We start from the raw sequence: 112,063 nt of genomic DNA on the forward strand, positions 1-112,063 counted from the left end.
ACTTCCCCCTCACCAACCCCGCGCAAGCGCCGACAAACCGCTCCCCCAAACCGCCATATTGGAGCCCCATTGAAGTCCCAAGCCGGCTCAACATGAAACTGTCCGGCACCGCGTGCGCGCGCGTTCCATATATGGGGACAAATCCACCGACACGCAAACATCCACCGCGTTTCGTTGACTTCCGCCCTCACCACGGGCAATTGTCGCAGCAATCAACATAAGCAGGCCGGGTTTTAATCGGAACAGCACCGCCAATCCTGAATGCAAGATACCGACCAGACCATAGCCGAACTCGGCAACGAGCCGCCGCTGATTGCCGATGGGCGCAGCGGGCCGCCCGACCGACGCGAAGTTTCGGCGCGCTGGCTCTCCGGCACCTTTCTAACGGGAATCACGTCCAGCGTGCTGATGGGCGTGGCGCTGTTTGCAGCGCTGGACGGACGCGAGCAGCTGGCGACGCCGCCTGAGATCGCCGAACTCGCCATCATGCCGAAGGGCGGCGGCCAGAGCGCCAAGGCGGCCAAGCTGGTGCCTCAGACCCAGATTGCCAGAGCGCGCGACCGGCGACGCATGGACGTGTCCGTTGCCAGCAGGGTCGGCGATCGCGACGTCGTGCGTACAGTCCCCTTCGTCCAGGTGAAGATGGCACTTGCCGCCAGCTACAAGACCGCGCGCAGCTATCCGCCCTTCGATCCGCTCGAAGTGTTCGCCGAGGATGGCGCCGCGCAGACGGCGGCAGCCCCGGCCAGCCAGATTTATGGCGTCAAGGTCGAAAGCGAAATGAGCCTCAAGACCGTCGATTTTCCGCTCGAAGCGGCGGCCTTCGACGAAAAGAGCGACCTTTCCGCAGATGAGGTCGAGCAGGTGGTGCGCACCACCGGTGCGATCCTCACCGATGGCGACGTTCAGGTCGCCGCCCTGCACTATGTCGACCCGGAGCGCTTCGGAAATTCCTTCGCGACGCAATCCCTTGCCGGCTCCTACGGCGTGCGGATCGTGCCGGAAAATGTCTCGGTTTCGCCGCGCGAGATCGCGGACGATGACGCCCTCTCCTATGCCGAGGAAATCATTCCGTTCAAGGTTGAGCGCGATATCGCAGAGGCTCTGGCGGAGTCGGGCTATACCGGCGCCGACGCGACCGGCATGGCCGAGGCGATTGCCAAGATGCTGCATGCCTCCAAGCTCAAAGCGGGCACTGTGCTGCGCGTCGGGCTCGAAGTGCGCGGCGATGCGGCACGAATCGTGCGCACCAGCGTCTATGATCGCAAGCAGCATCTGCTGACGATCGCGCTCGATGACCGCAGTCAATATGTCGTCGCCAACGAGCCGGACACAACCCCGGAGCTTTTGACCGCTTTCGACGATTCGCAGCCAATCACCACGCGCAGCAATCTGCCGAGCGTTTATGACGGCATTTATCGAGCCGCCTACTCCTATGGCATGTCGCGCACCACCACGAAGCAACTTATCAGGCTGTTGGCTTCGGAAGTCGATTTCCAGTCGCGCCTCAATCCATCCGACCGCCTTGAAGTGTTCTTCTCGCAGCCCGACGGCGAAGACCAGATGTCGGAGGATTCGCAGATACTCTACGTTTCCGCGACCTTCGGCGGCACCACCCGCAATTTCTACCGCTTCCAGATGCGGGACGGCACCTTCGACTATTTCGACGGCGAAGGTCGAAGCGCCAGGCAGTTCCTTCTGCGCAAACCGCTGCCGAACGGCACTTTCCGCTCTGCCTTTGGCGGTCGCCGCCACCCCATCCTCGGCTATGTCCGGATGCATACCGGCGTGGATTGGTCTGCTCCGACGGGATCGCCGATCATCGCCGCCGGCAATGGCGTCGTCGAGAAGTCCGGTTGGGCCGGCGGATATGGCAAGCAAACGATTATCCGTCACGCCAATGGCTATGAGACTTCCTACAACCATCAGAGCGCATTCGCGCGCGGCATCTCCGTCGGCGCCAAAGTCAGGCAGGGCCAGGTCATCGGCTATGTCGGCACCACCGGCCTTTCGACCGGCTCACATCTGCACTACGAACTGATCGTCAACGGCACCAAGGTCGATCCGATGCGTGTGCGTCTGCCGGTCGGTCGCACGCTCGAGGGCGAGGATCTCGTCGCCTTCAAGCGCGAGCGCGAACGCATCGACGATCTGCTCGAGGACGATGCGGGCAGCCCGCTCAAAGTGGCGGCCGCCGGAGCGGAATGAAAAAGTAATTCAGGATTGCGAACTTCCGGCCTGCTTGGCCCGGATCCTGTCCAGTGATTCGCGCCCCGGAACAGTCAGCCATGCGGTGAGTGCGGATGCCACGCAAAGCGCGGCGGTCACCCAGGCGACGGCGGAAAATGCGGCGTCGCTGGCTGCGACGCGCAATGTCTCCAACCCGGCGGGAAGGTTCGCCGCCGGCTCGCCGAAATCCGGCACCTCGCCATTGCCGGCAAGCACCGAAGCGTAGCGGAACGCCGCAATTCCGCCCAGCATGGCGACGGCGATGAGCCCGGCGATTCGCGAAACGGCGTTGTTGATGCCCGAGGCCGCCCCGGTGTCCTTGTCTTCGACCGAGGTCATGATTGCGGTGGAGAGCGGCGACACGACAAGCGACATGCCGAGACCCATAAGCACCATGGCGGGGAATATCGCCGACCAGAAGCCATGGAAGCCCAGCCCTGTGGCGATGGCAAGCCCCGCGAAAGAAGCCGCAACGACCAAACTGCCCAAGGCAATCGGCAGGCGCGGACCGATTCGGTCTGACAACGCCCCAACCGGACCCGACAGTAACGCAATCGCACCCGACAGCGGCAGGAAGATCAGGCTCGTCTCGGCAGCACTCAAGCCCCAGCCGGCGATCAGCAGCATCGGCAGGTAGAAGAGAATTCCTGAAAGCGCAAAGTAAAGGAAGAATGTCGCTATATTCGCGCCTGAAAAGGCCCCTATTCTGAAAAGCGAAAGGTCGACCATCGGCTCGGTTTGACGGCGCTCCCACAAAAGGAAGTAACCGAAAAGCGCCAGGCCCACGGCCATGGACGCGAGCGGTACCATCTCGCTCGATTGTGCGTTTTCCGAAGAGAGCGCCGTCAACCCATAGGCGATCGCACCCAGTCCCGCCGTCGCGATCGCCGCCCCGCTGAGATCAAGTTGGCGTTTCTGCGTCGCCTCGTCGTTCGGCACCTTGGTCAGGAGAAGATAGAGCGCGATCCCGCCAAGCGGCAGGTTTATGGCGAATATCACCCGCCAGATGCTGTCACCGAAGGTGGAGAGTACGACGCCACCCACCACCGGGCCGAGCGCGGTGGTCAAGGCGGAAGACGCTGCCCAAATGCCGATCGCCCTGCCCCGCTCCGCCTTCGGATAGGCCTTGGCAATGATCGCCAGGCTGCCGGGCACCATGATCGCGGCGCCTATGCCCTGGATTGCCCGCGCTGCGATCAGCGATGTCGGGTCGGGCGCCAGCGCGCAAAACAGCGAGGCGGCGACAAAGAGCATGATACCGGTGATGAAGGTCCGCCGCAGGCCGTAATTGTCGCCGGCAGCGCCACCGGCGAGAATCAGCGCCGAAAGCGTCAGCGCATAGGCATTCGAAATCCATTGCGCCTCGACCAGCGTCGCGCCGAGATCGGTGCGAATTGCCGGTATGGCGATCGATACCACCGACCCGTCGATGAAACCCAGGGCGGACGCGAGGATCGCCGCAATCAGAACATAGCGGCGCTGAGATCGCGGGCAAAAAGCGCCATTCTCGACCGGAGCAGCTTGCGGCGCGGCATCGCGATTGGTTTCGCACGGAGACTGCATGTCGCACAAACTAGCGCGACATGGCGGCAGCGGCAATCAAGCCGCGATCGACAACCTCAAGCTTCTATTCCACGAACTCGACGGTCACGCCCGGGCTCACCAGCTTCGCCAGTTCCTGCGCGTCCCAATTGGTCAAGCGCACGCAGCCATGACTTTCGGTCTTGCCGATCTTTGAGGGATCGGGGGTGCCATGAACACCATAGGTCGGTTTGTCCAGCGCTATCCAGATCGATCCCACCGGCCCGTTCGGCCCAGGCGGAATGGTCAGTATCTTGTCGTTGTTGCCCTGCTTGAAGTTGAGTTTTGGATTGTAGGTATAGTTCGGGTCGAACGCCACACGCGACACGGCATGCGTGCCGGTCGGCGACGGCGTGGCAGCCGAGCCGATCGTCGCCGGATAGGCGGCAACGAGCTTGCCCGATTCGTCATAAGCGCGAACCTGCTTGCGCCCCTTGTCCGCGATGATGCGCTGCACTTTCGTGGCAACCGGACTGCCGACATTGGCGACCCGGATCTTGGTGCCCGGACGAGAGAAGTTAACGCCCGGGTTGAGTGCCTTGAGATAGGCTTCGTCCATGTGGAACCGCTCGGCGAGCATTTCGGCAACCGATGTGTAGCTTAGGTGTCCAAGTTGTGCCTTCTCGCCGTAGTCGGAAGGTATAGCGGCGACAAACGGTCCGGCGGCGTCCTCGGGGGTAATCGTATAGGTGGTGAACGGATCGCCGCCACTGGCCGCCAGTGCTTCCTTTATCTTTGCGGTGTCGGTGGATTTCAGGTTGGTACCGGTCAATTCGCGATAGGCAACCAGCGCCTTGTCGACATTGCTGCCGAACTTCCCGTCGATGACGCCGGGGGAAGCGCCTGCCCTGTCCATCAACACCTGGATCGCCGCGACGTCCTCGCGGGCTGTAAACGTGGTCGGTGGCTCGATCGTCGCGCCGGGCACGGTTATCCGGTCGGAAGGTTGCGGCTCAGCCGTTCGCGGCATGATCTCACCTTCGAGCGGCGCCCGCTCGACAGGTTCGCGCTTTACGATCTGCGGCTCTGACTCGAAACCTTGGTCGGGATAGAGTTCCTCATCGGGAAAGGCGCGTCCTGGCGCCGGCGGAAATTCCTCGTCCCGCCAGCCGCGCGAATAGTCGCCATAGTCTTCGACCGGACCTTCGGGATAAATCTCGTAGCCGCGCTCTCGGTCTCTGCGCAGCCGCTCCATGTCTTCCGGATCATCGAGATAGTAACGATCCTCGCGTCGCAATTCGCGCTGGCGCAACACACGCCGTGGCGGCTGCACCGCAATCACTTCGCCGGTATAGGAGTCGACCAGCACCCGATTGCCGTTGCCGTCGAAGTAGATTTCGACATCGCCGGATTGTGCGAGGATGATGCGCTCTTCCTCGTGGCCGCCAGCGATTCGCTCATGTTCTTCGGCCCGTTCGGCCGCTGCCTGTGCGCCCGAAATGCAAAATCCGGCCAAAAATGCCGAAAGAACGATGGTTTTCGTGACCATTCCTTCCAAAATCCCGTCAGTCGATACTTTCGGCCCATATTTGCGCATTCCGCGTGTAATGCCTCGAATACACTAGAAGTTCCAATATGAACCGGGCATGAAAATGGCCGCCAGGAGCGGCCATTTTCTGGGCGTCGATTGCGGCGTTCAAGCGGCCTTTTCCGTGGCGGCGGAAGGCGTTGGCATTGCGCGGAAGTTCAGCCGGTCGGAGCCGGCTGTAACCTTAACCGTCGATCCGTCCAGGATCTCGCCGAGAAGGATCTTTTCGGCGAGCGGATCCTGCAACTCCTTCTGCATCACCCGCTTCAACGGGCGCGCGCCGTAGGCGGGGTCGTAGCCCTTGCCGGCCAGCCACTCGACCGCATCCTCGTCGAGGTCGAGAGCGATCTTGCGGTCCGACAGCAGCGATTCGAGCCGCTTCAGCTGGATTTCTACGATCTGGCCCATATCCTGGCGGCGCAGGCGGTGGAACAGGATCACCTCGTCGACGCGGTTGAGAAACTCCGGCCGGAACGAGGCCTTGACCACCGCCATGACTTCATCGCGTACCTTGTCGACGTCCTCGCCTTCGCCAAGCCCGACCAGATATTCGGCGCCGAGATTGGAGGTCATGATGATCAACGTATTGCGAAAGTCTACCGTGCGGCCCTGACCGTCGGTCAGGCGGCCGTCGTCCAGAACCTGCAACAGCACGTTGAAGACGTCGGGATGCGCCTTTTCGATCTCGTCGAACAGAATGACCTGATAGGGCCGGCGCCGCACCGCCTCGGTTAGCGCGCCACCCTCCTCATAACCGATATAGCCGGGAGGCGCGCCGATCAGCCGCGCGACCGAGTGCTTTTCCATGAACTCCGACATGTCGATGCGCACCATGGCGCTCTCGTCGTCGAACAGGAAGCTGGCAAGCGCCTTGGTCAGCTCCGTCTTGCCGACGCCGGTGGGCCCAAGGAACATGAACGAGCCGATCGGCCTATTAGGATCCTGAAGGCCGGCACGCGCGCGCCGAACGGCTTTCGACACCGCCTGCACCGCCTCGCCCTGTCCGACGACTCGCTTGGCGATTTCGTCCTCCATACGCAGCAGCTTCTCGCGCTCGCCTTGCAGCATCTTGTCGACCGGAATTCCGGTCCAGCGCGAGACGATATGGGCAACGTGATCGGGCGTCACGGTCTCCTCGACCATCGAGCCTTTCCCGTCCTGCGCCTCGGCGTCCTTCAGCTTGCGCTCGAGTTCCGGGATTTGCCCATATGCCAGTTCGCCGGCACGCTGGAATTCGCCATTGCGCTGGGCGATGGCCAGTTCGTTGCGTGCGTCGTCGAGTTGCTTCTTCAGATCTGCCGCCAGACCAAGCTTGGCCTTTTCTGCCGCCCAGGTCGCGGTAATCGCCGCCGATTCCTCCTCGAGGTCGGTCAGTTCCTTTTCGAGCCGTCCAAGGCGATCCTTGGACGCCTCATCGGTTTCGACCTTCAACGCCTCGCGCTCGATCTTGAGCTGCATGATGCGCCGGTCGATCTCGTCGAGTGCCTCAGGCTTCGAATCGACCTGCATGCGCAGGCGAGACGCAGCCTCGTCCACCAGGTCGATCGCCTTGTCCGGCAGAAAACGGTCGGTGATGTAGCGATTGGACAGGGTTGCCGCCGAGACGAGTGCCGAATCGGAGATGCGCACCTTATGGTGCTGCTCATATTTCTCCTTCAGCCCGCGCAGGATCGAAACCGTATCCTCGACGGTCGGCTCATCGACGAAAACCGGCTGGAAGCGCCGCGCCAGCGCTGCATCCTTCTCGACATGCTTGCGGTACTCGTCGAGCGTGGTCGCACCGACGCAGTGCAATTCGCCGCGCGCCAGCGCCGGCTTCAGCAAGTTGGAGGCGTCCATTGCGCCGTCTGCCTTGCCCGCGCCGACCAGCGTGTGCATCTCGTCGATGAACAGGATGATGTTCCCGTCGGCCGCCGTAACTTCGGAAAGCACAGCCTTCAGCCGCTCCTCGAATTCGCCGCGGTATTTCGCGCCGGCAATGAGTGCGCCCATGTCGAGCGCCATCAACTGCTTGTCCTTGAGCGATTCGGGCACGTCGCCATTGACGATGCGAAGCGCCAGCCCTTCCGCAATGGCCGTCTTGCCGACGCCGGGCTCGCCGATCAGCACCGGATTGTTCTTGGTGCGGCGCGACAGAACCTGGATCGTGCGACGGATTTCGTCGTCACGGCCGATCACCGGATCGAGCTTTCCCGAACGCGCATCGGCGGTCAGGTCGCGTGCGTATTTCTTCAGCGCGTCATAGCCCTGCTCCGCACTTGCCGAATCGGCGGTGCGGCCCTTGCGGATTTCATTGATTGCCTGGTTCAAGCCTTGAGCGGTAACCCCGGCCTTGGAAAGGATATCCGACGTCTTGGCCGACTTTTCGACGGCCAGCGCGGTCAACAGGCGCTCCACGGTGACAAAACTGTCGCCGGCCTTCTTGGCGAGTTCCTCGGCAGTGGAAAACACCTTCGCCAGCGGCTGCGCGAGATAGAGCTGGCCATTGCCGCCTTCGACGCGTGGCATCGCCTCCAGTGCTGCCTCGACACCGAGTTTCACATCGCCGGGCCGACCTCCCGCCCGTTCGATCAGCGATGCGGCAAGCCCCTCGTCATCATCGACGAGGACTTTCAGGATATGTTCAGGGGTGAATTGCTGATGATTTTTTGAAAGCGCCAGCGTCTGCGCCGACTGAATGAAACCACGCACGCGCTCGGAATATTTCTCAAGATTCATGATTGTCTCCATTCCGTCACCGGCCCGCTCTGCGGCACCGGATCAGATTGCGGTGACGGACCCGCCCCAAGGAGCCGGATCCATTTCATTCGAGATATGGGGATGCACCGAAATTCCTCAAGACATTTCAAGCCGTGGAAAACAAAAACGGCGGGGCACAAGGGCCCCGCCGTTTGAACTTACGAATGGCTGGAAAATTCAGAGCCCACTTGCCGGCGCAAGGGTCGAACTTTCATCCGTTGCTTCGGCTCCCTTCGATGCCGTCGGCGCCTCGGATCGCTCGCCATCGGCTGCGGCTTCCTGCTCGGGCTGGCGCTCGCCCCGTCGGGGGCGACGACGCGGGCGCGGAGCGGCGGCCGGTGCCTCATTGTGCTCGGAAGCCTGCGATGTCTCGGCTGTTGCCGCCTCGGCAGGAGCCGCATCATTCGCCTCCGCGATCGAAGCAGATTCAGGAGCAGGCGCGGTCGTTTGCGCCTGAGTCCGTGCCGGACGCCTTCCGCGCCCGCGACCGCTCGGCCTTTCGGTGGCCGTCTGCGCGTTCAGCGCGACTTCGGCGGGTGTACCCTCGATCACCGGCTGCGGCCCGGAACCATCGCTTGCGGCGGGGGCAGCAGGCGGCGTCTCCGGCACCTGCTCGCCGTTCTGCCGATTGGCGTTGCCGTCCACGGTCTCGAATTCCTCGCGGTCCTGATCCAGATCGTCGTCGATGTCGTCGCGATTGGGCTGAACCTGCTGGATCGGCATCTGCGCCTGGGCGGCTGCGATGATGCGATTGTAGTGTTCGGCGTGTTGCAGATAGTTCTCGGCCATCACGCGATCGCCAGCGCTTTGGGCATCGCGGGCCAGAGCGGCATATTTCTCGGCAATCTGCTGGGCCGAACCGCGAATCTTGACGTCCGGACCGTTGCTTTCATAGTTGCGCGTGAGTGGATTCGGCCCGCGACGGTTGTTGTTATTGTTGTTGCCGCCGCCATTGTTGTTGCGGCCGCGCATGCGCCTGTTCTGCTGTTGTGGCCTCATCAGACTCTCTTCATGTCATTTTCAACTTGAAAAATAGGCAAGGTGCCTCGGCGGCCAGCCGTTCGTGCTACCCCGACGGTGTTCGCCCGCATCGATTGCGTCGGCGTCACGTACCATTCTGTTCCGGTCTCATGTCACTTGCCGGGTGATCCCCGCACGAAGCATAAAGCGTCGCTTTCGCAAGAAGGCAGTTTGTTTCTTAGGGAACCGAATCGGTAACAGCACTGCCTGCTTCGTTCTCATCCGGTGTTTTGACCCTAGCGGCATTCCGACACGTTGCCAAGTATTTTTTCGGCCGCCACCAAAGCTTTGATTCAGCGCCGAAAAAGCAGCGCGCGGTCGTTTCCCGCAAGGTCGCTGCGCGAATCGGCAAGGCTGTATCCGGCTTGGTCAAAAATACCGATCACGCTTGGTTTCTGATCGAATCCTATCTCGACCGCAACGTACCCATCTGCCTCAAGATGACACGCCGCACCTGCAGCGATCACGCGGTAGGGACCGAGACCATCCTCTCCCCCATCCAAGGCCAGCGGCGGATCGAAGTTACGAACTTCCGCCTGAAGCGCGGCGATATCTTTTCTTGCTATATAGGGAGGATTCGAGACGATTAAATGGAATTTCCCTGAAATTTTTGCAAACCAGTCCGATTCCAAGGCCGAAAAGCGCTCTGCCAGACCAAGACGCTCGGCATTGCGCCGCGCCGTCGCCACCGCCTCCCCGGAAAGATCGACGCCCACACCGAGTGCCTGTTCCACCTGGCTGAGCAAGGCGAGAATAATCGCGCCGGTGCCTGTGCCAAGGTCGAGAATCCGGCATGCGCCTTGCCGCTCAACCGTCGTACGAACCAGTGGCAGCACCATGTCGACCAGCGTTTCCGTGTCGGGCCGCGGCTCCAGCGTGGCTGGCGAAAGCGCGAGTTCCAGACCATAGAATTCCCTGAAACCCAGTATCCGGTGCACCGGTTCGCCGCCGGCCCTGCGCGCAATAGCCGCATCCACCGCGTCCAGGATAGAGGCGTCGAGAACCCTGCCGGGTGAGGTAACCGCCTCGGTCCGGCCCGTGCAGGAGAAATGTTCGACGATCAACCTGGCGTCCAGTGCCGCACTGTCGATCCCATGCGCGGCAAGTCTTGCTCTTGCCGCGCGCAGCACGCCGCCCAGCGTATTTTCCGCCTCAGCCATCCAGACCGATATCGGCGAGAAGCTTCGACTGATGGTCGGCGATCAGCGCCGAGATGATCTCGTCAAGCTCGCCCATCATTACCCGGTCGAGCTTGTAGAGCGTCAGGTTGATGCGATGGTCGGTCACCCGCCCCTGCGGGAAATTATAGGTGCGGATGCGCTCGGAACGATCACCCGATCCGACCTGAAGCTTGCGCGACTGCGAGCGCGCATCGTCGGCGCGCGACCGTTCCATATCGTAAAGTCGCGCCCGCAGGATCTGCAAGGCGCGCGCGCGGTTCTGATGCTGCGATTTTTCGGCCTGAACGACGACGATACCGCTCGGGATGTGCGTGATCCGCACAGCCGAATCAGTGGTGTTGACGTGCTGTCCGCCGGCGCCGGAGGCGCGCATCGTGTCGATGCGGATGTCTTCGGGCCGAACTTCGATGTCGACCTCCTCGGCTTCCGGCAAAACCGCAACGGTGGCTGCCGAAGTGTGGATGCGCCCGCCGGCTTCGGTCTCCGGCACCCGCTGCACGCGATGCGCGCCGGATTCAAATTTCAGCTTGGCAAAGACGCCCTTGCCCGACACGGTGGCGATGATTTCCTTGAAGCCGCCGACCTCGCCTTCGCTCGCCGAAACCGTTTCAAAGCGCCAGCCCTGCTCGGCAGCATAGCGCTCGTACATGCGATAAAGATCGCCAGCGAAGAGGGCCGCTTCATCTCCGCCGGTGCCGGCTCGGATTTCCAGGATGGCGCTGCGTGCATCGGCTGCATCCTTGGGCAGGAGCAGTATCTGGATATCCTTCTGCAGCGCCTCGATCCGCTCCCTGACTGCGTCGGCCTCGCCTTCGACCAGCCCGCGCATTTCCGCATCGGTGTCTTTGTCGGCAAGCATGACGTCGAGATCGGCAAGCTCCTGCTCGGCCGCGCGAAGCTCCCTGACCTTGAAGACCATGTCCTTCAGGTCGGCATATTCGGATGCCATCTTCACATAGGCATGGGGGTCGTGCCCGGCCGCCATCTGCGCTTCGAGCATATCGAATCGCTTGACAAGCTGGTCCATGCGGTCGCGCGGCAAACTGATCATGTCATTTCGTCAAAGTGGGATGGAGCGGTCGTCGGCAAAAGCCTGAAGCAGCGCCCGCATCGGCAGATCGACGCTTGGGCCTGACAGGTTTTCCTCAAGATAGGTAGCCAACTCGCCTGCGGGAAGTTCCGTAAGCATTGCCTTGACCGGACCGACCGACGCCGGGGACATCGAAATCGAGCGGTAGCCGAGGCCGATCAGCGCCATCGCCGAGATCGGCTTGCCGGCCATTTCGCCGCACAGCGTCACCGGCTTGCGGTTGCGATGTCCCGCATCGGCAATCTGCTTGAGGACCCGAAGGAAGGGCACCGAAAGCGGATCGAAACGGTCGGAAAGCTGTGTGTTGCCGCGATCGGCCGCCATCACGAACTGGAAGAGATCGTTCGATCCGACCGAGACGAAATCGACCGCCTGCATCAGTTCGTCGAGCTGCCACAAAAGCGACGGTACCTCGATCATCGCGCCCAGCTTGAAGCTGTTCGGCAAATGGTGTGCGAAACGCGAAAGATGCCGCACTTCGCGATCGATTATCTCGCGCGCCTGCGCGATTTCGCCGAGCTCCGTCACCATTGGCAGCATCAGCTTCAGCTCGCGCCCGCCGGCCGCCTTGAGCAGCGCTCTGATCTGCGAGCGCAGCAAGCCGGGCCGATCGAGCGTCAGGCGAATGGCGCGCCACCCGAGCGCCGGGTTTTCCTCATGCGCCGCCCCCTTGAAGTAAGGCAGCACCTTGTCACCACCGATATCTATGGTGCGGAAGGTCACCGGCTTGCCCTGCGCCGCGTCGAGAACGTCGCGGTAGAGCCGTTCCTGCGCCTCGGCACGCGGGAAGGTGGCGGCAACCATGAACTGCAATTCGGTGCGGAAAAGGCCGATGCCGCTCGCGCCTGCCTCGGCCAGTTGCGGCAGGTCGACGGAGAGGCCGGCATTCATCAAGAGATCGACATGCACGCCGTCCTTGGTCGTCGACGGCTTCTTGCGCAATTCACGGTAAAGTTCCTGCCGCCGCGCCCGGAATCGGACCTTTTCGGCATAGGCCGCCTCGACGTCGGACTGGGGCCGCAAGTGGATCATGCCCTCGTCGCCGTCGACGATCATCGCATCGCCGTTTTCCGACATGGACACGACGCCCTTCATCTGGCCGGCGACCGGAATGCCCATGGCGCGAGCGACTATGACGACGTGGCTTGTCGCAGTGCCGTCCTCCAGCACCAGGCCGCGCAGCTTTTCGCGCGGATAGTCGAGCAGTTCGGCCGCGCCCATGGAGCGGGCGACGATGATCGAATCCTTGGGCAGCGAGGCGGCAATATCGTCCGGCGAGCGGCCCATCAGCTGGCGCAGCAGCCTGTTGGCAAGATCGTCGAAATCGCTCATCCGCTCGCGCAGATAGGGATCGGTCATGTGCAGCATGCGCGCACGCATGTCGCTTTGCACCTTCTCAACGGCGGCTTCCGCCGTCAGGCCGTTGCGGATCGCCTCTTCCAGCCGCCTCACCCAGCCGCGGTCATTGGCGAACATCCGGTAAGCTTCGAGAACCTCGCGATGCTCTCCTTCGAACTCGACATCGCGCCGCGACAGCATGTCGTCGATCGACAGGCGCAGCGAACCCAAAGCCGATTCCAGGCGTCGCAGTTCCTGTTCGCTGTCCTCATTGAACAGATTGGTGACGACGATGCGTGGCTCGTGCAGCACGACATGTCCGAGACCGACGCCTTCGTTGAAGGCCAACCCCTTGAAGACGGCCGGGCGGCGCAGATCGAGTTCGAGGCCGTCGTGGCGCGTCAGCCGGGCGAGATCGCCCGTGGCGATCATCTCCGCGATTACCATCGCGGTCGTTTCCAGCGCCTCGACCTCGTCCTCGCGGTAGTGGCGGCTGGTCCGGTTCTGGACGACGAGGACGCCGAGCGTGCGCCCGGCGCGCAGCACCGGAACGCCGAGGAAGGAACTGTAGATTTCCTCGCCGGTTTCCGGGAGGTAGGCGAAAGCCGGGTGTTCCTGCGCGTTCGAAAGGTTCAGGGCGCGCGCGCTGGCCGCAATCGTGCCGACAAGGCCCTGCCCCAGGCGAAGCTGCGCCAGATGGACCGCGCCCGGGTTCAGACCTTCGGTGGCATAGAGTTCGAGCACCGAGTCGGCGCGCAGCACATAGAGCGAGCAGACTTCGGCCACCATGTTGGAGGCGATGTCGCGGACGATGCGGTCGAGCCTCTCCTGCGACTCCAGCGGCTCAGCCATGAGCTCGCGAAGCCTTTTCAAGAGAACGCGCGGGCCACCCGCCGTGTCACGCATCAGGCGTCGTCTCCAATTGTTATTGGCCGGTGCAGCTTACGCCGGGCACCGGATAAAGCGAGGCCGAAAAGATTCGTCGTTCTATTGCTTATCCAGACCGTACACGGAATGCAAAGTACGAACCGCAAGTTCTGTATAGGGCCCATCGATCAGAATGGAAATCTTGATCTCCGACGTCGTGATGGCGCGGATATTGATGCCCTTGTCCGCCAACGCCCTGAAGGCCGTTGCCGCCACGCCTGTGTGGCTGCGCATACCGATGCCGATCACCGAAATCTTCGACATGCCCTGGTCGTGCTGCACGGCGTCGAAACCAATTTCGGGGCGGATCTTTTCCAGGGCGCCCAGTGCCTTGTCGACATCGCCGGAAGGCACCGTAAAGGTCATGTCGGTGCGCGATCCGTCTTCCGACATGTTCTGGACGATCATATCGACATTGATGCCCGCTTCCGCGAGCGGGCCGAAAATGCCGGCGGCGACGCCCGGCCGGTCGGCGACGCGGCGCAGCGAAATCTGGGCCTCGTCCTTGGCGTAGGCAATTCCGGTGACGATCTGCTGTTCCACGATTTCATCCTCGTCGCAAATGAGCGTTCCGGGCGGGTTGTCGAAATCGCCCATGCCGGGCGCGTCCGGATCGTCGAAAGAAGAACGCACGAACGTGCGCACCTGATGCACCATCGCAAGCTCGACCGAGCGCACCTGCAAGACCTTGGCGCCCAAGGAAGCCATTTCAAGCATTTCCTCGAAGGAGATGCTGGCCAGCCGGCGCGCCTTCGGCTCGATGCGCGGGTCGGTAGTATAGACACCGTCGACATCGGTGTAGATATCGCAGCGGTCGGCCTTTACGGCAGCGGCGATGGCAACCGCGCTCGTATCCGATCCACCACGTCCGAGCGTCGCGATCCGGTTGTCCGGCCCGATGCCCTGGAATCCGGCGATGACGGCAACCTGGCCTTGTCCGAACCGCTCGACCAGGAATGACCCGTCTATATCCATGATGCGGGCCGCGCCATGGGTAGCATCGGTGCGGATCGGTATCTGCCATCCAAGCCAAGATCGGGCATTCACACCCATGTTCTGCAGGGTGATGGCCAGGAGACCGGCCGTCACCTGCTCGCCCGAGGCAACAACCGCATCATATTCGCGGGCATCGTGCATGGCCGAAGCCTCGCGGGTCCAGGCGACCAGTTCGTTGGTCTTGCCGGCCATCGCCGAAACGACCACGGCCACCTCGTGGCCATTGTCGACCTCGCGTTTGACGTGGCGCGCCACATTGCGAATGCGACTGATGTCGGCGACCGAAGTCCCGCCGAATTTCATCACGATGCGCGCCATGGAAGCCGTACGCCTTTTTACATGCCCGAAGCCCGTCAAACAGGCCGGAAGCCGAAACGAGCGCCGCAAAACCCGGCGCAAAGTTGCGGCCTCCATAGCCAAAACATGGCTGTTTCGCAAGGAGGCGTGTCCAGCGAATTCGGCTCCATTCGTTAGACTTTTAAAGAGGTGGCCGTGCCGACTCCCATGCCTTGCCCGCACGCCTTACGCGGTTTGGCCGCTTGCCGACCCCGTTAAAAGCCGTGCAAAAAAGTTGCCTTGACATTCTGCCTTCATCAACCGACTTCCTTGGGTCGAAGGGAGACATGCAATGCCCGAGCCTCGACGATCGACCATCGACGCGGGAGAAGTGGAACGTTTCTCCGCGCTGGCCGCCGAATGGTGGAATCCCAACGGAAAATTCCGGCCGCTGCACAAATTCAACCCGGTGCGCCTGGCCTATGTGCGCGATCACGTAGCGGCCCGGTTCGATCGTGATTCGCATGCGGCGCGACCCTTGGAAGGCCTTCGCATCCTCGACATTGGCTGCGGCGGAGGGCTGTTGTGCGAGCCGATGGCGCGCCTTGGCGCCGATGTCGTCGGGGCCGATGCCTCCGAAACCAACATCGAGGTGGCCAGGCTCCATGCCGCGGAAGCCGGCGTGGACATCGACTACCGCGCGACGACGGCCGAGGCGCTTGCTGACGCCGGTGAAAAATTCGACGTGATCCTGAACATGGAAGTCGTCGAGCATGTTTCCGATGTCGATCTGTTCATCGGCAAGTGCAGCGAGATGGTCAAGCCGGACGGCATCATGTTCGTGGCCACCATCAACCGCACGCTGAAGGCGCTGGGGCTGGCGATCGTTGGCGCCGAATATCTCCTGCGCTGGCTGCCGCGCGGCACCCATCAATATGGCAAGCTGGTCCGGCCCGAAGAGCTGGAGCAGGCGCTCTCCAAGGCCGGCATGACGATCACCGACCGCACGGGCGTGACCTACAATCCGCTGGCCGACCGCTGGCAGCGCTCGAAGGACATGGACGTCAACTACATGGTCCTGACGGAGAAGATCCGCCCCTGATACGGCTGCACGTTCAGTCAGAGCCGATCTGGGCACGGGTGGTCATGGCGAGCCCGATCGAAATGATTGCAGCACCCGCCCAGGTTGCCAGCCGGTAACTCTCACCGAGAAAAACAGTCCCGGAAATCAAGCCGATTGCCGCCGCGACATAACCGATCTGGCTAAGATAGATCGGGCCGCCGACCGCCTGAAGGCGGAAGAAGAACGCGAACATCGCCGAAGAGGCCGCGACCTGGACTGCGACCAGCACCGGCTCGGCCGCGAGCGGCGAAAGCGCGATGCCGCCGGGCAGCGAGGCAGCCACGACAAGGACCATCACCGCCGCGGCGAGATGGCTCCCCGCCGCCAACTCGATCGGTCCGCTGTTTTCCGGCCAGCGCAGCGTGCGATAGATGTTTCCCAAAGCCAGGCTGACGGGAACAAGCAGGCCGACACCGATCCAGAAGGGCTCTGCCGGCTGACTTGCCTCGCCACGGGTAAGCGTCACCATCACCGCGCCCACAAAGCCCACTGCTATCCCGGCGATACCGAGCGGATTGGGCTTGCGCAGTTTGAGCAGCAATGAGATCGCCAGCGTCATAAGCGGCGACAAGGTGAACATGATGCCGGTAAAGCCGGCGCCCAGATGCGGAATGGCTGCAAAGACCAGCAGGTTTGGAATGGCGTATGAGATCGCCGCGGTTATCACGAAATAACGCAGGGTCCCGCCATCAAGGCGCAGGTTTTTCCCGCGCGACCAGAGAAACGCCAAAAGCACCGCGCCAGCCCCGAAGGAGATGACGAAGGCCCAGAGGGCCGGAGAAATTCCAGCGCTCACCGCCATCTTGCCGAACGGCAGCGTAAGCCCGAGCAGCCCGCCGGTGATCAGAAGCAGGCTCAGCGCCGAGTTCCACAGTCGTGTCATGTAGCCTCGGCCGCCGCTATGTGGCCCATGGCGGGAGGCTCAATTCCGATCGTCGGGAAATACCGGGATCGGCATGAAATCTACGCCATCCTCGAGCAGGCTTTTGGCTTCGTCCTGCGTCGCTTCGCCGTAGATACCGCGCGCATCGGCCTCGCCGAAATGGATTTTCCGCGCTTCCTCGGCGAATTTGTCGCCGACATAGTCGGCATTCTCGCGAAGCTTTTCCGACAGCGCCTTGAGTTGCGCCATCGCGGCACGCTGCTGCTCGTTCATGGCAAGCGCGATCTTCTCCTTGCGCGCACCGGTGGAAACGGCGGGCGCCATCAGCGCCTTTTCGATCCGGTGGGAACCGCAGGCGGGGCAATCGACGAAACCGCGCTTGCGCTGGGTTTCGAAATCCTCATTGTTGCGAAACCAGCCCTCGAACTCGTGCGCCTGTTCGCAGGAAAGCGAAAACCTTATCAAGACGCAGCCCCCCGCAGTGACGCGTCCGGCCGCACCGCCGAAGGGGCCTCGAAGTCGCGTGCATTCTTCAGGTTTGGAATCTTCTTGCGCGCGGCGGCCGACAACGCCGTATCGATTTCTGCAACGATGACACCCGGCTCGTCATGCTCAGCCTCGGCGATGATGGTGCCCCATGGATCGATGATCAGCGAGTGACCGAAGGTCTCGCGGCCGTCTTCATGCAGCCCGCCCTGCCCGGCGGCAATGACGAAAGCGCCGTTTTCGATCGCACGGGCGCGCAGCAGGACGTGCCAATGCGCTTGACCGGTCTGGCGGGTGAAGGCCGCCGGCACCGTCAGCACATCGGCGCCGGCCAGCGCCTCGGCGCGGAACAGATGCGGAAAACGCAGATCATAGCAGATGGCGAGGCCCAGCCGCGCGAATGGAAGTTCGGCGACGACTGCTTCGGTGCCCGGCTCGTAGGCGGTCGATTCACGCCAGCTCTCGCCATTATCGAGGTCGACGTCGAACATGTGGATCTTGTCATAGACAGCGACCGCCGTCCCTTCAGGCGAGAACACCAGGGCGCGGTTGGCAAGCTTGCCGTCGGCGCGCAGGATCGCGGTTGAACCGACATGCAGGAATATGCCGAGCTCCCGCGCAAGCCTGCCGGCGGCAGCGGCGATGATGTCGCGATCCTGGGTCGTAAAGGCAGTGCGGCGCGCCTCCGCGTCACGCACCACGGCACCGGTCATCTCCGGCGACTGCACATAGATCGCGCCCTTGCCGGCCGCTTCGCGCACCAGTGCCTCGAAGGCTTTCGCGTTCTTCTCAGGGTCCATGCCCGAACGCATCTGGATTGCTGCGGCTGTGAAAACACTCATGATTTCATCCTCAACCAAGATGGCCGGTGGCGAGCAGCCCGTCCAGCCTGCCCTCGGCTTCAAGCGAGTGGAGCTCGTCACACCCGCCGACATGCACCTTGCCGACGAATATCTGCGGGAAGGTAAAGCGGCCGTTGGAACGAGCGATCATTTCCTGCCGAAGCTCCGGCGAGAAGGAGGCGTCATGTTCGGTATAGGAAACGCCCTTCCTGTCAAGCAAGCGCTTGGCGGCTGCGCAATAGCCGCACATAGCGCGGGTATAGATGGTCACATCAACCATGTCGCGGTCCTGATTTTTGATAGGACTCATATAGTCGCTGCCTCGTCGGGCTGAAAGTCCCCCGACAGCACACGCGCGAAGGTGAGGACATCGACAGCGCTGGCGCCGCCCTTCTTCAAGGCCCGCGCTACCGCCGTCACGGTGGCGCCGGTGGTGAAGACGTCATCGACGATCAGCACGCGGCGACCACGAACTTCCATGTCCCGCTCCGCAGGCACGCGAAAGGCGGCACGCACATTGTCCTCGCGTTCGCGCCTTGCAAGCCCCACCTGCCGGCGCGTCCGCTTCACGCGCTCGACCGCCGACGGCGCCAAGGGGAGCCCGGAGAGACTGCTGACGGCACGCGCCAGTTCCGCCGACTGGTTGAAACGGCGTTGAAGGAAGCGCAGCCAATGCAGCGGCACCGGCACGACCACGTCGGCATCCGCCACCAGCTCGGCGCCCGCCCGCAGCATCCAGCGCGCCATCCACGGCGCAAGATCGGTTCTGTCGCCATATTTCAGCCCCTGCACCATCGGGCGCGCCACACCCGTATAAGACACCGCCGCCCGGGCACGCTCGAAAGGCGGCGGATTTGCAATCGCTGCGGCAGAAAGAAACCCCTCGCCCATGTCCTGCGTGAAAGGAGTGCCCATGACCTCGCACCACGGCTTTTCCAGAAACCGCAATTTCGGCCAGCAGGCAGCACAGAGCACGCCCGGCTGCGAGACCTGACGCCGGCAGCCGGCGCACACCGGCGGAAACAAAAGTCGCGCCGGCCATTCCATCGCGTTCCGGGCAAAACTCTTGAACTGCGACATCGGATCGGTCACGACACTTTCAGCGAGATCAGGGTCAGGGTTTGAGGTCAGGACGAGCAGAGATAATGATTTTCGAGGCTCGGAGCGCAGTGTACTTGAGTATATGAGCAGCGGAAGCGCAGAAAAGCGTCATTTGCTGGTCGCCATGGCGTGAATATCAACCCCACCCTAGGCTGGAAACCGCAGCGACATCAAGGACATCGACATTGCAACCGCTCCTCGACACCGCCCTGCTGATTGCACGCAAGCGCCGCGCCTTGGCGCAGGCGGCGCCGGGAGCCGATTTCCTGCTTGCGCGTGTCACCGAGGAACTCAAGGACCGGCTCGGCACGGTCGAGCGGCGGTTTTCCGATGCGGTGACGGTGTTTTGCGTCACGCCGGCCGCCCGCGATGCGGTGCTGGCAAGCGGCAAGGCCGAGAGTGTCCGGCGGATAGAGGCGCACCAATCCTTTCTGGGCGATGATCCGGGGCTTGTCGCGGCGCCTGAAACTCTGCCGCTTGAAGCCGAGAGCATCGATCTTGCCGTATCTCTGCTTGCCCTGCACGAAACCAACGACATACCGGGCATGCTGATCCAGATCAGGCGCGCGCTGCGGCCGGACGGGCTGTTTTTGGGTGTCATGGCCGGCGCCGGCACCCTGGCCGAGTTGCGCGAAAGCCTGCTTGCGGCCGAAACCGAAATCCACGGCGGCGCGAGCCCCCGCGTTATTCCGTTTACCGATGTCCGCGATGCCGGCGGCCTGCTGCAGCGCTCAGGCTTCGCGCTGCCGGTCACGGATGTGGATACCGTCACAGTGCGCTATGACACGATGTTCGAGCTGATGGCGGATTTGCGCGCCATGGGCGCGGCCAACGCCTTGCTCGATCGCTCGCGCCGGCCCGGAACGCGTCTTCTGTTCCAGCGCGCGGCGGAGATTTATGCCGAGCGCTTTTCCGATGCCGATGGCCGCATCCGAGCGACCTTCTCATTCGTGTGGCTGTCGGGCTGGGCACCGGATGCCTCGCAGCAAAAGCCGCTGAAGCCCGGTTCGGCAAAGATGTCGCTGGCGAAAGCTCTCGAAGATCCCAAAAGCGATGACAAGGAGCAGGGCTAGTCGCTCGGCTCTCTTAAGGCTTGGACGAGCTGACTGCTGGTGTCACTGAACATGAATTCGAGCGAACCGGCGAACATGCCGAAACTCCCCACGATCGCCAGCGCAAGCAACGAGACGATCAGCCCGTATTCGATCGCCGTGGCGCCGCTGTCATCGTTCGCAAATTGCCGAATTCGCTTTTGCATCGTGGCTTGCCCTTTTGCAGCGATGCTAGGGCGAAGTCATTAAGAAAGGTTAAGGCGTCAGCCTTAACAGCCGATGAAGCTGGAGGGATGAATCAACAGGCGCCGCTGCGCGCGCCGTTCTCGCGGATGATGCATACCGCCTTCGGTGACGGCTGCAGCACGCTCCTGCGGATCGTATAGGTCTCGCCTCGGCCGATCGACCCGGTGCTCATCATGTCCAGACCTCTGGCGCTATTTCTGACGACCTTGTCCACCCGCGTGTTTAGCATGGGGGTGGCCAGCAACGCGAAGGCGATCACCGCCGTGCCGAACAGGAGGGTGAGGCGAAGCGCGCCCATGCCGGCACTGCCGATGCGCGAACCATGCTCGCTACGAACGAGATTCCATCGTTCATCGCTCTTCATGCGAACCCCTTTCCCGCCAAACGCCAATGCTGCCCCCGAGCCGAGGCAATCGGGACTAAATATTTCACGGTTGGTTAAAGGTTTGCTTAACCCTGCGGATTGCCGGCCGATCTCACAAAAGATCGATCAGGTACGGGATCAGCGGTTCGTCGGCCGGCGGCATCGGATAGTCCCGCATCTGGCGCGGACGCACCCATTTCAGCACCTGACCTTCCTGCGGCTGCGGCGTGCCCCAAAACCTGCGGCAGACGAACAGCGGCATCAGCAGATGGAAGTCGTCGTAGGAATGGCTGGCGAAGGTTAGCGGCGCCAGACAGGCGGCCTTGGTCTCGACGCCGATCTCCTCGCGCAGTTCGCGGATCAGCGTTTCCTCTGGCGTTTCGCCCGGCTCGACCTTGCCGCCGGGAAATTCCCATAGGCCAGCAAGCGTCTTGCCCGGTGGGCGCTGCGCCAGAAGCACGCGGCCGTCCGCGTCAACGAGCGCGCAGGCCGCAACCAGAAGAATGCGTTTGCCGCCGATCTCGTTTGCCGCCATCTCCATCATGCCTCCGGCGGGCGACGGTAGTGATAGCGATAGACCTCGGCAAAGCCGAGGGATTCATAAAGATGGCGCGCGGCCTCATTGCCCGCATCCACTTGAAGCCAACCCTCGCGCGCACCGCGCAATCGCGCCCATTTCAGGGCGGAGAGCACGAGGCGGCGGCCATGCCCCTTGCCGCGCTCGGCCGGGTCGGTGGCGATTTCGAAGAGCCCGGCGAGATCGCCTTCATGCACGCAGATCGCCGTCGATAGCGCCGTCTTGTCGTTCTCCAGTACAAAAAGTCCCGCTTGCGGCTGGATCGCGCCGATGATCTCGGAAAGGCCCGGCCGCAGCGAAGCGGAAACACCACGGACCTTGACCGCCGCGCCGACAAATCGGCCGATGTCCTTGAGCGGTATCTGGTCCATCGCGTCCTCGACCGCGATCCGGTCGAGCGCAACCCGCATCACCAGGGATTCAGCGAGCGTGCTCCAGCCCTGCTCATCGAGATGGCGCGACAATGCCGCCCCCGACAGCGGCGAGATGCGGAAGGTGAGCGGCCGTCCATAAGCATCGAAGCGGCGGGCCGCACGCGCGATCCGCTCGGGCAGGTTGGCGACATCGCTCGGATCGAGCGGATTGATCGAATTCAGCCGCTTGGCCGGATGACCGGCGGTAAGACGTACCACCCAGGTGCCGTCATAATGCACGGCCGCCGCCGGCCAGGCGCGAAAGCCAGCCGCTTCGTAGCGGCGCACCTTGGCGAGTTCCGGTTTCGGGCGCTTGTCTTGCGACACCGTGCGGTCAGCTCCGGTAGTCGCCGTTGATGGCGACATATTCCTTGGTCAGGTCGCAGGTCCAGACCGTCGCCTTGCCGCGCCCGATGCCGATGTCGGCGCGGATGACGATCTCGTCGCGCTTCATGTAGGCGGAAGTCTGTTCCTCGGAATAGGCCGGATCGCGCTCGCCATTATGCGCCAGGCGATTGTCGCCGAACCAGATCGACAACAGGTCGCGGTCGGCCGGCTCCCCGGACTTGCCGACCGCCATGACGACGCGGCCCCAATTTGCGTCCTCGCCGGCGACCGCCGTCTTGACCAGCGGCGAGTTGGCGATCGCCAGCGCGATGCGCTTGGCCGAGCGCGCCGATTTCGCCCCGGTGACGGTGACTTCCACCTGCTTGCGCGCGCCCTCGCCGTCACGCACGACCTGAAGCGCGAGGTTCTTGAGTATCTTGTTGAGCGCTCGCTTGAACTGCGCGAGACGGGCATCCTTGGCGTCGTCGATCTTCGGCGCGCCGCGCCCGGCGGCCGCCCCGGTGGCGAACAGCAGCAGCGTGTCGCTGGTCGAAGTGTCGCTGTCCACGGTCACCGCATTGAAGGTCGAGCCAACCCCCTTTGACAACAGATCCTGCAGCACGGGCGCGGAAATCGGCGCATCGGTTGCGATGAAGGAAAGCATCGTCGCCATGTCCGGCGCGATCATGCCGGCACCCTTGGCAATGCCGTTGATGGTGACCTCGGCGTCGCCCAGCCTGACCGTCGCCGTCGCCACCTTCGGGTAGGTGTCGGTGGTCATGATCGCTTTGGCGGCTTCTACCCACAGGTCCGGCTTCGCCTCCTTGACCATGCCGGCCAGCAGATGGCTGAAGCGGCCGGCGTCCAGCGGCTCGCCGATAACGCCGGTTGAAGCAAGGAATACATCACTCGGCGTGCAGCCGGCCGCCTGCGCTGCCGCCTTGCCGGTTGCCGTGGTCGATTCGCGGCCCTTGCTGCCAGTGAACGCGTTGGCATTGCCGGAATTGACCACCAGGATGCGCGCCTTGCCGGCGCCGAGATTCTCGCGGCAGAAATCGACCGGCGCCGAGGGACATTTCGAACGGGTGAACACGCCGGCGACCGTCGTGCCCGCGTCGAACACCATCGTCAAAAGATCGGTGCGGTTGCGGTACTTGATCCCCGCTTCGGCGGTGGCGATGGCGGTGCCCTCGACTGCGGGCATCTTCGGGTACTTCCTGGGCGCGAGCGGAGAAATCGTCTCGGACATGGCATCTCGATCTGTGGAATACGGAAACCCTGCCGGTTTGCCCGATACCGTAAAACCGCGCAAGGCGGTTTCACGGCTTGGAGTGGAGCGAAAGCAGGCCGTTTTTACTGCGCCATGGCGTCGACGGCCTTCTTCAGCTCCGGATCGGCAACATCGATCTTGGCGGAAGTGCGCAGCGACTTGACCAGTTCGAAATATTTGTCGCGCAGCAGCAACGAGCGGACCTGGTCCTTGACCTGATCGAAGGCCGGCGGCTGCTTGGCCCGCTTGTCCTCGACCTTGATGACATGGAAGCCGAACTGGCTCTGCACAGGCTCCTTGCTATAGGCGCCGACCTCGAGCGCGAATGCCGCCTTCTCGAACTCCGGCACCATCTGGCCGGGGCCGAAATAGCCGAGATCGCCGCCCTGCGCGGCCGAGCCGTCGGACGACTTTTCCTTGGCGACGTCTTCGAACTTGGCACCGCCGTCAAGTTCCTTGATGACAGCCTCGGCTTCTTCCTTGGTCTTCACCAATATGTGCCGCGCCTTGACTTCATTGACCGGCGGGGTGTCGGCCATTTCCTTGTCGTAACGGGCGCGAACGTCCTCGTCGGTGATCTTCTTGCTCACTTCCGCATCGACGACGGCGCTGTGCAGCGCGCGCTCCTGCAGGAACGTCATCCGGCGCTGGAAGTCGGGCGTCTTGTCGAGGCCCTTCGCCTGCGCCTCGGCTGCCATCAGGCGGATTTCGATCGTCGCCGAAAGGGCGGCCGCGCGGCGCTGTTCAGGCGGCAGGCGCGAAAACTGCTGGTCGAGATCATCCTCGGCGATTTTCAGATCTGCTTCGGTGATGGGCTGCCCGTTGATCGTCGCCACCACTGCTTCGGGATCGACCGGAGCGGGTGCGGGCGTTTCCGCAGGCGCGGTTTCCTGCGCGATTGCCAATGTAGCGGGCGCAACCGCGAGCGCCAGCAGGGCGCCAAGGCCGGCAAGGGACGCGCGTCGAATCGAAAAAGGCATCAAAAAACTCTCCGTGGGGATTGGCAGGGCCTTCAAGCCGGCACAAATATGGCCAAATTCGGCACGGCCGCCATCGACGCCGCCACGTTGACATCGCCTGTGCCCCCTCTTATCTGTCCATCGGCTTTGCGTCCAGAGCCGTTTTCCGGGCGCCTTGTTGTCTGAACCTGTTCTGACCCTATCATGGCGGCTTCGCCGGCGCCCCCGGTCGGAAATTCGAACTGAAAGGCCCTTTGATGGTCAGTTTTGGCGGCCTTGCCCGCAAAATCTTCGGCTCCTCCAACGATCGCCGTGTCAAATCGGCGCGACCCAGGGTCCAGGCGATCAACGCCATGGAAAACGAGATGCGCGCGCTGTCCGATGACGAGCTTCGCGCCCGCACCGAGCAATTCCGCCAGGACCTGGCCAACGGCGCCCATATCGACGACCTGCTGGTTCCTGCGTTCGCGGTGGTGCGCGAGGGCGCGCGCCGCGTGCTCGGCCTTCGGCCCTTCGACGTACAGCTCATCGGCGGCATGGTGCTGCATGAAGGCGGGATCGCCGAGATGCGCACCGGCGAAGGCAAGACGCTGGTCGCCACCCTTCCCGTCTATCTCAACGCGCTCGCCGGCAAGGGCGTCCACGTCGTCACCGTCAATGACTATCTGGCGACCCGCGACGCCGGCTGGATGGGCCGCATCTACAAATTCCTCGGCCTGTCGGTCGGCGTCATCGTCCATGGCCTGTCAGACGAGGAGCGGCGCGCCGCCTATGCCTGCGACGTCACCTACGCCACCAACAACGAGCTCGGCTTCGACTATCTGCGCGACAACATGAAGTACGAGCGCGCCCAGATGGTGCAGCGCGGTCACAATTACGCGATCGTCGACGAGGTCGATTCGATCCTGATCGACGAGGCGCGCACGCCGCTGATCATTTCCGGCCCTCTCGAGGACCGCTCGGAAATGTACAACACAATCGATGCCTTCATCCTCCAGCTCGGACCGGACGACTATGAGGTCGATGAGAAGCAGAAGACGGCGATCTTCACCGAGGACGGCACCGAGAAACTGGAAAACCTGCTGCGCGGCGCGGGCCATCTGAAGGGCGAGTCGCTCTACGACGTCGAGAACGTCGCCATCGTCCACCACGTCAACAACGCGCTGAAGGCGCATCGCCTGTTCCAGCGCGACAAGGACTACATCGTCAACAATGGCGAGATCGTCATCATCGACGAGTTCACCGGCCGCATGATGCCGGGCCGCCGCTTCTCCGAAGGCCTGCACCAGGCGCTCGAGGCCAAGGAGCATGTGACGATCCAGCCCGAGAACCAGACGCTGGCCTCGGTGACCTTCCAGAACTATTTCCGCATGTACAAGAAGCTGGCCGGCATGACCGGCACGGCGGCGACCGAAGCGGAAGAGTTCGGCAACATCTACGGTCTTGGCGTCACCGAAATTCCGACAAACGTTCCGGTCCAGCGCATTGATGAAGACGATGAGGTCTACCGGACGGTCGAGGAAAAATACAAGGCCATCGTACGCGAAATCCGCGAAGCCCACGCCAAGGGCCAGCCGACGCTGGTCGGAACGACCTCCATCGAAAAGTCGGAACTGCTCGCCGAGCGCCTGCGCAAGGATGGGTTCAAGAATTTCGAGGTGCTGAACGCGCGTCATCACGAGCGTGAGGCGGCGATCGTGGCGCAGGCCGGCAAGCCGGGCGCCATCACAATCGCCACCAACATGGCCGGTCGCGGCACCGACATTCAGCTAGGCGGCAACGCCGAGATGCGGATCGCCGAGGAACTTGGCGATATGCCGGCCGGACCCGAGCGCGAAGCTCGGGAGAAGGCGATCCATGACGACGTGGCGCGGCTCAAGGAAAAGGCGCTTGCCGCCGGCGGGCTTTTCGTGCTCGCCACCGAGCGGCATGAGAGCCGCCGCATCGACAACCAGTTGCGCGGCCGCTCCGGCCGCCAGGGCGATCCGGGCCGCTCGAAATTCTTCCTGTCGCTGCAGGACGATCTGATGCGCATCTTCGGGTCCGAGCGCATGGACGGCATGCTACAGAAGCTCGGCCTCAAGGAGGATGAGGCGATCATCCATCCCTGGATCAACAAGGCGCTGGAAAAGGCGCAAAAGAAGGTCGAGGCGCGCAACTTCGATATCCGCAAGAACCTGCTGAAATATGACGACGTCATGAACGACCAGCGCAAGGTCGTGTTCGCGCAGCGCCTCGAACTGATGGACGGCGAGAATCTCGGCGAAACGGTCGCCGAGATGCGCCAGGACGTCATTGACGACCTTGTCGCCAAGCATATTCCCGAGAACGCCTATTCCGAACAGTGGGACGCCGTGGGCCTCAAGGAAGGCGTCCTCCAGTATCTCAATCACGATCTGCCGATCGAGGATTGGGTGCAGGAGGAAGGCATCGCCGAAGACGATATCCGCGATCGCATCACCGAACAGGCCAACGCTGCCGCGGCCGACCGGGCTGAGCGGTTCGGGCCCGAGGTGATGACCTATGTCGAGCGCTCGATCGTGCTCCAGACGCTCGACCATCTGTGGCGCGAGCATCTGGTCAATCTCGATCACCTGCGTTCCGTTGTCGGCTTCCGCGGCTACGGCCAGCGCGATCCGCTGAACGAGTATAAGTCGGAGGGCTTCGAGCTGTTCCAGGCGATGCTCGGCAACCTTCGCCAGGCGGTCACCGCGCAGCTCATGCGCGTCGAACTGGTGCGCGAAGCTGCCGAAGCGCCACCCCCGCAGGCTCCGGCCACGCATGGGCATCATTTCGACGCCAATACCGGCGAGGATTCCTTCGGCGATGTCGCTACGGCGGTTCTGGAAGACCCGCGCGTCGTGCCGGCCGAAGAACGCGATCCGAGCAATCCGCAAAGTTGGGGCAAGGTGGGACGCAACGAGCCCTGCCCCTGCGGTTCGGGCAAGAAATACAAGCACTGCCACGGCGCATTCGCCTGAACCACTCGGGCATCAACCGGCATGAAACGGCCCGGCCTCGCGCCGGGCCGTTTCATGTTCGGCTCCTGTCCCCCGTCCCGAACCGTTTCTTAAACAGTCTTGCATAAGCCTCCCTGACGGAAATCGGAGTGTACGGGGTGCGGTTTTCCGCGGCATCGACGGCAGAAAGACTTTTGCCTGCGCGCCTTGCGCTGAGGGTCGCGCCGCTGCTCGGCCGCGTCGACGCGGCCCTTTTCGCCGCCGATGAACGCGGCGTGGCCGGGCGAATGTCGCTGATCGCCTTTGCCATCCGTATCGTCAGCGCTGTCATCGCTTTTGCCAGCCAGGTATTTCTGGCCCGCTGGATGGGCAGCTTCGAATTCGGCATCTTCGTGCTGGTCTGGCTGACCGTGGTCATTGTCGGCGATCTGTCCTGCTTCGGCTTCCAGACCTCCGTCATCCGCTTCATTCCCGAATTCCGAGAAAAGCACATGCTCGCCGAACTGCGCGGCGTGCTGGTCGCCAGCCGGATGTTCGCGCTGGTGGCCGCGACGGCGGTGGCAGGGTCCGGCGCGCTCGGCATCTGGCTATTCGCCGATTCCATCGACAGCTACTACGTCGTGCCGTTCCTGCTCGGCGTGCTCTGCCTGCCGATGATTGCCCTATCGGACGTGCTCCAGGGAATTGCTCGGGCGCATTCCTGGGCGATATCGGCGCTGTCGCCCACTTTCATAACTCGCCCGATCCTGATTCTGGCCTTCATGGCCGCCGCATTGCTGGCAGGCTTCGCGCCGACCGCGCAAACGGCGATGATCGCGGCGATCCTGGCGACCTACGTCACCACCGTCATTCAACTCGTGACGGTAACTGCTCGAGTAGGCCGTGGCGTGCCCGGTGGGCCGCGCAAGGTGCATCTGCGCGCCTGGCTGGTGGTTTCCCTGCCGATCTTCCTGGTCGAGGGATTCTATTTTCTGGTGACCAATGCCGATGTGCTGATGGTGGGCTTCTACATGAGCCCGGACGACGTCGCCGTGTACTTCGCCACCGTCAAGGTCTTGTCGCTGGTGCATTTCGTCTATTTCGCCGTCAGGGCCGGCGTGGCGCAACGCTATGCACAGTTTACGCATGGTGATCCCGGCCGGCTGGCCGCCTTTGCCCGCGAAACCGTTTCCTGGACCTTCTGGCCTTCCCTGCTGATGGCGCTTGGACTTCTGGCGCTCGGCAAGCCGATGCTGATGCTGTTCGGGCCGAGCTTCGTCGCCGGCTATCCGCTGCTGTTTCCGCTCGTCTTCGGCGTCCTTGCGCGCGCCGCCGTTGGCCCATGCGAGAGCCTGCTTACGATGAGCGGAAACCAGAATATCTGCGCTCTGGTCTTTGCCTTGACGCTTGCCATCAACATAGCGCTCAACATGCTTCTCATTCCGCAATTCGGTCTCTGGGGCACGGCGATCGCCACCTCCGCCGCAATGGTCTTCGAAGCGCTGGCACTGTCCTTCACGGTCTGGCGCAAGCTTGGCATCGTCATGGCGATCCTCGCGCCGCCGCAACTCACCAGGGAGAGGCCCTGATGGCTGCCATACCCCTTCTTGAGGAAACGAGCGGCGGTCCCTCCGGCGCGATGATTTCGGGCCTTGCCGACTACCGCCGCGACAAACTCGGCGAAGAACCGCGGACCGAGCTGCTCGAAAGCCGCCGGCCGCCGCGTCGTCTGTCCATCTATCCTGCTTCCGCCGGCTTCGACCTGATCGAAGAACTGGACCACCTCTGCGTCAGAACGGTTGAGCCGAACATATTCTTCAATCCGCGCTTTCTCGCCCCGGCAATGCCGCGCCTGGAAGACCGTGAGGTGCGGCTGGCGGTCATGCGCGACGGCGACGACGACCAGCGCAGCCGGCTGCGTCTGCTGGTGCCGTTTTCGGTGGAACGCCAAACCGGTCCGCTTGGCATTTCCATCATGCGCGCCTGGTCCAGCCCCTTTGGCCCGCTTGGCACTCCGCTGCTCGACCGCGACGACCCCGCAGGCGTCGTCGAGGATTTCTTCGCGATCCTGGCGCGCCCGCATCTGCGGCTGCCGAAGGTATTCGTGCTGCCCGACATGCGCCTTGACGGCACCGTGGCGGCAATTCTGCGCAATGTTGCCGAAACGCGTGGCCTGCCGCTGACGACGACAGGCGAGTTCGAGCGACCGGCCCTCGAAAGCGAACTGGAAGGCGACGACTATCTCAAGGCCTCGCTGCGGGCGCATCACTACCGCGAATTCCGCCGGCTGAAGCGGCGGCTGGCCGACACCGGCAAGCTGGAGCATGTCGTGGCACGCGGGCAGGACGAGATCCGCCATGGGATCGAAGCCTTCCTGACGCTCGAGGCTGCTGGCTGGAAAGGCCGGCGGCGCACCGCCATGGCGATCGACCGCTACCGGGCTGCATTCGCCCGCGAGGCGCTGCACCGCCTGGCCGAACAGGATTTATGCCGGGTGCATTCGCTGACACTCGACGGAGAAATGATCGCCAGCGTGATCGTGCTGGTCGAAGCGGGCCGTGCCTACACGTGGAAGACCACCTATGACGAAAAATATGCCGCCTATTCGCCTGGCGTGCTTTTGATGATCGAGGTTACAAAGCAGCATCTCGACGATCCGAATATCGACATGACCGATTCATGCGCAGTGCCCGACCATCCAGTCATGAGCAGGCTGTGGTCCGAACGCAAGCCGATGGGAACCATTCTTGTCGGCCTGACGCCCGGCGCAGACCGGGCCACGCGCCAGGCCGCAAGCCAGCTTCACCTCTACCGCGAATCCCGCAACATGGCGCGCATCCTGCGCAACCGGGTGAAAAGTCTTTTCAAGCGGCGCTGAAATCGTCTCTCAGCGCTCGCCTTCTCTCCTTGCCCGCTCACGCAACTGGCGGCGGATAACCTTGCCCGTCGTCGTCAGCGGCAGGTCTTCGACGAATTCGATCTCACGCGGATATTCATGCGCTGAAAGCCGCTCGCGAACCCAGGTCCTGATCTCGTCCGCAAGCCGCCTGTCGCCGACGGTACCCGGCTTCAGCACCACATAGGCCTTGACCAGTTCGGTGCGCAGCGGATCGGGCTTGCCGACCACCGCCGCCAGCGCCACCGATGGATGGCCGGTCAGGCAATCCTCCACCTCGCCCGGCCCGATGCGGAAACCCGCCGAGGTGATGACATCGTCGTCGCGGCCGAAGAAATGCACATAGCCGTCCTCATCCTCGGTCCCCTGATCGCCGGTGGTCATCCATTCACCGATGAATTTGGCGGCGGTCGCTTCAGGGTTTTGCCAATATTCCAGGAACATCACCGGATCAGGCCGCCGGATCGCGATCTGACCGGGCTCTCCCGCTTCGAGGCGACGCCCCTCGCCATCAATGACCGCGGCCGTGTGGCCCGGCACCGGCTTGCCGATCGCGCCCGGGCGGCTGACGCCGAGCACCGCCATCGAAGATAGCACGAGATTGCACTCGGTCTGGCCGTAGAATTCGTTGATCGCCAAGCCGAGTTCGGCCCGCGCCCATTCGAAGGTTTCGCGGCCGAGCGATTCGCCACCCGAACCGATGGTGCGCAGCGACAGCTTGAAGCGCCTGCCGATGTCAGGAACCGTTCTCAACATGCGCAGCGCCGTCGGTGGAATGAACGCGTTGCGCACCGCCATCTTTTCGGCAAGCAGGAGCGCAGACTCGGGGTGGAACTTCTCGGAGCGCCCCACCACCACCGGCACGCCGAAATAAAGCCCCGGCAACAGTACATTGAGCAGCCCGCCCGCCCACGCCCAGTCGGCAGGCGTCCACAGCCGGTCGCCCGGCTGCGGCAGGAACTCATGGTGCATCTGCACGCCCGGCAGATGGCCGAGCAAAACGCGATGCCCGTGCAGCGCTCCTTTCGGCTGGCCGGTGGTGCCGGAGGTGAAGATCATCATCGCCGGATCGTCAGGGCCGGTGTCTTCCGCAATGTGATCGGCCGGATTGTCGGCGATCATCCTGTGGAAGTCATCGGCCCCGGCTTCGGCACCGTTGATCGAAACGATCTGTTCGAGATCGCGCAGTTCGCCGACAATATTGCGAAGTTTCGCCACTCCTGCCGAAGTGGTGACCACCGCCTTTACGCCGGCGGCGCCGAGCCGATAGCGCAACGCCTCCGCCCCGAACAGCAGCGCCAGCGGCACGGCGATGGCGCCCAGCTTGTAAATCGCGACATGGGCGATGGCCGTCTCGAAACTTTGCGGCAAAAGTAGCGCCACGCGGTCGCCGCGCCGGACACCATGCCGCTTCAGCCCCCTGGCGAAGGCATTGGAGCGAGCGGCGAGTTCGCCAAAGGTCAACCGTTCAGGCTCGCCTTCCGCATGATAGTCGAGCAGCGCCGTACGGTCAGGCTCGATCGCTGCCCAGCGGTCGGATACGGCCGTGCCTATATTGAACCGACTGGGGATGACCCACCGAAAATCGTGGTAGAGAAGATCGTAGCTGTCGCGCCGCTCGAGCATGAATGTCATCCGCGGTCCCACACGAGGAAAACCCCTGTCCGGAATATCGCCGGGGATGTGATGGCGTCAATCGAAGCGCTATTCCGTGGCAGCCCTTTCGGCCCGCTTGGCGGCCCGCTCGCAACGTTTCCTGAATTCCTCGACCTCAGCTTCGGTCAGGTGCTCGATGCCGATGAACCGGTTCTGGCCCTTGCCGACCCGAATCAGTTCATCGAGCTTCGCCTGCATGGCTGCGCCGTCACGATTTTGCGTGTTCTGGATCAGGAACACCATCAGGAAGGTGATGATTGTCGTGCCGGTGTTGATGATCAGTTGCCAGGTGTCGGAAAAGCCGAGAAGCGGACCGGTCGCCGCCCAGACGACAATGATCGCGCAGCAGGCGATGAATGTCATCGGCATGCCCGCCGCATGCGCAACCCGGTTCGCAACGTGAGTGAACGTTTTGCTGAGAGACATTTAACAACCCGATCAGGCGTTTGGAGGCAAGATACCAGCAGCGCTGATCTGAACGGAAAAGATGATCATTAGTTCCGCCGAGCCGCATCCAGCGACCTCAGCAGCGCATGATCGTAAACCTCCAGCCAGGGCCGCAAGTCAAAACCCGGATCGGTCAGCAGCCTTTGGCGAAGTGTGACCCGGACGACGGAGAGCTCGTGCCGCGAGTTGATCGACGGCGGCTCGAACTGGCGACGGTCGAGCGCCGCCTCGACCTTGCGCTTGAAGCATACCAGTTCCGGCAAGCCGAACCGGTCCAGCATCGACTGGAAACGCGCATGTGCCTGCCGGTCGAATATCTTCCCCTGACATGGATGCGGCGGAAAGCCATATCCGCATGGCACGAATCCCGTCGGAATCGGCGTTGTGCGTGCGTGGGTGCGGCCGCTTCCAAGAAGGCCTGGGCTGAGAAATGCGGGATAGGATCCGGAAATCGTCTGCGCCGTCGTATGCATCACCTCCAGGCGGCCGACCGGCGTCTCGATGATCCAGTCGAGATCGCTTGCGGCGAGTTCGCCGAGGAGCGGACGTGGAAGTTCGGAGAAGGTTGCACCTTGCCATCCTGCCAGCAATTCATGCATGCCATCCATGCCGGAGCGCAGCTTGACGCGGGCCTGCCGGCTGGCGATGCCGATGTCGAAGCACCGCTTGTGCCGATCGGCGGGACTGATCGCGGCGCCATCCTCGCCCGCATCCAGGAGCCCGGCCCTTTGAGGGGCAAACAACGCGTGTTCGGCGACGCAAAGTGCGATGCCGTGGTTCCACAGGCGCGGAACGGAGCTGATCGTCTCGAACGCCACCGGCCGAAGCTGGAAAATGCGCTCGATGCGCAAGGAGGCCGCCGCCGAGCGCACCACAAGTGCCTGATCGGTTGCGGCCACCACAGTTGGCTCCCGATCATGAGAGAATGCGCCGATCGCGCCGAAAGCCCCCAGGCTCCAGCGCCACGTCGAAGCGCCAAGTGCCTCAGCGAGCCAGTCGAAAGAACTTTGGGTGGCAGCCAAGCGGGTCAATCCTCTTCGAAGAAAGATCGGCTCGTCTATCGGCCGCCTATCAAAAAATCGCAACGCCGCCTATGTTGCCCCGGCGTTGATGGAAGGGCGAGGTGGCGCGAATGCCGAAGGAGCAAGCAGACACAAACGCGCCGAGCGTCTTGCGTCCGCCTGCGGAAGTCTTTGCCGCGTTCCTCAAACTTGGGCTGACCTCGTTCGGTGGGCCGATCGCGCATCTGGGCTATTTTCGTCAGGAATTCGTCGTTCGTCGCCGATGGATCGATGAGGCCGGCTATGCCGATCTGGTGGCGCTTTGCCAATTCCTGCCCGGTCCCGCCAGCAGCCAGGTCGGCTTCGCTCTCGGCCTGCTACGCGGCGGCCCGCTCGGGGCGCTTGCCGCCTGGACCGCCTTTACCCTGCCATCCGCAATTCTACTGCTTCTCTTCGCCTCCGGCGCAACGGCGCTCAGTGGCCCGGTTGGAGACAATTTGCTTCACGGCTTGAAACTGGTCGCGGTCTGCGTCGTCGCCCAGGCCGTCTGGGGCATGGCGCGAACGCTGGCCCCCGACGTCCAGCGCGCCAGCATCGCGGCAATTGCGGCGTTGACTGCGATCTTCGTTGCAGGATCGACCGGACAGCTTTCCGCGATCGTGCTTGGCGGGCTCGCCGGCTTTTACCTGTGCCGCCAAGACGCTGCGCAAACCATCGGAAAACTCGCATTTCCGGTCTCGAAGCGTGTCGGCGGCGCCGCGCTACTGACGTTTTTCCTGTTGCTGGTCTTGTTGCCGCTGGCCGCGAGTTCGGGGCTCTCTCAGGGCCTCTCGCTGTTCGATGCCTTCTACCGCGCCGGCGCGCTGGTCTTCGGCGGTGGTCATGTCGTTTTGCCGCTGCTTGAGGCGGAGGTGGTGCAGCCGGGCTGGGTCGGCACCGACGCCTTCCTCGCCGGCTACGGCGCCGCGCAGGCAGTGCCCGGACCTCTGTTCACCTTCGCGGCCTATCTCGGCGCGGTGATGGGTCCGGAGCCGAACGGCATGGCCGGCGCGGCCATCTGCCTGCTTGCGATCTTCCTGCCGGGCTTCCTGCTCGTCATCGGCGCGCTGCCGTTCTGGGATGCGTTTCGCCGCCGCCCGGCCGCGCAGGCGATCATGCGTGGAACCAACGCCGCGGTTGTCGGCATTCTCGCCGCGGCGCTTTACGACCCGGTGTGGACAAGCACGGTGGACGGACCAGGCGATATCGGACTGGCACTGCTGGGGTTCGCCCTGCTTGTCCTTCTCAAGACGCCGCCATGGGTTGTGGTGGTTTTCGTAGCTTCGGGAGCCATGCTGATCGGGCTCATCTGATCAAGACACGATCCGGTCGCCGTCAGTGCTTCATGAAGCGGCGATGATGGCGTCCCGCGCGACGAAACGTTGCCAGTTTGCGTCCTTCGTCTCGTCATCCGCCTCTTCCTGTTCCGCGCAGTTGAGCCGCAGGTGCCGATCGCCGAACGGTGCATCGACGAATGCACAATGATGCGGGTTCGGGCCATCATGCGCGTTGGGACGGAAATGGCGACAGGTGATGCACATGCGCTGGAGCGGAATATCGCCATTGATCTGCAAGGTGCGGATGAGCTTGACCAGCATGCGCAGGAACGCCGCCTGCTCGGCCGGCGCGAGAGCCTCGACAGCGCTGCCAAGGAAATCCGGCCATTCCATCGTACGGGCGGCGAGGGCCTCTCCGTCGGTGGTGAGTTTGAGCGTGATCGAGCGCTTGTCGGTTCCCGCTTCCTTGCGAGCGAGGCCCTTGGCGACGAGCGAGTTCACCATATCGCTCGCAGTCGGAGCGGAAACGCCAAGAAGCTTGGCCAGCGCTGAAAGATGCAGCCCCGCCGGCGCCTCGCGCAACATCGAGAGCGCCTGGCCTTGTGTCGGCGTCACGCCAGCCGATCCGGCTCCCTTCCAAGCCCGGCTTTTCAGCACGAGGCCGATCCTGACCAGACCGCCGGTTATGCGCCGGGCGATCGGCTCACTGATCGCATCGAAGATCGCCACCATCTAACTTAGGAGTCCTAATAATCTACTTGACATCGATGATTGTTAGCACTCCTAATTATCAATGTCCACGGAAAGCGTAGGACCGGACGACCTTCGCACCGTCGCAAAGGTCAATCAGAAAGCACAAGGGTATCAGCCATGAAAACCAAAGCCACCTTCTATCATGCCGGATGCAACGTATGCGTCGATGCCGAGCGGCAGCTTGCGACGGCGCTCGATCCGGCCCGCTACGATACCGAGATCGTGCATCTCGGCGAACAGCGCGCTCGCCTGGCGGAGGCCGAAGCGGCCGGGGTCAAGTCCGTGCCGGCTTTCGTACTCGACGGTCAAGCCTACCACATCAACTTCGGCGCCGCGCTCAGCGATCTCAAATAGCTTGAAAACCGTGGACCGGCAGGGCCGTGCCGGTCCACTCTCCTACTGATTTGCTGGCATGCGTGAGAAGAAAAATATGACCAAGATGCTTCAACCCGCTCCCGACTGGGACATCATGCAATGGCTGAACGCCGACCGGCCGCTCGATCTCGCGAGTTTGCGGGGCCGGGTCGTCGTCGCTGCGGCCTTTCAGATGCTATGCCCTGGATGCGTCATGCAAACCATTCCGCGAATGCGGCAGGTCCACTCCCTGTTTGCAACGAACGATGTGGCGGTGGTGGGGCTGCACACCGTCTTCGAGCACCATGAAGCAATGATGCCGACGGCACTCGCCGCATTCCTTTACGAATACAAGGTCACATTTCCAGTCGGCGTCGATCGGCCGGGCGAGCGAGGCGACCCAATCCCCTCGACCATGCGGCGCTATGCGATGCAGGGCACCCCGACGCTCATCCTCATCGATCGGTTCGGGCGGCTTCGACGCCAAGTCTTCGGGCACATTCCCGACCTCCAGCTCGGCGCCGAGATCATGGCGCTGATACGGGAAGCTCGATCGGACATACCGACCCACGAAGAAGGAGCAGCAAGTGCCGGCACCGAAGCAGCATCGGATTGCGATGATCGGGGTTGCCCGGTCTAGCCTGTGCTCCGGCATGCGTCATCGCGGGATGGATGCTGGGGTGGCTTTTGGCGATAGTCGTGCGGGTCTCTGGTGCCCCCTGCCGGAATCGAACCAGCACTCCTCTCGGAACCTGATTTTGAGTCAGGCGCGTCTACCAGTTCCGCCAAGGGGGCCTCGCCCTTTCGAGCGGACGGCTGCGGACTATACGGTCCAGCGGCCACTCGTCAACAGGTCTGTGCCGATTTCGTGACCGGATGCCCTCCGATAGCCATTGTGCCTCGGAATAAATCTCCCTAGACAGGGGCTAGCCCACCGACGGAAATCTCCATGCTTCGCAGATTATATGACTGGACCATGTCGCTCGCCGCGCGGAAATCCGCGGAAGCCTGGCTCGCCATCATTGCCTTCGTCGAAAGCTCGGTCTTTCTGGTTCCGGCCGACGTGCTCTATCTGCCGATGGCCCTGTCACGGCCGAAACGCGCCTACCGCTATGCCATAGTCGCAACGGTCGCCTCGGTGCTCGGCGGAGTGGCGGGCTGGTATATCGGCTATTACGCTTATGAGACGATCGCCAAGCCGATTCTCGAATTCTACGGCAAGTTCGACGAATTCGAAGCCTTGCGCACTTCCGGCGGCATGGGCTTCATACTGCTGATGCTGATCACCTCGGGCCTGTCGCATCTGCCGCCGATCAAGGTCGTGACCATCCTGGCCGGCGTCATGCACGTCAATATCTGGATATTCGTCCTGTCGGCGATCGTCGCACGCGGAGCGCGTTTTCTGTTCCTCGCCTGGCTCCTGCGTACCTATGGCGAGCCGATCCGCGAGTTCATCGAAAAGCGCCTCGGCATGCTCGCCGCCGCCGGTGCCGCCGCCCTGATTTTGCTCTATATCCTGATCAGATACGTCTTCTGATCGAAGCCCAGCCGGAACGACCCGAATCATGTCCACTCTGACCCAGCCGACAAGCAGCGTCCAGACGATCGCGGCACTCCTGCTTGCGGTCCTCATGGCCGCGACCGTCGGCTCCGCGCTCGGCTTCGAACATATCGGCGGCTACATTCCCTGCAAGCTGTGTCTGGAACAGCGCACGCCTTATTATGTCGGCATTCCGCTGATGGCGGTGGCGGCACTGTCCTCGACCATGAAGTGGCCGAGCGTGATGACGCGTGGCCTGCTTCTCATCGGCGGCCTGCTGATGCTCTACGGACTTTATCTCGGCGTCTTCCATGCCGGCGTCGAATGGGGCTGGTGGCCCGGACCTGCGGATTGCGGCGCGATCGTCGCGCCCGCCGAAGGCGGCAGCGGCGGCATATTGGATGCGATCAATACGGTAATCCCGCCCTCATGCGACAAGGCCGCGCTGCGCATACTCGGCTTGTCGCTCGCCGGCTGGAATGCCATCGCCAGCCTGTTGCTCGCGGTCATCGCCTTTCGGGGCGCAGTGGGAAAGCCTTGAATATCGGTGGGGAGCCGGATCAGGGTTCCAGTTCGACGTCCCAGTAGAGATAGTCCAGCCAGCTTTCATGCAGATAGTTCGGCGGGAACAGCCGGCCGTTATTGTGCAGATCGTGCACGGTCGGCTTGTAAGGCTTCTGCGTCGGCCACATTTTTGCCTGGGCCGGCATGAGCCCGCCCTTGCGCAGATTGCACGGCGAACAGGCGGCGACGACATTTTCCCAGGTGGTGGCGCCGCCGCTGTGGCGGGGAATGACGTGATCGAAAGTCAGGTCCTCATGCGTGCCGCAATACTGGCATTGAAAACGGTCGCGCAGGAACACGTTGAACCGGGTGAACGCCGGATGGCGCGACGGCTTCACATAACATTTTAGGCTGACGACGCTCGGCAGCCGCATCGAAAATGATGGCGACGATACGGCATGCTCATATTCGGCGACGATGTTCACCCGATCCAGGAAGACAGCCTTGATCGCGTCCTGCCACGACCAGAGCGACAGGGGATAGTAGCTGAGCGGACGATAATCCGCGTTCAGCACCAGTGCGGGAAGGCCATCCGGAGATACGGCGACCGTCACTAGCAGCTACTCCCGAGTTGATGAAACATCCTGAGCACAAATAGTGTACGCCCTAGATGACATCGATGTGAAGCATTTTCGCCGATTTGACCGGGGCAGAAAAATCTCGAAATTCCAAGTTTTACGTCACCTGTATCGGCGGAGCCGCGTCGCGGCCGCGCGTTTCGCGGTAATATGCCCAGAAAAGCCGCGCCGCCACGCCTCGCCATGGCGCCCATGATTCGGCAAGTTCAATCAGCGCTTTTTCCGCCGGGCGCGGCGAAATCGCCAATGCATGGCCGACCGCGCTTTGCAACGCGACGTCGCGCGCCGGAAAAATATCGGGATGACCGGCAGAAAACAGCAGATAGCATTGCGCCGTCCACGGCCCGATGCCGGAAACCGCGGTCATCCGGCCGATCGCCTCGCCGGCGTCCAGCCCGCACAGATGGTCGAGGTCGAGGCCATCGCGCACAGCTTGCGCGACCGCCAGCAAGGTGCGCTGCTTGGGCCGTGACAGGCCGGCCTTTCGAAATATTTCCTCTCCAGCGTCCAGCACTGCCTGCGGCGTCAATGGATCGACAAGCTTCACCAACCGGCCGAGGATAGCGTCGGCGCTGGCGCGGGACACCTGCTGGGCGACGATGATGGAAACGAGGCTGCCGAAACCCGGTTCGGAGAGCCGGAGCGGCACATTCCCGGCCACCGCGCGAACGGGAAGCAGGCGCGGGTCGATGGCACAGAGCGCCTCCAGTCCGGTGGCGATGTCGTCAGGCGTGGAGATGCGGCGCATGAGTGGCTTGTCCCTTTCGGCGCGGCAAAGTAGCAATCGCTCGATGATCCCTTCAACCCGAATTCCCGCCCGAACATGAGCGCGCCCGTTTTTCGTTTCGCGCCGAGCCCGAACGGCGAGCTTCATCTCGGCCATGCCTATTCGGCGCTGCTCAACGAGCAGTTGGCAGCGGCGATCGGCGGACGCCTGCTGCTCAGGATAGAGGATATCGACACGACCCGCTGCACGCCGGAGTTCGAGGCCGGAATCCTGCGCGATCTTTCATGGCTCGGCATTCGATGGGAGGAGCCGGTTCGCCGTCAATCGGAGCATTTCGACGCCTACCGCGATATGCTGGAAAGGCTTTCGCGCGACGATCTCGTCTATCCGGCCTTCATGAGCCGCGGCGAAATTCGCGCTCATATCGCCGAGAGCGAGGCGAAGGGCCGGCACTGGCCACGCGACCCGGACGGCGTGCCGATCTACCCGGCAACCGACAAGCAACTGTCGTCATCCGAGCGCAAGCGGCGGATCACCGAAGGCGCACCATTTTCCTGGCGCCTCGATATGCAGGCGGCCTTGTCGAGCCTGCCCGCACCATTGGCATGGACCGAGTTTACCGACGAGGGCCTGGGCGGCAGCCGTGCCGTCGAGGCGCGACCTCAGGAATGGGGTGATGTCGTCATCGCGCGACGTGAAATCCCGACCAGTTATCACCTGTCGGTGGTCACTGACGATGCGCTGCAAGGCGTCAGCCATGTCGTGCGCGGTCGCGATCTCTACGCGGCAACCAGCGTTCAGCGCCTGTTGCAGGAACTGCTCGGCCTGCCTGCGCCCGCCTATTTCCATCACCGCCTGATTCTCGGGCCGGACGGGCGGAAACTGTCCAAAAGCCTTGGCGACAGCGGGTTGGCTGCGTTGCGTGACGGCGGCGCCACGCCCGCCGACATCAGACGCATGGTCAAACTTTGGTGAAGCGATGCGCCGCCTCGTTCAACTCTGCTGATAGCTTGGCTCAATCATTCAGCTTTGCCCGGCGCGCAAAAGCCGGCTAGAGAACCCGCCGGTCCGGAGCGTCGTTGAGTCCATTCGGGCCGCAGGGGCGCACTGTCCTTTTAGTGCAGGGCGTTATTGGCTTGGTTCAGCGATCATCGCTGGAAGCGAAAATTTGCCGATCGGGCGGCAAGCATCAGGGTTTTCATCAGACATGACAGGTTTGAAACGGCTCATTCCCGCCACCTTCGTCGTGCTCTGGTCGTCGGGTTTCATCGGCGCCCGCTATGCCATGCCCTGGGCCGAACCGTTCACCTTCCTTGCCGGCCGGTTCGTTCTGGCGTTCGCCATATTGGCGTTGCTAGCCGTGCTCGTCGGCGCACGAAAAACCAGCCGGCGTGACGCATTCCACGCCGCCGTCGCCGGGGCACTGATGCACGGTGTCTATCTCGGCGGCGTGTTCTGGGCAATCCGCCAGGGTCTGCCCGCCGGCATTGCAGCCCTGATTGCCGGCCTTCAGCCCTTGATCACCGCCGTTTTCGCCGGCCGGATTCTCGGTGAGGAAATCACGCCGCGCCATTGGGCGGGACTTGCCGCGGGTTTCGCCGGCGTGGCGATCGTGCTCTCGCCGGCGTTCGGCGCGAGCGGCGGCGTCACCTTCGCCACGCTTGCCGCCGCCTTTGTCGGCATGGCCGGCATGACGGCAGGCACCATCTGGCAAAAGAAATTTGCCACAGGCGGCGACCTGGTAACGGGTACGCTCTGTCAGTATCTCGGCGGCGCCGCGCTCATGATCGCCGGCTCCGTCGCGTTCGAAACGCAGACCGTCACAGTCAACGGCGAATTGATCTTCGCCATGGTCTGGCTGGTACTGGTGCTGTCGATCGGCGCGATCTTCCTGCTGATGCTGTTGATCCGCGACGGAGAGATGTCGAAAGTCTCGTCGCTGTTCTACCTGGTGCCGGTGGTGACCGCCCTGATGGCTTGGGCGTTGTTCGGCGAACAACTGACGATGGTGCAGCTTGCCGGCATGGTGCTGGCGAGTTTCGGCGTCGGCCTTGCCACGGCACAGCGGCCGGGCTCGGCGACCACCACTGCAAGCTGAGGCAGACGCCGGCGGTTGCCTGACGAGGATGTCGGGCAGCCGCCGGCATCAGGTTGCAGACTTTACTTACCGAGCCAGACGGTACCCGCCTCGTTGATGACCGGAACGCCGACCGAGTTGCCGTATTCGGTCCAGGAGCCGTCATAGTTGCGCGCTTCGTAGCCAAGAATGCGCTTCAGCGCAAACCAGGTATGGCTCGAGCGCTCGCCGATGCGGCAGTAGGTGATGACCGGACGCGAGCCGTCGATGCCCTTCGCCGCATAGATTTTGCGGATTTCTTCGATCGGCTTGTAGGTGCCATCCTCATTGACGATGGTCGCCCAGGGAACATTCTCGGCCTTCGGAATATGGCCGGCGCGGATCGACAGTTCCTTGACGCCCTCCGGCGCGAAGATCTTGCCCGTATATTCGTCGGGCGAGCGGATATCGACCAGCCGTCCATCAATGCGGCCCTCGACGAAATCCAGCACGTCGGGAAGGCGCGCGCGCAGCGTGTTGTCGCGCTCCGGCAGCTTGATCGAAGAAGCATCGAATTTGGGCAGGTCGGCGGTCAGCGGCAGCTTGCTCGCCTCCCATAGCTTGCGGCCGCCATCGAGCAGCTTGGCACGGTCGCCGAAGCCATAGACGTCGAGAATCCACACGCCCCAGGCGGCGAACCAGTTGTTGTTGTCGCCGTAAACGATGACGGTGGTGTCGTCGGTGACGCCGGCGCTGCGCAGTTGCGCCTCGAATTTTTCGCGCGGCGCGATGTCGCGATTGATCGTATCGACCAGGTCGGTATGCCAATTGAGATTGATGGCGCCCGGAATGTGGCCGCCCTCATATACGCCCGGGTCGACGCTTACCTCGAAGATGCGCACGTTCGGATTGTCGAGATTGTCGCGAAGCCAGTCCGCGCTGACCAGAGGGCCACTTGGAATTGACATGATCGTTGCCTCCTTGATGAGATCACACGAAAATAGGCCGTTCTCGCCCCCTGGAGGGGGGACAAAATTTCAAAAAAAAGCTGCAGGCCGGAATAGATTATCACCAAGCTTGCTGAGCATAAACTTGTTTCGTGAGTTCGGCGGTCGCGCTCGCTCGGCCTATTCCTTGACACTCAGAGTGCCCACCCGGGCGCGCGCATCGAGATAGCGGGTGATGGCGGCGTTCAACTCGCCGCCAAGAATGAAGATTGCCGAGACGATGTAGAGGAAGACCACGGCGATCATGATTGAGGCAAGCCCTGCATAAGTGGTCACGTAAGAGGAGAAATGATCGAGATAGGTGGCAAAAGCCGTCGAGCCGATCAGCCAGGCCACCAGCGTGAAAAGGATGCCGGGCACGATTGCCGTGAACCGCCGCTTGCCGTCCGGCAGCCAGAAGTGCACCGCGATCAGGCCGAGCACGATCACCGTGGACGCGATGACGAAGCGCCACAGCGTGATCGTGCCCATATAAGGCTCGATCCACTCGAAATTGGCTTGCGCCAGGCGCGCCAGGATTGGCGCGAACACCAGGAGCACGCTGATCACCACGAATCCGATTGTGGCAATCAGCACGAAAGCCAGGCTCTGAAGCCGTCGGTAGACGAAAGACCGCGTCTCGACGACGCGATAGGCCCGGTTGAGCGAGGTACGCAGCGCCTCGATGCCGTTGGAGGCGAAGAACGCCGCCAGCACCACGCCGTAGGTCAAAAGGTCGGTGCGCTGCACGGTCAGCACATTGACCACCTCCCTGGCGATCGGGGCGGCGATCTGCTGCGGCCATGTGTCGAAAACCAGATGGACGGCTGTGTCGGCGAACGCCTGTGCGCCGAGAAAACTGGCAAGCGTGGTCGCGAAGATCAGGAACGGAAACAGTGCCATCAAGGCCGAGATCGCCAGATGACTGGCCATCGACCAGCCGTCATCATAGTTGAAATGGCCAAACGCGTCGAAAATGACGCGTTTGACGGCGACGATCTTCCTCAAGACTGCTCCCCTCTGATTGTCTCGTGGTCGCGAATATGGGAAGTGTTCGCCGCGAAAGGCAAGTCAAGGCGGGATGTTGGATGAGTGGACTGCGCACGATCATCGTCACCGGCGCGTCCTCGGGCATCGGCGCCTATTGCGCACGCGCCCTGAAGGATGACGGGTGGCGGGTGTTCGCGACCGCGCGCAAGCCGGAGGACATCGCGGCACTTGAGGCCGACGGCATCGAGGCCTTCTATCTCGACTATCGCGAGCCCGAATCGATTGCCGCGCTGGTGGAGGCCGTGCTGGAGCGCACCGGCGGCACGCTCGGCGCGCTTTACAACAATGGCGCCTATGCCCAGGCCGGCGCCGTCGAAGACCTGCCGGTCGAAGCCTTGCGCGAACAGTTCGAGGCGAATTTCTTCGGCTGGCATGACCTGACGAGGCGCATCGTTCCGGTGATGCGGGCACAGGCGCATGGCCGCATCGTCCATTGCTCCTCGATATTGGGCCTCACTCCTGTCAAATGGCGCGGCGCCTACGCGGCCTCCAAGCATGCCCTTGAAGGTCTGATGCTCTGCATGCGCGCCGAATTGCAGGGATCAGGCATCCACGTCTCGCTGATCGAGCCCGGACCGATCCAGTCGAAGATCGCCTCGAACGGGCTCTACTGGTTCCTGAAGAACATCGACCACGAAAACTCCGTTCACAGCGGCGATTACGCCGCACAGTTGGCGAGACTGCGCGCCGGTGGCTCCACTTCGCGTCACAAGCTCAAGTCGGACGCCGTCTATGCGGTATTGCGCCACGCCTTGCTATCGCCGCGGCCCAGACCGCATTATGTGGTGACATTGCCGGCCCGGATTGGTGTAGTGCTGAAGCGCATCCTGCCCGCCGCGCTTTTCTATCGCGTGCTTGCCTCGCAAGCCTGACCGAACCAGAGCTGGAAACTCAATGGCAACAGCCTTCAATATTCTTGCGATCATCGTCATGATCGGGGTCGTGATCGTGCTCATGCGCGGCCTGTTGAACCTGATGCGCGGCGGCCCGGGCAGCAAATCCAACAAATTGATGCAGATGCGCATCATACTGCAATTCCTGGCGCTGGTGCTGATCCTGCTTGCCGTCTACTTCAACAGGGGCTGATGACCGCCGCTTCGGGAGGAACGAATGGTACGACTGAACAAGATCTACACCCGGACCGGCGATGACGGCACAACCGGCCTCGGCAGTGGCGAACGCCGATTGAAGTCGGACCTGCGCGTCGACGCCTATGGCACGGTCGACGAAGCCAATGCCTGCATCGGGCTGGCTCGCGTCCACACCGGCACCGCCTATCCCGAACTCGATACCATGCTCGGCCGCATCCAGAACGATCTCTTCGATCTCGGTGCCGACCTGGCGACACCCGACACCGGCAAGAAGCTCGATTACGAGCCGCTGCGCATCATCGCCTCGCAGGTCACCAGGGTAGAAGCCGACATCGACCAGTTGAACAAGAACCTGCAGCCGCTGCGCTCCTTCGTGCTGTCGGGCGGTTCACCGGCCGCGGCAGCCCTTCACCTTGCCCGCACGGTCGCCCGCCGCGCCGAGCGCATCATGGTGGCGCTTGCCCAGGACACGGACGAGCACGTCAACCGCGACGGCCTCAAATACATAAACCGCGTTTCCGACCTGCTGTTCGTGGCCGCCCGCGTCGTCAATGACAATGGAAACGCCGATGTGCTATGGGTTCCCGGCCAAAATCGATAACACTTTAATCGGTGAGACTTTTCGGGAGCGGAAGACGGTCCGATGTTCATTCCGCTGCACGACGCCAACAGCCTGAAATAGATCAAGCATCAATATGTGACGATCGGACTGATCGTTGCCAATGTGTTGGTCTACATGCTGACCTCGCTCGGCAGCGAATATTCGGCCCAGGTTGCTGCCGTCGGGCTTGGCTACATTCCCTCGGTTGCCTTCAACACGGCCGAACTGCCCGCCGAATATGTAATCGTGCCCGAGCAACTGACCTATGTCACCTATGCCTTCCTGCACGGCGACATCTTCCATCTCGGCGGCAACATGCTGTTTCTGTGGGTGTTCGGCGACAATGTCGAGGACGCGCTCGGCCACGTTCGTTATCTGGTCTTCTATCTCCTGTGCGCCATATCCGGTGCTCTGCTGCACGGCCTGATCGCACCCGCATCGCAGGAACCGCTGATCGGCGCATCGGGCGCCATCGCCGGCATCGTTGCCGCCTATCTCATTCTGCATCCGCGCGTGAAGGTCTGGATTCTGGCCTTCGGTCGCATTCCGCTGCGCATACCCGCCTACATCACGCTTGGCCTGTGGATTCTGTTCCAGTTCGCCATGCTTCTGGCGGGTGGCGAGGACCAGATTTCATGGGCCTGCCACGCCGGCGGTATCCTCGCCGGGGCCGCGTTGGTGCCGATTCTACGCCGCCGCGGCGTTCCCCTTCTCGACAGGGAAATCGTGACCCCTCGCGCGGTCAAAGTGGAGCAGGACCGAGCACCGGCGAGGCCCGCGCCGCGCTGGGGGCGGCAATGATCAGACATCCATGCGGTGGTTTGGCTCCCGCCCGATATTGACGTGCATGCGACCCATAACTAGGGTTCCGCGGCTTGCGGAGGTCTCGTGGCCCTTAACGCAACTTGGAAGATTCCGTTTTTCTCGTCCAATATGTCGCCAATCGGCAAATGGACGGAAACCCGCTCTGCTAGAGGCGCTTTTTAGAATCATCGGAAAGGTTGAACGCACATGAAAGTTCTCGTGCCCGTCAAGCGGGTTGTCGACTACAACGTGAAGATCCGTGTGAAGTCGGACGGCTCGGGCGTCGAACTGGCGAATGTGAAGATGTCGATGAACCCGTTCGACGAGATCGCGGTGGAGGAGGCGATCCGGCTGAAGGAGGCCGGCAAGGTCGAGGAGATCGTGGTGGTGTCGATCGGCCCGGCGCAGGCGGCCGAGACGCTGCGCACCGCGCTCGCCATGGGTGCCGACCGCGCCATCCTGGTCAAGACCGAGGGCGAGACCGAGCCGCTCGGCGTCGCCAAGGTGCTGAAGGGCGTGGTCGAGGCCGAGCAGCCCGGCCTGGTCATCCTCGGCAAGCAGGCGATCGACGACGACGCCAACCAGACCGGGCAGATGCTGGCGGCGCTGCTCGGCTGGAGCCAGGGCACCTTCGCCTCCAAGGTCGAGATCGAGGGCGACACCGCCAAGGTGACGCGCGAGGTCGATGGCGGGCTGCAGACGGTGAAGCTGAAGATGCCGGCGATCGTCACCACCGACCTGCGCCTCAACCAGCCGCGCTATGCTTCGCTGCCCAACATCATGAAGGCCAAGAAGAAGCCGCTCGACGAGAAGACGGCCGCCGATTTCGGCGCCGACGTGACGCCGCGGCTCAAGGTGCTGAAGACCGAGGAGCCGGGCGGCCGCAAGGCGGGCGTCAAGGTCAAGGACGTCGCCGAGCTGGTCGACAAGCTCAGGAACGAAGCCGGCGTGCTTTGAGATCCTACCCTCCCCCCTTGAGGGGAGGGTCGTGCCGCAGGCGCGGGGTGGGGGTCAGGATCAACGTCTCGACCCTTCCATCCCCACCCCGGTTCTCTGCTTTGCTTGCGCAAAGCGCCCACCGGCCCTCCCCACAAGGGAGAGGTCATTGGCTGCGGCGCTGCGCAGAATCGAAAGGACAAAAGACATGGCAATTCTCCTCATCGCCGAACACGACAACGCCTCGCTCTCCGAGCAGACGGCCAAGGCGCTCACCGCCGCGCTCCAGATCGGCCCGGACGTCGACATCCTGGTCGCCGGCAAGGGCGCCAGGGGCGCGGCCGAAGCCGCGTCGAAGCTGAAGGGCGCCCGCAAGGTGCTGCTCGCCGAGGCCGACGAACTCGAACAGCGCCTGGCCGAGCCGCTCGCCGCGCTGGTGGTGTCGCTCGCCGGCAATTACGACACGATCGTCGCGCCGGCGACCGCCAGCGGCAAGAACGTCGCCCCGCGCGTGGCCGCCCTCCTCGACGTGGCGCAGATCTCGGAGATCATCGAAGTGGTGAGCCCCGACACCTTCAAGCGCCCGATCTATGCCGGCAACGCCATCCAGACCGTGCAGTCGGGCGAGGCCAGGAAGGTCGTCACCGTGCGCACCGCCTCCTTCCAGGCGGCGGGCGAAGGCGGCTCGGCCGCGATCGAGACCGTCGCCCCCGCCGCCAATCCGGGCCTTTCCACCTTTGTGGAAAACAAACTGTCGGGCAGCGACCGGCCGGAACTGACCTCGGCGAAGATCATCATCTCGGGCGGCCGCGCGCTCGGCTCCTCGGAGAAGTTCCAGGAGGTCATCCTGCCCGTCGCCGACAAGCTCGGCGCCGCGATTGGCGCCAGCCGCGCCGCCGTCGACGCCGGCTACGCGCCGAACGACTGGCAGGTCGGCCAGACCGGCAAGGTGGTGGCGCCCGACCTCTACATCGCCTGCGGCATCTCCGGCGCCATCCAGCATCTGGCCGGCATGAAGGATAGCAAGGTCATCGTCGCCATCAACAAGGACGAAGAGGCCCCGATCTTCCAGGTCGCCGACTACGGCATCGTCGGCGACCTCTTCACCATCCTGCCGGATCTCGAAAAGGCGCTTTGACGCACTTACGCCGAACGTACTAATATCGTGGGGGCCGGGGTAGACGAGACTACCCCGGCCCTTTAGTTTGCGGCGCACAATGAGTTGGCACAAAGCCTTTGACGGGATCGATGGAATGAGCACGTTGGAGACGATCGGCATTGTCGGTGCGGGCCAGATGGGCGGCGGCATTGCCCATGTTGCGGCCCTGGCGGGTTACAAGGTGCTGCTCTACGATATTTCCGGCGAGAGCATCCAGAAGGGCATGGCCACGATCAGCGGCAACATGGCCCGACAGGTGGGTGCTGGAAAGCTCGATGAAGCCCTTCGCCAAAAGGCACTGGGACGCATCACGGCCGCGCCCGAAATGACCGACCTCGCCGGAGCCGATCTGGTGATCGAGGCAGCCACCGAGGATGAGACGATCAAGCGCAAGATCTATGCGCAGCTTTGTCCGCAACTCAATCCCGAAGCGATCCTCGCCACCAACACCTCTTCGATCTCGATTACGCGGCTTGCGGCACAGACCGATCGGCCGGAGCGTTTCATCGGCATTCATTTCATGAATCCGGTGCCTGTGATGAAGCTGGTCGAACTCGTGCGTGGCATCGCCACCGAGAACTCGACCTTCGAGACCGCCAAGAACTTCGTCCATTCTCTGGAAAAGACGATCACCGTCTCGGAAGATTTCCCGGCCTTCATCGTCAACCGCATATTGCTGCCGATGATCAACGAGGCGATCTATACGCTTTACGAAGGTGTCGGCACGGTCGAGGCCATCGACACGGCGATGAAACTCGGCGCCAACCATCCGATGGGACCACTGCAGCTCGCCGATTTCATCGGGCTCGACACCTGTCTGTCGATCATGCAGGTGCTGCATGACGGCCTGTCGGATTCGAAATATCGCCCCTGCCCGCTTCTGGTGAAATATGTCGAGGCCGGCTGGCTCGGCCGCAAGACCGGACGCGGCTTCTACGACTATCGCGGCGAGCATCCGGTGCCGACCCGCTGATACGCGGATCGGCACTTTCGGCTGAAATTCTGTCCGGTCGATTCAGGCAGCCCGCAGGTCTTCCCTTGGCCGTATGTTCTGGTTCATGCGGAACAGGTTCAGCGGGTCGTAGCGCTGCTTTATTTCCACAAGCCGCGCGAAATTGCCGGCATAAGCCGCTTCGACGCGGTCGACCTCGTCTTCCGGCATGAAGTTGATATAGGCCGTTCCGATCGCGTGGGGCTTGGCCGCCTCATAGAGACCGCGCGCCCATCCGCTGCATGCCTGATCCATTTCCGGTTCGCGCCAGCGCGCATGGACGTTCATGACAAAATGGGAGCTGCGCTGCGGAAACGCCGTGGCATCGGCTGGCACCTGGCCGGCAACGCCGCCGACATGGCCGATGAAAATCTCGCACTCCGGTCCCGGCAGCCTCCCTATCGCCTCGATTAGAATTCCGATGGTGGCATCGGTAAGCTCGGCGAAATCGTGGCTCTTCCAGTAGTTGCGAGCTCCCGGCGCAAGCAACGGATCGAAGGCTTGCTGCCAGCCGGTGAACGGATGCGGCGCGACGACATCGGCGATCGGCTTGCCGATGGCGCGCAGCCTCGCGGTTGCCTCCTCACCCGCCTGTATGTTGCCGCAATAGCACATGGCGAGGACCAACACCTCCTTGCCGTGCCACTCGGCCGGGAGGAAGGGCAGCGGCGGCGCCTGCCGCATGACCGCCCAGCAGGTCAGTTCGTCGGGCGCCGCTTCGAGCGCCTCGCGATATTGCCGCAAGACGGTTTCCGCTTCCGCGAACGGATGGACGACCAGCCCCGAAAGCACCTGCGGTCCTACCTTGTGAAGTCGGAACTCGAAGGAAGTAACGACCCCGAAATTGCCGCCGCCGCCGCGCAATGCCCAGAAGAGATCGGGGTTTTCGGTCGCGCTCGCCCGCACCAGCTCGCCATCGGCGGTCACGACATCCGCCGAAAGCAGATTGTCGATCGTCAGGCCGAACTTGCGCGTCAGCCAGCCGAAGCCGCCGCCGAGCGTCAGACCGGCGATACCGGTGGTCGAGTTGATCCCTGTCGGCACTGCCAGCGCGAAGGCCTGAGTTTCCTTGTCGACATCGGCCAGCGTTGCTCCCGGCTCTACCCACGCCCGCCTTGCCGCCACATCTACCCGCACCGACTTCATCGGCGACAGATCGATCATCAGGCCGCCCCCGCAAACGGCGCTGCCGGCGATGTTGTGGCCGCCGCCACGCACCGACACGAGAAGATGGTTATCGCGCGCAAAGCGCACCGCATTCATGACATCGGAAGCGCCGGCGCAGCGCACGACAAGCCCCGGCCTGCGGTCGATCATGGCATTCCAGATGGTGCGGGCCTCGTCATAGGCGGCGTCGTTTGGCAGGAGCAAGCTGCCGCGCAATTGCGCAGGAAGCACCTCGATTGCCGCGCCGCTGACCGTTGTTCTTCCAAGTTCGAGAGTGATGAGGCTCAGATCATTCATGATTGTTCCTCCCGGTTGGTTATGAGCCTTCTCCCCACCGTCCCGAAATTGTGCGCCCGTAGCCGGCACCGCACAAGAAGAACCGAAATCGCGAACTATCCTATCCGTTTAACGGTCTGTCGAACCGAACCAAGCCAAGCCAGCATCAACCTTTACGCCGGTTTAACCCGCCCTGCTCTAATCAACCGCTTACGCATTGCGGGTCGCGAGAGGACAAGGTGGCGAAAATCGCGTTTCTCGGCACCGGCTTCGTGGCCGACTACTACATGACGACGCTGGCCAACCATCCGGAGTTGGAACTGGCCGGCGCGTTTGATCGGGATGCCGCACGGCTGAGGCAGTTCTGCTCGCACTACTCACTCACCGCCTATGACAGTGTCGATACGCTACTTGACGACAAACGCGTTACGATCATCGTCAATCTCACCACGCCGGAAAGCCATTATGAATTGTCGGCGCGGGCGCTGAGAGCCGGAAAGCACGTCTATTGCGAAAAGCCCCTGGCGATGAGCGTCGAGGATGCGCATGAGCTGGTTGCACTCGCGGAAAAGTCCGGCCTTACACTGGCGACGGCTCCCGCGAACGCGCTGAGCGCGGCACATGGCCTCGTGGCAAAGACGCTTTCGGCCGGCGGGATCGGAACGCCTCGGCTGGTTTATGCGGAGATGGAAGACGGACCGGTGTTCCGCGGCAAATGGACGACATGGCGCTCGCGCTCCGGCGCGAAATGGCCGGGCGCGCATGAGTTCGAGATCGGCTGCACCCTGGAACATTCTGGCTACGCGCTGTCATGGCTGGTGTCGCTGTTCGGCCCCGTCGAAAGCCTCACGGCGTTTTCGGCACTGACATTTCCCGACAAGGGACCAGGCACCGAAAAGCTTCGCATGGGGCCGGATTTCTCCGTAGGCTGCCTGAGCTTCAGATCAGGCGTCGTGGCTCGCCTCACCTCGGGACTTGCCGCACCCCGTGACCGTTCACTGACAATTCTGGGCGACAAAGGCACGATTACCGTGCGCGACCTCTGGGACAACCGTTCAGCCGTCCGACTCGAGCGCACGGCGGACAAGCGCAAGCTCGCTGTCCGCTTGGCCGACCAACTCGAAAATCGCCTCGGCAGTTTCCTGCCGTGGAAGCCGCAACCGGGGCGGAGATTGCCCTATCCGACCGACACGAGGCGCGAGACATTGCCGGCTTTCCCCTCGCAGATCGATTTCGCCGCCGGGATAGCGGCACAGGCCCGCGCAATCGCGGCAGGAAACAAGCCGGTGTTTTCCGGAGCCTTGGCGCTGCACATCACCGAGCTTGCGCTGGCGCTCAACAATGCGCGCGACCTGCCCCAGCCCTACCGGGTGCAAAGCACGTTCTGATCCTTACGAAGGGTCTTGCGACAGCACCTCGCCGATGATCGCCAGCACCGCCTCACTTTCGGCGAGCGGCATTGTCTCGCAAGCCGTTTCGCCGCGCTTGATCGCATCCATCACCGCGATCGCCTGAAATTGCAGGCCACCGCCCGGAAACGGGAAATGCTCTGTCTTGCGACCGGGAAAAGGCATGCGGTCGAGGAGTTTCGCGGACAGTCCGCCGCGCTGTCGTTGCGGCGCGAAATTGCGGGCGAACGGCGAATAGCTGGTCAGGCGCTGCGCCTTGAGGAACGGTGCATCGAGCCTGATCGCGCCGTTGGTGCCTTCGATCAGGAAAGAGTTGCCGCCGTCGTGGTCGAAGCCGCAGGAAAGCACTGCCTTGGCATCTGCATAATGCAGCTCGATTTCCGTGCGCCGGTCGACGCCGCTGCCGGCCGCCTGCCAACGGCCCGAAACGGCGCGCGGGCGCCCGAGAAAATGCAGCGTCAACGAAAGCGGATAGACACCGAGATCGAGTGCGGCACCCCCGCCTGAGCGCTCGAAAAAGCGGCTGTCGGCCACCTCGTCGCGATGGTAGGAAAGCTCCGCGCGAATGGAAGTGACCTTGCCGATTGCCCCGGCGATGATCTTTTCCCGGGCCCGTCTCACAGCCGGCAGGAAGCGCGTCCACATCGCTTCCATGACGAAGACCGACCGGTCCTTTGCCGCGGCAGCGATGCGGGCTGCCTCGTCGGCGGAAATTCCAAGCGGCTTCTCGACCAGGACCGGCTTACCGGCGTCGATCGCGCGCAAGGTTTGTTCGGCATGCAGTGCGTTTGGCGTGGCGATGTAGACTGCATCCACCGCAGGATCGGAAAGCAACGCGTCGAGATCCGCATAGGCCCGTTCGGCAGCGAAGGTCTTGCCGAAGGCCAAGGCTTTCTCTTGCGCGCGCGAATGGACCGCAACCAGCCGGGTACCCGGCGCATGTGCAAGATCGGCGGCAAATCCGTGCGCGATGCCGCCCGTGCCGACGATACCCCAGCCGAAAGTTTTTTCCGTCGCCGCCCCCGTCATCCCCGCTGTCGATCATCCGTCGGCAGGCAATGCCGCCTCGATCAGCCGCTTGGCATCGGCGCTCGACCATTCGGCCGGGCCGTTCATATTGGCGAGCAGGCAGCCATCGCCATCGACAAGCAGCGTCACCGGCAGGCCGAGGGCCAGCCCGCGCTTCTTGAGTCCGTTGAACAGATCGAGCGTCGACTCGCGGTAGAAGCCGAGCCCGTCTACGCCAATTTCGGAAAGGAATTTCTTCGGCTTCTCGTCGTCGCCCGTATCGACATTGATCGCGACCACTTCGAACCGGTCGCTGCCCATCTCTTTCTGAAGCGCATTGAGCGCCGGCATCTCGGCCCGGCAAGGCGCGCACCATGTCGCCCACAGGTTGACCAGCAGCGTCTTGCCGGCATGGTCGGCCAATGTCATCGGCTTGCCGTCGGGAGCATTGAAGGCAAGCTCCTTCAACGATTGCGGCGGATCGGCAGGCAGCATCGCCGCCACTTCACCGGTTGCGGCCGCACTTACCGCCTTGGCCCTTTCGGCCTTCATCTTGCACGCGGCATTGTCGGCACTGTCGTCGACCTTGGCCGTCTGCACGGGCGGCGCGCCATTGTTGCCAGAAAGGGTGATGCTGGCATATACCGCAATCGCGCCCGCAAAGGCCCCGGCCACGAGGGCCATCAGCAACAGGCGCGCGGTCGGCATGAGTTTCTTTCGATCAGCCATTCACTTTGTCTCCGGAGACCGGTTATCACGATGAGCGACAAGAAGGCCAGCAATGCGATGTGGGGCGGACGTTTTGCCTCGGGTCCGGCCGCGATCATGGAGGCGATCAACGCCTCGATCGGCTACGACAAGAAGCTTTACGCCCAGGACATTCGCGGCTCGCTCGCTCATTCGCAAATGCTGGCCGAGACAGGCATCATAGAAGAGCAGGATCAAGAAAAAATCGCTCACGGGCTGAACACGATTTTGAAAGAGATCGAAAGCGGCGCGTTCGAGTTCTCCACGCGGCTCGAAGACATCCACATGAACATCGAGGCCCGGCTGGCCGAACTGATCGGCCCCGCCGCCGGCCGCCTGCACACGGCGCGCTCGCGCAACGACCAGGTCGCCGTCGACTTCCGCCTTTGGGTGAAGGATGAGTTCCTGCGCGTCGCCGAGGCGCTGAAGGGCTTGATCGAAGCCTTCCTGACGCGCGCCGAGGAGCATGCCGCGACCGTCATGCCGGGCTTCACCCACATGCAGACGGCGCAGCCTGTCACCTTCGGCCATCATTGCATGGCATATGTGGAGATGTTCTCGCGCGACCTGTCGCGGGTCCGCGATGCGATCGAGCGCATGGACGAGAGCCCCCTCGGGGCGGCGGCACTCGCCGGCACCGGTTTTCCGATCGACCGCGAGCGCACCGCCAAGGCCCTCGGTTTTCGCGAGCCTACCCGCAATTCACTGGACAGCGTCTCGGATCGAGATTTTGCACTGGAGTTCCTCTCCGTCGCCGCGATCTCAGCAACGCATCTCTCGCGACTGGCGGAAGAAATCGTCATCTGGTCGACGCCGCAATTCGGTTTCGTGCGGCTGTCGGACTCCTTCTCCACCGGCTCCTCGATCATGCCGCAGAAGAAGAACCCGGATGCCGCCGAGCTGGTTCGCGCCAAGACCGGCCGCATCAACGGCCATTTGGTTGGGCTTCTCACTGTCATGAAGGGCCTGCCGCTGACCTATTCCAAGGACATGCAGGAGGACAAGGAGGCGGTCTTCGACGCCGCCGAAACGCTCGACCTGATGCTGGCGGCGATGACCGGCATGGTCGGAGACATGGAGATAAACGAGGCGGCCATGGCGCGCGCGGCCGGTTCCGGCTATTCGACCGCGACCGACCTCGCCGACTGGCTGGTGCGCGCGCTCGGCCTGCCCTTCCGCGAGGCGCATCATGTCACGGGCCGCGCGGTGGCGCTCGCCGAAGGCAAGAAGGTCGGACTTGAGGAACTGACGCTCGAGGATCTGCAGTCGATCCATGACGGCATCACAGCCGACATATTCTCGGTTCTGTCGGTGCAGAATTCGGTGAAAAGCCGGACATCCTATGGCGGCACCGCACCCAACGAAGTGCGCCGCCAGATCACTGCCTGGAAGAAGCGCCTCGCCAAAATGTGAACCTCGATTTGCCGGATGCATTGCGCCGGGAATTTGGTTAGAAGCAGGCAACGGATTTATCTCGGGACGGATGGCACGATGACCGCCAGCAGATTTGTCATGACGCTCTTGCTTCTGGCTGCGGCTACGGCCGTTTCGGCTTGCGGACGCAAATCGGGGCTCGACACGCCCTATCAGGCCGCCGTCGACGCGCGCAAGGAAGCCGAAAAAGCCAACGAGCCGCTGCCGCCGGAGCCCGAAAAGCCGGTGGCGGACAAGCCCTTCATCCTCGACGGCCTGATCTGATCGGATCGCTCACGTGAACCATTTCGAATACCGCGACGGCATCCTTCATGCCGAAGACGTGGCCCTGCCCGACATCGCCGCAGCCGTGGGCACGCCGTTCTATTGCTATTCCACGGCAACGCTGAGCCGGCATTTTCGCGTCTTCAGCGAAGCATTCGCAGATCTCGATGCGCTCGTCTGTTACGCGATGAAGGCCAATTCCAACCAGGCCGTGCTGAAGACACTCGCCAAGCTCGGCGCCGGCGCCGACGTGGTGTCCGAAGGCGAGCTACGGCGCGCGCTGGCTGCCGGCATCCCGGCAGACAAGATTCTCTTCTCCGGCGTCGGCAAGACGGCGCGGGAAATGGATTTGGCGTTATCGGCGGGCATATTGTGCTTCAATGTCGAGTCCGAACCCGAACTCGAATTGCTCTCGGCGCGCGCCGTAGCTGCCGGCAAAACCGCGCCCGTATCGCTGCGCATAAACCCGGACGTCGACGCCAGGACCCACCGGAAGATTTCCACCGGCAAGGCCGAAAACAAGTTCGGCATTCCCTGGCAGCGGGCGCGGGCGGTCTATGCGCGGGCCGCCGAATTGCCCGGCGTGAAAGTCACCGGCATCGACATGCATATCGGCAGCCAGATCACCGATCTGCAGCCCTTCGACGACGCGTTTGCGCTACTGGCCGAGATGGTCGGCACGCTGCGCGCCGACGGCCATGTCATCGAGCATGTCGACCTTGGCGGCGGCCTCGGCATTCCCTACCAGACGGACAACAACCCTCCCCCGCTTCCCGACGCCTATGCCGAGATCGTGCGCAAGCACGTTGCCGGGCTCGGAGCCAGGGTGATGTTCGAACCGGGCCGGCTGATCGTTGGCAATGCCGGCATATTGGTTTCGGAAGTGATCTATGTGAAGGAAGGCGACGCCAAGAACTTCCTCATCGTCGATGCGGCAATGAACGACCTGGTCCGCCCGACGCTTTACGACGCTTTCCACGACATCCGCCCGGTGGTTCAGTCGTCGCTGAATGCACCGCGCATGACCGCCGATATCGTCGGTCCGGTGTGCGAAACCGGCGACTATCTCGGCCTCGACCGCGACCTTCCCCGGCTGAAAGCAGGCGACCTTATCGCCATCGGCACGGCAGGCGCATATGGGGCGGTTCAGGCCGGCACCTACAATTCGCGCCTGCTGGTTCCGGAAGTGCTGGTCCATGGCGAGGCGTTTCACGTCATTCGTCCGCGCCAGGCCTATGAGGACCTGATCGGCCTGGATTCGCTACCGGACTGGCTCTGAGGCGCGATCACGTTTTCGCCAATGCCTCGCCTTCGCCGCGATTGTTGCTATTCTTTACTTTCAGGATGTGACATTTCGCGCGACCCGCGCAAGGACGGTCGATGACGGAACCGACACCGGTACATAGCGATAGACGTTTCGCCAGGCGCCTTGGCCGCGCCAGGCTGACGACGACCGTCGCTATGATGGTGGAGCGCTTTTGGCCGCTCGTCCTGCCGCTCGTCATCGTTGCCAGCCTGTTCGTAAGCCTGTCATGGCTCGGCCTGTTCCGTATCCTGCCGGACACTGCCCGCCTTGCCTTGATTGCGGCGCTGGGGCTTGCCGGTCTCGCCTCGCTCTACCCGCTGCGCTTCTATCGTCAGCCAACATCTTCCGAAATCGATCGGCGCATCGAGAGCGCCAATGAGATGCTGCATACGCCGGTCCTGGTACAGTCCGACCGGCCAGTCGGCAAAACCGGCGTCTTTGCGGACGCGCTTTGGCGCGAGCACCAGCGGCGCATGGCCGAAAAACTTGGCCGCATCGGCAGCGACCTGCCGCGAACGCGGGTTCCCGAGCGTGACCCCTGGGGCATTCGCGCCGGTGCCGCTCTTCTTCTCGTCACCGCTTTCGCCTTTTCCCTCGGGCCGCTTGGCGGGCGTCTCAGCGATGCGTTTGAGGCTCGCGCCGGGTTCCAGTTCGTCGCGCCGCGCGTCGATGCGTGGGTGACCCCACCTTCCTATACCGGCAAGGCGCCGATTTTCCTCACCGCCGACGCCAACCGCCAGACCGCCACCTTCACCGTGCCTCAAGGCAGCGAGGTTTCGCTGCGCGTCACCGGCGGAGCCGGCGACGAAGCGCTTTCCTTCACGGACGCCGACGGCCAAGTGCGGGATTTGGCGCCGGGCACTGCCGGCATGCCGGCAAAATCGAACACCACCTCCGTCGGCACGGCGCGGCAGTTTTCCGGCAAGCTCGATACAGATGGCGTCCTTAGCCTGAAATCCGGTGCGCGCGAGTTGCAAAGCTGGGCCTTTGCCATCATCCCCGACAAGCCTCCGACAATCCGCTTCACCGCCGAGCCGACGCGGGCGGCCAATGGCGCGCTGGAGCTCAGCTACGAAATCACCGACGATTACGGTCCCGCCTCGGCCAAGGCTGATTTCAAGCTTGCCGAGGATCAGGAGCCGGGTGCGCGGCCACTCTATGGCGCTCCGGAAATGCCGTTGAGCGTGCCACGCCGCGGCGCAGCCAATGGCGCGACCAAAATGTCGCGCGATCTCACCGAACACGCTTGGGCAGGCAGCCTGGTCAATCTCACACTCAAGGTGACTGATGGTGCCGGCCAGGAAGCGTCAAGCGAGACCAAGACGTTCCTGCTGCCTGAACGGCCCTTCACCAATCCGCTGGCCAAGGCGGTGGTGGAGCATCGCCGCATCCTGTCGCTCGACGCCAACCTCAAGCCCTATGTGCTGCAATTGATCGACGCGATCACCCTGCGGCCCGAGGACACGATCAAGAACCCGGGGCAGTTTCTTGGGCTGATGGCCGGGCGTTCGCAGTTGCAGATGGCCGGCAGCGACGATGCCCTGCGCTCCGTCGCCGACTACTTCTGGGAGATGGCGCTGGCAATCGAAGACGGCGCATTGTCGGCTGCCGAAAAGCGGCTGCGCCAGGCGCAGGAGGCTCTAAAGCAGGCGCTGGAAAACAACGCCAGCGACGAAGAGATCGATAAGCTCATGAAGGAATTGCGCGAGGCGATGGCGGATTTCCTGCGCGAATTCGCCGAGCGTGCCGCGAAAGATCCGAACCTGGCCCAGCAGATGCCTCAACAAGGACAGCAGCTCAGCCAGCGCGACCTCGAACGCATGATGGACCAGATCGAGAACCTGGCGAAATCCGGCAATCGCGATCAGGCGCGGGAATTGCTTTCGCAGTTGCAGGACATGATGAACAATCTGCAGGCGCGCCGCAATCAGCAGCCGGGCCAGAACGGCGACCAGAGCGAAATGCGCCAGCAAATGGACAAGCTCGGCGAGATCATGCGGCGTCAGCAGGAGATGATGAACGAGACGTTCCGCACCGACCGGATGCAACGCGGCGAGAACCCGGAACAAGGGCAGCAGGGCCAGCAGGGCGACCAAAACCAGCAGGGCCGCCCTATGACCCCGGAAGAATTTGCGGAGGCGCTGAAGGAACTGCAGCAGGGCCAAGGTAAGCTGCGGGAGGATCTGGAGGGTCTGACCGAGGGGCTCGAAGGCCTTGGCATCAAGCCCGGCGAGGGCTTCGGCGAGGCTGGGGAAGCGATGGGCGAGGCGGAAGGTGCCCTCGGCGAAGGCAATGGCGAACGCGCCGTCGGCGAGCAGGGTCGCGCACTCGAAGCGTTGCGCCGCGGTGCGCAGGACATGATGCAGCAAATGCAACAGGCCATGCAGGGCGAGGAGGGCACGGGCGAGCAAGGCTCGCGCCAGCAGAATTTCGAGCGAGACCCGCTCGGCCGGCCGCGCGCCACCACCGGTCCGGACTTCGGCGATTCGGTCAAGGTGCCCGACGAAATCGACGTGCAACGCGCCCGCCGCATTCTCGATGCCATCCGCAAGCGGCTTGGCAATGCGCTGAGCCCGGAACTGGAGCGCAATTATCTCGAACGTCTGCTGGAAATGCGGTAGCCGTCTCTTCCCGCCGCGTAGTCTCATGTCCCCTGCGCGGCTGCCGCATCCTTGGCGGCGTAGCGCTGAAACGCCGGTCTTGCCTGCAGCCGCTCCATATAGCTCTTGAAAGCCGGCCTATCGGGCAGGACATGCAGAATTTCCATGGCATAGTGGATACCGCTGCCGATCTGTGTGTCGGCGGCACTGAAGACGTCGCCCGCGATATAGGGACGTGAGGACAAGGCGCGATCGAGATTATCCACCATCTCGCCGAAGGATCCGTATGAATAGCCGCTGCCCATGTAGTCCGATCCGTGCGCTTTTGCCGCCACCACCGGGTCGAAGACGGAATCGGAATAGACCAGCCAGGTAAGCCAGGCCGCACGGGCTCTATCTCCGATCGAAGGTGCGAGCCCCGTCTGCGGAAAGCTGTCGGCCAGATAGATGGAGATGGCGGCGCGCTCGGTGATAACCGTGCCGTCATGGACGATAGCCGGCACCTTCTTGTTCGGCTGGATCGCTCGGTAGCTTTCAGGCGCTCCGCCGGGCGCGCGAATGTCGACGAACTCGGTTTCATAAGGCACCCCGAGTTCTTCCAGCAGCCAGTGAACGCCAGCCGAACGAGACCATGGCGCATGATAGAACTTGATCATCTGCTTCCTCCCTGAACCGAATGCCAATGGTTCAGATGTAGCAGACGGCTACTGACAGCTTTTTGTCAGGAGAAGTGGCAGGAGAGACGAATTGTTTTAAGCGTCGCCTTTGACCACGCCGACGAAGGGCAGTTCGCGAAAGGCATGGGCAACATCCATGCCATAGCCGACGACGAAGTAATCGGGACAATCGAAGCCCACATAGTCGGCGGTCAAAGCGGTTTTCCGGCGCATCCGCTTGTCCAGCAGCACCGCGACGGAGCAGCTTTTGGCGCCGCGCGACAGCATCAGATCGCGCGTGAAGGTCAACGTCTTGCCCGATTCCAGGATATCGTCGATCAGGAGCACGTCGCGGCCGGCAACCTGGTTGTCGATATCGCGCAGCACGCGCACCTCGCCGCTGGTTGTGCCGGCGCCATAACTGGAAATGAAGATGAACTCGACTTCGGGCGATAGCCCGACATCATGCATGGCGCGGATAAGATCGGCGGCGAAGATGAACGAACCCTTGAGCACCGATATGACGAGCAGGTCTTCATAGTCCCGCGCCGCGATCTCCTTGGCGAGTTCCAGATTGCGCCTGGCGATCGCGGAGGCGCTGAACAGCACCTCTATCTCCTTGCCGCGCACGATTGGCATCTTCTACTCCGCGAAGGTGACGGAAACCGTCTTCACCCCGTTTTTAGGCATCTCGAGCCGGCTCGAAAAGGCCAATCTGCCCTTGGCCACCAATGAGTGTCCCAATGTCCCCAGATTGTAGCGTGCCGTCTGCCCGTCATTTGCGGTGACGTGGATTTCGAGCGCTGGAAACGGCACGTCCGATGCACTGCCGTTGATCGCCTCGCCATCGACGAACAGGACCGGCCGCGAACCGGTATTTTCAACCCGCGACCTGACGCCGGCGATGGTGAGCGCGCCGGCCATCTGCCCGGCGTTGAAAGCCGGCTGGCGCACCAGCGCATGGCCGCCGGACACCCAGAAGGCGGCTGCGGCAAAGGCAATGCCGACACTCCAGAAGATCGGCCCACCCCGCGCACCGCGGATACGCTGCGCGGGCATCGCTCGGCGCAACATGTCCATGCCCGAAACGGCATTGTCGACAGCAGGCGCCTTATCCGCCATTTGCCCGGCATCCATGCCAGGCACGATCTCATAGTCGGCATCGAGGACATCGTCCGCCGCCGGTCGCGACCGCAAGGCGGCATCCGCTGCCTCTGTCATGATTTCGCCGGAAACCGGGCGTGCGGTGCGCTCGTCAGCCATGCCGGGTGGACCGTCTCCTCTCGTCTTCCGCCAGCTTCGGAAGTAAACGAAATTGGTTAATGCTTCCCCATTCCGGATAAACTGCACGCGGTTTACGGCAAAAATTAACCGGCGGTTAACCATGCCGGCCGATGGTCGAAATTGAAACACGTGCCGCATGACGGCCGCAGCATCCAAGGTCACCACAGTTGATTCGCTTCGAGAACGTCGGCCTGCGCTACGGAATGGGTCCGGAGATTCTCCGCGACATTTCCTTCCATATTCCAGAGCGCTCATTCCAGTTCCTGAGCGGACCTTCAGGCGCCGGCAAGACGACTCTGCTGCGCCTTCTGTTCCTGTCGCTGAAGCCGACGCGTGGGTTGATTTCGGTGTTCGGCAAGGACCGTTCGCACATAACCCGGGCCGAACTGCCGCTGATGCGCCGGCGCATCGGGGTCGTCTTCCAGGATTTTCGCCTGCTCGACCACATGACGACCTATGAGAACGTGGCGCTTCCGCTGCGCGTGCGCGGCCGCGAGGAGGCGACCTACCGCAACGACGTCACCGAACTTCTGAAGTGGGTGGGACTCGGCGAGCGCATGCATGTGCTGCCACCGGTCCTTTCGGGCGGTGAAAAGCAGCGCGTGGCAATCGCCCGCGCCCTGATCGAGCAGCCTGAGATCCTGCTTGCCGACGAGCCGACCGGCAATGTCGATCCGCCGCTGGCGCGACGATTGCTGCGCCTGTTCATAGAACTCAACCGGCTCGGAACGGCGGTGGTGATCGCCACGCACGATCTCGGCCTGATGGAACAGGTCGACGCGCGGCGCATGATCCTCACCAATGGAAGGCTCGACATCTATGATTGAGCCACTCCACGAAGAACTGGTCGAACACCCGCCCGCCGAAGCGAGGGCGCAGGTGCGCGCCGGCATCCAAAGGCTGCAGCGCACGCAACGCAAGACCGCGCCGATCGTGCCGCCGCACAACATCGCCGGCCGCGCACTCGCCTTCGTCATCGCCATCATGACCTTCCTATCCTGCCTGACGTTCGGGGCGGTCACGCTGGTGCGCGATACCGCCTCGATCTGGGAAAACCAGATCGCGCGCGAGGCGACGATCCAGATCAAGCCTGCCGACGGCCTCGACATGGACGCCGCGCTTGCAACGGCCGCACGGATCGCCGGTCAGTTTCAGGGCGTGCGCAGTGCCCGCATCGTCGATCGGGAAGCCACCGCGCGCCTGCTTGAACCGTGGCTGGGATCGGGGCTGAACATCGATGAACTGCCGGTACCGCGTCTGGTCATCGTCACCATCGATCAGGACAATCCGCCCGACTTCGCCGCCATGCGCGCACTTCTGGCGCCGGAAGTGCCGGCGGCGACACTGGACGACCATCGCACCTGGGTCGACCGGCTGGTGGCGATGGCGCGAACCATGGTCACGTTGGGTGCCGCGATCCTGGTGCTGATGCTGTCGGCAACCGTCCTGACCGTGGTCTTCGCCACGCGCGGGGCGATGGCGGGAAACCTGCACATCATCGAGGTACTGCACTTCGTCGGGGCCGAGGCCGGCTTCATCGCCAGTCAGTTCCGAAGGCACTTCCTTTTGACCGGCATGAAGGGCGCGGCAGCCGGCGGCGCAGCAGCGATAATTGTCTTCATCTTCTTTTCCTGGTGGTCGTCGCGCAACCTCGCTACGCCGGAGGCCGACCAGGCAGCGGCGCTGTTCGGCAATTTTTCGATCAGCGCCGCCGGCTATGGTGGCGTGGCGCTGGTCGTGCTGTTGATCGGCGTGCTGACCGCCGCCACGTCGCATGTAACCGTCATGACCTATCTGAAGGATATCGATGTTCGCCATCCGGACGGCAGTTGAAACTGAAGGAGCTTTCGGGAGCGATCACGAAACAAGACAAGGCGTAACACAATGTGCAGGAACTGCCGCTGTATTAGCTCCCGCTCAAGGTTAACCATAGTGCGATGAAGACGTTGGCCAAAATCGACCCAGCCGACGATTCGCCGTCGGCGGCCTTGTCTGCGGCTGGTAAAGTGAGCCGCCGGATGGTTTTTTTGCGATTTCTAGCCGTTACGGTGGTCTTGATTCTGGCGATATTTGCCGGCGGCTTCGGCTGGTTCGCAAATCACATCAGCCGCCTGACCACTCCGGAAAATCCGCCGAAGGCGGATGCCATCATCGTCTTGACCGGTGGCCAGGCGCGTATTGATGCGGCGCTCGACCTTCTTAAATCCGGCAAGGGGCAACGGCTGCTGATCAGCGGCGTCAATCCCGCCGCCGGCCGCAAATCGATTCAGGCGGCAACTGGGGCCGATACCACGCTGTTTTCGTGCTGCGTGGACATCGACCATGCCGCTCTCGATACGATCGGCAATGCCGAGGAAAGCGCCAAATGGGTGGAAAGCCACGCCTATGGCAGCGTTATTCTGGTAACCAACAATTACCACATGCCGCGCAGCCTGCTTGAAATGAGCCGCTTCATCGACAAGGCCAGCCTGTTGCCCTATCCAGTGGTGAACTCGCGCCTCGACGACGGCATCTGGATGGTCAAGCCGGATGCGCTGCGTGTGCTTTTCACCGAATACACCAAATATATCGGAGCACTTGCCCGCGCGGTGGTGCCCATCCGCTCGACGCCGGATGGGGTGGCGCTGGTCCAGGCTTCCACCAGGACGACACAGTGAGCGCCGCGGCTTTGGCGGTTTGCCTTTCGCGCCACTTGGTGTAACCAGCGCGATGGAGCATTTTGCAGCAAGTGGAATCACTTGGCGTCGCACAAATGCGGCAAAGACAGACAGATAGAGCAGGCGCGCGAGCGAATGCGAGCGCATCCTGCTCTAGTCCTCTCAGGCGTCGCCTATGATTTCGATCCGCTCGCTGATCTTCAACATCGCCTTCTATGCGAACCTGATTGTCCAGATGATCCTCTGGACGCCGTTCTATTTCCTGGCGCCACGCAGGACGGCCTGGTTCGTACCGAAATTCTGGGTTCGCACCAGCCTGTGGCTGCAGCGCAAGATCGCCTTGACCAAGAGCGAAATCACCGGCCAGCAAAACCTGCCGACCGGCTCCTACATATTGGCGCCGAAGCATCAGTCCTTCTGGGATGCCATCGCCTTTCTGCCCGACATTCCCGATGCGCTCTACATTCTCAAGCGAGAGCTTACCTGGATCCCGTTTTTCGGCTGGTATATCGCCAAGATGCGGATGATCCCGGTCGATCGCGGCAGCCGCGCCAAGGCGCTGAAGGAGGTGATCCGGGCGACCAAGGCGGAAATGGCCCGCAACAGCCGGCAATTGATCATCTATCCGGAAGGTACGCGCCGCGCGCCGGGAGCCGAACCAGCCTACAAATACGGCATCGTCGAACTCTATTCGCAACTCGGCGTACCGGTTGTCCCGGTGGCGCATATGGCCGGCCTCTACTGGCCACGCCGCAAGTTCCTGCGCTATCCCGGTACGATCAAGGCGCGCTACCTGCCCGCCATTCCGGCGGGACTGGATAAGGACGAATTCATGCGCCGGCTGATCGCGGAAACGGAGGCTGGCTGCGACGCCTTGCTGATCGAAGCGGCCCGGGCGGGCAACCCGCCGCCGCTGCCGCCGACAGCGGTCAAGCGGCTACGAGAGCTGGAGGGCGAGGCGACTGCGTCCCAGCCCCAAGGGATGCCCCGGTAACTCACGTGTCGAAACGCCGCGCCACCTCTTCCAGCCAATGATCCCGGATCCCCAGCGCCTCGAGATGTTCGAGCGTGTTGAAGACATATTCCCGGTTCGAGCCCGACCGGCCGTTTGAACCCGAGACAAGCTTCGCGGCCTCGGCCGGATCGAGACCTCCGACATATTGCTGATGTGTGCGGTCGGCGACGTAGCAGATCGCCTCGACGGTTTCGCCCTTGTCGAGATGGACGGCCAGCCGGCGCTCCAGATAGACGTTCGTCACCAGTTCGCGCTCGCGCAAATAGGCGATGACCTCATCATGTAGATCGCCCGGCACGCGGAAGGCAAGGCCGACGCATGATCCGCCCCTGTCCAACCCCAGCACCAGCCCCGGATGCTCGGGCGTGCCGCGATGGATGAAGGAACGGATGCACAGCGAGCGCCGATAACCGTGAAGCCGGGCACGACGGGTCTCGACATGCGCGAACCCCGGCCGCCAGATCAACGAGCCATAGCCAAAAACCCAAAAATCGCCCATATCGCCAAGCCAAGTGAGTCGTAGAACGCCGCTTCCGCGCGAAGCTAGAGCAATTCGAGGAAAAGTGTGAAGCGGTTTGCGCCCCTAAGCCACTTCCAACCTGCTAGAGTCGATCAAATCGAGCAATTCAGCGCCACCCGGCTTCGTCGGATTATCGCGCACGACGCCCGATAAATGCGTCCCTTCGCAAGGGTAAAAATTGAGAGAAGCGAACCGACATGTCGTCAGACGAACGCCGCACCAGCTACAGCCGCCGCTTCATGTGGCTCGCAATCTTCATCGTCGTTCTGTTCGGCGGCTACAGCATCGGCTGGTTCTATCTCGCCGGCAAGCTTGAAGCGAAGGCTGAGGCTGCCATCGCAGCCTTGAACCGCGACGGTGTGGTCGCCGAATGCGCCAATCCCGTGGCGCATGGTTTCCCCTTCAGGCTTGGCGTCTTCTGCGATCGCGTCGTCTTCGAAGATGCGGATCGCGGCGTCAGCCTCTCTGCGGGCAATTTTCGCTCCGCCGGGCAGGTCTACGACCCGTCGCGCCTGATCGCCGAGCTCGACGGTCCGGCGCGCATCGATCTGCCGCAAGCCCAGGCTCTTGCCGTCGATTGGCAGAATTTGCGCGCCAGCGTGCGGCTGGCAAGACCGCTTCCCGAGCGCGTCTCTCTCGAAGGCGAAAAACTGCGGGCCACGACCCCGGACGGAACGCCGCTCGCTGAAGCCGAAACCTTTGAAGGACATATGCGCCCCAACGGCGGCAATCTCGACCTCGCCGGCCGTTTCGACGGACTGAAGCTCGATCCCGCGCTCGTGGAAGGGCGCAGCCTGCCGCCGTTTGCCGGCGAAACCGATCTGACCGTCAATGACGGTGTGGCGCTTCTCGGCCAGGAGATGGATACGCTGCGTGGCCGCTCCGGCACCATTCGCACGCTGGCGCTTTCCACCGGCGAAAAGACGGGCATCGCGCTGAGCGGGCCGTTCTCGGTCGATCAGGACGGGCTGCTCGATGCCGACCTCAAGATCACCGTGCGTGATCCCAATGGCCTGTCGGTGGTGCTCGCGGAAGCGATGCCGGAATGGCGCGACAAGATCAGGCAGGGCTCTGCCGGCCTGACCTTGCTCGGCAATGCGCCATCGCTGCCCCTCAAGATCGTCAAGGGCAAGATGTCGATGGGTTTCGTGCGGCTCGGCAACGTCCCGCCGCTTCGATAGAGCAAGCCCGGCTTTCCCGTCCGGATTTGCGAGAAAAGCTCTTACGAAACCTTTTCGGGATGGACGATCGCCTGACGGCCGAAGTCGGGCGCGTCGATCTCCTGCCCGGCATCGATGATCGAGCGGCGAACGGCGCGCGTGCGCGTGAACATGTCGAACAGTTTCTCGCCGTCGCCCCAGCGTATCGCGCGCTGCAGCGAAGCAAGGTCCTCCGAAAAGCGCGCCAGCATTTCGAGGATTGCGTCCTTGTTGTGCAGGCAGACATCGCGCCACATGGTCGGGTCGGAAGCCGCCAGTCGGGTGAAGTCGCGAAAGCCCGAGGCGGAATATTTGATGACCTCGGACTTGGTCACGGTTTCCAGATCGTCGGCGGTGCCGACGATGTTGTAGGCGATGATATGCGGCAGATGAGAGACGATGGCGAGCACCATGTCATGATGCTCAGGGTCCATCGTATCGATGTTGGAGCCGCAGCGCCGCCAGAATTCCGACAGCTTTTCCAATGCCTGAGGATCGGTACCGGGCAACGGGGTGAAGATGCACCAGCGGTTTTCGAACAGCTCGGCAAAGCCGGCGTCCGGGCCGGACTTTTCCGTGCCCGCCAGCGGGTGGCCAGGAATGAAATGCACATTGGAGGGGAGGACCGGCGCCATTTGCGCGATCACCGACCCTTTGGTGGAGCCGACATCGGTGACGATGGCGCCCGGCTTCAACGCCGGGGCGATTTCTTCGGCAACCGCGCCCGAGGACCCGACCGGCACCGACACGATGACGAGATCGGCGTCCCTCACCGCTTCCGCGGCGCTGGTGGTGTAAGAGTGGCCGAGCTTCAGCTCCTCGGCGCGTTTCAAGGTTTCGGAGCTGCGGGTGGCAATGGCGACGTGGCCGGCAAGGTCCTCGCGATGGATAACCCGCGCCAGCGACGACCCGATGAGGCCGATGCCGACGAGGGCGATCTTCTCAAACAATGGTGCGGACATTTTCTAGCTTTTCAAAAACTCGGTGAGAGCGGCGACGACGCCGCGATTGGCTTCTTCGGTTCCGACCGTCATCCGCAGCGCGTTGGGAAAACCGTAGCCTGCAACGCGCCGCAGAATATAGCCGCGCGCCGTCAAATAATCGTCGGCCGCCTCAGCCGAATGCCCGCCGCCCTCAGGGAAATGGACAAGCACGAAATTACCGACGCTGGGGGTAACCCGTAGTCCGAGCTTCGCAAGTTCTTCGTTAAGCCAGGCAAGCCACTTCTCATTGTGCTCCACCGTGCGTTGCACATGGGCGCGGTCGCGCATGGCGGCAACGCCGGCTGCGATCGCGGCCGCATTGACGTTGAAGGGACCGCGCACCCGGTTCAACGCGTCGACGATGTGGGTGGGCGCATAGGCCCAGCCAATGCGCGCGCCGCCTAGCCCGTGGATCTTGGAAAAGGTGCGCGTCATGACCACGTTTTGCGAATTCGAGACGAGCTCGATGCCGGCTTCATAGTCGTTGCGCCGCACATATTCGGCATAGGCAGCGTCGATGACCAGCAGCACGTGCCTGGGCAGGCCGGCGTGAAGACGACGCACCTCCTCGAACGGCAGGTAGGTGCCGGTCGGATTGTTCGGATTGGCAAGGAAGACGACCTTCGTCTTTGCCGTCACCGCTGCCAGTATTGCATCGACATTGGCGGTCTCATTGGTTTCCTTCGCCACCACCGGCACCCCGCCGGCGGCCTGGATGCAGATGCGATAGACCAGGAAACCGTGTTCGGTGAAAATGCCTTCGTCGCCCGGCTGTATATAGGTCGAGCCCAGAAGACTGATGATTTCGTCCGATCCGTTGGAGCAGACGATGTTGGCCGGGTTCAGCCCATAGGCCTCGGCGATCGCTTCGCGCAGCTTGGTGGCTGAACCGTCCGGATAGAACTCGAGCCGGCCAGCGACTTCGCGCACCGCCTCGATCGCCGCCGGAGAAGGTCCGAGCGGATTTTCATTGGACGACAGCTTGTGAACCGTCACGCCCGCCGGTGCCGCGCTCTTGCCTGGCACATAGGCGGCAATGTCCATGATGCCCGGCTTGGGCTGGGGGCGGCTGGTGTCTTCTGCTTGCGTCATTTGCGGGGATGTCCGGATATTTCCAAAGCCTCAAAGGGGCGCTCGGGAAATACAGGCCGGGGCGCGGAATGTCGAGGGAAAGCTTTGTCGTTGACGCCGCAAGGACACGGTCGTAAAAGGTGGCCATGTTCCGTGGTGATTTGGCCGGTCGGCTTGCAGCCACGTTAAAGAAGTCGCTAAAAAGGACCGATGAAGACGAGCTCGTTCGGACCGGTCGCGATTTCGCCGCCGGTCTTTTTGTTTGGAGCTTGTGTGATGCCGATCAAGATTCCCGATCAACTCCCCGCCCGCGAGGTGCTTGTGCGCGAGGGCGTGTCGGTGATGGACGAACAGACGGCGCTGCGCCAGGACATCCGTCCGCTGCAGATCGGGCTTCTGAACCTCATGCCGAACAAGATCCGCACCGAGACGCAGTTCGCGCGGCTGATCGGCGCCTCGCCCCTTCAGGTCGAACTGACGCTGGTGCGCATCGGCAACCATAAGGCCAAGAACACGCCCGAAGACCACCTTATCTCCTTCTACCAGACATGGGAGGAGGTCAGGCAGCGCAAGTTCGACGGCTTCATCGTCACCGGGGCGCCGGTGGAACTCCTGGACTTCGAGCATGTCACCTATTGGGACGAGCTCAAGCGCATCTTCGACTGGACGACCACCCACGTCCATTCCTCCTTCTTCATCTGCTGGGGGGCGATGGCCGCTGCCTGGCATTTCCATCAGGTTCCGAAATACACACTCGACAAGAAGGCCTTCGGCGTCTTCCGTCATCGCAACAATGCGCCCGCCTCCCCTTATCTTGCGGGCTTTTCGGACGATTTCGCCATTCCCGTTTCGCGCTGGACGGAAGTGCGCGGCACCGACATTCCGTCCGGCTCGGAGTTGAACCTGCTCATGGATTCGGAGGTGACCGGTCCCTGTCTGCTCGCCGAAGCGACCGGCAACCGGCTCTATATGTTCAATCACATCGAATATGATTCCACGTCGCTCAAGGAAGAATATGACCGCGACGTAGCCTGCGGCGTGTCAATCGATGTGCCGCACGAATATTACCCCGAGGACGATCCGGCCCGCCGGCCGCTCAATCGCTGGCGCTCGCATGCCCATCTGCTTTTCGGCAACTGGATCAACCAGGTCTATCAGACCACGTCTTACGACCTGGAGGATGTCGGCAAGAGCCGGGCGACCGTCGCATAGCCGGGAGACGGCTGGCCGCCCGCTGAAGTGGCGATCCGGTCCTATTTCGAGAGGCTGGCGGCGATCAGCCGGTCGGCATTGGCCGCAATCGAGCCCGCCGGACCGCCGGGGCCGAAAAGCTGGCCCGACACATAGGCGCCTTCGATCAGCAGCAACAAGCCGTCGCCCAGCGTGTCCGAGTCCGGCGCGCCCATGGCTTTCGCCATCTCGCGCAGGCGGCGGCGCAGTTCACGTTTGTTGGCCTCGCCCACCAGCCGCGCCGGATGACCCGTTTCGGGGTATTCGATGGCTGCGTTGGTCATGCCGCATCCGCGGTAGTCCGCCATGACCGCACGTGTGCCGACACCCGATAGAAACGCCAATATCTGGCGACGCGGGTCGCCCGGATGCGCTTCTACCGCCGCATCGAAACGCCGCCAGAATTCGACCTCGTAAAGGCGGAGATAAGACGCAGTCAGCTCGTCCTTGGACGAAAAGCTGCGATAGAGGCTGGGCTTGGTGACGCCGGCGCGGCGCACGATCTCATCGACGCCGATGGCGCGTATGCCTTGTCGATAGAACAGATTGCGCGCCACATCGAGTATCCGGTCGGCGGCGCGCGGCAGCGGCGCGGCTGCCGTCCTGTCGGCGCTATCCGACTGGGACTCGACCGTTTTGTCAGGATGATTGGCTGATCTTTGCGTCATTCCACGGTTGCCACTTGACTTTGTTACCGATCGGTACGTAGTTAGGTGAAGAATTTACGTACCGGTTAGTAACATGAACATAGTGCAGAAACGGCCTTTTGGCCAGCGCTACGCTTTCGTGGTGGTGGCAGTCATCTTCCTGGCGCTGCTGATTGCGGCCGGCCTGCGTTCTGCACCCGGCGTGCTGATGCTGCCGCTGGAGGAGGCCTTCGGCTGGCGACGTGATGTCATCTCGCTCGCCGCGGCTATCGGCATTTTCCTCTACGGTCTTGCAGGACCCTTCGCGGCGTCGCTGATGGACGGCGTCGGCCTGCGGCGCACGCTTCTGGGCGCGATCGCTCTGATGTCGGCCGCGACCGGGGCGAGCCTGTTCATGACCGAGCCATGGCAGTTGATCGCCACATGGGGCGTCTTTTCGGGTGTCGGCTCCGGCGCGGTCGCCTCGGTGCTCGGCGCCACAATCGTCAACCGGTGGTTCAAGACCAACCGCGGCCTGATGATGGGATTGATGTCGGCAAGCAGCGCCACCGGCATGCTGGTCTTCCTGCCGCTTCTTGCAGCACTCGCGCAATCAGGCGGCTGGCAGCCTGTGGTGATTGCGGTTTCGCTCGCCACGGCAGCCTTGCTGCCGCTGATCTATTTCCTTGTACCGGAGCGCCCGGCCTCGATCGGCCAGACGCGCTATGGCGCCGACAAGGACGAGGTAGCGGAGGCTCCGGCGCAGGGAAACTTCTTCATGACCACGCTGGCCACGCTGCGCCGTGCGGCCGGCACGCGGGTGTTCTGGTATCTTTTCGCAACCTTCTTCGTCTGCGGCTTCACCACCAACGGGCTGGTCGGCACCCACCTCATCGCCTATTGCGGCGACATGGGCATTCCCGAGGTAAGTGCGGCGGGGTTGCTGGCGCTGATGGGCGTGTTCGATCTGATCGGCACCACCTTTTCCGGCTGGCTGACCGACCGCTTCGATCCACGCAAGCTGCTCGGCGTCTACTACGGGGTTCGCGGCCTGTCGCTGATCTATCTGCCCTTTTCCGGCTTTTCCGGCACCAGCTTGACCATATTCGCCATTCTCTACGGGCTTGACTGGATCGCCACCGTGCCGCCGACGCTCAGGCTCTCCAACGAGGCGTTCGGTGACCGCAGCGGGCCGCTGGTGTTCGGCTGGATCGTCGCCGGCCATCAGGTTGGGGCGGCCACTGCCGCCTTCTTCGGCGGCGCTTTGCGCGAGATGCAGGGCGACTACGTTCTGGCCTTCCAGATCGCCGGGATGACTGCCATCGCTGCCGCTGCCCTTTCGCTGATGATCGATCCGACCGAAACCAGGGAGAGCGCCGCCCAGCCGGCGTGAAGGCACGTTACGGGCCTGCCATTCAGCGCAGCGCCCGTCCAGCCCCTTGCGGCGTCAGCACCGGCACGAAGACGCGGCGCGAAGCCCGCGCCGCCACAGGCACTCCCTGGTAAAGTCGCTTTTGCGCCGCGACCACGACGACGCCGGAAAAAATCGGCCAGAAACGACGACCGCTGCTTTCCAGCAGCCGGTGGAAGCGCAGCATGAAATGGCGCTGCGATGGCGGGAACAGCAGCGCTTCCGACCACGCGGCCGGAGTGAAATTGGCATCGCGCAGCAATTCATTGAGCTGGCTGCGGGAAAACGGCCGGCCGGTGCCGAATGGCGTATGCTCGAAACGCGCCCAGACGCCCCTGCGGTTCGGCACGACGATGACCACGTGGCCGGCCGGCGACAGCACCCGCCAGATTTCCTTCAGTGTCTCACGCGGATTTTCGGCATGTTCGAGCGAATGGACGAGAAGCATGCGGTCGATCGACGAATCGGCCAGCGGCAGTTCCTCGTCGAACACCAGCACCGTCGACGACGGCCGTGACGGCGGCCAGTTCACCGCCCCTTGGGTTGCGGGCATGAAGGCGAAGACCCGCTCCGCATCGGCGCCGAAACGGTCGAGCCAGGGCAGCGTGTAGCCGAGCCCGACCAGACGCTCGTTCGGGATATTGGCCCAGACCGAAGCGAGGGCCATGCCGATCGACTGCGCGGCGATGCCCCCTAGGGTGGTGCTGTAGAATGAGCGCAGATCGACGATATCGCAATTCATGGACCGGACGGTAGCGGCGTTGCCGAAGAAGTTCAACGAAGGTCGCGCCCGCAGGTGACAGAGGCAAGCGCCCACCCTATCCTCCGAAACACTGCTTCACGCACTCATTCATGGAGGCCGGCATGACCCTGCGGATCGAACAATTCATGTGCCGGAGCGACAATTTCGGCGTTCTCGTGCATGACGGCGAAACCGGCCAGACCGCACTGATCGATGCACCTGAGGAGGCCGCGATCCTCACGGCCATTCGCCGCACCGGCTGGACGCCGTCGGTGATACTGACCACGCACCACCATCTGGACCATGTCGAGGCCAATCTGGCGCTGAAACAGCGATTCGGCCTGCGCATCATCGGCCCGGAGGCGGAAGCAAAAAAAATCCCGGGCATCGACGAAACGGTCGAGGACGGATCGGTCTTCACCTTCGGCTCGCAGCAGGTGCATGTCATCGAAACGCCCGGCCATACGGCCGGTCACGTCTGCTATCATTTTCCTGCGGCCAAGGTGGCGTTCACCGCCGATACGCTGTTTGCGCTGGGCTGCGGCCGACTGTTCGAGCGACCACCGGCTGCCATGCTGGCATCGCTGAAGAAACTCGCCGCGCTTCCTTCCGAAACCACCATCTATTGCGGACATGAGTATACGCAGGCGAATGCCCGCTTCGCGCTGTCGGTCGACCCGACCAATTCGGCGCTGAAGGAACGCGCTGCCGAAATCGACCGCCTGCGCGCCGAAGGCAAGCCGACGCTGCCGACGACCATCGCGCGGGAACTCGCGACCAATCCGTTCCTGCGCTGGCACGACAAGGCGATCAGGCGCAATCTCGGCATGGAGAACGCGTCCGACGAGGAGGTGTTCGCCGAACTTCGCCAGCGCAAGGACGTGTTCTAGGCTTCTCTGCGCGGTCAGGCTCGTGCTTCAGCCTTCTTCGAAGCAGCCTTGCCGAACAGCAGCGATTTCGCCGCAAGCACGGCACCTCCGGTAATGAGCAGGCAAGCGGCGATGATGCTGAGGCTCGGCTCGGCGAAACCCGCGACGATCAGCACCAGGGTCGAGAGCAGCGGCGCGGCATAGCTTGCCGCGCCCAGCACCTGGATATTGCCGCGCTTCACGCCATGATCCCAGGCGTAGAAGGCTGCCCCCACCGGCATCAGCCCGAGGCCGAGGATTGCCAGCCATTGCCCAGCGGTTTCCGGCAGCACCGTCTGCTCGAGCGCCAGGTGACAGGCGAGCGAAAGCAGCGAAGTGGCCGCACAGAACCAGGTGACGATACTGGTCGGCACGGCCGGAAAGCGACGCGACAATAGCGAATAGCCCGACCACAGGAAAGCGCAAACACCAGCCATGGCGTAACCGAAAAGGTAGCGGCTTTCGAAGGCAAGACCGCCGCCCTTGGTGACGATAAGGAAAGTGCCGGCAAGCCCGAGCAGCGCGCCGGCGACGTGGTTCCAGCGCAATTGCTCACCAGGCATCATCGCCGAGCCGAGCACGATCAGCAGCGGCCAGAGATAGGCGATCAGGCTGGCCTCCACCGCCGGTGCATTACGCAGTGCCGTGAAGTAGAAGAAATGATAGCCGAAAAGGCCGGCGATGCCGATCACCCAGACCTGCGGCGGAATTTTCACGGGCGCGGCCGGCGCCGTCATGAACAGGCGGGCGACGAGGCCGACCCCGGTGCCGATGGCGAAGGTGATTGCCGAAAGCAGGAACGGCGGCACCCTGCCGGAAGCGTCGGTCAGAAGCGCCAGCAGCGCCCACATGGCGACCGCCGAAAAGCCGATGAGTGTTGCCCGCCCCATATCTCCTCCTGAAACGGACAAGGAGGGCAATGCCGCCTAGTTCGCCGCTTCGAACTTCCGTGCCCGGATGGTGATCGTGCCGATCTGCGTGCCCACCGTGGCGTAGACCGGGGCATATACGCCGGTTGTGCCCACCGGCGCAAATGCGATGGCGATCTTGCTGCGGTTTTGAAGATAGGTGATCGACTTGTGGCCCTTGCGATAGCCGGCCACCGGCACGAACCGCGCACTGCAGAAGATCGCGTCGCCCTTGTAGCCCGGAAACGAAACCGGCTCGATCGAGGAGTAAGCGAGCACGAGGTCGGCGCGCATCTCGCCGTCATACATCTTGACCGTGCGGTCGCAGACATGTTCCGGGCCTTTGGCGCGCACCAGGGCGGCCGAAATGGGATCGACGACGGTCCTCAGATCCTGCCTGCTCAGCGAAACCCAATCTTCGCCGCGCTTTTTCAATGGCGGCACATTCACGGTGCTAGCCACGTTGCCGCCAGAAAAGCCGATCTCGGTCTTCTTGGCCTTGCGCCCCGATATATAGGTGGTGGCGAAATGGTCCGGACGTGGCGTCGATCCGGCGAAGCGGCCGGAAGCGGAAACCGTGCCCCTGGTGTCGTCGAAAATCTGGGCTATTCCGGCGCTGGCGAGCGACCCCTTGATGGAAAAAGTCCGGCCGCTGAAGGTACTTTCGAAGCGCGAACGCGCCACGGTGAGGCCCAGAAAGGAGACGGAGTACTCGCTGTGGAACAGTTGCGGGGCACTGTGGACGGCGCTCGCCGGCAGGCAGGCGACGAGCAGGAGAGGCAGGAAACACGCAAGTCTGTTCTTCGGCAAGACATCGACCTTGTGACGTACCCGGGCATAGGCCCCGACTTCACCCCCTTGCCGCCGCTTAGAGAAGCCGAATCGGGCCTTTCTATGGACGATCGGCATCCACCAAAGCCATGCCCGTGCTTGACGCACCGCCCAAATGCCATTATGGAACGCCAACTTTTCATGCGGCCGCTTGATCAAGACTGCGCGCCACCTGTTTCGGTGCGTCACAATTGCATGGCCCGTTCTAGAACCGAAGGTACGAAAAATGTCCCGCGCATGTGAACTGACCGGCAAGGCCGTTATGTCCGGCAACAATGTGAGCCACGCCAACAACAAGACGCGGCGTCGCTTCCTGCCGAATCTCGTCAATGTGACGCTGATTTCGGAAGCGCTCAACCAGAATGTGCGCCTGCGCATTTCCGCCGCAGCGCTGCGTTCGGTCGAGCATCGCGGCGGTCTGGATGCCTTCCTCGCCAAGGCTGATGTCAACGAGCTTTCGCAGCGTGCACGCCTGCTGAAGAAGCAGATCGCCAAGAAGGCGGATGAAGCAGCCGCCTGAGCGGTCTTGCGGCTCGCGGAAGCCTTCCCTTTCCGGAGCATGACGCCGCGCCGTCAGGCTCCACTGGTTCCATAACCCAGGCTAAAAAAATGACAATTCCTTCCCGCTATGTGCCTTTCGTGGCTGCCATGGCGCTCGCCGTCGTGGCAGCGAATATCCTTGTGCAGTTTCCGGTGCAGGGCAATGTCGGGCCATTGGCACTCGCCGATATCCTGACCTGGGGCGCATTCACCTACCCGTTCTCCTTCCTGGTAACCGACCTGGCCAATCGCCGCTATGGGCCGAAGATTGCACGCCGCGTAGTCTTCGTCGGCTTCATGACGGCCGTGACCTGCTCGATCGCCGTGCCGCCACTGCTGTTCCACTTCGGACTTGTTGAATACCAGATGGCAGCCGACCGGCTGGCGCGCATCGCAATGGCTTCGGGTGCTGCATTCCTCGCCGCGCAACTGCTCGACGTGACGGTATTCAACAGGCTGCGGCGCCAGTCCTGGTGGCGGGCGCCGATTTTCGGCACGCTGGCCGGATCGATCGTCGATACCGCTATTTTCTTTTCCGTGGCCTTTGCCGCAGCCTTCGCCTTTGCCGGCCCGAACGACGCGTTTGCGCTGGAAGCCGCACCGTTGATGGGCATTTTTTCGGTCGAAACGGCTCGCTGGATATCGTGGGCGCTGGGCGATCTGGCGGTCAAGCTGCTTATCGCGGTATTTGCGCTCATCCCCTATCGGCTGCTTGCGGCCAGGTGGTCTCAGCCGATCGTCGCGGTCTAAATCAGCGATCGATCTTCGTCGACAAAATGATGGACGACAGCGTGCGCTCTACGCCGTCGAGCGCACCGATACGGTCGATCACCGCGTCGAGATCGCGCACCGATGGCGCCTCCACCACGATGATCATATCGAAGCTGCCACTGACTGAGTGCAGCGTGCGCACTTGCGGGATGCCCCTAAGCACGGCTTCCACCGATGGCGACAGCTTGGGCAGTGCCGTCACCAGTATATGCGCCCGCACCAGGTTCTTCTCGTGGTCAGGCGTAAGCCTGACGCTGTAGCCGGCTATCACGCCGTTTCGTTCCAGCCGCTCGATGCGGCTTTGCACGGTCGTGCGCGACACCCCGAGCCGTCTCGCCAGATCGGCGATGGGGGCGCGAGCATTCTCGCGCAGCAGGGCGATCAGCGCGTGGTCGGCTTCTGTCGTCACTTTGCATTCCTTTTTCGTCTTTTCGCTATATTGCTATCGCCGATCTGCGCAAAACGATACTGTTTTTCGACGTCACTCACGGCTACGATTCTCCCGCAACATCTGAGGGGCAGGATCATGAAAGACATCGTCATCGTCGGGGCGGGCAAGATCGGCGCAACGATTGCTTCTATGTTGATGGAAACCGGCGACTACGCCATTACCGTCGTAGACCGCTCGCAGGCGCAGCTTGCCGCGCTTGACCTCGGCACGGAAATCACCACGCGGCAGATCGATATCGGCGTGGATGGCGCGCTCGATCCGGTGCTTGCCGGCAAGTTTGCGGTGCTGAGTGCTGCTCCTTTTCACCTGACCACGAACATCGCCGAGGCGGCCGCCAGGGCCGGCGTTCACTATCTCGATCTCACCGAAGACGTGGCGAGCACAAGACGCGTAAAAGAGTTGGCGGTGGGCGCAAGAAATGCCTTCATTCCGCAATGCGGGCTGGCGCCGGGTTTCGTTTCCATCGTTGCCAACGATCTGGCCAAGCGCTTCGACACGCTGGAAAGCGTGCGCATGCGGGTCGGCGCTTTGCCGCAATATCCGGCCAATGCGCTGAACTACAATCTGACCTGGAGCACCGACGGCGTCATCAACGAATATTGCGAGCCTTGCGAGGCTATCGTCGATGGCGAATTGGTTTCAGTGCCGCCGCTGGAGGAGCGCGAGGAGTTTTCGCTCGACGGCGTGACCTATGAGGCATTCAACACTTCGGGCGGCCTCGGAACGCTCTGCGACACCTACAAGGGAAGGGTGCGCACGCTCAATTACCGGACCATCCGTTATCCCGGTCATGCTGCCATCATGAAGGCGCTGCTCAACGATCTTGGCCTGCGCGACCGCCGCGAGGTGCTGAAGGACATACTGGAAAATGCGCTTCCTGCGACCATGCAGGATGTGGTGGTGATCTTCGTGACCGTCAGCGGCCGCAAGAACGGCCGACTGATGCAGGAAAGCTACGCCAACAAGATCTACAGCGGCCGCATCGGCGGGACGATGCTGAGCGCGATCCAGATCACCACCGCCTCCGGCATTTGCGCCGTGCTCGACATGCTGGCCGGTGGCAAACTGCCGTCGAGGGGTTTTGTCCGGCAGGAAGACATCACTTTGGAGGCCTTCCTGGCCAACCGCTTCGGTCGCAACTATCTGCCGGCAAGCACCTCGCATCTGGCGGCGTGAGGCGTCGAGCGCCCCTCTCTCCGTCCGTCAATCCTCGTGCAGCACGAACTCCAGATAGAGGTTGCGCTGCAAGATCGAGTGATTGTCATCCGACATCAGCGACACCATGACTGCGCCGTCGGCGCGTCGCCACACGTCCATCGCCTCCATATTGTCGATCTGGTAATTCATGTCCGCTTGAAGCAATACCGGGCCATCGGCGAGCTTGCCTTTGCCGATGGTCGCGCTTTCCAGGCGCCTCAGCCGCATCCGCACCCCTCGGGCCATGGAGAAGCTTCTCTCCAGCAGCAGCAGGTCACCGTTCGGCAGGAACGCGCCGTCGGTAATATCGAAATCGCCGCTGCGCTTGACGCTGAACACGCCTTTGGCAGGTTCTGACAACACGGCGGCAAAGATATTGCCCTGACTGTCGAGGCTCTTTTCCGAAACCACCGTCAGCGCGCCTTCGAGCACCCCGCCGGCCGGCGCATAAGCAACCGTCTCAAAACCGCGGTTCACTCGCAGCTCATGGGCCGGAACCAGGAAGTCGAGTTCCCCGAATGTCCCCTGCATGTTGCTCGGATCGATCCGGTATTGCGCGACGCGGTGATTGCGCTCGAAGCCCACGGTTGCGATGCCATCCTTGACCGCGAGGCCCTCTGCATCGACTTCCCATTTCCTTTCGAACGGCTGTCCGGTCACATCGACCATCGGCACCATGCGGAACCCGGAAATACCTGTCGGGCGTTGATCGGCATCGCGCGTGACCTGTCCGAAAAACCAGAAGCCGGTGTCGGCCACGCCGATGAAATCGGCTCCCGGCGACAGGAAACGCATCGACGAAAGGGCGCCGAAATCGCGCGCCGACGACGTCATCTCCAGCCCGCCGACAAATTCCAGCGGACCGAATTGCCTGTCGTTACGCCCGATCCTGAACTGCGTGATCGGACGGGAGGAGACTTCGATCTGCTCGACCAGCGATGGTTCGGCATGGACCGGTGCGACGAGCAGCGATAACACCAGCACCGCATATGCGCATATGCGCCGGCTTAGCCCCTCACCAGGCCTCCGCTTCGCTCGGCCACCCTCTCGCCGTCGGGGAGAGGAAGCTTTCGACGTCACCGACCACCTTGCTAAGTGCCGCTGGAGGAAACGAAGAAAAGGCGACAACCTCCTCTCCCCAACGGCGAGAGGGTGGCCGCGAAGCGGCCGGGCGAGGGGGGAAAATCTTACTGCCACAAGACGTTGCTTAGCCAGCCCGGCGGAAACCGCCGCGGCCACCGCGAGAGATTTCTTCCTCGAACAGCGCGGCAAGCTGCTCGGTCATGGCACCGGCCAATTCCTCCGCATCGACGATGGTGACGGCACGGCGATAATAGCGGGTGACGTCATGGCCGATACCGATGGCCAGAAGCTCGACCGGCGAACGCATCTCGATAAGGTCGATGACGGCGCGCAGATGCCGCTCGAGATAATTGCCAGGGTTGACCGAAAGCGTCGAATCGTCGACCGGCGCGCCGTCCGAGATCATCATCAGGATCTTGCGCTGTTCGGGCCGTGCAATCAGGCGGTTGTGCGCCCAAAGCAGCGCCTCGCCGTCGATGTTTTCCTTGAGCAACCCTTCACGCATCATCAGGCCGAGATTGCGCCGCGCGCGACGCCAGGGCGTGTCGGCGCTCTTGTAGATGATGTGGCGCAGGTCGTTGAGGCGGCCAGGCCCGGCCGGCTTGCCTTCCTTCAGCCACTTCTCGCGTGCCTGCCCGCCCTTCCAGGCGCGCGTGGTGAAGCCGAGAATTTCCACCGAAACGCCGCAACGCTCCAGCGTGCGCGCCAGAATATCGGCGCAGGTCGCCGCAACGGTGATCGGCCGACCACGCATCGAGCCGGAATTGTCGAGCACCAGCGTGACGACGGTATCGCGGAACTTGGTGTCACGCTCCTGTTTGAAGGACAGCGGCTGCATCGGGTCGATGACGACGCGCACCAGGCGAGCCGGATCAAGATAGCCTTCTTCCAGATCGAAATCCCAGGAGCGGTTCTGTTGCGCCATTAAGCGGCGCTGCAGCCGGTTGGCGAGACGGCCAACCACGCCCTGCAAATTGGCCAGTTGCTTGTCGAGGAAGGCGCGCAGGCGATCGAGTTCTTCTTCCTCGCACAGATCATCAGCGCCGACGGTTTCGTCGAACGCCGTGGTGAAGACCTTGTAATCGATCTCGCGCGGCAGGTTGGCGAACGGATCGTTCTTGCGCTTGGCCTCGCCGGGCGTTTCGGCGTCGGCATCGTCCTCGTCAGACAATTCGTCGGAGGTCGCGTCGGCAGCGTCGGTCTCCCCCTCCTGGTCTTCCTGCTCGGAAGACTCAGCCTCCTCCGGCTGCGAATCCTCGGACCCGGAATCGTCCTCGCCTCCCTCCTCGCTGTTTTCCTCGCCCTGCGGCTGTTCCTCGTCGTTGTCCTCATTTTCGTCGGACAGTTCGTCGTCGCCGATCTCCTCGGCCATGTCGAGCGAAGCCAGCATGTCGCGCACCAGCCGGGCAAAAGCCTGCTGGTCATCGAGTTTCGTGGCGAGCCCGTCGAGATCGGCACCGGCCTTGTCCTCGACCCAGCCGCGCCATAGCGAAACCAGCTTCTCGCCGCTCTTGGGCGCCGGTCGGCCAGTCAGCTTCTCGCGCACCATCAGTGCCAGCGCTTCCTCGAGGGGCGCATCCGCCTGGTCACGCACGTCGGCAAGATTGGCCTTGGCGTATCTGTCCTCGAGCATGAAGCCGATATTGTCGGCAACGCCCGTCATCGCCCGGCTGCCGATCGCCTCGACGCGCGCCTGCTCGACCGCGTCGTAGACAGCGCGGGCCTGCTTGCCCTCGGGTGCCAGCCGGGTATGGATGCGCGCATCATGGCAGGCACGCCTGAGCGCCAGCGAGTCGCCGATGCCGCGTGTTACGGCGACATCGGTTTTCGAGCCCTTCTTGGGAAGTTCGGGAAGCCGTGCCCGGTTGCCGGCAAGCGCCGGCTTGTCCTTGGCAAAGGCGACATCGAGCTCACCATCGCCGGAGATGGCGCGCATGCACACTGTGATCGCGCGCTTGAAGACGTCAGCTTCCGCGCCCGCCTTGGGCTTGCCGCGTGTATTGTCGCCCGGTCCCGCCACGCGAAATTACCCCAGAACGGCGTTGGCCGCCGATTCCGGCAGTTCCTCGCCAAAGGCGCGCTGATAGAATTCGGCAACGATCGAGCGCTCGAGTTCGTCGCACTTGTTGAGGAAGGTCAGGCGGAAGGCCAGCCCGATATTGCCGAAGATCTCGGCATTCTCCGACCAGGTAATGACCGTGCGCGGGCTCATCACCGTGGACAAATCGCCATTGATGAAGGCCGAACGCGTCATATCGGCGACGCGCACCATCTTGTTGACGATCTCGCGGCCCTTCTCGTTGCGATAGTGCTTCGACTTGGCGAGAACGATGCCGACCTCATTTTCGTGCGGCAGGTAGTTCAAGGTGGTGACGATCGACCAGCGGTCCATCTGCGCCTGATTGATCTGCTGCGTGCCGTGGTAAAGGCCCGTCGTGTCGCCGAGGCCGACCGTGTTGGCCGTGGCGAACAGGCGGAAAGCCGGATGCGGACGGATGACGCGGCTCTGGTCGAGCAGCGTCAGCCGGCCCGAGGATTCCAGCACGCGCTGGATGACGAACATCACGTCCGGGCGGCCGGCGTCGTACTCGTCGAAGCACAGCGCCACATTGTGCTGATAGGCCCATGGCAGGATGCCGTCGCGGAACTCGGTGACCTGCATGCCTTCCTTGACGACGATCGCGTCCTTGCCGACCAGATCGATGCGGCTGACATGGCTGTCGAGATTGACGCGTACGCAGGGCCAGTTGAGGCGAGCCGCAACCTGCTCGATATGGGTCGACTTGCCGGTGCCGTGATAGCCCGACACCATGACGCGGCGATTGTAGGCAAACCCCGCCAGGATCGCGACAGTCGTGTGCGGATTGAACAGATAGTCCGGATCGACATCCGGCACATGCTCGGTTGTCGCGGAATAGGCCGGGACCACCATGGTGGACTCGAAGCCGAATTTCTCTTTCACCGACACGGTCGTGTCCGGCAGGTTTGCGATGTCGCGATCGACCTTGTTCATGATGTCTCCACGGGCGAAGGAGCGGCTTCGCCGGCAATCGAATTTCGTCGGGGCGGTCTTAGAGCCTTTTCCAGCCTGATGAAAGTTGGAAATCGACGCAGACCCTGGCCACTTCAGCCCAGGCCTGCCCGCTTGAGCACGCGATAAGCCTGCAAGACGTCGCGCAGCCGGTCTTCGGACCCCCTGTCTCCGCCATTCGCATCGGGGTGATGGCGTTTGACCAGTTCTTTATAGCGCGCCTTGACGTCGGCGCCAGTCGCCTTTGTGGTAAGGCCAAGCGTTTCCAGCGCCTTGGCCTCAAGCGGCTTGGCCTTGCGCTCGCGGGGTGCTGTCCGCTGATCGCCGAATATGTTGAACGGATCGCGCACGCGGTTGTAGTAGCCGGCGCGGCCCGAACGCTGCTGCGCGAAATCCGGCGAGGAGCGCGCGCCGCTGTTGGTGCCTATGGTCCAGGTCGGGCGATGGCCGGTCAACGCCTCTTTCTGGAAGCGGGCGATATCGCTGTCGGCAAGGCCGGAGAAATAGTTGAAGCCCTTGTTGTACTCGCGCACATGGTCGAAGCAGAAGCGGAAATACTCCCCCTCCTTCAAGCGTCCGACCGGGGCGCGATGCGTGCCCGGCTCGTGGCAGCCATCCCACTGACAGACCGGCGCCTGCGCCTTCGCCTCGGCCTGAGGATCGGCGCGCACGCGGATTTTGTCGAAATATTTCGGATAGGGTTTCATCTGATCCCATTTAGGGGAATGCAGGCCTGTAGAACAAGAATTGACATTTCCGCAATGATAGCTCTAACCCGCTGAATCGCGGTTTAATCGGCCGAGCATGCATTTTGCGGGATTGCCGCATATGTGGGTGAAGGAGGCGGCAATGTCCAGACAGGCAACGATGGAATCCAAGCTGAAGCAGGCCTATTCGCCGGAGCGGCTGGAAGTGCTGAACGAAAGCCACCTTCACGCCGGGCACCATCACGAGGAATCCGGTCACCATGTCACCTATGACGGCACCGGGGAGACGCATTTCCGCATCCGCATCGTTTCGCCGGTCTTCGCCGGAATGAGCCGGCTCGAACGGCACCGCTCGGTCAACGCCCTGCTTGCCGATGAGCTTGCCGGCGGCGTCCATGCGCTGGCCATCGAGGCCGCCGCCCCAGGTGAACCGGTGAGGTGGTAGCCATGACCGAACCGCTCTTTCGACGGCTGGCCGCCGAGGCGCTCGGATCCGCATTCCTGCTCGCCACTGTGGTTGGCTCGAGTATCATGGGTGCGCGTTTGGCGGAGGGGTCGGCGGCCCTCGCGCTGCTCGTTACTTCGATGTCCACCGGCTCGATGCTGGTTGTTTTAATCTGGACCTTCGCACCGATTTCCGGCGCGCATCTCAATCCGGCCGTCAGCCTCGCCTTTGCCGCCGACGGACAGTTGAAGTGGCGGGATCTCGTTCCCTACGCGGCCGCGCAAACCGTCGGCTTCGTTGTCGGAGTGTGGGCGGCACACGCCATGTACGAATTGCCGATCCTGCAACTGTCCGCCACCGCGCGGACCGGGGCGGGCCATTGGCTGGCGGAAGGAATCGCGACGTTCGGACTGATCTTCGTAATCATCGGCTGCGTGGCAAGGCGTCCTGCGGTCGTGCCGGCGGCTGTCGGTCTCTACATCGGTGCAGCCTATTGGTTTACCGCCTCGACGGCGTTCGCCAATCCGGCCATGACGGTCATTCGAGCGTTTACCGGAACGGCCGCCGGCATTGCGCCCCAGCATGTTGCGGGTTTCGTCATTGCCCAGTTCGCCGGTGCGGCGATGGCGATTGCGGCGGGCCGGCTCTTCTGGCCGCGGCCTACCCAGGCTTGCGCTGCGCCGGCGACCCAACCTCAACGGATACCGGCCTGATCCTGATCCGGGTGATGCGGTTCCTCTCGCGCTTCATGACGATGAAACGCTTGCCGTGGAAAGTGAACGCCTGTTTTTCGTCGGGAATCGTCTGCGTTTCATGAATGACCAGCCCGGCGATGGTCACCGCCTCTTCATCCGGCAATTGCCAATCGAGTGCCCGATTGAGATCGCGGATCGGCACCGAGCCGTCGACGACGATCGAGCCGTCCGCCTCCTGGCGTACTCCCTGAACGTCGACATCATGCTCGTCGGCGATATCGCCGACGATCTCCTCGATGATGTCCTCCAGCGTGACCAGCCCTTCAAGTTCGCCATATTCGTCGACGACGAGCGCGAAATGCGACTTGCGACGCAGGAATGCGTTCAGTTGCTCCTGAAGGCTGGTCGTGTCGGGCACGAACCACGGCTTGGATGCGACCTTCATCACGTCGATCTGCGAAAAATCGTTTCCGACATCGTTGAGCGCCCTGAGCAGGTCCTTCGCATGCAGCACGCCGACAATATTATCGGTGCTGCCGCGCCACAGCGGCATGCGGGTATGCGGGCTTTGCAGTATTTCGCGCACCACCGCCTCGGGCGCATTGTCGGCGTTGACCGAGCGCATATTGAGACGATGGACCATGACGTCGGAGACTTCGAGATCGTCGAGGTCAAGGAGCCAGCCGACACGATCACGTTCCGGCTTGCTGCCATTCTCGCGACGCAGCTCGGCGACGGCGCTTCGCAGTTCCTCGCGGGCAGATTGCGGCGGCTCGATCTGGCTGAGCTTGAGACCGAACGCCGCCAGAAGCTGTTTGTGAAAAACGCCAGCCAGCACGACCAACGCTGCAACCGCACAGATGGCGGCAAGCAATGGCGTGGTCATTCGGGCAGATTCTGTCGAAGGAAGGCGAGCACCTCCGAGGAGGGCACGTCCTTGGCGATGAAGGATCTGCCTATGCCGCGCGTCAATATGAAGGTAAGTGCGCCGCGCGAGACCTTCTTGTCCTGCGCGATATAGGCAAGCAGACGATCGGCATCGGGCAGCGAGCCGGGAATGTCGGCGATGCGCCACGGCAAGCCGACGGCGCGAAGGTGCGCTTCGACGCGCTCGGCATCGTCGAGCGAAGCGAGATTCATGCGCGCCGAAAAGCGATGCGCAAGCGCCATGCCGATGGCTACGCCCTCGCCGTGCACCAGGCGCGCGCTTTCATAGCCGGTCGCTGCCTCCAGCGCATGGCCGAATGTGTGGCCAAGATTGAGAAGTGCCCGGTCGCCGGTCTCGAACTCGTCGCGCGCGACGACGTCGGCCTTTGCGCGGCACGATTGCGCAATCGCTTCAGTCCGTGCCGGACCGCCCGAAAACACCTCCTGCCAGTTCTTTTCCAGCCAGGCGAAGAAATCCGGTCGGTCGATCAATCCGTATTTGGCCACCTCCGCATAGCCGGCGCGAAATTCGCGAGCCGGCAACGTATCGAGAACGTCGGTGTCGGCCAGCACAAGACGCGGCTGGTGGAAGACACCGACGAGGTTCTTGCCATGGGCGCTGTTGATGCCGGTCTTGCCGCCTACCGAGGAATCGACCTGGGCCAGGAGCGAGGTCGGCATCTGGATGAGGTTCATGCCGCGCCTGACAATGCCTGCGGCAAAGCCGGCAAGATCGCCGATCACTCCGCCGCCGAGCGCGATCATCGCGTCACCGCGCTCCAGCCGCGCTGCAAGCACACCGTCGACCACCTCCTGGAGAGCGGCGAAGCTCTTGGTCTTTTCCCCTGCCGGCAAGACGATGGTCGACGACGCTACGCCGCCCTGGCCGAGACTTTCCGTCACCGTCTGAAGATGAGCGGAGGCGACATTCTCGTCGGTAACGATTGCCGCACGAATGCCTGGCAGGCGCGCGGCGATCTCGGCCCCGGCGCGCGCGACCAGGCCCGAGCCGATCAGAATGTCATAGGCCCGATCACCAAGTCCGACCTCGACCTTGACTACTTCCTTTGTGGTCATGGTGCGGTCTCCGCAGCGCCCGGCCTCTGCCGGCCGAGATAGGCGCAAAGCTGGTCAATGACTTCCGCCGCGATGACTTCCTTGCGCTCGTCGCGGGTAACGACCGTCACGTCGGCGATCGCGTAAACCGGATAACGCTCTTTCATCAGTCGTTCCATCACGCCGCGCGGATCGGGATTCTGCAGCAGCGGCCGGGTGGGCTTCTTGCCGACGCGTTCCATGAGAATGTCGATATCGGCCTTCAGCCACACCGAAACGCCGGCCTCGGCTATGGCCTGGCGCGTCTGCGCATTCATGAAGGCGCCACCGCCGGTCGACAGAACCTGCGGCCCGTTTTCGAGCACGCGGTGGATGACGCGCTGCTCCAGCGCCCTGAACTCCGGTTCGCCATAGTGCTCGAAGAGCTCCGGCACGCTCATGCGCGAGACGCTCTCGATTTCCTGGTCGCTGTCGGTGAAGGGCAGCCGAAGCTCGGCCGCCACCTTTCGGCCGATCGCGGTTTTGCCGGCTCCCATCAGCCCGACAAAGACGATGGAGCGCCGGCCGAGATGCCTCAGCATCTCCACCCGGCTCTCGAACATGTTCTCAGGCGCCGCGCTCGTCATGCGAGCGTTTCGACATGAAAACCTCTGGCGCGTCAAGGGTTGGCCCGCGCCCTTGAAATGACATCAATGGCGTCCCATAACGGCACGGCAACACAAAGGCGCAGTGAATCTATGCCGACCCTATTTCGGTTTCTCGTGACACTTGGCATCCTGGCGGGCCTCGCCTATGGCGCGATGTTCGCGCTCGTTACCTATGTCGAGCCGAAGAAGGGCGAGATAACCATCCGCATCCCGGCAGACAAGATCAACCCGGCGCAGTAGGCCCGATGCGAAGCGGAGCACGCATCGAGGCCTTCCTGGAAATGATGAGCGCCGAGCGCGGCGCCGCCGAGAACACGCTTGCGTCCTATCGTCGTGATCTGGAGGATGCCGCCGAGAATCTTGGTGATCTGGCGCAGGCCGGAACGGCCGAAATTCGCGCCTATCTGGGCGCAATCGCCTCGCGCGGTTTTGCGCCGACCTCGCAGGCGCGCAAGCTTTCCGCGCTGAGGCAGTTCTTCAAGTTCCTCTATGCCGAGGGCTTGCGGCCCGACGATCCGACCGGAACGCTGGACAGTCCGAAGAAGGAGCGTTCGTTGCCGAAGACGATGAGCGAGGCCGAAACCGGCCGGCTGCTCGATCGTGCGGCCGCCGAAGCGGCCGATCCGGCGCTGGCCGGCGGTTCAAGACTTGCGGCCCTTCGCCTGCATGCCTTGGTCGAGGTGCTTTATGCCACCGGCTTGCGCGTCTCCGAACTGGTGGGTCTGCCGCTCACCGTGGCGATGCGGGACGAGCGCTTCTTCATCGTGCGCGGCAAGGGCAGCAAGGATCGTATGGTGCCGCTCTCGGGCAAGGCACGCGAGGCGATGCGCGCCTGGCTCAGCGAACGCAATCTGACACCAGCCTTCGCCGAAAATCCCCACCTCTTCCCGGCCGCCTCCGAGAGCGGATTTCTGCCCCGGCAGGTGTTTGCCCGCGAGTTGAAGGCGCTTGCCGCGCGCGCCGGCATCGCTTCGGCAAAAATCTCGCCGCATGTGCTGCGCCATGCCTTCGCCAGCCATCTTTTGCAGAACGGCGCCGACCTCAGGGCCGTACAGCAACTGCTCGGACATTCCGACATTTCCACGACGCAAATCTACACGCACGTTCTGGAAGAACGGCTGGTGCGGCTGGTCAACGACCATCATCCGCTTGCCGATAAGCCGCTGTGACGTTATGTGAAAGCGAAATTCGCGGCGCCGAACCCGGCATTTGAGGGTGCAGGCTGTCTTTAATGTCTCCGGGCGTATTGGTCACGCATGTACAATTACCTCGATTTCGAAAAAGCCGTAGCCGACCTCGACGGAAAAATCCTTGAGCTGAAAAAGCTGGCCGAGAGCGGCGAGGCCGTCGATGTCGGCGAGGAGATTTCGAGGCTCGAAAAGCGCTCGAAGGACGCATTGCGCGACGTCTACAAGGCTTTGACGCCCTGGCAGAAAGTGCAGGTGGCGCGTCATCCCGACCGGCCGCACTGCCTCGACTATGTCGATGCGCTGTTCACGGACTTTACGCCGATGGCCGGCGACCGCGCCTTCGGCGAGGACAACGCCATTGTCGGCGGCTTCGCCCGCTTCCGCGGGCAGCCTATCGCCGTCATGGGCCAGGAGAAAGGCTCCGACACCAAGAGCCGGCTCAAGCACAATTTCGGCTCCCCTCGCCCCGAAGGCTATCGCAAGGCCGTGCGAATCATGGAGCTTGCCGACCGCTTTTCCATCCCGCTGGTGACGCTGGTCGATACGGCCGGTGCCTATCCGGGTGTCGGCGCGGAAGAACGCGGCCAGGCCGAGGCCATCGCCCGCTCGACCTCGGCGTGCCTGGCACTCAAGGTGCCGTCGATCTCCGTCATCATCGGCGAAGGCGGGTCGGGCGGCGCCATCGCCATTGCCACCGCCAACCGGGTCTTCATGCTCGAGCATGCGATCTATTCGGTGATCTCGCCGGAAGGTGCCGCCTCGATCCTGTGGCGCGACACCACCCGCTCCAGGGACGCGGCGACCAACATGAAGATCACCGCGCAGGATCTGCGCGACCTCAAGGTCATCGACGCGATCATTCCCGAACCGCTCGGCGGCGCCCATCGTTCGCCCGAAACGGTGATCAAGGCGACAGGCGACCTGATCGACCGCACGCTTGCCGAGTTCAAGGCCAATCCGATGGATTTCCGCGAACATCGTCGCGAGAAATATCTGGCCATCGGGCGCAGTCTCTGAAGACCGCGCCGCGACGCTCTTCAGCCCATTTTTGCCACAATATTGCCGCTAGCCTGCCTTCAAACAGGTAGCGCCGTGTATGTTGCGTCTTTTGAGGCAACAGGGACGCTCTGAGCGGGCGCCCTTGCGGTAATCAATTTTCAAGGTTAACGGGCTATTGTCCGAGACCGAAATGCAGGGCCCGGCGAGAGGGGCCGACGGGGACAAAGACGATTTTCATGACGCTGTTTGCCAATATTGCGCGCGCCGGTTTGTTTGTTGCCCTGCTTGCCGCCACCGGCTGCACCGAATCCACCACTTTCGAGGACTTGTCGCCCAAAGCCGACAAGCAATTGTCCCCCAAGATCGTGGCCGAAATGAAGGCCAAAGGCATGGCCCGCGATGCTCCGGTGATGGCGCGCATCTTCAAGGAAGAGGGCAAGGTCGAAATCTGGAAACAGAAGACCAGCGGCCGCTACGACATCATCGCCAGCTACGACATCTGCAAGTTTTCCGGCAAGCTCGGGCCGAAATTCGTCGAAGGCGACCGCCAGGCGCCGGAGGGATTCTACACGGTTCGCCCCGCGCAGATGAATCCGAAGTCGAGCTATCACCTGGCCTTCAATATCGGATATCCCAACGCCTATGATCGCGCCAACGGCCGCACGGGCTCGAACCTGATGGTTCATGGCGCCTGCTCCTCGTCGGGCTGCTATTCGATGACCGACGCGCAGATCGAGGAAATCTACGCATTCGGCCGCGACGCCTTCAAGGGCGGTCAGACCGAATTCCAGATTCAGGCATTTCCTTTCCGCATGACGGCGGCCAACATGGCCCGCTATCGCAACGACCCCAATTACGAATTCTGGACCATGCTGAAGGAAGGCTACGACCATTTCGAGATCACGAAAGTGCCGCCGAAGGTCGATGTCTGCGAGAAACGCTACGTCTTCAACCGGATTCCCGAAGGCGGCGCGACCTTCTCGCCGTCCGGTGCCTGCCCTCCCTTCACGCAGCCTGACTCGCTGAAAATGGCATATCAGTCGTATAAATCGACTTATGATGCCGCCTTCTCCAGCGCGCTTGGCAAGAACACCGTTGCGCCCAAGCCGACCATCGCCGGGCTGAAGGAAGCCAATATCGTCTCTGAATGGACCCGCAAGCGGGCGCGCGGAGAGCGCGTGCCGATCGAACCGCCGTCGATGAGCCATGACGGCTCGATCCAGGTGACGGAGCGTATGGGACGTATCGATTCCCCGGCCGGCAAGCGCATGGCGGCGCTGGAAGCCGCGGAAGCCGAAAAGAAGAAAAAGGCCGAAGACAAGAAGCGTGCCGCCGAGGAGAAAGCTGCCGCCGCGGCTTTGGCCAAGGTTGCCAAATCGGCGCCGCTCCCCGCGCCGGCCCCCGCAGCCACCAATGAAGGGCAAGTTGCCGTGGCTCCAGCAGAAACGGTAACCGCCGAGCCTGCTGAAAAATCCGGCCTGCTCGGCAATATGCGCAAGCGCATAGGCAATATTTTCGGCAGCTGAGGTCCGTTCCTTGCCTGTGGATGCAGCCGTCTACGACCTCAAGGGGCTGAATTGTCCCCTGCCCGTGCTGAAGGCCCGCAAGCGCTTGGCGGCAATGCTGCCGGGCGACCTGCTTTGGCTTGAAACCACCGACCCGCTCGCCGTCATCGACATTCCGGCGTTCTGCGCCGAGAACGGGCACCGACTCGTCGAGACGCAGACACAATCCGGCGGGCACCGCTTCCTGGTGGAGCGCGGAGCCTAGAGCGCCGTGCCACCAACCGGACGCATAAGGGACGCCCTAAGTCCTTGATCGAGCAGGATTCTTCCGAAAACCGGAATCCGCTTTTCGGTTCGACGTGCGCTATCGCTTCATGCCCGCAATCGCCAGCGGATTGTCTTCCACCGCAGCCCGGTCGGGCGTGTCGACCGAAGGCTTGTTGGTGACTGCCGCAAACAGCCGCACCACATAGTCTTGCGGCATGTCGAGCGTGATCAGCACCAGACGTGTGCCTCGAACCTCATCCGGCCAGGCAGGGAGACGCACCGGCGGATGCAGGAGCTTCTGCACGCCGTGGACGACCAGCGGGCGCGCGGGATCCTCGGCGATCTCGATGATGCCCTTCAGGCGCAGCAAATTCTCGCCATGCGCCGAGCGCAACAGGTCGAGAAACATTTCAATCGACGAGAACGGCACGGGGCCCTCATGGACCAGCGTGAACGAGCGAATCCGATCGTCGTGGCGATGATCGTGGTCGTGGTGGTGATGGTGGTGATCACCGTGATCGTGATGATGCGCGGCGTGGTCAGCCTCTTCGCCAAGCCAGCGACGTACATCGGCGGTTTTCGTCAACGGATCATAGAGCCCGCATTCGAACAATTCCGCCACCCCCGTCGTCTCTTCGGACGCATCGAGCAACGGGGCTGACGGATTGATATTGCGCAGACGGGCGCGCAGGCCGAAAAGCGCTTCCTCGTCCTTCACCAGGTCGGTCTTGGCGAGCACGATACGGTCGGCGACCGCCACCTGCTTCACCGCCTCGACATGCGCGTCGAGAGTCGCGTCGCCATTGACGGCATCGACGGCCGCAATGACGCCGTCGAGACGAAACGCCTGCACCAGCGCGGGATGTCCCATGATCGATTGCAGCACGGGTGCGGGATCGGCAAGCCCGGTGGTTTCAATGACAATGCGCTTCAGCCGCGCGATCTTGCCGGTCTGGAGGCGATCGACCAGATCGGCCAACGTGTCGACCAGTTCGCCACGTACCGTGCAGCACAGGCAGCCGTCGGAAAGCTGGATGATGCCGTCCGAAGCCTGTTCGACCAGCAGATGATCTATCGCTACGTCGCCGAACTCGTTGATGATGACGGCGGTGTCGGCGAGTGCCGGGTCCTTGAGCAAGCGGTTGAGCAGGGTGGTCTTGCCGGCGCCGAGAAACCCCGTCAGCACCGAAACGGGGATCGGATAAAGGGATTCAGTCATTTCGTGCCTATAGCTGGCCGTCGTCGCCCTGAGCGGCCTGAACGCCCGGCATCGGCATGTCCGGCCGCCAGGTCGGAATTGGCACGTCGGCGTAGTTCTTGGCCTCGATTGCCGCGAATGCCGCCGGAACCGGCCCGGTTGCGCCGCCGAGGCTGACCGTCACAAGTTTCGGCTCACGCGTCATCTGGGCGATATGGGGCGATTTGAGCAGCAGCCGCCCCTTCTCGTCGCGCATCGGCGTGTTCTCGGATGCAGTCTTTTTGCCGCACGCCGCCGCGCGCATGTCCGTCGCCACCAACTGCTCATCGCCATAGGGGGTAAGACCGGTGATGGTGAGAGGACCGGAAGGTACCATCTTGAAGCCCTCGGCGAGCAGGTCGGCGGCCTTTTCGGCGCGACCCTGCGGCGTGGTCTCACCGAGAACGACTGCCGCGAGCGTGCGCCCGTTGCGCGTCGCGGTGCCAATCAGGTTGTAGCCGGAAGCGCAGACGAAGCCGGTTTTCATGCCGTCCGCCCCGGCGAAGCGTCCGACCAGCAGATTGTAACTCTTCATCCTGGCCTTGCCGGCGCGCAGGCCCTCGATCGCGAAATAGGGCGCATACTGCGGAAACTCCACGCGAATCGCCCTCACCAGCAGCGCCAGGTCGCGCGCGGTCGTATAGTTTTCCGGATCGTGCAGGCCGTTGGCGTTGGTGAAATGGCTGCCGGTCATGCCGAGACGACGCGCCTCCGCATTCATGCGCTCCGCAAAGGCCGGGATCGTACCGCCGACATTCTCGCCGACGGCAGCGGCAATGTCGTTGGCGGATTTGATGATCATCATCTTCAGCGCGTTGTCGAGCGTCATCACCGAGCCCGGCTTGTAGCCCATCTTGCTTGGCGGCTCGGCAGCCGATTTCTTGGTAACCTTGATCGGCGAAGCCAGAGTGAGTTCACCCGCCTCGATGGCGCGGAAGGTCACATAGGCGGTCATCAGTTTCGTCAGCGACGCCGGATACCAGCGGCTGAACGCGTCCTCGTGCTCCAGCACCTGACCCGTCTTGACGTCGAACAGGATCGAGGGACCGGCCGCGGCCGGAACCACCGCCAACGCCAGGAGCGCGGCGAGCCCCGCCGGAACAGCCTTGAGGAAAATGTGGTGCCGCATGTCGTATTCCGAATTCGCCTCTTGCCGTCGCGCTCCCCGGCTTCGTAGAGTTTGGGTAGCCGGGCCGATCCTGAGCAGCGGGGCCAGCCATCCCAGCCGCCTGCGCATCGTCGCGGTGCTATTTAGCCTATGTGACGCCAAGATGGCAAAGAGTGTACGATCACGATTGCGGACTGAACGGCGAAAAAATCGATGACCAATGAAAGTTCTTGCCAATGCCTGTTTTGAACCGAGCCGCCGAATTGCAGAATGAGATCGCCGGCTGGCGCCGCACGCTCCACCAAAATCCCGAACTCAATTACGATGTGTTCCAGACCGCGGAATTCGTCTCGGGCAAGCTCAAGGAATTCGGCTGCGACGAGGTCGTCTCCGGTATCGGCCGCACCGGCGTCGTCGGCGTCATCCACGGCAATCTCGGCACTGGCGCGACCATCGGCCTGCGCGCCGACATGGACGCGCTGCCCATTACCGAGGCGACGGGCAAGTCCTATGCTTCGGCCACGCCCGGCAAGATGCATGCCTGCGGCCATGACGGCCACACCGCCATGCTGCTCGGAGCAGCGAAATACCTGGCCGAGACGCGCAATTTTTCCGGCTCCGTCGTCCTGATCTTTCAGCCGGCCGAAGAAGGCGGCGCCGGCGGCCTTGCCATGGTGAAGGATGGCATGATGGACCGCTTCGGCATCGGCCGGGTGTTCGGCATGCACAACATGCCCGGCCTGCCGGTCGGCCAGTTCGCGCTGCGGCCGGGTCCGATCATGGCGGCGACCGCCGAGTTCACCATCAACGTCAGGGGCAAGGGCGGCCATGCGGCCATGCCGCACCTTGCCGTCGACCCCATTGCAACCGCGAGCCAGATCGTCACGGCTCTCCAGACCATCGCCGCTCGCACCACAGACCCGCTCGATTCGGTCGTTGTGTCGGTGACAAAGTTCCACGGCGGCAATGCCTACAATGTCATCCCTGAAACGGTTGAGCTCGCCGGCACGGTGCGCACGCTGAGGAAGGAAGTAGCCGCAAGGACCCGCGAACGCCTCCACGCAATCTGCGACGGGATCGGGGCTGCCATGGGGGCAACGGTCGATGTGCATTATGACGCCAACTACCCGGTGACGTTCAACCATGCGGACGAAACGAGTTTTGCGGGAGATGTGGCCGAAGCGATCGCCGGCAAAGGCAGTGTCCATCGCGAGATGCAGCCGCTGATGGGCGGGGAGGATTTCTCCTACATGCTGGAGGCGCGACCCGGCGCCTTCATCTTCATCGGCAATGGCGACAGCGCCAATCTTCATCATCCCGCCTATGACTTCAACGACGAGGCGATCGCCCATGGCGTGAGCTATTGGGTGCGGCTGGCCGAAACAGCCCTTGCCGCATAGGCCGCGCAACAGGCTAGGACCAATCGCGCGAAGCGGTTATGTATCGATCCGGCCGAAATAGGGTTTGCACATCGGCGGGCTTGCCATTACTGAACGGAGCGAACGCAAGAACGTAGAAGATCGATCGAGAAGTCCACGTAGCTCAGTAGGATAGAGCACAGGATTCCTAGTGAAAATTGGGCGTTGCGCACGGAAACGACGCAACGGATCTGCTCAAAGTCGGGGAAAGCTGCGCTGCACTTGCAGCATGCCGATCCCGAGCCAAGCCCGGAAGTCCGGGAAGGTGTAGAGACTGGATGGGCAGCACCTGTAGACCCTCGCGGTCCATGGTGAAGGGACAGTCCAGACCACGAACGCTTCGATGCGGCGGCGAAAGCCGAAGTGGTATGAATCCTGGGGTCGGGGGTTCGAATCCCTCCGTGGACACCACTTTTAGGTCGATTCCCGGCAATCCACGGCCGGATGAATCGAGTACAATGATTGCGTGTAGTCAGTTATCGCGACTCTCGCGCCTGCATCCGGTCGGTTGGCCGCAGTCGATTGCGCTTTTGTAACACCCGCCAAAAAATTGAATCGACCTTATTTCATGTCTTGTTCTTTCCGGCACGATGCCTGAAGAATTGTCGATCGATTAGGGTATCGATTCGGAGCTTGCCCATGCGTGGAATGCGAGCGGCCTTGACCGCTATGATCCTGGCCGCGTCAGTTACTTGCAGCCTCGCCGAAAGCAGCTCTCCCTTCATCTATTTCGCCACTGAAGATCCATTCGCTGTTGGCCAGCCGACAAGAAACGATATTCTCGTCCTTGGCGGCGTTTTTGCGGAAGGCTCCTTCGGAAGTACACTGAACCCGTTCAGCGCAGACTACACGGACAATTATATGGCCGGCGTTTCATTCGGACGGGATTTCGCCGACATAGGCGCCGGTTTCGTACTCGGCGGCGTCGTCGGCACCGCGGTACGATTTGGCGACGACGATGATACGACGGGCGAACTCTGGGCCGGTGTGCGTCTTCGCCATCACGGTTTGGTCATCGGCGATCTGGCGATAGCGCCCGCACTTACGGTGGGGCTGAGCGCGGTCACCGGCCCGACCGAGGTCGAGCGGCAACGCGAGATCCACTATGATGGCGATGCCAGTTTCCTGGGCTTTCTCGGCCCCGAACTGTCGTTCAGGCTCAGACAAGCGCCAAATTTTGAAGTGGTTTACCAGCTTCATCATCGCTCAGGTGCCGACGGAACGTTCGGAGATATGGGCGAAGGCTCCAATGCCAGCATCCTTGGCGTGCGCTATCGCTTTTAGATCGTCACGCGCCCGCAGAACGCACAAAGGGTGTGATCCAAATCGACGTGCGTCCAGACGGATGCATATTGTCGACCTATCTTTTTCTTAGAGCGCCGTGCGTCCAATCGGACGCACAAAGGACGCTCTACACATTGATTGAGCATCGGACTTTTTCCGAAAACCGGAATTCGGCTTTTCGGTCCGATGCTCCAGCTCTCCACTTCCTCTGGAACAGCGTTCACACCAGGCTTTTGCGCTTGCGTGTCCGTAGCGGTTTTTCGGCGGCCTTCTCGGCCGCCGGCATATTCTGTTCGACGGTCACGCTGAGACGCTGGTAGATGCCGAGCCCGACCATCAGCGCAACCCCGCCGAAAAGCAGAAATGTCGGATAGATCATGGTCCGCACGTCGGTCTTGCTCGCCTCAAACACAGCCACCAATGATTCCAGGAACACCGCGACCGCAATGGTGGTGATGAACTTGGTCATGCTGCGCCTGGCCTCCCCCGCCTGGCGCATTTCGCGACCCCTGATCGATTCCTCCTCAAGGAGGTATTTTCCGACATCGAAGACGGCGATGGCGATGACCGTATATCCGACCGCTTCAAGCAGGGTCGAGCCGATTGCCATGTCGGGTTGACGGTAGGCCGCCGTCACCTGTGTTCCTGCGTAGATAATCAACGCGCCGGCAAGCAGCATCAGCGCGATGCTTGCGAAACCGAATGCCATTCGGGTGATGACCTCGAAGAAACGCATGTTCACACCGCCGGCTGGAGGACGGGCCGACGCATGGTCTTGGCATCGGCCGACATTGTTCGACACTCGGCAACGCTCCGCTCGCGCAAACGGTTCCGCGACGCGACGCCCCGGAACCTCAGCGCGCGCCTGCCGTTGCTGTTACGTGAGCTCTGAAAAGCCGACCCGCAGCCAATCATGACCAGCGAAAAACCGATCGCATCCACCTTGACCGAGCTTCCGTCGCTGGAAGCCCAATGCACGCGTTGCCCGCTCTATCGCGACGCCACGCAGGTGGTCCCAGGCGAAGGACCTGCGAATGCGCGCATCATGTTCGTCGGCGAGCAGCCCGGCGACAAGGAGGACCTTGCCGGCCACCCCTTCGTCGGGCCAGCCGGAAAAATGTTCGACAAGGCTCTGGCGGAGGCCGGCATCGCGCGCGACACCGTTTTCGTGACGAACGCCGTCAAACATTTCAAGCACGAGTTGCGCGGCAAGAAACGCCTCCACAGGCGACCGGACGCGTTCGAGATAGACCGATGCAAATGGTGGCTCGAACAGGAAAGCGCCCTGGTCAAGCCCGCGGCGTTGGTCGCCCTCGGCGCAACCGCGGTTCGAAGCCTGATGCAGCGGGCGGCAACCATTTCGGCCCTGCGCGGGCGGCCGCAGCAAACCCCGGACGGCACTTTGCTGTTCGTGACGATCCATCCTTCCTATCTGCTTCGCATTCGCGATTCCGACGACAGGACGCGTGAATTCGCGGCATTCGTCGATGATCTCGCAACAGTCCGCAAGGAGGTGTCGCGGCGCGAATGACGACCCGGCGGTTATTTTTCGGAGCTTGCCCGCTCCAACCAACGAAGCAGCACCAGCTCCTCCTCCTCGAGCCCCTCAGGAAGAGCGCGGAGCCTGCGCCTGATGGCTGCCAGCTCATCGCCAAGCCGCCCCTCGCTCCAGGTATCCATGACGATGGGATGGATATAGCATTGGCGGCAAACGGCCCGGGTGTTGCCAAGACGCGCCGCGACCTGGTCGACCACAAGGTTCATGGTGGTGGCCATCTCCCGCTTCGTTCCCGGCAGTTCGGTTTCAGCCAATAGCTGCGCGGCCGTCATGGTGCCGCCCCACGTCCTGAAATGCCTGGAACTGAAATCGGCCTCGCTTGCCTGCCTGATGTAGTCATTGACATCCTGTGAGGCAATCGCCCGCCGGAGGCCATCCGAATCGAGGTACTGAAAAAGCTGCTGGCCGGGCAGATCCTGCACGCCCTTGACGATCCGGGCGATCCGCCTGTCGCTGATCTTGAGCTTCCATTCCTTGCCGGATTTTCCGCGAAACGCAAAGCGCAGGGTCGACCCGTCGACGTCGACATGCTTGTCACGCAACGTCGTCAGCCCGAAACTGCGGTTGTCGCGCGCATAGGACGCATTGCCGATACGGATCATCGAATTGTCGAGCAGCCAGACGATCGAGGCGAGCACGCGCTCATAGGGCAGGCCGCGCTTGCGCAGATCGGCATCTATGCGCTGTCTTAGGCGCGGCAGCGCGCGCGCGAAATCCGTCAGGCTCGAATATTTGACCTCGCCGCGATACGCCGTCCACTCGGGATGATATCGATACTGCTTCCGTCCGCGCTGGTCACGACCTGTAGCCTGGATGTGCCCCCTGGCATCCGGCGAAATCCAGACGTCGGTCCATGCGGGCGGGATTGCGAGACTTTTGATCCTGTCGAGCGTCGCCGCATCGGTGACTTTCGTTCCGTTCGCCTCCTGGTACCAGAAGCCCCTGCCCGCCTTGCGCCGGGCAATTCCGGGCTCCGTATCGCTGCAATAGACCAGGGATGCCGCGCGGGCCGCCGCCTCCGCTGCGGCTTCCGCTTCAGTATCGAAGGATTTCGACGGCCCCGTCAGCACGAAATTGTCTCCACGCCGAAGATCAAAGCTGGTCGTTATAGGGCGGTTTCGTTCGGCCCACGGCCCTGGCCAATTCGGAGAAGTTCAGATTGGCGCCAGCAAGGGTATCGTTTGAGATCTTCAAAGCGCGAATTGCAAAACAGACCGCATGCCTTTCAGGTGGCGACATGCCTTCGGAAAGATGTTCGTCGGAGGTGGCAACCGCCTCCGCTTCCTTCAGGGCCTGGCCGATTTCGTCGCGGCTCAAGACGCCCTTGTCGACCAGCGCCTTGTTCAGGAAGGCCACGGCGAGGATAAGGCCTTCAATCTGGAGATTGGCCACGTTCATGGGATCGGTTCCTGCAGTTGGAGGGCGTTTGTTCAAGTGTTCGGCAAATGCGGTGTGTGCTGCAAATCCTCTCTCGGAACGATTTCGAAGCGCACCTTGTGCGGATCGAACGCGCCGTATTCGGCAAGCACCTCGACTGGCTGGTCCGGCGTCTCGTAGGCCCACATTACGTCTTGCGCCGCCTGTCCGCCCGCACTCACATTCCAGTAGCTGGCGGTGCCCTTGTGCGGGCTTTTCGTGGCTGTATTGGAGCGCGTCAGGAACTCGAAATAAATGTCCCTGAAAGGCACGTAGAGCACCGGCTCATAACCTTCTTCGCGCAGGATCAGCGCGTCGTCGGTCGAAGCGACCATAGCGTCGGCAAAGCTGACATTGACGGTTCCGGCAAACCGCTCGACGGAAATGTCCGGCCGGCCGATTTCGGGATTCAATTCTCGATCGTCATTCATGACAGTCCTCCTGTCGCCGACAACGTGCGACAGACCTGCCTGTTCCGTGAGCAGGGAATTGTCGCTCGCAGGAAAAAGAACCGCCGCCATTCAACCTTCGGCTCCCTCACGCGTTGGTTTGGGACAACCCGAGCGGAGAGACAGAATGCCGACAAAAAACACGGAAAATGGCGAAGGCGCGAAGGCCGCAGCAACCAAGCAACGAAAAATACAGAAAGATGTCGCAGCCGCCGAACAGGGCGACCAGAGCAAGGAAGGGCAAGGTCCCGCTCAACTGGGAGCGCGGCGCTACCCCGAACCGCCCTTTCCCAAGCAGCACCATTGGAAACCCGGAGAGGAGCGCAGGATCGAACCGGCTCCCATGTACGAAGCGCCCTATTATGAGGGATCGAGGAAGCTGGACGGGAAAGTCGCGCTGATCACCGGCGGAGATTCCGGCATCGGCCGGGCCGTGGCGGTGCTGTTTGCGAGGGAAGGCGCCGATGTGGCGATCGCCTATCTCGACGAACATGCGGACGCCGAGGCGACAAAAACGTCCGTCGAGGCCGAAGGCAGGCGCTGTATCCTGATATCGGGAGACGTTGCCGACCGCGCCCATTGCCGCAAGGCGGTGGCCCGCACGGTCAAGGCGTTTGGCGGGCTGGACATCCTCGTCAACAATGCCGCGTTCCAGGTCCATTCCTCGCAATTCGAGGATTTGACGCCGGAGCATTTCGACACGACGCTGAAAACCAACCTCTACGGTTATTTTCACATGGCGCAGGCGGCCGTCGAATATATGAAACCAGGCTCCGCGATCCTCAACACCGGCTCGATCACCGGCATCGACGGCAGCAAGGAGCTCATTGACTATTCGATGACGAAAGGTGGAATCCACGCCTTCACGCGCGCCCTTGCGGCCAATCTGCTGCGGCGCGGCATAAGGGTGAACGCCGTGGCACCGGGTCCGGTGTGGACGCCGCTCAATCCTTCCGACAAGCAGGCCGAAGATGTTTCGCAGTTCGGTGCCAAGACACCCATGAAGCGACCGGCCCAACCCGAGGAAATCGCTCCGGCCTATGTGTTCCTGGCGTCGGCTCAATGCTCCAGTTACATCACCGGCGAAATTCTCCCGATTATCGGCGGTTATTGACGAGGCATTCTCGCCGAGCTCTATCCGCGACCGAGGAGGCCGATTTCGACATCGCACGCAAAGCAAAGTTCGAACCAGTGCATGGAAGGCCAATAAGGCGGATCTGCACGAAACTGCTCACGGGCACGGTGAGGCTTGTAGCGGGCGGGCTGGCCATCGCCGCGATATTGTTTCTGCACTATGCGGTTCTGGAGAGAGGTGACGACCCGACAGCCGTCACCCAGATAGAGCGCAGCGGTAAATAAGGTGCGGCATCTACATGGTGGGCTGCGGGCGCGGTTTCGGCGTTGGCACCGGAGTAGGGCCCGGTACCGGATCAGGTGATGGATCGGGAACGGGGGTTGGACCAGGATAAGGAAAAGGTCCCGGCTCGGACGGCCCCGGCGGATTTGGGCCCGGCCCGATTTGCCCGCCCAGCAGGGCGGCGTTCCCCAGTCGAGTTTTTACCGATACGGCGAACATGGGCATTCTCTCGTAGCGCAGCAACTTCGGCGAAGCGAACCGACGTTATCGGCCCGCTTCGGATCTTTGCGCGACCTATTCGGCGGCCTGGATATTGATGTTGCTTTCCGCCATTTCGGTCAGCTTCTTGTCGGTTGCTTCCTCTTCCTTGAGGTTCTTGGCAAGAACGGCGGCGCAATCGGTGCGGCCAAGCTGCTTGGCCCAGGCCATCAGTGTGCCGTAACGCGTTATTTCGTAGTGCTCCACAGCCTGAGCCGACGCGATCAGCGCGGCGTCCAGAACCTGCTTGTCGTCGATATCGCCGCTGATGTCGTTGGCCTCTTCAAGGATGCCGTCGATGGCAGGGCAGTCGACGCCCTTGGCCTGGACACCATGCATTTCGAATACCTCTTCGAGGCGCTCGATATGACCCTTGGTTTCCTGAAGATGCTTTTCAAAGCCTGCCTTCAGGCTGGCGTTCGTTGCCTTGTCGACCATCTGGGGCAGCGCCTTCTCGATCTGCTTTTCGGCATAGTAGATGTCGCGCAGCGTATGCACGAAGAGGTCGTCCAGTGTTTTTATGTCCTTGGAAAAAAAGCCCATCGCTTCGTTCCTTCCGCTGTCTGTTGTTGGAGATTTGGCGAGTCCGGCCGAACCGGCCCTCTGCTCGGCCGGGCTTGCCCGGTCTGCAGTTTGAACGCCCCTCAACACCCCCGGTTCCTTAAAAACGGTTGCGGGAAACGAATTAACCGGCAACGGTGAAACTGAGCGGTCTATTCGACCAGAACCCCGGCGTGGGACGCCAGCGCCGCAAAGGCTGTGCGTGCCTCCTGCACGGTTGCGTGGCCTTCCATCGCCGCCTCCACGACCTCACGCGCGGACTGATAGAACGGGCCGCGCCTGGCGTGCGGCCAGTCGATCAGGATGTCACATGCATCCCGAAGCGAAGTCACTTCCCTGATGGTGTTTGCGTCTCCTGAACGAACCCGAAGGCTATGCTCGAATGCGGCATCGACAGTCATTGGCAAACCTCCTGCCTTCGGGGCTGACTTCAACGCCTTGCTGCAAAACTGGTTGCATCGCGGCCCGACGGGCGGACCACCGAAACGCTACTTGATCAGAGGTCCCGTGAACCGATCAAGCCGCGGTGTCGGGCGTGGTGGCGTATCGGCCACCAGAATGCCGGTGATCCGCGCAAAGCTCATCAAGGATTTGCGCGCATCCTCCGCTGGGATCTGACCGGCACTCGCCGCAAAGCAACTGTTCAGAGCGCACCGGTATACCGGACCGCGCCGGCCGACAGGCCAGGACTGAAGAAACGCCAGCGCTTGCCCGACGCTCTCTATTTCTTCGATCTCCTTGCCCGGATAGGGTAACAATCTTACCGGTATGGCGAATTGCGGGTTCATCGCGTTTCTCCGAAGCTTTCTTTTCCGCCCGTCAGCCCGCGTTCGTCACTCCATCAGAATATCCGCGTCCCTGGCCGCCTGCATGAAATCTTCGCGCGCGACCCGTGCGTCCTTCAGGCCGCGCAACACTTCAAGGCAGCTTTGACGCGCCACACGATGCGTCCTGCTGCCGGGAGCAGGCCAATGATTGAGCAGAAGATCGGCGGCCTCGCGCGCGTTGGAAACATAGTGAACGGTGCCGAAAACGCCCACAGACACCGTCACGGGCTTATCGAACCAACCCTGCTCCATGGCATTACCCCATCCACGACATTGCTTAACGCAGAGAGGCGGAAGAAGTTGCAGGCGTCGCCGGAGCTGCGCGGACGGTCATCCCGCTTCAATCAAGATTGCTCGTCGAGCATTCGTAGACCGTCGCGCCCGTTTCGGCGTCGATGCCGACAAGGCTGACCTCATAGCCCCACAGGCTGCGGACATGGCGCAAGGTGGCGTTGCGGCTGCTTTCGACCAGGTTGACGCCGCGGCGCACCTTGTGTTGCAGGCGCAAGAGCCGGTCTCCCAGCAGATTGACGTCGACCACCTGGATATCGGGCTGGCTGGCGCCGATGTCGAAACTGTGGGCGAGCGACGCCCGCACGGCTTCATAGCCGCGTTCGTCGTGAATGGAGGTGACTTCGTAGTGACTGTCCTTCGCCTCGTCGGCGAGCACGAACAGCCGAAACTTGCGCATCAATCTCGGGCTCAGATACTGCAGGATGAAGGATTCGTCACGATGATTGGCCCAGGCATCGAGCAGCGTTTCGCGCCAATTGCCATTGCCGGCGATGTCGCCGAACCAGTCGCGATCCTCCGCCGTCGGGTCGGTGCAGATGCGTTGTATGTCCTGCATCAGCGCGAAGCCTAGCGCATAGGGATTGATGCCCGAATAGCGCGGATCGTCGAACGCCGGCTGGAACACCACGTTGGAATGGTTCTGGAGGATCTCCAGCATCGTGCCTTCGCTGATCCGGCCGCGATCGAACAGCGTGTTCATGATGGTGTAGTGCACGAAAGTGGCGCAACCCTCGTTCATGACCTTGGTCTGCCGCTGCGGATAGAAATATTGCGCGATCACCCGGACGATCCGCAGGATTTCCCTTTGCCAAGGCTCGAGGACCGGACTGTTCTTTTCCAGGAAGTAAAGCAGGTTCTCCTCAGGCAGGTGAAGAGCGGACCGGCGCTCCGACGCACCGTCCTCCGTATCTGCTTTTTCTTCTTCCTTCGGTCGCGGCAGCGTCCGCCACAGATCGTTGTATGAGCGGTCCTCATATTCCAGCCGCTCGCGGGTTCTCTCCCGCTCTTTCTGCGAGGAGAGGCGCGGGGGACGGCTGTGCCGGAAAACCCCCTGCTCCATGAGCGCGTGGGCGGAATCGAGAATCGCCTCCACCTTCGATACGCCGTAGCGCTCTTCGCATCGCGAAATGTAGCTCTTCGCGAACTCCATATAGCTCAGGATCGCGCCCGCTTCGGTCCACTGCTGGAACAGATGGTTGTTTTTGAAGAAATGATTGTGGCCGAAGGCGGCATGGGCGGTCACCAGCGCCTGCAACGCCATCGTGTTTTCTTCCATAAGGTAGACGATGCAGGGATTGGAGTTGATCACCAGTTCGTAAGCCAGGCCCCGGCGGCCCTTGCGGTAGAGATGTTCCTCCTGGACGAAATGCTTGCCGAACGACCAGTGCCGATACATCAGCGGCATGCCGATCGACGAATAGGCGTCCAGCATCTGCTCGGAGGAAATGATCTCCATCTGGTTGGGATAGATGTCGAGGCCCAGATCATCCAGCGCCACCGCCTCGATCGCGTCATAGACGCGCGACAGCGTGCGGAAGTTCCAGTCGGAACTCTGGAACAGGAGGCCGGAACCTTTCGAGCGCTTGTCCACCTTGACCTGCCCTCAACTCGTCTTCGCCGAAGCCCGCTGCTTCGCAAACAACTGGTGAAAAACCGGATAGATGTCTGCCGGCTTGGCGATCCGCGTCATCTGGAAATTCGCCCATTTCTCGCTGACCGTGCGGTAGGCTTTCCACAAAGTGGTGCCGTTGTCGGCCGCCCTGAAAATATCCCGCTCGCGCTCGTCGATGATCTCGACATAGGCGTAATATTGGCAAAGCTGCATGACTTCGCTGTCGAGAAGGGAGACGCAGCGCTCCGAATCGTCGGCGAAATTGTCGCCATCCGAGGCTTGCGCGGCATAAATATTCCAGTCCCGGCTCGCATAGCGCGCGTCGATGATGCGCCGCATCTCCTCCAGCGCCGAGGACACGACCGTGCCGCCGCTCTGGGTGCTGTAGAAGAAGGTTTTCTCATCGACTTCCTGCGCCTCATGCGTATGGCGGATGAAGACAATCTCCGTCCGTTCGTATCGGCGCTTGAGGAAGAGGTGCAGCAGCACGAAGAAGCGCTTGGCCAAGTCCTTCTCACGTTCACCCATGGAGCCCGACACGTCCATGAGGCAGAACATGACCGCCTTGGCGTTGGGCAGCGGCTGGGCTTCGAAGCGGCTGAAGCGAATGTCGACCGGGTCCACATAGGCAATCAGTCGGCGCCGGCGCTCGAGTTTGTCGAGTTCGGTGCGCAGCGTGGCGATACGCTGGCGAATGGCTGGCGGCGGATCGAGCTGCTGCTCAAGCGTCGCAAGCTCCGCCTCCACCGCCTCCACTTCCTCTTTTTTCGGCCGCTTGAGCGCGATGCGGCGCCCATAGCTGTTGCGCATGGTGCGGCCGACATTGATGTTGGTCGGCGCGCCGGTCATGGCGAAGCCGGCGCGGCGCGGCTTGAAGGCAACCACTTCCTTCAGGTTCAGCTTGACCATATCTGGCAGTTCCAGATCCTCGAAGAACAGGTCGAGCACCTCCTCGCGCGACAGCACGAAGCGGAAATCGTCTTCGCTCATGCCGCCCCTGGTCGGTTCGGAGCCGCCGGCACCACCTTGCTGGCCCTGTTTTGGGATGCGGTCGCCGGGCCCATAATGCTTGTTGCCCGGCAATACGAAGTCGCGGCGTCCGCTCCCCTCCTCGTTCTGGAAACGATGCTCGGCGGTACCCTTCGTCGGCACGGGTACGACGTGCTGGGTATCGATGTCGGTGATCTTGCCGGTCTTGACCTGCTCGTTGATCACCCGCTTCAACTCGGCCCGCGCCCTTTTGAGGAATCGCTGGCGGTTTCCGAGGCTCTTGTCCTTCGGATTAAGACGCCGATCGATGAAGTTTGGCATGCGCTAACCCTCCGCGCCGTCGGTCAGCCTGCCTTGTTCACCCGCATATACCAGTCCACCAGACGCCGTACCTGCCGTTCGGTATAACCGCGCTCGACCATCCGCTGCACGAACTCGGTGTGCTGCTTTTCGGTGGCGCTGTCCTTCTTGGAACCGAAGCTGATCACCGGCAGCAGATCCTCGACCTGCCCGAACATGCGCTTCTCGATGACTTCGCGCAGCTTCTCGTAGCTCGTCCACGACGGATTGCGGCCATGGTTGCGGGCCCGCGCCCTGAGCGTGAACTTGACCACCTCGTTGCGGAAGTCCTTCGGATTGGCGATGCCAGCGGGCTTTTCGATCTGCGAAAGCTCGCTGTCGAGGACATCACGGTTGAGTATCTGGCCGGTGTCGGGGTCCTTGTAGTCCTGATCCTCGATCCACGCATCGGCATAGGCGATGTAGCGGTCGAACAGGTTCTGGCCGTACTCGCTGTAGGACTCCAGATACGCCTTCTGGATTTCATGGCCGATGAACTCGGCATAGCGCGTGGCCAGCTCCGACTTGATGAAATCGAGATAGTTGCCTTCCATCTCGTTGGGGAACTGTTCGCGCTTTATCGCCTGCTCCAGCACATACATGAGATGCACCGGATCGGCGGCGACCTCCTTGGTATCGTAGTTGAAGGTTTCGGACAGGACCTTGAAGGCGAAGCGCGTGCTTACGCCCGTCATTCCCTCGTCGACGCCGGCGGTGTCGCGATATTCCTGCATCGACTTGGCCTTCGGGTCGACATCCTTGAGGTTTTCGCCGTCATAGACCCGCATCTTCGTATAGAGCGGCGAGTTCTCGTGTTCGCTGAGCCGCGTCGAGACCGTGAAGCGGCTGAGAATCTCCAGCACCTCGGGCGCGCAGGGGTTCTTTGCCAATTCGCTTTCGCGCAAGAGCTTCTCGTAGATCTTCTGCTCTTCGGTCACCCGCACGCAATAAGGCACCTTGACGACCAGGATTCGGTCGAGGAATGCCTCGTTGTTCTTGTTGTTCTTGAACTGCACCCACTCGGACTCGTTGGAGTGGGCCAGGATTATGCCCTGATATGGGAAGGCGCCGAAATTTTCCGTGCCGTTGTAGCTGCCCTCCTGGGTCGCCGTCAGCAGCGGATGCAGCACCTTGATCGGCGCCTTGAACATCTCGACGAATTCCAGCAGGCCCTGCGTCGTGCGATTCAGCCCGCCGCTGTAGGAATAAGCGTCAGGGTCCGCCTGGCTGAAATTTTCGAGCTGGCGGATGTCTACCTTTCCGACCAGCGAGGAAACGTCCTGGTTGTTCTCGTCGCCGGGTTCGGTCTTGGCGATGGCGACCTGGCGCAGGCGCGACGGCATCAGCTTGACGACATTGAACTTCGAGATGTCGCCGCCGATTTCCTCGAGTCGCTTCACCGCCCACGGTGAGATCAGGCCGTTCAGCCGGCGGCGGGCGATCCCGTATTTATCTTCAAGAAGGTCGGCCATGCGGTCGGGATGGAACAGGCCAAGCGGCGATTCGAAGATCGGGCTGATCTCGTCGCCGATCTTCAGCGTATAGATCGGCCGCTGCTCCATCAGCTTTTTCAGCCGTTCGGCAAGCGACGACTTGCCACCGCCGACCGGGCCAAGGAGATAGAGGATCTGCTTGCGCTCCTCGAGGCCTTGCGCCGCGTAGCGGAAGTATCCGACGATGCGCTCGATCGTATCCTCCATGCCGTAGAATTCGGAAAAGGCGGGATAGATCTTGATCGTCCGGTTCATGAAGATGCGGCCAAGCCGCTCGTCAGCACTGGTATCCACCATCGTCGGCTCGCCGATCGCCTCGATCATGCGCTCAGCGGCCGTCGCGTACATATGGCGGTTGTCGCGGCAGGCGAGGAGATACTGCTGCAGGCTCATCTCCTCCTTCGTTTCGCTGGCATAGATTTCCGAAAAGAGGCTGAAAACGTCAGAATCGCGCGTTTGCATGATGAACTCTCGCAATAGGGCAGTTCCGTTGGACGGGATCGTCCGCGTTGGGTTCCTGCTTAGTGAGTGAACAGTTTTCCTCTCTCAAAGTTCCCTCACAAATGTGCCACTATTCGCGTCAGTTGTCGCCCGAGAAAGCTACAAAAGACGCATTTCGATTGTTTGGGGAACAGTTTCATTTTTCGTTAAGAGCATTCGGCTCGCAGTTGCCATCGCCGGTCCGCACAAAACTCGAATAGCCTAAACCTGAAGCACTATCCGGATTGATCGTAATCAGCCCACCAACGCCTCCTGATCGAGATATGTGAGATCGAACCCGGTGATCTCGATCAATCTCTCCATATCGAGGAAAGTGACGAAGCCGTCGCGAAACACCAGAAGGTTCGACTCGCGCAGCTGCCGCAGGACCCTGTTCAGATGGATCGCAGTGATCCCCAAGGCGTCGGCAAGCGTGTTCTGGGAAAGCGGGCATTCGAAACCTTCCGGCAAGTCGCGCCCGACAAGCCGCATGCGCGCCCCAAGCTCCAGCAGAAAATGCGCGGTACGCGCCAGAGCGTCGCGCCGGCCGACGTTGACAAGATGCTCGACCACCATCGCCTGGTCCCGTGACATCGCCCACATCACCGCCGCGGCCAGCCGGGGCGTGGTGCGAAGCGTATCCCACAGGCGCTCGGCGATGATGCGACTTACCTCGATATCGGTCAGCGCCACGAAACTGTGATCGGACTTGCGAAGCAACAAGCTGCGCAGCCCAAGAAAATCGCCGGGAACCTGGATATCTATTACCTGCCGGGCCCCATCCTGCAGGCGCTTGTAGGAACACACCCAGCCTTCGCGCAGAACATAGGCGGCATGGCCGTGCTGGCCCTCGTAGACGACCTCCTTGCCGGCCGAGATCGTTGTGCGGGGCCCCTGAAAGCGCCCCATCATTGTCATGTCTTCAGGTTTTAGAGTGGCGAAAGCCCCAAGTTTTAGAGAAAGCGCATCGGGGTGGAAGGACATTATCTAGGCCCACATCCGATTGCGGTTTTCCAGAACAAGATTATCCCCTACGTATTCACCCCTGAACCAAACCCCAATAATTAATAGTCTCCGCACATTGGATGCGCGGAAAAAAGAATGAACTGAAGATTATACAATACGTTTGCGAATAGCCCAGTATCTAAAGCTCTCGTTTGTTCTCTAGTCTAGTCGCCTAGAGATTCTACAACGAGGTTGGTCAGGATAGAGCACTTTCTAATTTATATCAATAGTCACGTTGCCGGCTTGGCAAATTCTTGTCTCGTGTGGCATTTTTGTTCGTCCACATGGCTCCGCCACCTTCACGATCTCGTGAGAGCTGGGAATGCCCCCCCCTTTGATGTCTGGCTTATTCGCCAGCCTCATAAGGCAAGTCCACGTTTTGCGATGCCCTCAGCGACACGTCGAAGCGCTGCCTTCAAATTGCCCAACTCTGCCGCACTTGTTGATGCACTGCCTGCAGCAAAGGCTAGCCGCACATGCACAAAATATAGGCGGATCAACGCGCATATTTTCACGATGTGTTGATTGTTATCCATATCGGTTATCTATTTCTGTCAGCAAGCTGCTGAATTCATTGCTTCATCTGGATGGCCTAGATTCAATTTACGTCGATTGGGAGAGGCAGATTTCATCTAGGTCCCGCACATCGCGGCATTTAACCAAAGCAAACCGGAATAAAGTTACAAACTGTCCGATAAGTTCCAAAAAATAAGCTTACCGTCCATTAACCCAAGTTAATAATCCCAATTGTCTAACGGTGTAGTCTCTGATGAGGGTTAGGGCCGCCTTACTGCATGCCGGGCGACATTAGATTGTATCGGCGTGCGCCTCGTGAAGGTTTTTGATGGCTCAACGTGGTTCAAGGACGGGACCGCGATACTATAGTCATGGCCCAATGTGGTGAAGCGCAATGTAACGTTGTTAGGGGACCATCTATGACTTCGACAGCAACAGCAAATGCCAACCATACTCAACTAAACCATTCGGCTTCGGCGGAGCATAATCTTGCCGGAAGAGCGGCGGAAGCGGATGGGCAGCCCCGCCTTTCCCTTGTCATCATCGACAGTCGTGCACTCGACCGGGAATGCTTCGCGCAAAGCATCATCGCACACGGCGTGGGCATGGAAGTATCGGCCTTTGGCTCCATTGAAGAGTGGAAAAGGCAACAGGAAGAACTGCCGTCCGCGATCCTGCTCAATGCGGGTGGCAAGAAGATCAAGGATTCGACGGTCGGCGAAGAGATAAAGGCGCTTGCGGCGGAACTCGGCTCCGCTCCCGTCATCGTGCTGGCCGACACCGACGATCTGGGCGAGATACTGACTGCGCTGGAATATGGCGCTCGGGGCTACATTCCTTCCTCGGTGGGCATCGATGTCTGCATCGAAGCCATCGAGCTGGCGCTTGCGGGCGGCACCTTCGTGCCCGCCAGCAGCGTGCTTGCCATGCGGCAATTCCTCGATTCGGGAAATCAGAACGCCCGCCCCATGGCCAGCATGTTTACCGCGCGCCAGGCCGAGGTCGTCGAGGCGTTGCGGCGCGGCAAGGCAAACAAGATCATCGCCTATGAGCTCGACCTGCGCGAGAGCACCGTCAAGGTGCATATCCGCAACATCATGAAGAAGCTCAAGGCCACGAACAGGACCGAAGTCGCCTATAAGATCAATGATCTCTTTCCGGGCGAGTTTCCCGCCGCCGATGGATCGGCTTCCTCGCGCAGGCTGGGCTTCTGAAGCCCGCCGCATTTCGCCGCTTCTCTGATCCAGGCGGAATGCGTCAGTTCAGGCTTGAGGGTGTTGCCCTGCGTCCAAAGTGGCGCATGGCGCCGACAAGCCCTGTCCGCGGCGGCGTGTCGCGTAGGAGTTGAAGCACGCCACCGCGAACGGATTTCGCCGGCGCAAGTTACTGCGCCGGCGAAATCCTGAACCGCCCCGCCGGGAGCGGCAAAACGAGGGAATTACCCTCGATTACAATCCGGTTCCACGCACCACCACGACGGCCGTCATCAGCAGGATGCGGATATCCGTTCCGAGCGACATGATCTTTGCATATTGGGTGTCGTGCGCCGCGCGTTGCGCAAAAGAACATCCATTGCGCTCACCGATCTGCCAGAGCCCGGTCAGGCCGGGCCGCATATCGAAATAGGCGGTTTCGGGATAAAGCGGGCGCTGTTCCGGCGACATGGGTCGCGGTCCCACAAGGCTCATTTGCCCCAGGAAGACATTCCATAATTGGGGCAGTTCGTCGGCCGAATATTTGCGCAGATAGTGTCCGAGCCAGGTAATGCGCGGATCCCGGCGGAGCTTTTGGGTGAGATCCCATTCCAGCCGCGCCTCCGGATTCTGCGAGAGGTATTCCTCGAGACGGCGCTCCGCATCCGGGACCATCGAGCGCAGCTTCCACAGAACGAACACCCGGCCATCCTTGCCGAGACGACGTTGACTGTAAAAGGCATGGCCACCATCGAGGCGCACGAGCAGCGCCAGGATGCCGATGATGACAAGCGTGATCGGCGCACTGACCAGCACCGCAACAAGATCGATGGCTCGCTTGACGACGGCGTACCCGGAAGTCGGCCTGACCCTTGCCCGCGCGAGCGGCTCGACCGGATATTCGAGAGGGTGCGATGTTGAAACTTGCCCCGGCATGTGCTCGCCCCAATAGAGAAGACGTCAAAATGCACGACAGCTCGGGGCCAGGGCCTTCAGCACGTATTCATGATATTATTTGATTGACGTTGCTTTGCTTGTAAATGTATCTTCTTTCAACACGTCAATCATTTTCCCGGAAACCAAGCTGTTGGCAAAAAATTTACGATACTGACCGATTTTCGTCTTTAGATAATTTGATCTAAATAGAAGGAGCGAGCACCGGGAGGGCTCGATAAATCCGGTTTTGGACCCGGATTTGAGACACCTGGAAGCACGCCGGCCAGTATTGGGATCGGTATGGGGTGCACGGCTTCGCCGTAGGGCGAACCCGGGTTGTCGTGCTTCGCCCGCTCGGATAGGCGGACTCAACCAAAGGGATTATGCCGGCAGCTTCACTTTCGCCGCACCACCCCTATCGACGGTCTACCATCCCATGCTCCCGCAACTGACAATGGCTTTCCTGCCGCGTTGCGGCGACCAAAGGGGCTGGGTGAGTTGGGCGATATAGATCTACGCTTCTACCTGTCGATCTTCCTGAGGCGGCTGCCTTATTTTCTCGCTATCGCCCTTTCGATTTCTGCGATCGCGGTGGCCGTTGCGCTGCTTTTGCCGTCGGTCTACCGCGCCAGCGCGCGGATTCTGGTGGAGGCGCCGCAGATCCCCTCAGACCTTGCCCGCCCGACAGTGCCGTCCAACCCCATCGAGCAATTGCAGATCATCGAACAGCAGATCACGACGCGCGAAAACGTTCTGACCCTTGCCAGGAAGCTGAACATTTACGGAGACGAAAAGGCTGAGCTGTCGGATGCGGATATCGTTCAAGACATGCAGGAGCGGACCAATTTTGCGCGTTTGCAGCAGGACACGCCGGGCGGCGACGGCGCTATCATCTTCAACATATCGTTCGACGCACCCGACCCTCGACTGGCCTCCGACGTGGTCAACGAGTTCGTCGCGCTCATCCTGCGCAAGA

The 112,063-nt window shown here is 62.1% G+C and carries 112 protein-coding genes, 1 tRNA gene and 1 riboswitch (1 of these 114 cut by a window edge); of the genes, 49 read left to right on the forward strand and 64 right to left on the reverse strand.

Going from position 1 to position 112,063, the window contains the following annotated elements; translation table 11 throughout:
• Positions 1–261: 261 nt before the first annotated feature.
• Positions 262–2,208, forward strand: coding sequence for a M23 family metallopeptidase (locus ACLKMW_RS15505; protein ID WP_415725380.1), 1,947 nt, complete (start codon positions 262–264; stop codon positions 2,206–2,208).
• A 9-nt stretch (positions 2,209–2,217) separates the two neighbouring features.
• Here ACLKMW_RS15505 and ACLKMW_RS15510 read toward each other — a convergent pair whose 3' ends face one another.
• The 8 genes from ACLKMW_RS15510 to ACLKMW_RS15545 form a co-directional block, all read right to left on the reverse strand.
• Positions 2,218–3,792: an MFS transporter gene (locus tag ACLKMW_RS15510; protein ID WP_415725381.1), complete on the reverse strand. Its 1,575-nt coding sequence runs from the start codon at positions 3,790–3,792 to the stop codon at positions 2,218–2,220.
• A 64-nt stretch (positions 3,793–3,856) separates the two neighbouring features.
• Entirely contained in the window at positions 3,857–5,299 is a 1,443-nt protein-coding gene (locus ACLKMW_RS15515; RefSeq protein ID WP_415725382.1) for a L,D-transpeptidase family protein, read from the reverse strand.
• A gap of 147 nt (positions 5,300–5,446) precedes the next feature.
• The gene (gene clpB, locus ACLKMW_RS15520; RefSeq protein ID WP_415725383.1) at positions 5,447–8,056 is read right to left on the reverse strand and encodes an ATP-dependent chaperone ClpB; all 2,610 of its coding nucleotides are present in this window, start codon (positions 8,054–8,056) and stop codon (positions 5,447–5,449) included.
• A 198-nt stretch (positions 8,057–8,254) separates the two neighbouring features.
• Positions 8,255–9,076, reverse strand: coding sequence for a DUF4167 domain-containing protein (locus tag ACLKMW_RS15525; protein WP_415725384.1), 822 nt, complete (start codon positions 9,074–9,076; stop codon positions 8,255–8,257).
• Positions 9,077–9,390: 314 nt separating this feature from the next.
• Positions 9,391–10,257 carry a peptide chain release factor N(5)-glutamine methyltransferase gene (gene prmC / locus ACLKMW_RS15530; RefSeq protein WP_415725385.1) on the reverse strand — a complete coding sequence of 289 codons (867 nt, stop codon included), beginning with the start codon at positions 10,255–10,257 and terminating at the stop codon, positions 9,391–9,393.
• A complete protein-coding gene (prfA, locus tag ACLKMW_RS15535; RefSeq protein ID WP_415725386.1) occupies positions 10,250–11,329 on the reverse strand; it encodes a peptide chain release factor 1 in 1,080 nt (359 codons plus the stop codon). Before prfA ends, prmC begins: the two co-directional genes overlap by 8 nt.
• 9 nt (positions 11,330–11,338) lie before the next feature.
• Complete coding sequence (gene ptsP / locus ACLKMW_RS15540; protein ID WP_415725387.1) at positions 11,339–13,612, reverse strand: phosphoenolpyruvate--protein phosphotransferase; 2,274 nt, start codon at positions 13,610–13,612, stop codon at positions 11,339–11,341.
• Between the two features lie 81 nt (positions 13,613–13,693).
• Positions 13,694–14,947, reverse strand: a complete 1,254-nt coding sequence (locus ACLKMW_RS15545) for an aspartate kinase (RefSeq protein WP_415725388.1) — start codon at positions 14,945–14,947, stop codon at positions 13,694–13,696.
• Between the two features lie 310 nt (positions 14,948–15,257).
• On the opposite strand from ACLKMW_RS15545, the gene ubiG reads away from it, so the two are divergent.
• Positions 15,258–16,007 carry a bifunctional 2-polyprenyl-6-hydroxyphenol methylase/3-demethylubiquinol 3-O-methyltransferase UbiG gene (ubiG, locus tag ACLKMW_RS15550; protein WP_415725389.1) on the forward strand — a complete coding sequence of 250 codons (750 nt, stop codon included), beginning with the start codon at positions 15,258–15,260 and terminating at the stop codon, positions 16,005–16,007.
• Between the two features lie 13 nt (positions 16,008–16,020).
• On the opposite strand, the gene ACLKMW_RS15555 is transcribed toward ubiG, so the two are convergent.
• From ACLKMW_RS15555 to ACLKMW_RS15575, 5 genes are read right to left on the reverse strand one after another with little or no spacing between them, the layout of a single operon-like run.
• The gene (locus tag ACLKMW_RS15555; protein WP_415725390.1) at positions 16,021–16,911 is read right to left on the reverse strand and encodes a DMT family transporter; all 891 of its coding nucleotides are present in this window, start codon (positions 16,909–16,911) and stop codon (positions 16,021–16,023) included.
• 39 nt (positions 16,912–16,950) lie between these two features.
• Positions 16,951–17,376 carry a DUF1178 family protein gene (locus tag ACLKMW_RS15560; protein WP_415725391.1) on the reverse strand — a complete coding sequence of 142 codons (426 nt, stop codon included), beginning with the start codon at positions 17,374–17,376 and terminating at the stop codon, positions 16,951–16,953.
• The gene (locus ACLKMW_RS15565; RefSeq protein WP_415725392.1) at positions 17,373–18,239 is read right to left on the reverse strand and encodes a carbon-nitrogen hydrolase family protein; all 867 of its coding nucleotides are present in this window, start codon (positions 18,237–18,239) and stop codon (positions 17,373–17,375) included. Before ACLKMW_RS15565 ends, ACLKMW_RS15560 begins: the two co-directional genes overlap by 4 nt.
• 10 nt (positions 18,240–18,249) lie before the next feature.
• A complete protein-coding gene (gene grxC, locus ACLKMW_RS15570; protein WP_415725495.1) occupies positions 18,250–18,519 on the reverse strand; it encodes a glutaredoxin 3 in 270 nt (89 codons plus the stop codon).
• A 26-nt stretch (positions 18,520–18,545) separates the two neighbouring features.
• Positions 18,546–19,331, reverse strand: coding sequence for a ComF family protein (locus ACLKMW_RS15575; RefSeq protein ID WP_415725393.1), 786 nt, complete (start codon positions 19,329–19,331; stop codon positions 18,546–18,548).
• 194 nt (positions 19,332–19,525) lie between these two features.
• Here ACLKMW_RS15575 and ACLKMW_RS15580 point away from each other — a divergent pair, with 194 nt between their 5' ends.
• Positions 19,526–20,413, forward strand: a complete 888-nt coding sequence (locus ACLKMW_RS15580) for a class I SAM-dependent methyltransferase (RefSeq protein WP_415725394.1) — start codon at positions 19,526–19,528, stop codon at positions 20,411–20,413.
• On the opposite strand, the gene ACLKMW_RS15585 is transcribed toward ACLKMW_RS15580, so the two are convergent.
• The 6 genes from ACLKMW_RS15585 to ACLKMW_RS15610 form a co-directional block, all read right to left on the reverse strand.
• Positions 20,410–20,598 (reverse strand): Flp family type IVb pilin, encoded by a 189-nt coding sequence (locus ACLKMW_RS15585; protein ID WP_415725395.1) that lies wholly within the window; start codon positions 20,596–20,598, stop codon positions 20,410–20,412. The two genes, ACLKMW_RS15580 and ACLKMW_RS15585, sit on opposite strands and share 4 nt — an antisense overlap.
• Positions 20,599–20,690: 92 nt before the next feature.
• Positions 20,691–21,002: a hypothetical protein gene (locus ACLKMW_RS15590; protein ID WP_415725396.1), complete on the reverse strand. Its 312-nt coding sequence runs from the start codon at positions 21,000–21,002 to the stop codon at positions 20,691–20,693.
• Between the two features lie 112 nt (positions 21,003–21,114).
• Positions 21,115–21,537 (reverse strand): (deoxy)nucleoside triphosphate pyrophosphohydrolase, encoded by a 423-nt coding sequence (locus tag ACLKMW_RS15595; RefSeq protein ID WP_415725397.1) that lies wholly within the window; start codon positions 21,535–21,537, stop codon positions 21,115–21,117.
• Positions 21,538–21,542: 5 nt separating this feature from the next.
• A complete protein-coding gene (locus ACLKMW_RS15600; protein ID WP_415725398.1) occupies positions 21,543–22,319 on the reverse strand; it encodes a GNAT family N-acetyltransferase in 777 nt (258 codons plus the stop codon).
• Between the two features lie 7 nt (positions 22,320–22,326).
• A complete protein-coding gene (gene argJ, locus ACLKMW_RS15605) occupies positions 22,327–23,568 on the reverse strand; it encodes a bifunctional glutamate N-acetyltransferase/amino-acid acetyltransferase ArgJ (protein ID WP_415725399.1) in 1,242 nt (413 codons plus the stop codon).
• A gap of 104 nt (positions 23,569–23,672) precedes the next feature.
• A complete protein-coding gene (locus tag ACLKMW_RS15610) occupies positions 23,673–24,569 on the reverse strand; it encodes a peptidylprolyl isomerase (protein ID WP_415725400.1) in 897 nt (298 codons plus the stop codon).
• 236 nt (positions 24,570–24,805) lie between these two features.
• On the opposite strand from ACLKMW_RS15610, the gene secA reads away from it, so the two are divergent.
• The 3 genes from secA (at position 24,806) to ACLKMW_RS15625 (ending at position 30,365) form a co-directional block, all read left to right on the forward strand.
• A complete protein-coding gene (secA, locus tag ACLKMW_RS15615; protein ID WP_415725401.1) occupies positions 24,806–27,529 on the forward strand; it encodes a preprotein translocase subunit SecA in 2,724 nt (907 codons plus the stop codon).
• 137 nt (positions 27,530–27,666) lie between these two features.
• Positions 27,667–29,076, forward strand: coding sequence for a lipopolysaccharide biosynthesis protein (locus tag ACLKMW_RS15620; protein WP_415725496.1), 1,410 nt, complete (start codon positions 27,667–27,669; stop codon positions 29,074–29,076).
• Positions 29,076–30,365, forward strand: coding sequence for a GNAT family N-acetyltransferase (locus ACLKMW_RS15625; protein WP_415725403.1), 1,290 nt, complete (start codon positions 29,076–29,078; stop codon positions 30,363–30,365). The genes ACLKMW_RS15620 and ACLKMW_RS15625 overlap by 1 nt, the downstream gene beginning before the upstream one ends.
• Before the next feature lie 9 nt (positions 30,366–30,374).
• On the opposite strand, the gene ACLKMW_RS15630 is transcribed toward ACLKMW_RS15625, so the two are convergent.
• The 3 genes from ACLKMW_RS15630 to ACLKMW_RS15640 form a co-directional block, all read right to left on the reverse strand.
• Positions 30,375–32,009, reverse strand: coding sequence for an AMP-binding protein (locus ACLKMW_RS15630; RefSeq protein WP_415725497.1), 1,635 nt, complete (start codon positions 32,007–32,009; stop codon positions 30,375–30,377).
• A gap of 78 nt (positions 32,010–32,087) precedes the next feature.
• The gene (locus tag ACLKMW_RS15635) at positions 32,088–32,465 is read right to left on the reverse strand and encodes a low affinity iron permease family protein (protein WP_415725404.1); all 378 of its coding nucleotides are present in this window, start codon (positions 32,463–32,465) and stop codon (positions 32,088–32,090) included.
• A gap of 68 nt (positions 32,466–32,533) precedes the next feature.
• On the reverse strand, positions 32,534–33,508 hold the full coding sequence (locus tag ACLKMW_RS15640) for a DUF6925 family protein (RefSeq protein WP_415725405.1): 975 nt from the start codon (positions 33,506–33,508) through the stop codon (positions 32,534–32,536).
• Between the two features lie 110 nt (positions 33,509–33,618).
• Between ACLKMW_RS15640 and chrA the strand changes: the two genes are divergently transcribed.
• Positions 33,619–34,839 carry a chromate efflux transporter gene (chrA, locus tag ACLKMW_RS15645; protein ID WP_415725406.1) on the forward strand — a complete coding sequence of 407 codons (1,221 nt, stop codon included), beginning with the start codon at positions 33,619–33,621 and terminating at the stop codon, positions 34,837–34,839.
• Positions 34,840–34,869: 30 nt separating this feature from the next.
• Here the strand turns inward: chrA and ACLKMW_RS15650 are convergent, their stop codons facing one another.
• Positions 34,870–35,535 (reverse strand): MarR family winged helix-turn-helix transcriptional regulator, encoded by a 666-nt coding sequence (locus tag ACLKMW_RS15650; protein WP_415725407.1) that lies wholly within the window; start codon positions 35,533–35,535, stop codon positions 34,870–34,872.
• Positions 35,536–35,673: 138 nt separating this feature from the next.
• On the opposite strand from ACLKMW_RS15650, the gene ACLKMW_RS15655 reads away from it, so the two are divergent.
• Positions 35,674–35,910 carry a thioredoxin gene (locus ACLKMW_RS15655; protein ID WP_415725408.1) on the forward strand — a complete coding sequence of 79 codons (237 nt, stop codon included), beginning with the start codon at positions 35,674–35,676 and terminating at the stop codon, positions 35,908–35,910.
• A gap of 76 nt (positions 35,911–35,986) precedes the next feature.
• Complete coding sequence (locus ACLKMW_RS15660) at positions 35,987–36,550, forward strand: redoxin domain-containing protein (protein ID WP_415725409.1); 564 nt, start codon at positions 35,987–35,989, stop codon at positions 36,548–36,550.
• Between the two features lie 70 nt (positions 36,551–36,620).
• Here the strand turns inward: ACLKMW_RS15660 and ACLKMW_RS15665 are convergent.
• A tRNA-Leu gene (locus ACLKMW_RS15665) sits at positions 36,621–36,705 on the reverse strand.
• Between the two features lie 154 nt (positions 36,706–36,859).
• Here ACLKMW_RS15665 and ACLKMW_RS15670 point away from each other — a divergent pair.
• The gene (locus tag ACLKMW_RS15670; RefSeq protein WP_415725410.1) at positions 36,860–37,447 is read left to right on the forward strand and encodes a YqaA family protein; all 588 of its coding nucleotides are present in this window, start codon (positions 36,860–36,862) and stop codon (positions 37,445–37,447) included.
• 28 nt (positions 37,448–37,475) lie between these two features.
• Positions 37,476–37,991: a disulfide bond formation protein B gene (locus ACLKMW_RS15675; protein WP_415725411.1), complete on the forward strand. Its 516-nt coding sequence runs from the start codon at positions 37,476–37,478 to the stop codon at positions 37,989–37,991.
• A gap of 19 nt (positions 37,992–38,010) precedes the next feature.
• On the opposite strand, the gene ACLKMW_RS15680 is transcribed toward ACLKMW_RS15675, so the two are convergent.
• Both ACLKMW_RS15680 and ACLKMW_RS15685 read right to left on the reverse strand, forming a co-directional pair.
• Entirely contained in the window at positions 38,011–38,568 is a 558-nt protein-coding gene (locus tag ACLKMW_RS15680; protein WP_415725412.1) for an HNH endonuclease, read from the reverse strand.
• A 121-nt stretch (positions 38,569–38,689) separates the two neighbouring features.
• A complete protein-coding gene (locus ACLKMW_RS15685; RefSeq protein WP_415725413.1) occupies positions 38,690–39,340 on the reverse strand; it encodes a DNA-3-methyladenine glycosylase family protein in 651 nt (216 codons plus the stop codon).
• A gap of 75 nt (positions 39,341–39,415) precedes the next feature.
• On the opposite strand from ACLKMW_RS15685, the gene gluQRS reads away from it, so the two are divergent.
• Positions 39,416–40,294: a tRNA glutamyl-Q(34) synthetase GluQRS gene (gene gluQRS, locus ACLKMW_RS15690; protein ID WP_415725414.1), complete on the forward strand. Its 879-nt coding sequence runs from the start codon at positions 39,416–39,418 to the stop codon at positions 40,292–40,294.
• Positions 40,295–40,526: 232 nt separating this feature from the next.
• Positions 40,527–41,417 (forward strand): DMT family transporter, encoded by an 891-nt coding sequence (locus ACLKMW_RS15695; protein WP_415725415.1) that lies wholly within the window; start codon positions 40,527–40,529, stop codon positions 41,415–41,417.
• A 62-nt stretch (positions 41,418–41,479) separates the two neighbouring features.
• On the opposite strand, the gene ACLKMW_RS15700 is transcribed toward ACLKMW_RS15695, so the two are convergent.
• Both ACLKMW_RS15700 and ACLKMW_RS15705 read right to left on the reverse strand, forming a co-directional pair.
• The gene (locus ACLKMW_RS15700; RefSeq protein ID WP_415725416.1) at positions 41,480–42,343 is read right to left on the reverse strand and encodes a sulfurtransferase; all 864 of its coding nucleotides are present in this window, start codon (positions 42,341–42,343) and stop codon (positions 41,480–41,482) included.
• A gap of 159 nt (positions 42,344–42,502) precedes the next feature.
• Positions 42,503–43,369 (reverse strand): YihY/virulence factor BrkB family protein, encoded by an 867-nt coding sequence (locus ACLKMW_RS15705; protein WP_415725417.1) that lies wholly within the window; start codon positions 43,367–43,369, stop codon positions 42,503–42,505.
• Between the two features lie 80 nt (positions 43,370–43,449).
• On the opposite strand from ACLKMW_RS15705, the gene ACLKMW_RS15710 reads away from it, so the two are divergent.
• From ACLKMW_RS15710 to ACLKMW_RS15740, 7 genes are all read left to right on the forward strand, one after another.
• The gene (locus tag ACLKMW_RS15710) at positions 43,450–44,283 is read left to right on the forward strand and encodes an SDR family oxidoreductase (RefSeq protein WP_415725418.1); all 834 of its coding nucleotides are present in this window, start codon (positions 43,450–43,452) and stop codon (positions 44,281–44,283) included.
• Between the two features lie 22 nt (positions 44,284–44,305).
• Positions 44,306–44,497, forward strand: coding sequence for a twin transmembrane helix small protein (locus ACLKMW_RS15715; RefSeq protein ID WP_415725419.1), 192 nt, complete (start codon positions 44,306–44,308; stop codon positions 44,495–44,497).
• Between the two features lie 24 nt (positions 44,498–44,521).
• A complete protein-coding gene (locus ACLKMW_RS15720) occupies positions 44,522–45,103 on the forward strand; it encodes a cob(I)yrinic acid a,c-diamide adenosyltransferase (protein ID WP_415725420.1) in 582 nt (193 codons plus the stop codon).
• Between the two features lie 81 nt (positions 45,104–45,184).
• The gene (locus ACLKMW_RS15725) at positions 45,185–45,904 is read left to right on the forward strand and encodes a rhomboid family intramembrane serine protease (RefSeq protein WP_415725498.1); all 720 of its coding nucleotides are present in this window, start codon (positions 45,185–45,187) and stop codon (positions 45,902–45,904) included.
• 210 nt (positions 45,905–46,114) lie between these two features.
• Complete coding sequence (locus ACLKMW_RS15730) at positions 46,115–46,864, forward strand: electron transfer flavoprotein subunit beta/FixA family protein (protein WP_415725421.1); 750 nt, start codon at positions 46,115–46,117, stop codon at positions 46,862–46,864.
• Between the two features lie 187 nt (positions 46,865–47,051).
• Positions 47,052–47,981 carry an electron transfer flavoprotein subunit alpha/FixB family protein gene (locus ACLKMW_RS15735; RefSeq protein ID WP_415725422.1) on the forward strand — a complete coding sequence of 310 codons (930 nt, stop codon included), beginning with the start codon at positions 47,052–47,054 and terminating at the stop codon, positions 47,979–47,981.
• 115 nt (positions 47,982–48,096) lie between these two features.
• Positions 48,097–48,975, forward strand: coding sequence for a 3-hydroxybutyryl-CoA dehydrogenase (locus ACLKMW_RS15740; RefSeq protein ID WP_415725423.1), 879 nt, complete (start codon positions 48,097–48,099; stop codon positions 48,973–48,975).
• Positions 48,976–49,017: 42 nt separating this feature from the next.
• Here ACLKMW_RS15740 and ACLKMW_RS15745 read toward each other — a convergent pair whose 3' ends face one another.
• Positions 49,018–50,457, reverse strand: coding sequence for an FAD-binding oxidoreductase (locus ACLKMW_RS15745; RefSeq protein ID WP_415725424.1), 1,440 nt, complete (start codon positions 50,455–50,457; stop codon positions 49,018–49,020).
• 266 nt (positions 50,458–50,723) lie between these two features.
• On the opposite strand from ACLKMW_RS15745, the gene ACLKMW_RS15750 reads away from it, so the two are divergent.
• Positions 50,724–51,824, forward strand: coding sequence for a Gfo/Idh/MocA family protein (locus ACLKMW_RS15750; protein ID WP_415725499.1), 1,101 nt, complete (start codon positions 50,724–50,726; stop codon positions 51,822–51,824).
• Positions 51,825–51,827: 3 nt separating this feature from the next.
• Here ACLKMW_RS15750 and ACLKMW_RS15755 read toward each other — a convergent pair whose 3' ends face one another.
• Both ACLKMW_RS15755 and tlpA read right to left on the reverse strand, forming a co-directional pair.
• Entirely contained in the window at positions 51,828–52,874 is a 1,047-nt protein-coding gene (locus ACLKMW_RS15755) for a Gfo/Idh/MocA family protein (protein WP_415725425.1), read from the reverse strand.
• Between the two features lie 12 nt (positions 52,875–52,886).
• The gene (tlpA, locus tag ACLKMW_RS15760) at positions 52,887–53,582 is read right to left on the reverse strand and encodes a thiol:disulfide interchange protein TlpA (RefSeq protein WP_415725426.1); all 696 of its coding nucleotides are present in this window, start codon (positions 53,580–53,582) and stop codon (positions 52,887–52,889) included.
• Positions 53,583–53,612: 30 nt separating this feature from the next.
• On the opposite strand from tlpA, the gene argH reads away from it, so the two are divergent.
• From argH to ACLKMW_RS15780, 4 genes are all read left to right on the forward strand, one after another.
• A complete protein-coding gene (gene argH, locus ACLKMW_RS15765; RefSeq protein WP_415725427.1) occupies positions 53,613–55,013 on the forward strand; it encodes an argininosuccinate lyase in 1,401 nt (466 codons plus the stop codon).
• A 78-nt stretch (positions 55,014–55,091) separates the two neighbouring features.
• Positions 55,092–55,298, forward strand: coding sequence for a lipoprotein (locus ACLKMW_RS15770; RefSeq protein WP_415725428.1), 207 nt, complete (start codon positions 55,092–55,094; stop codon positions 55,296–55,298).
• Positions 55,299–55,311: 13 nt separating this feature from the next.
• Positions 55,312–56,577: a diaminopimelate decarboxylase gene (lysA, locus tag ACLKMW_RS15775; RefSeq protein WP_415725429.1), complete on the forward strand. Its 1,266-nt coding sequence runs from the start codon at positions 55,312–55,314 to the stop codon at positions 56,575–56,577.
• A 101-nt stretch (positions 56,578–56,678) separates the two neighbouring features.
• Positions 56,679–59,225, forward strand: a complete 2,547-nt coding sequence (locus tag ACLKMW_RS15780) for a TIGR02302 family protein (protein ID WP_415725430.1) — start codon at positions 56,679–56,681, stop codon at positions 59,223–59,225.
• Positions 59,226–59,248: 23 nt separating this feature from the next.
• Here ACLKMW_RS15780 and ACLKMW_RS15785 read toward each other — a convergent pair whose 3' ends face one another.
• The 3 genes from ACLKMW_RS15785 to ACLKMW_RS15795 all read right to left on the reverse strand — a co-directional run bounded on the left by ACLKMW_RS15785 (position 59,249) and on the right by ACLKMW_RS15795 (position 61,123).
• A complete protein-coding gene (locus ACLKMW_RS15785) occupies positions 59,249–59,860 on the reverse strand; it encodes a glutathione S-transferase family protein (protein ID WP_415725431.1) in 612 nt (203 codons plus the stop codon).
• Positions 59,861–59,956: 96 nt separating this feature from the next.
• On the reverse strand, positions 59,957–60,499 hold the full coding sequence (gene hpt, locus ACLKMW_RS15790) for a hypoxanthine phosphoribosyltransferase (RefSeq protein WP_415725432.1): 543 nt from the start codon (positions 60,497–60,499) through the stop codon (positions 59,957–59,959).
• Between the two features lie 3 nt (positions 60,500–60,502).
• Positions 60,503–61,123 carry a hypothetical protein gene (locus tag ACLKMW_RS15795; RefSeq protein WP_415725433.1) on the reverse strand — a complete coding sequence of 207 codons (621 nt, stop codon included), beginning with the start codon at positions 61,121–61,123 and terminating at the stop codon, positions 60,503–60,505.
• 188 nt (positions 61,124–61,311) lie between these two features.
• Between ACLKMW_RS15795 and ftsE the strand changes: the two genes are divergently transcribed.
• From ftsE to ACLKMW_RS15815, 4 genes are all read left to right on the forward strand, one after another.
• On the forward strand, positions 61,312–61,971 hold the full coding sequence (ftsE, locus tag ACLKMW_RS15800) for a cell division ATP-binding protein FtsE (RefSeq protein ID WP_415725434.1): 660 nt from the start codon (positions 61,312–61,314) through the stop codon (positions 61,969–61,971).
• Positions 61,964–62,977, forward strand: coding sequence for a cell division protein FtsX (locus tag ACLKMW_RS15805; RefSeq protein ID WP_415725436.1), 1,014 nt, complete (start codon positions 61,964–61,966; stop codon positions 62,975–62,977). Before ftsE ends, ACLKMW_RS15805 begins: the two co-directional genes overlap by 8 nt.
• 185 nt (positions 62,978–63,162) lie before the next feature.
• Positions 63,163–63,801, forward strand: coding sequence for a YdcF family protein (locus tag ACLKMW_RS15810; protein WP_415725437.1), 639 nt, complete (start codon positions 63,163–63,165; stop codon positions 63,799–63,801).
• A gap of 175 nt (positions 63,802–63,976) precedes the next feature.
• Positions 63,977–64,795 (forward strand): lysophospholipid acyltransferase family protein, encoded by an 819-nt coding sequence (locus ACLKMW_RS15815; RefSeq protein WP_415725438.1) that lies wholly within the window; start codon positions 63,977–63,979, stop codon positions 64,793–64,795.
• 1 nt (position 64,796) lies between these two features.
• Here the strand turns inward: ACLKMW_RS15815 and ACLKMW_RS15820 are convergent, their stop codons facing one another.
• Positions 64,797–65,315, reverse strand: coding sequence for a gamma-glutamylcyclotransferase (locus ACLKMW_RS15820; RefSeq protein ID WP_415725439.1), 519 nt, complete (start codon positions 65,313–65,315; stop codon positions 64,797–64,799).
• Between the two features lie 218 nt (positions 65,316–65,533).
• Between ACLKMW_RS15820 and ACLKMW_RS15825 the strand changes: the two genes are divergently transcribed.
• Positions 65,534–66,517 (forward strand): DUF2125 domain-containing protein, encoded by a 984-nt coding sequence (locus tag ACLKMW_RS15825; RefSeq protein ID WP_415725440.1) that lies wholly within the window; start codon positions 65,534–65,536, stop codon positions 66,515–66,517.
• 41 nt (positions 66,518–66,558) lie between these two features.
• On the opposite strand, the gene ACLKMW_RS15830 is transcribed toward ACLKMW_RS15825, so the two are convergent.
• Positions 66,559–67,497: a prephenate/arogenate dehydrogenase family protein gene (locus ACLKMW_RS15830; protein ID WP_415725441.1), complete on the reverse strand. Its 939-nt coding sequence runs from the start codon at positions 67,495–67,497 to the stop codon at positions 66,559–66,561.
• 3 nt (positions 67,498–67,500) lie between these two features.
• The gene (hisC, locus tag ACLKMW_RS15835; protein ID WP_415725442.1) at positions 67,501–68,610 is read right to left on the reverse strand and encodes a histidinol-phosphate transaminase; all 1,110 of its coding nucleotides are present in this window, start codon (positions 68,608–68,610) and stop codon (positions 67,501–67,503) included.
• Between the two features lie 122 nt (positions 68,611–68,732).
• Positions 68,733–68,811, forward strand: a riboswitch (SAM riboswitch).
• A 54-nt stretch (positions 68,812–68,865) separates the two neighbouring features.
• On the opposite strand from hisC, the gene metA reads away from it, so the two are divergent.
• Positions 68,866–69,801: a homoserine O-acetyltransferase MetA gene (gene metA, locus ACLKMW_RS15840; RefSeq protein ID WP_415725443.1), complete on the forward strand. Its 936-nt coding sequence runs from the start codon at positions 68,866–68,868 to the stop codon at positions 69,799–69,801.
• Between the two features lie 41 nt (positions 69,802–69,842).
• On the opposite strand, the gene ACLKMW_RS15845 is transcribed toward metA, so the two are convergent.
• Positions 69,843–70,487, reverse strand: a complete 645-nt coding sequence (locus tag ACLKMW_RS15845; RefSeq protein ID WP_415725444.1) for a TetR/AcrR family transcriptional regulator — start codon at positions 70,485–70,487, stop codon at positions 69,843–69,845.
• 73 nt (positions 70,488–70,560) lie between these two features.
• On the opposite strand from ACLKMW_RS15845, the gene ACLKMW_RS15850 reads away from it, so the two are divergent.
• Positions 70,561–71,838 carry an MFS transporter gene (locus tag ACLKMW_RS15850; RefSeq protein ID WP_415725445.1) on the forward strand — a complete coding sequence of 426 codons (1,278 nt, stop codon included), beginning with the start codon at positions 70,561–70,563 and terminating at the stop codon, positions 71,836–71,838.
• A 22-nt stretch (positions 71,839–71,860) separates the two neighbouring features.
• Here ACLKMW_RS15850 and ACLKMW_RS15855 read toward each other — a convergent pair whose 3' ends face one another.
• Positions 71,861–72,598, reverse strand: a complete 738-nt coding sequence (locus tag ACLKMW_RS15855) for a methyltransferase domain-containing protein (protein WP_415725501.1) — start codon at positions 72,596–72,598, stop codon at positions 71,861–71,863.
• Positions 72,599–72,720: 122 nt separating this feature from the next.
• Between ACLKMW_RS15855 and gloB the strand changes: the two genes are divergently transcribed.
• Positions 72,721–73,488, forward strand: a complete 768-nt coding sequence (gene gloB / locus ACLKMW_RS15860; RefSeq protein WP_415725446.1) for a hydroxyacylglutathione hydrolase — start codon at positions 72,721–72,723, stop codon at positions 73,486–73,488.
• A gap of 14 nt (positions 73,489–73,502) precedes the next feature.
• Here gloB and yddG read toward each other — a convergent pair whose 3' ends face one another.
• Entirely contained in the window at positions 73,503–74,396 is an 894-nt protein-coding gene (gene yddG, locus ACLKMW_RS15865) for an aromatic amino acid exporter YddG (RefSeq protein ID WP_415725447.1), read from the reverse strand.
• Between the two features lie 36 nt (positions 74,397–74,432).
• Entirely contained in the window at positions 74,433–75,224 is a 792-nt protein-coding gene (locus tag ACLKMW_RS15870) for a DUF3108 domain-containing protein (RefSeq protein WP_415725448.1), read from the reverse strand.
• Positions 75,225–75,471: 247 nt separating this feature from the next.
• Here ACLKMW_RS15870 and rpmB point away from each other — a divergent pair, with 247 nt between their 5' ends.
• Together rpmB and ACLKMW_RS15880 are read left to right on the forward strand one after the other, a co-directional pair.
• The gene (rpmB, locus tag ACLKMW_RS15875) at positions 75,472–75,765 is read left to right on the forward strand and encodes a 50S ribosomal protein L28 (protein WP_415725449.1); all 294 of its coding nucleotides are present in this window, start codon (positions 75,472–75,474) and stop codon (positions 75,763–75,765) included.
• An 89-nt stretch (positions 75,766–75,854) separates the two neighbouring features.
• Positions 75,855–76,535: a queuosine precursor transporter gene (locus tag ACLKMW_RS15880; protein ID WP_415725450.1), complete on the forward strand. Its 681-nt coding sequence runs from the start codon at positions 75,855–75,857 to the stop codon at positions 76,533–76,535.
• Between the two features lies 1 nt (position 76,536).
• On the opposite strand, the gene ACLKMW_RS15885 is transcribed toward ACLKMW_RS15880, so the two are convergent.
• Positions 76,537–76,965, reverse strand: coding sequence for an Lrp/AsnC family transcriptional regulator (locus ACLKMW_RS15885; protein WP_415725451.1), 429 nt, complete (start codon positions 76,963–76,965; stop codon positions 76,537–76,539).
• Positions 76,966–77,082: 117 nt separating this feature from the next.
• Between ACLKMW_RS15885 and ACLKMW_RS15890 the strand changes: the two genes are divergently transcribed.
• Complete coding sequence (locus ACLKMW_RS15890) at positions 77,083–78,183, forward strand: saccharopine dehydrogenase family protein (RefSeq protein ID WP_415725452.1); 1,101 nt, start codon at positions 77,083–77,085, stop codon at positions 78,181–78,183.
• A 27-nt stretch (positions 78,184–78,210) separates the two neighbouring features.
• Here ACLKMW_RS15890 and ACLKMW_RS15895 read toward each other — a convergent pair whose 3' ends face one another.
• The 4 genes from ACLKMW_RS15895 to ACLKMW_RS15910 all read right to left on the reverse strand — a co-directional run bounded on the left by ACLKMW_RS15895 (position 78,211) and on the right by ACLKMW_RS15910 (position 83,025).
• On the reverse strand, positions 78,211–79,188 hold the full coding sequence (locus ACLKMW_RS15895) for an esterase-like activity of phytase family protein (protein ID WP_415725453.1): 978 nt from the start codon (positions 79,186–79,188) through the stop codon (positions 78,211–78,213).
• A gap of 223 nt (positions 79,189–79,411) precedes the next feature.
• Positions 79,412–81,307, reverse strand: a complete 1,896-nt coding sequence (gene cobT, locus ACLKMW_RS15900; RefSeq protein WP_415725454.1) for a cobaltochelatase subunit CobT — start codon at positions 81,305–81,307, stop codon at positions 79,412–79,414.
• Between the two features lie 6 nt (positions 81,308–81,313).
• Complete coding sequence (cobS, locus tag ACLKMW_RS15905) at positions 81,314–82,300, reverse strand: cobaltochelatase subunit CobS (protein ID WP_415725455.1); 987 nt, start codon at positions 82,298–82,300, stop codon at positions 81,314–81,316.
• Between the two features lie 113 nt (positions 82,301–82,413).
• Entirely contained in the window at positions 82,414–83,025 is a 612-nt protein-coding gene (locus tag ACLKMW_RS15910) for a J domain-containing protein (RefSeq protein ID WP_415725456.1), read from the reverse strand.
• Positions 83,026–83,167: 142 nt separating this feature from the next.
• Between ACLKMW_RS15910 and ACLKMW_RS15915 the strand changes: the two genes are divergently transcribed.
• Both ACLKMW_RS15915 and ACLKMW_RS15920 read left to right on the forward strand, forming a co-directional pair.
• Positions 83,168–83,470, forward strand: a complete 303-nt coding sequence (locus tag ACLKMW_RS15915; RefSeq protein WP_415725457.1) for a BolA family protein — start codon at positions 83,168–83,170, stop codon at positions 83,468–83,470.
• 2 nt (positions 83,471–83,472) lie between these two features.
• Positions 83,473–84,183 carry an aquaporin gene (locus tag ACLKMW_RS15920; protein ID WP_415725458.1) on the forward strand — a complete coding sequence of 237 codons (711 nt, stop codon included), beginning with the start codon at positions 83,473–83,475 and terminating at the stop codon, positions 84,181–84,183.
• Here the strand turns inward: ACLKMW_RS15920 and ACLKMW_RS15925 are convergent.
• The 3 genes from ACLKMW_RS15925 to ACLKMW_RS15935 are packed head-to-tail and all read right to left on the reverse strand — an operon-like array spanning position 84,131 to position 86,774.
• The gene (locus ACLKMW_RS15925) at positions 84,131–85,051 is read right to left on the reverse strand and encodes a transporter associated domain-containing protein (RefSeq protein ID WP_415725459.1); all 921 of its coding nucleotides are present in this window, start codon (positions 85,049–85,051) and stop codon (positions 84,131–84,133) included. The two genes, ACLKMW_RS15920 and ACLKMW_RS15925, sit on opposite strands and share 53 nt — an antisense overlap.
• Positions 85,048–86,169, reverse strand: a complete 1,122-nt coding sequence (gene aroB / locus ACLKMW_RS15930; protein WP_415725460.1) for a 3-dehydroquinate synthase — start codon at positions 86,167–86,169, stop codon at positions 85,048–85,050. Before aroB ends, ACLKMW_RS15925 begins: the two co-directional genes overlap by 4 nt.
• Positions 86,166–86,774, reverse strand: a complete 609-nt coding sequence (locus ACLKMW_RS15935) for a shikimate kinase (RefSeq protein WP_415725461.1) — start codon at positions 86,772–86,774, stop codon at positions 86,166–86,168. The genes aroB and ACLKMW_RS15935 overlap by 4 nt, the downstream gene beginning before the upstream one ends.
• A gap of 111 nt (positions 86,775–86,885) precedes the next feature.
• On the opposite strand from ACLKMW_RS15935, the gene ACLKMW_RS15940 reads away from it, so the two are divergent.
• From ACLKMW_RS15940 to ACLKMW_RS15960, 5 genes are all read left to right on the forward strand, one after another.
• Positions 86,886–87,035: a histidine kinase gene (locus ACLKMW_RS15940; protein WP_415725463.1), complete on the forward strand. Its 150-nt coding sequence runs from the start codon at positions 86,886–86,888 to the stop codon at positions 87,033–87,035.
• A 5-nt stretch (positions 87,036–87,040) separates the two neighbouring features.
• Complete coding sequence (locus ACLKMW_RS15945) at positions 87,041–87,964, forward strand: site-specific tyrosine recombinase XerD (RefSeq protein WP_415725464.1); 924 nt, start codon at positions 87,041–87,043, stop codon at positions 87,962–87,964.
• 87 nt (positions 87,965–88,051) lie between these two features.
• Positions 88,052–89,002, forward strand: a complete 951-nt coding sequence (locus tag ACLKMW_RS15950; protein WP_415725465.1) for an acetyl-CoA carboxylase carboxyltransferase subunit alpha — start codon at positions 88,052–88,054, stop codon at positions 89,000–89,002.
• 224 nt (positions 89,003–89,226) lie between these two features.
• A complete protein-coding gene (locus tag ACLKMW_RS15955) occupies positions 89,227–90,510 on the forward strand; it encodes a L,D-transpeptidase family protein (RefSeq protein ID WP_415725502.1) in 1,284 nt (427 codons plus the stop codon).
• Positions 90,511–90,520: 10 nt separating this feature from the next.
• Positions 90,521–90,754 carry a sulfurtransferase TusA family protein gene (locus tag ACLKMW_RS15960; protein WP_415725466.1) on the forward strand — a complete coding sequence of 78 codons (234 nt, stop codon included), beginning with the start codon at positions 90,521–90,523 and terminating at the stop codon, positions 90,752–90,754.
• 99 nt (positions 90,755–90,853) lie between these two features.
• Here ACLKMW_RS15960 and ACLKMW_RS15965 read toward each other — a convergent pair whose 3' ends face one another.
• Both ACLKMW_RS15965 and ACLKMW_RS15970 read right to left on the reverse strand, forming a co-directional pair.
• A complete protein-coding gene (locus ACLKMW_RS15965) occupies positions 90,854–91,975 on the reverse strand; it encodes a CobW family GTP-binding protein (RefSeq protein WP_415725467.1) in 1,122 nt (373 codons plus the stop codon).
• Positions 91,976–91,982: 7 nt separating this feature from the next.
• Positions 91,983–93,122, reverse strand: coding sequence for a D-alanyl-D-alanine carboxypeptidase family protein (locus ACLKMW_RS15970; RefSeq protein WP_415725468.1), 1,140 nt, complete (start codon positions 93,120–93,122; stop codon positions 91,983–91,985).
• Between the two features lie 215 nt (positions 93,123–93,337).
• Between ACLKMW_RS15970 and ACLKMW_RS15975 the strand changes: the two genes are divergently transcribed.
• Together ACLKMW_RS15975 and ACLKMW_RS15980 are read left to right on the forward strand one after the other, a co-directional pair.
• Positions 93,338–94,501: a M20 aminoacylase family protein gene (locus ACLKMW_RS15975; protein ID WP_415725469.1), complete on the forward strand. Its 1,164-nt coding sequence runs from the start codon at positions 93,338–93,340 to the stop codon at positions 94,499–94,501.
• A 678-nt stretch (positions 94,502–95,179) separates the two neighbouring features.
• Complete coding sequence (locus ACLKMW_RS15980) at positions 95,180–95,803, forward strand: hypothetical protein (protein WP_415725470.1); 624 nt, start codon at positions 95,180–95,182, stop codon at positions 95,801–95,803.
• Positions 95,804–96,023: 220 nt separating this feature from the next.
• Here ACLKMW_RS15980 and ACLKMW_RS15985 read toward each other — a convergent pair whose 3' ends face one another.
• Positions 96,024–96,539 (reverse strand): GNAT family acetyltransferase, encoded by a 516-nt coding sequence (locus tag ACLKMW_RS15985; protein ID WP_415725471.1) that lies wholly within the window; start codon positions 96,537–96,539, stop codon positions 96,024–96,026.
• A 177-nt stretch (positions 96,540–96,716) separates the two neighbouring features.
• On the opposite strand from ACLKMW_RS15985, the gene ACLKMW_RS15990 reads away from it, so the two are divergent.
• The gene (locus ACLKMW_RS15990; protein ID WP_415725472.1) at positions 96,717–97,334 is read left to right on the forward strand and encodes a UdgX family uracil-DNA binding protein; all 618 of its coding nucleotides are present in this window, start codon (positions 96,717–96,719) and stop codon (positions 97,332–97,334) included.
• 11 nt (positions 97,335–97,345) lie between these two features.
• Here ACLKMW_RS15990 and ACLKMW_RS15995 read toward each other — a convergent pair whose 3' ends face one another.
• Genes ACLKMW_RS15995 through ACLKMW_RS16005 form a run of 3 tightly spaced genes read right to left on the reverse strand, consistent with a single transcriptional unit; the run spans position 97,346 to position 99,208 of the window.
• Positions 97,346–98,431, reverse strand: coding sequence for a DNA topoisomerase IB (locus tag ACLKMW_RS15995; protein WP_415725473.1), 1,086 nt, complete (start codon positions 98,429–98,431; stop codon positions 97,346–97,348).
• 22 nt (positions 98,432–98,453) lie between these two features.
• Positions 98,454–98,759, reverse strand: a complete 306-nt coding sequence (locus tag ACLKMW_RS16000; protein WP_415725474.1) for a hypothetical protein — start codon at positions 98,757–98,759, stop codon at positions 98,454–98,456.
• 32 nt (positions 98,760–98,791) lie between these two features.
• Entirely contained in the window at positions 98,792–99,208 is a 417-nt protein-coding gene (locus tag ACLKMW_RS16005; protein WP_415725475.1) for a DUF427 domain-containing protein, read from the reverse strand.
• Between the two features lie 145 nt (positions 99,209–99,353).
• Between ACLKMW_RS16005 and ACLKMW_RS16010 the strand changes: the two genes are divergently transcribed.
• On the forward strand, positions 99,354–100,340 hold the full coding sequence (locus ACLKMW_RS16010; protein WP_415725476.1) for an SDR family oxidoreductase: 987 nt from the start codon (positions 99,354–99,356) through the stop codon (positions 100,338–100,340).
• Between the two features lie 537 nt (positions 100,341–100,877).
• On the opposite strand, the gene ACLKMW_RS16015 is transcribed toward ACLKMW_RS16010, so the two are convergent.
• The 8 genes from ACLKMW_RS16015 to ACLKMW_RS16050 form a co-directional block, all read right to left on the reverse strand.
• A complete protein-coding gene (locus tag ACLKMW_RS16015) occupies positions 100,878–101,384 on the reverse strand; it encodes a YciE/YciF ferroxidase family protein (protein ID WP_415725477.1) in 507 nt (168 codons plus the stop codon).
• A gap of 170 nt (positions 101,385–101,554) precedes the next feature.
• Complete coding sequence (locus ACLKMW_RS16020) at positions 101,555–101,803, reverse strand: DUF982 domain-containing protein (RefSeq protein WP_415725478.1); 249 nt, start codon at positions 101,801–101,803, stop codon at positions 101,555–101,557.
• 87 nt (positions 101,804–101,890) lie between these two features.
• Positions 101,891–102,190, reverse strand: a complete 300-nt coding sequence (locus tag ACLKMW_RS16025; RefSeq protein WP_415725479.1) for a DUF982 domain-containing protein — start codon at positions 102,188–102,190, stop codon at positions 101,891–101,893.
• A 45-nt stretch (positions 102,191–102,235) separates the two neighbouring features.
• Positions 102,236–102,481 carry a DUF982 domain-containing protein gene (locus ACLKMW_RS16030; protein WP_415725480.1) on the reverse strand — a complete coding sequence of 82 codons (246 nt, stop codon included), beginning with the start codon at positions 102,479–102,481 and terminating at the stop codon, positions 102,236–102,238.
• A gap of 88 nt (positions 102,482–102,569) precedes the next feature.
• Positions 102,570–104,114, reverse strand: coding sequence for a SpoVR family protein (locus tag ACLKMW_RS16035; protein ID WP_415725481.1), 1,545 nt, complete (start codon positions 104,112–104,114; stop codon positions 102,570–102,572).
• Positions 104,115–104,126: 12 nt separating this feature from the next.
• Positions 104,127–105,446, reverse strand: coding sequence for a YeaH/YhbH family protein (locus ACLKMW_RS16040; protein WP_415725482.1), 1,320 nt, complete (start codon positions 105,444–105,446; stop codon positions 104,127–104,129).
• A gap of 23 nt (positions 105,447–105,469) precedes the next feature.
• Positions 105,470–107,419 carry a PrkA family serine protein kinase gene (locus ACLKMW_RS16045; protein ID WP_415725483.1) on the reverse strand — a complete coding sequence of 650 codons (1,950 nt, stop codon included), beginning with the start codon at positions 107,417–107,419 and terminating at the stop codon, positions 105,470–105,472.
• A 273-nt stretch (positions 107,420–107,692) separates the two neighbouring features.
• Positions 107,693–108,349, reverse strand: a complete 657-nt coding sequence (locus ACLKMW_RS16050; protein WP_415725484.1) for a Crp/Fnr family transcriptional regulator — start codon at positions 108,347–108,349, stop codon at positions 107,693–107,695.
• A 1,028-nt stretch (positions 108,350–109,377) separates the two neighbouring features.
• Between ACLKMW_RS16050 and ACLKMW_RS16055 the strand changes: the two genes are divergently transcribed.
• Positions 109,378–110,172, forward strand: coding sequence for a LuxR C-terminal-related transcriptional regulator (locus ACLKMW_RS16055; protein WP_415725485.1), 795 nt, complete (start codon positions 109,378–109,380; stop codon positions 110,170–110,172).
• 234 nt (positions 110,173–110,406) lie between these two features.
• Here ACLKMW_RS16055 and ACLKMW_RS16060 read toward each other — a convergent pair whose 3' ends face one another.
• Positions 110,407–111,087, reverse strand: a complete 681-nt coding sequence (locus tag ACLKMW_RS16060; protein WP_415725486.1) for a sugar transferase — start codon at positions 111,085–111,087, stop codon at positions 110,407–110,409.
• Between the two features lie 498 nt (positions 111,088–111,585).
• Between ACLKMW_RS16060 and ACLKMW_RS16065 the strand changes: the two genes are divergently transcribed.
• A protein-coding gene (locus ACLKMW_RS16065; protein ID WP_415725487.1) for a GumC family protein crosses the window boundary here: on the forward strand, positions 111,586–112,063 show its 5' portion. Its footprint extends 1,004 nt past the window's final position; the window shows 478 of its 1,482 coding nt (coding positions 1–478); it begins with the start codon at positions 111,586–111,588; its stop codon lies beyond the right edge, outside the window.

Origin of the sequence: Borborobacter xinjiangensis, assembly GCF_047739745.1 — a bacterium.
Lineage (GTDB): Bacteria > Pseudomonadota > Alphaproteobacteria > Rhizobiales > Rhizobiaceae > Pseudaminobacter.

Bases quoted from the DNA above. Each gene is read 5' to 3' on its own strand.
- ACLKMW_RS16050 (WP_415725484.1), bottom strand. From the start codon at position 108,349: ATGATGGGGCGCTTTCAGGGGCCCCGCACAACGATCTCGGCCGGCAAG.
- ACLKMW_RS16005 (WP_415725475.1), bottom strand. From the start codon at position 99,208: ATGAATGACGATCGAGAATTGAATCCCGAAATCGGCCGGCCGGACATT.
- ACLKMW_RS15855 (WP_415725501.1), bottom strand. From the start codon at position 72,598: ATGAATTGCGATATCGTCGATCTGCGCTCATTCTACAGCACCACCCTA.
- ACLKMW_RS15985 (WP_415725471.1), bottom strand. From the start codon at position 96,539: ATGCGTTTCTTCGAGGTCATCACCCGAATGGCATTCGGTTTCGCAAGC.
- prmC (WP_415725385.1), bottom strand. From the start codon at position 10,257: ATGGCTGAGGCGGAAAATACGCTGGGCGGCGTGCTGCGCGCGGCAAGA.
- ACLKMW_RS15965 (WP_415725467.1), bottom strand. From the start codon at position 91,975: ATGACTGAATCCCTTTATCCGATCCCCGTTTCGGTGCTGACGGGGTTT.
- ACLKMW_RS15735 (WP_415725422.1), top strand. From the start codon at position 47,052: ATGGCAATTCTCCTCATCGCCGAACACGACAACGCCTCGCTCTCCGAG.
- ACLKMW_RS15670 (WP_415725410.1), top strand. From the start codon at position 36,860: ATGCTTCGCAGATTATATGACTGGACCATGTCGCTCGCCGCGCGGAAA.
- ACLKMW_RS15805 (WP_415725436.1), top strand. From the start codon at position 61,964: ATGATTGAGCCACTCCACGAAGAACTGGTCGAACACCCGCCCGCCGAA.
- ACLKMW_RS15595 (WP_415725397.1), bottom strand. From the start codon at position 21,537: ATGGCGGCAAACGAGATCGGCGGCAAACGCATTCTTCTGGTTGCGGCC.
- yddG (WP_415725447.1), bottom strand. From the start codon at position 74,396: ATGGGGCGGGCAACACTCATCGGCTTTTCGGCGGTCGCCATGTGGGCG.
- ptsP (WP_415725387.1), bottom strand. From the start codon at position 13,612: ATGCGTGACACGGCGGGTGGCCCGCGCGTTCTCTTGAAAAGGCTTCGC.
- ACLKMW_RS15845 (WP_415725444.1), bottom strand. From the start codon at position 70,487: ATGACGCAAAGATCAGCCAATCATCCTGACAAAACGGTCGAGTCCCAG.
- ACLKMW_RS15990 (WP_415725472.1), top strand. From the start codon at position 96,717: ATGACCAGCGAAAAACCGATCGCATCCACCTTGACCGAGCTTCCGTCG.
- ACLKMW_RS15685 (WP_415725413.1), bottom strand. From the start codon at position 39,340: ATGCGCCGCATCTCCACGCCTGACGACATCGCCACCGGACTGGAGGCG.
- ACLKMW_RS15890 (WP_415725452.1), top strand. From the start codon at position 77,083: ATGAAAGACATCGTCATCGTCGGGGCGGGCAAGATCGGCGCAACGATT.
- tlpA (WP_415725426.1), bottom strand. From the start codon at position 53,582: ATGGCTGATCGAAAGAAACTCATGCCGACCGCGCGCCTGTTGCTGATG.
- ACLKMW_RS15920 (WP_415725458.1), top strand. From the start codon at position 83,473: ATGACCGAACCGCTCTTTCGACGGCTGGCCGCCGAGGCGCTCGGATCC.
- ACLKMW_RS15675 (WP_415725411.1), top strand. From the start codon at position 37,476: ATGTCCACTCTGACCCAGCCGACAAGCAGCGTCCAGACGATCGCGGCA.
- ACLKMW_RS16025 (WP_415725479.1), bottom strand. From the start codon at position 102,190: ATGAACCCGCAATTCGCCATACCGGTAAGATTGTTACCCTATCCGGGC.
- ACLKMW_RS15730 (WP_415725421.1), top strand. From the start codon at position 46,115: ATGAAAGTTCTCGTGCCCGTCAAGCGGGTTGTCGACTACAACGTGAAG.
- hisC (WP_415725442.1), bottom strand. From the start codon at position 68,610: ATGACGCAAGCAGAAGACACCAGCCGCCCCCAGCCCAAGCCGGGCATC.
- ACLKMW_RS16020 (WP_415725478.1), bottom strand. From the start codon at position 101,803: ATGACTGTCGATGCCGCATTCGAGCATAGCCTTCGGGTTCGTTCAGGA.
- ACLKMW_RS15820 (WP_415725439.1), bottom strand. From the start codon at position 65,315: ATGGGCGATTTTTGGGTTTTTGGCTATGGCTCGTTGATCTGGCGGCCG.
- ACLKMW_RS15795 (WP_415725433.1), bottom strand. From the start codon at position 61,123: ATGGCTGACGAGCGCACCGCACGCCCGGTTTCCGGCGAAATCATGACA.
- ACLKMW_RS16030 (WP_415725480.1), bottom strand. From the start codon at position 102,481: ATGGAGCAGGGTTGGTTCGATAAGCCCGTGACGGTGTCTGTGGGCGTT.
- ACLKMW_RS15815 (WP_415725438.1), top strand. From the start codon at position 63,977: ATGATTTCGATCCGCTCGCTGATCTTCAACATCGCCTTCTATGCGAAC.
- ACLKMW_RS15505 (WP_415725380.1), top strand. From the start codon at position 262: ATGCAAGATACCGACCAGACCATAGCCGAACTCGGCAACGAGCCGCCG.
- ACLKMW_RS15945 (WP_415725464.1), top strand. From the start codon at position 87,041: ATGCGAAGCGGAGCACGCATCGAGGCCTTCCTGGAAATGATGAGCGCC.
- ACLKMW_RS15715 (WP_415725419.1), top strand. From the start codon at position 44,306: ATGGCAACAGCCTTCAATATTCTTGCGATCATCGTCATGATCGGGGTC.
- ACLKMW_RS15785 (WP_415725431.1), bottom strand. From the start codon at position 59,860: ATGATCAAGTTCTATCATGCGCCATGGTCTCGTTCGGCTGGCGTTCAC.
- ACLKMW_RS15750 (WP_415725499.1), top strand. From the start codon at position 50,724: ATGACGACGCTGGCCAACCATCCGGAGTTGGAACTGGCCGGCGCGTTT.
- ACLKMW_RS16060 (WP_415725486.1), bottom strand. From the start codon at position 111,087: ATGCCGGGGCAAGTTTCAACATCGCACCCTCTCGAATATCCGGTCGAG.
- ACLKMW_RS15825 (WP_415725440.1), top strand. From the start codon at position 65,534: ATGTCGTCAGACGAACGCCGCACCAGCTACAGCCGCCGCTTCATGTGG.
- ACLKMW_RS16040 (WP_415725482.1), bottom strand. From the start codon at position 105,446: ATGCCAAACTTCATCGATCGGCGTCTTAATCCGAAGGACAAGAGCCTC.
- ACLKMW_RS15915 (WP_415725457.1), top strand. From the start codon at position 83,168: ATGTCCAGACAGGCAACGATGGAATCCAAGCTGAAGCAGGCCTATTCG.
- ACLKMW_RS15745 (WP_415725424.1), bottom strand. From the start codon at position 50,457: ATGAATGATCTGAGCCTCATCACTCTCGAACTTGGAAGAACAACGGTC.
- ACLKMW_RS15630 (WP_415725497.1), bottom strand. From the start codon at position 32,009: ATGCTCGAGCGGCGCGACAGCTACGATCTTCTCTACCACGATTTTCGG.
- ACLKMW_RS15625 (WP_415725403.1), top strand. From the start codon at position 29,076: ATGGCTGCCATACCCCTTCTTGAGGAAACGAGCGGCGGTCCCTCCGGC.
- ACLKMW_RS15510 (WP_415725381.1), bottom strand. From the start codon at position 3,792: ATGCAGTCTCCGTGCGAAACCAATCGCGATGCCGCGCCGCAAGCTGCT.
- ACLKMW_RS15590 (WP_415725396.1), bottom strand. From the start codon at position 21,002: ATGAAGAGCGATGAACGATGGAATCTCGTTCGTAGCGAGCATGGTTCG.
- ACLKMW_RS15635 (WP_415725404.1), bottom strand. From the start codon at position 32,465: ATGTCTCTCAGCAAAACGTTCACTCACGTTGCGAACCGGGTTGCGCAT.
- hpt (WP_415725432.1), bottom strand. From the start codon at position 60,499: ATGCCAATCGTGCGCGGCAAGGAGATAGAGGTGCTGTTCAGCGCCTCC.
- ACLKMW_RS15975 (WP_415725469.1), top strand. From the start codon at position 93,338: ATGCCTGTTTTGAACCGAGCCGCCGAATTGCAGAATGAGATCGCCGGC.
- aroB (WP_415725460.1), bottom strand. From the start codon at position 86,169: ATGACCACAAAGGAAGTAGTCAAGGTCGAGGTCGGACTTGGTGATCGG.
- ubiG (WP_415725389.1), top strand. From the start codon at position 15,258: ATGCCCGAGCCTCGACGATCGACCATCGACGCGGGAGAAGTGGAACGT.
- ACLKMW_RS15940 (WP_415725463.1), top strand. From the start codon at position 86,886: ATGCCGACCCTATTTCGGTTTCTCGTGACACTTGGCATCCTGGCGGGC.
- ACLKMW_RS16055 (WP_415725485.1), top strand. From the start codon at position 109,378: ATGACTTCGACAGCAACAGCAAATGCCAACCATACTCAACTAAACCAT.
- ACLKMW_RS15695 (WP_415725415.1), top strand. From the start codon at position 40,527: ATGACAGGTTTGAAACGGCTCATTCCCGCCACCTTCGTCGTGCTCTGG.
- ACLKMW_RS15585 (WP_415725395.1), bottom strand. From the start codon at position 20,598: ATGCAAAAGCGAATTCGGCAATTTGCGAACGATGACAGCGGCGCCACG.
- ACLKMW_RS15545 (WP_415725388.1), bottom strand. From the start codon at position 14,947: ATGGCGCGCATCGTGATGAAATTCGGCGGGACTTCGGTCGCCGACATC.
- ACLKMW_RS15740 (WP_415725423.1), top strand. From the start codon at position 48,097: ATGAGCACGTTGGAGACGATCGGCATTGTCGGTGCGGGCCAGATGGGC.
- ACLKMW_RS15780 (WP_415725430.1), top strand. From the start codon at position 56,679: ATGACGGAACCGACACCGGTACATAGCGATAGACGTTTCGCCAGGCGC.
- ACLKMW_RS15655 (WP_415725408.1), top strand. From the start codon at position 35,674: ATGAAAACCAAAGCCACCTTCTATCATGCCGGATGCAACGTATGCGTC.
- ACLKMW_RS15555 (WP_415725390.1), bottom strand. From the start codon at position 16,911: ATGACACGACTGTGGAACTCGGCGCTGAGCCTGCTTCTGATCACCGGC.
- ACLKMW_RS16015 (WP_415725477.1), bottom strand. From the start codon at position 101,384: ATGGGCTTTTTTTCCAAGGACATAAAAACACTGGACGACCTCTTCGTG.
- metA (WP_415725443.1), top strand. From the start codon at position 68,866: ATGCCGATCAAGATTCCCGATCAACTCCCCGCCCGCGAGGTGCTTGTG.
- ACLKMW_RS15850 (WP_415725445.1), top strand. From the start codon at position 70,561: ATGAACATAGTGCAGAAACGGCCTTTTGGCCAGCGCTACGCTTTCGTG.
- cobS (WP_415725455.1), bottom strand. From the start codon at position 82,300: ATGAACAAGGTCGATCGCGACATCGCAAACCTGCCGGACACGACCGTG.
- prfA (WP_415725386.1), bottom strand. From the start codon at position 11,329: ATGATCAGTTTGCCGCGCGACCGCATGGACCAGCTTGTCAAGCGATTC.
- grxC (WP_415725495.1), bottom strand. From the start codon at position 18,519: ATGGTTGATGTGACCATCTATACCCGCGCTATGTGCGGCTATTGCGCA.
- gloB (WP_415725446.1), top strand. From the start codon at position 72,721: ATGACCCTGCGGATCGAACAATTCATGTGCCGGAGCGACAATTTCGGC.
- ACLKMW_RS15830 (WP_415725441.1), bottom strand. From the start codon at position 67,497: ATGTCCGCACCATTGTTTGAGAAGATCGCCCTCGTCGGCATCGGCCTC.
- ACLKMW_RS15925 (WP_415725459.1), bottom strand. From the start codon at position 85,051: ATGACCACGCCATTGCTTGCCGCCATCTGTGCGGTTGCAGCGTTGGTC.
- ACLKMW_RS15565 (WP_415725392.1), bottom strand. From the start codon at position 18,239: ATGAGTGTTTTCACAGCCGCAGCAATCCAGATGCGTTCGGGCATGGAC.
- ACLKMW_RS15755 (WP_415725425.1), bottom strand. From the start codon at position 52,874: ATGACGGGGGCGGCGACGGAAAAAACTTTCGGCTGGGGTATCGTCGGC.
- ACLKMW_RS16010 (WP_415725476.1), top strand. From the start codon at position 99,354: ATGCCGACAAAAAACACGGAAAATGGCGAAGGCGCGAAGGCCGCAGCA.
- ACLKMW_RS15710 (WP_415725418.1), top strand. From the start codon at position 43,450: ATGAGTGGACTGCGCACGATCATCGTCACCGGCGCGTCCTCGGGCATC.
- ACLKMW_RS15770 (WP_415725428.1), top strand. From the start codon at position 55,092: ATGACCGCCAGCAGATTTGTCATGACGCTCTTGCTTCTGGCTGCGGCT.
- ACLKMW_RS15515 (WP_415725382.1), bottom strand. From the start codon at position 5,299: ATGGTCACGAAAACCATCGTTCTTTCGGCATTTTTGGCCGGATTTTGC.
- clpB (WP_415725383.1), bottom strand. From the start codon at position 8,056: ATGAATCTTGAGAAATATTCCGAGCGCGTGCGTGGTTTCATTCAGTCG.
- ACLKMW_RS16045 (WP_415725483.1), bottom strand. From the start codon at position 107,419: ATGCAAACGCGCGATTCTGACGTTTTCAGCCTCTTTTCGGAAATCTAT.
- chrA (WP_415725406.1), top strand. From the start codon at position 33,619: ATGCCGAAGGAGCAAGCAGACACAAACGCGCCGAGCGTCTTGCGTCCG.
- ACLKMW_RS15950 (WP_415725465.1), top strand. From the start codon at position 88,052: ATGTACAATTACCTCGATTTCGAAAAAGCCGTAGCCGACCTCGACGGA.
- argH (WP_415725427.1), top strand. From the start codon at position 53,613: ATGAGCGACAAGAAGGCCAGCAATGCGATGTGGGGCGGACGTTTTGCC.
- ACLKMW_RS15650 (WP_415725407.1), bottom strand. From the start codon at position 35,535: ATGGTGGCGATCTTCGATGCGATCAGTGAGCCGATCGCCCGGCGCATA.
- gluQRS (WP_415725414.1), top strand. From the start codon at position 39,416: ATGAGCGCGCCCGTTTTTCGTTTCGCGCCGAGCCCGAACGGCGAGCTT.
- argJ (WP_415725399.1), bottom strand. From the start codon at position 23,568: ATGTCCGAGACGATTTCTCCGCTCGCGCCCAGGAAGTACCCGAAGATG.
- ACLKMW_RS15970 (WP_415725468.1), bottom strand. From the start codon at position 93,122: ATGCGGCACCACATTTTCCTCAAGGCTGTTCCGGCGGGGCTCGCCGCG.
- ACLKMW_RS15935 (WP_415725461.1), bottom strand. From the start codon at position 86,774: ATGACGAGCGCGGCGCCTGAGAACATGTTCGAGAGCCGGGTGGAGATG.
- ACLKMW_RS15610 (WP_415725400.1), bottom strand. From the start codon at position 24,569: ATGCCTTTTTCGATTCGACGCGCGTCCCTTGCCGGCCTTGGCGCCCTG.
- ACLKMW_RS15700 (WP_415725416.1), bottom strand. From the start codon at position 42,343: ATGTCAATTCCAAGTGGCCCTCTGGTCAGCGCGGACTGGCTTCGCGAC.
- ACLKMW_RS15660 (WP_415725409.1), top strand. From the start codon at position 35,987: ATGACCAAGATGCTTCAACCCGCTCCCGACTGGGACATCATGCAATGG.
- ACLKMW_RS15810 (WP_415725437.1), top strand. From the start codon at position 63,163: ATGGTTTTTTTGCGATTTCTAGCCGTTACGGTGGTCTTGATTCTGGCG.
- rpmB (WP_415725449.1), top strand. From the start codon at position 75,472: ATGTCCCGCGCATGTGAACTGACCGGCAAGGCCGTTATGTCCGGCAAC.
- ACLKMW_RS15910 (WP_415725456.1), bottom strand. From the start codon at position 83,025: ATGAAACCCTATCCGAAATATTTCGACAAAATCCGCGTGCGCGCCGAT.
- ACLKMW_RS15880 (WP_415725450.1), top strand. From the start codon at position 75,855: ATGACAATTCCTTCCCGCTATGTGCCTTTCGTGGCTGCCATGGCGCTC.
- ACLKMW_RS15720 (WP_415725420.1), top strand. From the start codon at position 44,522: ATGGTACGACTGAACAAGATCTACACCCGGACCGGCGATGACGGCACA.
- secA (WP_415725401.1), top strand. From the start codon at position 24,806: ATGGTCAGTTTTGGCGGCCTTGCCCGCAAAATCTTCGGCTCCTCCAAC.
- ACLKMW_RS16000 (WP_415725474.1), bottom strand. From the start codon at position 98,759: ATGAACGTGGCCAATCTCCAGATTGAAGGCCTTATCCTCGCCGTGGCC.
- ACLKMW_RS15525 (WP_415725384.1), bottom strand. From the start codon at position 9,076: ATGAGGCCACAACAGCAGAACAGGCGCATGCGCGGCCGCAACAACAAT.